Genomic DNA, 80,846 nt, shown 5'->3' with positions numbered 1-80,846 from the left:
GCGAAAGCCGAGGAGGCTCCCCGACCGCCCGCGGAAAGCGAGTGCCTGGAGTGGAAATCAACGTCCAAATTGTACAAGCCATAAAAATAGACAAACTCGATTTTCATCGAGTTTGTCTACAGTCTGAGGAGAGCCTCCAAGGTTCTCCTTTTATCTTAACCAGTTTTTTTGTAGGATCCGAATAGGAATCAAATGTGTTTAATTTAATTGATATAAGGGTAAAAGATGTTCAAACGCATCTTGAATGGTGTTTGAATGAAATCATCATCTTTTAATCTTAATTGCGTCATCACGGGGAATTTTTATACCGCATAGGATTTCAGCTTTCTTTACAGTTTGCAAACGAGTGAACATTGAATTCAAATCATCTGCTCCAAGACCATCGTGAGGGATGACATCAGGTTTTGTGTGGTCCATTGACCAAACATAATGGGAGGGAATGCTATTCACTAATCTGTCTCGATTTGAAGCCACAAATCCCCACGAAAGAACAATTTGAAAACGTAGGGGGATCGAAATGGACAGCGAAAAAGCTTTGTCACGAATAAAGGTTGTCAAGGTCAGTAAATTTTCGGTTACGGTTAGAAGTAATGAACCAAGTGAAGAAGCGGTGGAGGATTTCAATTCGTGGATAAATAAAAAGGCATATAAAAAAACGTCCGAACCCGTTCAAGCATAGCGGGCGAAGACGCTTTTTTTTATTTATATGCTAATTTATATAATGGAATAAGCGTTTCAAACGTTTCTTTTGCAAGTTTCAAGAAGGCGTCGCCGTCCGTCAATATCGGGTCGTTTGCCGCAATGTGTCGCCCAATTAGGAATTCCGCTTTCTTGACGTCACGGAAACGTTCAAGTGCCGCTTTCAAGTCGATTTCCTTCATTGATATTGCGTCCTTCTTCATATGGTCAAGCGAAACAACGAAATCATTCGGAACGGTCGTTTTGATTTCCTTCATATTCTTCAAGAAATTCTTTGCGATTTGCTCTTTGTTCGGCAATTCATAAATGAACGCAATCCAAATGAAAACATGGTCGTCGAATAATCCAATTTGAAAATGCGGGTGTTGTTTATATCCCCGTTTGTTTGCCGCTATCGCAAGCCAAGTGTCTTTCGGGGCGTTGACGCTTCGACGTGCGTGTTTTGCGATATGTAAAAACATTTCATTTCCAAGACTTACGGAAAGTTCGTCCGTCAACGTTGACCCAATCGATTGGAACTTCGGTTGAATCCGTTCTTGAATCGCCTTCATTCTTCCGTCAAGACCTTCTATATTAAATGTGTCAAAATCGTTCTTCGTGAATCCTTCAAATTGCATTATATAAAAACTCCTTCTTCAAGTTTATATTGTTTTAGGTAGGGGTAAATAAAAACCAAGCAAATACGGCGAACTATTGAAGTTAGTCTTTGCGCACAACCCATGTATCATTAGGAGGATTCACTGTCCGTCTAGCGTGCTTTGCAACGTGAGGGTGCATTTCATCGCGGGTCATAACCGACAGTTTTTGGGAAAAGTGCTCTCCAAGGGCTTGTAATTTGGGTAGGATCCGTTCTTTTAAAGCATCCTTGCGCGGTTCCAATCCATCAATTTTAAAAACATCGAAATCATCTGCTGTAAAACTTGCTATATTCATTTTCATCTCTCCTACCGTAATATCTGCACATATTGTAGCATAAGTAAAAGTAAAATTTAATAAATACGATTTGGGTTGGCCATGTAAAATTCCTTATAGGTTATAGCACAAATTAGTTGCTATTTGAGGTAGGAAGTCATATGATAAAATAAATTCAGAAAATTACGTTAATTGATGAAGGGAGAATGTTAATTATGAAACAAGTCATGAACCAAGCATTAAAAGCTAAAGAAGTTGAAAGACATAGAGCTGCAGTGTTAAGGATGGAAATGGACTATGAATTAGCAACCCTTTTTGAAGCAATCGGTGAAGAGAATGACCAAAAGAGGTCACAATGCAAGCAAAGGCTAGAACGCATCCGCTTGGAATTGTTGAAACTGAAAGCCTTGTAAATGATTGGCTGCAGAGATCTTGAAGGAGAATGAATAAAGGAAATGAATCAATTTCAATACAAGGAATTTAATTATAGATGAACGGACACTTTATTTTATTAAAAAATAATGTGTCCGTTTTTCATTAAATGTCCAATATATATAAGGTGTTATTTTATTTTGTTTCGGGTCCCTTTAATAAGGAAGGGAAACGTAAAGTCAAAGTGGTTTGAAAAGCATTTGTGCTGGCTGACTCATGATCGCGTAACCGATTAATGGATGGGTAGTCAAGAAACCTTCTTTCCTAAAAAAAATGGAAAATTTAAGATGTTAAAAACTTGAAGGCAAGCTATATTTGCTTTAATCTTTAGAAGAGGATCATTTTAATGTAGTTTCTGATCATAAAGGACGGGGATATTATAATGGCATCGGTCAAGGAAATGGATACATATGCGAAGTTATGGATGAAAGAAGCGGGTACTAGGCTAAGGGCGTCCTTTAAAACCAAGTTGAATATTGAAATGAAAACGAATCCGAATGATTTGGTTACTAATATGGATAAGGGGATAGAAAAGTTTTTTTGCGAAAAAATCGGCGAAGTTTTTCCTGAACACCGCATTTTTGGGGAAGAGGGAATGGGCAATGATATTAAAGACCTAAAAGGTACGGTGTGGATCATCGATCCAATTGATGGAACTTTGAACTTCATTCATCAACAAAGGAATTTTGCAATTTCTCTTGGAGTTTATGTGGATGGCATCGGAAAGATTGGCATGGTTTATGATGTCTTTAGTGATGAATTATATCATGCGATTAAGGGGCAAGGAGCATTTCTGAATGATCAAAGGCTCCCATCTCTTGAAGAGGCATCAGTAAGCAAAGCGATAATTTCCATTAATGCAAGCTGGGTAACGGAAAACCGTAGGATCGACCCGAGTCTTTTGGCACCGCTAGTTCGGGATGCAAGAGGGACACGTTCTTATGGCTCCGCAGCATTGGAGCTTGCTTTTGTGGCAGCTGGAAGGATTGATGCATATATAACCATGAGACTCATGCCTTGGGACTTTGCCGGAGGAGTTTTACTGGTTGAGGAAGTGGGTGGGGAAGTAAGTAATATTAAAGGTGACAAATTGGATTTTTTAAAAGGCGACTCACTTTTCGTATCTAAACCAGGGCTTCACAGAGAAGTTTTCAATAAATACTTATCAGGAAATTCCACCCATTAGTATCAGGGCCTGATTGAGGGCATGACAAAAATCTTGTACGGATGGAATCAAATACTCATTTTGAAATATTTAACAAAAAAAACTCGCTGTCTGTCAGCGAGTTTTTTATTTTATAACTTCCCGGCTTCGCGCAATTTCTTCTTCTGAGTGAAACCGAACCCCATAATTCCGCAAAGAATAACGATTGCAGCTAATATTCCAATCAAGCTTTTTTCAGCAATGAAGATGCCAATGGAGCCAATGCTGGATGTTGCCAATACCGCTAATATTAAGAAATTCCATTTAATGTTCATTAATATCACCCCTAATATATCTATTGTACATAATTTCTGTATTTGTTTCTAGTATGTTTGTGATATAATATGTAAGTTAATACTAGTGATACGTTTCACACAAACTTTTTTAGGAGTGAATTTTTTGAAATTAAGAGAAAATATTCGTAATATAGCCATCATTGCCCACGTTGACCATGGTAAAACGACGTTAGTGGATCAGTTGCTTAAGCAATCTGGTACTTTCCGTGAAAATGAACATGTGGAAGAACGTGCGATGGATTCTAATGCGATTGAAAAAGAACGCGGAATTACGATTCTTGCGAAAAATACAGCAGTTCAATACCAAGATACACGAATCAATATTTTGGATACACCTGGTCATGCCGACTTTGGTGGTGAAGTGGAACGGATCATGAAAATGGTTGATGGCGTTCTTCTAGTTGTTGATGCATATGAAGGCTGTATGCCGCAAACTCGCTTCGTGTTGAAAAAAGCATTGGAACAAAAGATAACACCAATCGTTGTCGTGAACAAAATCGATAAAGATTCTGCACGTCCAAATGAAGTGGTCGATGAAGTAATTGACTTATTCATCGAACTAGGAGCTGAAGAAGAACAGTTAGACTTCCCAGTTGTCTTCACTTCAGGTATTGCTGGTACTGCAAGCTTGGATTCAGATCCTGCTAAACAAGAAAAAGACATGACCCCACTTTTCGAAACAATCGTCGAAACGATCCCTGCACCAATTGATAACTCAGATGAACCGCTTCAATTCCAAGTGGCTTTACTTGACTATAATGATTATGTAGGACGTATTGGCGTTGGCCGTGTATTCCGCGGTAAAATGCATGTAGGCCAACAAGTTTCATTAATGAAACTTGATGGGAAGGTTAAACAATTCCGTGTAACGAAAATCTTTGGTTATATTGGCTTGAAGAAAGTTGAAATCCAAGAAGCCGTTGCCGGTGATTTAATTGCCGTTTCTGGTATGGAGGATATTAACGTAGGGGAAACGGTTTGTCCGACCGAACACCCTGAAGCTCTACCTATCCTGCGTATTGACGAGCCAACATTACAAATGACTTTCCTTGTAAATAACAGCCCATTTGCAGGCCGTGAAGGTAAATTCGTTACAGCTCGTAAAATTGAAGAGCGTTTGAGAAACCAATTGCAGACGGATGTCAGCTTAAGAGTCGAAAATACTGATTCTCCGGATGTCTGGGTCGTTTCAGGTCGTGGGGAGCTTCACCTTTCCATCCTGATCGAAAACATGAGACGTGAAGGTTATGAACTGCAAGTTTCTAAACCGGAAGTTATCGTTCGTTTGATTGATGGTGTCCGTTGTGAGCCAGTTGAACGTGTACAAATCGACGTACCTGAGGAGCACACTGGTTCGATCATGGAATCAATGGGAGCCCGTAAAGGTGAATTGTTGGATATGATCAATAGCGGAAGCGGTCAAGTTCGTTTACTGTTCACGATCCCAGCTCGCGGACTTATTGGCTATTCAACTGAGTTCTTAACGATTACACGTGGATATGGTATCATGAACCACTCATTTGACAGCTACCAACCAATGGCTCAAGGTCAAGTCGGCGGAAGACGTCAAGGTGTACTTGTGTCCATGGAATCAGGAAAAACTACACAATATGGTATTATGCAAGTAGAAGACCGCGGTGTTATTTTCATTGAGCCAGGTACGGATATTTATGAAGGCATGATCGTCGGGGAACATAACCGTGATAGCGATTTGACTGTCAATATCGTTAAAGCGAAACAAATGACAAATATGCGTTCAGCAAATAAAGACCAAACTTCTTCCATGAAAAAACCAAGAATCATGTCCCTTGAAGAAGCTCTGGAATATTTGAACGATGACGAGTACTGTGAAGTAACTCCGGATTCAATCCGTCTTCGTAAAAAAATTCTTGATAAAAACGAGCGTGAAAGAGCAGCTAAAAGAAAAAAAGTGGCTGTTGAAGAAAAATAAATAGCAAGAGGAGGAGAAAAGATTGGATATCCAAGAGCGATTATCATTTTTTGCAGCATTGTACAGAGTGGATGAAAATCCTGAAGCAGGAATGTGGTATTTATATTTGACGGTCCTTGGATTATGCATCCTTGTCTATCAGTTAGGTTTTGCCAAAAAGTTACCTTTGCTAAAAAATGTGGTCATTTATGTGGTAATGGCACTTGGATGTACCCTTCTTTCTTTCTTTGCGGTGTTTCTTCCTATGGGGGAAGCATTAGTCATCGCTTCGCTTGTTCTGGGGATTTATAGAATCCGTCTTCATAATTCGAGAAAAGAAGAACAGGCTTAAGATGATGAAATCATTACAGGATGCTTTATACAATTGGTTGACGATCAAAGTTGTCTGTGATGCAAGGCCTGATGATACTGCTGCTCGCGATACAGAATTGTTTTTCATGCAGATGCTGAAAGACGATCATCAGGTGATAATCGATTCGGTTTCAAAAACAGAACCTTTTTATTTCGTCGAGTATCTTTTGGGAGACGAAATGAAAAAGCAACGTTACCCGATTGAATTGATTGATATCATGTTGGACCAAATTCAGTTAGAGCCAGAAAAGTATAAAAATATCGAGTAATGGTAAAAAGAACCGTGCGAATACGCACGGTTCTTTTTTATATTGCTTTAGGGAGGGAAAGTCCGTAAAAAAGATGTAAGATTGTCCACAAAAAGAATGCTGTCAAATCAGAAGGAAGGACAACTTCTGATTTCGACAGCGCCGATAGTGGGAAGTAAAGCATGATGGCGGGAATAATCGTGATAAAGGCAAGTGCGTATTTGTTCCATTTCCTGAAAATTTTCAAAGGATGAAGAATTACGTAACTAAACGTAATTGCCAGTGAGAAAAGGAGGTGGAAAAAGAACAATGATGCCTCACTCCAGAAAACATCTCCAATTAGAGGAAGGAAATCCACATTCAATAAAAGCTTATACACTTGTTTACCGGAAAACATTTCGACCCACTTCATTATCAATCCAAGCAAAATTCCATTGATGAGACCAATCAGGGAAACTTTATAAAATATTCTACCATTCATCTTCATTTTTGATCGTCCGGTAAAGACGGAAGTTTCCGGTAGCAATCCGTTCGTTCGTACGCTCTTCTATGCGTTGGTTGCATGTATTGCACATATAGGTATGTATAGGACGGTTGCGAAGTTTCTTTGCTTCTGGGCTATCGTCAGGTATAGATTCAATTTGATCGCATATTACACATTTAACCTTCATATTAGTTGAACCTCACTTCAATTTGAATATGCTTTTAAGTATACCAATATTTTTATGGTAAAACGAGGATAAAGTGAAACTAACATTTGAAGGTTAACGTTACTTGGTACATGGCGAGTATAGACAAAAACCCGAAGATTCACTTCGGGTCAGGAAAATTCATTCTTTATAGTGATTGGATTGATCGTTTTGCTCTTTATCGAGTTCTGTTCTTTCTGTTTTATCATCAAGTTTATTTTTTTCCTTATCAATGTTCTTAGAGGGCGTTGGTGTTAAAATATCACCCGGAACCTCCGGAATGACTCGGCTTGTGATGTCAGCCAGTTCATTTAGTATCCCAGTTACCGGTTTGCCGTCTCTAATATCCTTGGCTACCTCCCTGATCCGCTCATTTATATCTGGGTCAGCGACGATGATGGCATTTGCACCTTCAGGATCATGTTTTAAAGCTTCTCCGACTGAGTACTTTATCGTCCCAACCTGTGAACGTTCAATATCTTGGTCAATATCTATTCCGACGATGGCATATTTACCAAGTACGACTGCAGTGGCATCGTTCACCTCCGGAATGGATTCAGCCAAACCGGTGAGTCTTTCCGCTGTTTGCTGACCTGTATTTCTGTCTGCTTCCTTAATGGTCGAATTATTGACGTTCGTTATGTTGTTTTTCGCATTATTTTCCGACACTTCATTTTTATTATCCATTAAGCAACCTGTCATCAACAGAACCGCAGCGAGCGACATTATGATTTTTTGCAATGTAAAACCTCCTTAAAGTTCTTCTTTGGTTCCAGCCTGTCCATCACTGACCAAGTCGATGCATAATAAAAATGCAACGAAACATGGTGTAATCAATGTGGGGATTGCATTCTTTGCTGGAAGTTTTCTTTATAGTCTGTAAATGTTCTTCTATCTTTATGCAAAGGAACATATATTTTATCAACAGTCTCGTCCGCTACATAACTGCTGAGTGTAGTAAATGGTAAGGCATATCCTATAGAGCAGGCAGGAGGCGTCATATTGGGGAAAAAAATCTATGTTTTAGATACGAATGTCCTGTTGCAGGATCCGTATTCGATTTATTCATTCGAAGATAATGAAGTCGTCATTCCAGCAGTCGTATTAGAAGAATTGGATTCGAAAAAAAGGTATATGGATGAAATCGGAAGGAATGCCAGGCAAGTATCGAAATTGATTGATGGCTTTCGAGAAAAAGGGAAGCTTCATCAGAGTATTCCGCTTCATAATGGAGGCAGCATAAGGATTGAACTCAACCACCGTTCATTTCATAAGCTTCAGGAAATTTTTGTGGAGAAAACGAATGATAACAGGATATTGGCAGTAGCGAAAAATTTATCTTTGGAAGAAGAGACGAAGGAAGATGGAAAAACGGTCATTTTGGTTAGCAAAGATACTCTCGTCAGGGTTAAAGCTGATGCCATCGGTCTTGAGGCAGAGGACTTTTTAAATGATCGTGTCGTAGAACTGGATCATATATACGCTGGGCACAAAGAAGTGTTTGTATCGATTGATAATCTGAATAAGTTTTATGAAAAAAGTTTTCTGTCACTGGAAGAATTGGCAAAAGATTCATATAACCCAAATCAGTTCCTGTTGATGAGGGACACGCTGGGCAGTTCAGCTTCAGCGATTGGGATAGTGGATGAAAACTGCAGGTTCGTTAAGAAATTGATGTATGAAGGGGAACATATTTGGGGAATTAAACCGAGAAATGTCCAGCAGACTATGGCCCTTGATTTGCTGCTTCGATCGGATATCCAGCTTGTGACGCTCATTGGTAAGGCAGGGACAGGTAAGACTTTATTGGCATTGGCAACAGGGTTGATGCAAACTGAAGATTTGTCACAATATAAGAAACTTTTGGTTGCCAGGCCCATTGTTCCGGTTGGTAAAGATATTGGTTATCTGCCAGGGGAAAAAGAAGAAAAATTAAGACCCTGGATGCAGCCTATTTTCGATAATCTCCAATTTTTGTTCAATACAAAAAAACCTGGGGAATTGGATGCCATTTTAGCAGGCATGAGTTCAATTGAAGTGGAAGCCCTCACCTATATCAGGGGAAGGAGCATCCCGGATCAGTTCATCATCATCGATGAAGCGCAGAACTTAACAAAACATGAGGTCAAGACCATCTTGACGAGGGTCGGGGAGCGGAGCAAAATTGTATTAATGGGAGATCCGGAACAAATAGATCATCCTTATTTAGATGAATATAATAATGGTTTGACCTATGTGGTGGAAAAATTCAAGACCGAGCGTATTGCCGGCCATGTTAAATTGATAAAAGGGGAAAGATCTGGATTGGCCCAACTAGCGGCTACGCTTTTGTAATGCAATCGGCAAGGGATATCCCTTGCCGATTGCTCTAAAATTTTTGGTAAGAATGGACTAAGTCTTATTTGACAGTGAAAGACCGTACATTTTTTATCGGATCATTTATGTTGGAAGCGTCTCCGAAATAAATTTCCATAGGGCCGCCCTCAGATATTTTAAGCGGCTTTCCATCCTTGGAAAAGCCAAGGAAAAATTCAAGTGCCGTTTCCAACGGGAATGTAAGCTCCTCATCATCGGTTGTAACGATGACTTCAGTTACCCCATTTTCAGGTTCGGCATTTTTTAAAAAAGGTTCAAAAGGGATACCGAAAGTCCCTTCCAGTAATCTTTGCTTCTCGAACTTTCGTTCCGTTTTTAATGTGGGTGGCATTGTTGCGCCTTCCTGTATTTCTTTTTGCCAATGTTTGGAGGCGGCAATCGTATATTCTTCTAATTCATTGACTTGGACTCTTTCAGCGTGGAAATATGTATCGATTTCAACTTTACGGTCATCAAAAATCCATACTCCAGGATCTAGCGTAATTGGATATTTCACTTTTCCATTTATAAATACGATGGGTTCCAAATATCTCATTCCTTTCTGTTGCTCTTTAATGATTATAATCAATTATAATTGAAATGTCACATCTTCACGATGGTGTACAATTTCCATGGCTGGGTATATTCATTTTGCGAGGTGCGTGATATCTCAATGGCAAATTGTTTGTCAATGTCCTTGCTTTTTCACAAAACTAAAGGTAGAATTTAGAGATAAGATTTAATCGCTCTGAGCGGGGGGATTTAACATGGCATCTGATATGCTTGTCAATCATCGAGAAAAAGCTTATGCTTTATTAAAAGCAGATGCTGACAAGATTCTAAAACTGATAAAAGTTCAAATGGAAAATCTCACTATGCCTCAATGTCCTTTATATGAAGAGGTACTTGATACACAAATGTTCGGCCTATCACGAGAAATTGATTTTGCCGTACGCTTAGGTTTGGTAGAGGAAACCAAGGGTAAATCCCTTTTGGAAACCCTTGAACAGGAATTGTCAGTTTTGCATGAAGCATCATTAAAAAAATAATAGATAAAACATACTAACTCAAACAAATCTCGATGATTGTTTGAGTTTTTTATTTATATACATAATTAATAATGTTATACTATATCCAATAGTGACATACTAATTAATCCGCAGAAGCTCAATTTGAGTTTATTTACTTTTTTGAATATTCGATGTAATGTTTAATGCCATCTTCACATTTCAAATTTCTCATTCAAGCATTAAACATGTGGGATTTTCCAGTCGTATGCCTTGATTAACAATGGATCGTTAGTGGGAAAGGGCAGAGCTATTCCTTGTTTTTATATACGAATATATGTAATTTTTTATTTTTTTATTGTATTCAGTTAATTTTAGTATTATGGTTATATTAATTGAATGTTAAATCAAATTGATAATATATTATTATAGCTAAATTTTCATTTGCTAATGAAGTAGGGCTTTTTTAGTCTTTAACGAATGTAAAAAACGAAAATATAAAATATATCGAAATAATTACCTCAGCGATAAAATGAGCTTAATCACTTTGGTTTCCTTATATGGGAAATAAATTCATGAATAAAAAGTGGTGGAAATCTTTCACGCTTTTTTTCTATATATTCAATAAAAATACATATTGATTAGGGTGGTAGCAATGGGGAAACGTATAGAAAAAGTACTTGCGGCAAATCGTGGAGAAATAGCGATAAGGATTTTTCGGGCATGTACGGAATTAGACATTCACACAGTTGCAATCTATTCAAAGGAAGATTATGGTTCTTATCACCGATATAAAGCGGATGAGGCATATTTGGTTGGGGAAGGCAAAAAGCCGATTGATGCATACCTGGATATTGAAGGCATAATTGCAATTGCCAAAATGAGCGGAGTCGATGCGATTCATCCCGGTTATGGTTTCCTTTCAGAAAATATTGAATTTGCGAAACGCTGTGAGGAAGAAGGCATAATCTTCATCGGACCAGAATCAAGACACCTAGATATGTTTGGTGACAAAGTAAAAGCCAGAACACAAGCTGAACTGGCTGATATTCCGGTTATCCCTGGTAGCGATGGACCGGTGACCAGTGTTGAAGAAGTCAAGGAATTTGGTGAACAATACGGTTTTCCAATTATAATAAAAGCCTCTTTAGGCGGCGGCGGACGCGGAATGCGGATTGTCGAAAAAATCGAAGAAGTTGAAGAGGCTTATGATCGCGCAAAATCAGAAGCTAAAGCAGCTTTTGGTAATGATGAAGTCTATGTAGAGAGATTCATACAAAATCCGAAGCATATCGAAGTTCAGATTTTGGCTGATACTCATGGGAACATCGTCCATTTATATGAACGTGACTGTTCCGTTCAGAGACGGCATCAAAAAGTTGTGGAAGTGGCACCTTCCGTATCCCTTTCCGAGGATTTAAGGGAAAGGATTTGTGAGGCAGCCGTCAAGCTGGCAAAAAATATTGATTATGTAAACGCTGGTACGGTCGAGTTCCTAGTCGCAAATGGCGAATTTTACTTTATTGAAGTCAATCCACGGGTGCAGGTTGAGCATACCATTACTGAAATGATTACGGGCATCGATATCGTTCAATCTCAAATCATGGTAGCTGAAGGGCATGAACTCCATGGCAAAAAGATCGGGATTCCCGAACAAGCAGGAATTAAAACTCATGGATATGCGATTCAATCAAGGGTGACGACTGAGGATCCATTGAATAATTTCATGCCTGATACCGGAAAAATGATGGTTTACCGTTCCGGTGGGGGATTCGGTGTTCGTCTGGACGCTGGGAATGGGTTCCAAGGTGCGGTCATCACACCATATTATGATTCCCTTCTCGTTAAACTTTCTACCCATGCGCTTTCATTTGAGCAGGCAGCTTCCAAAATGGTTCGTAACCTTAAGGAATTCAGGATTCGTGGTATTAAAACAAATATCCCCTTCCTTGAAAATGTTGTAAAACATGAAAAATTTATAAATGGGGAATATGATACATCATTCATTGATTCAACTCCGGAATTATTTAGCTTCCCAATCAGAAAAGACCGTGGGACAAAAATGCTTTCATATATCGGAAATGTGACCGTAAATGGATTCCCGGGAGTCGAGAAAAAGAAAAAACCTGTTTTTGATCCAGCTCCAATTCCGAATGTTGGTGGCCTGCCGCTTATCTCGGGTACAAAAAATATACTTGAAGAGCAAGGTGCAGAGGGACTGGTCAATTGGATAAAAGAACAGAAAGAGGTATTGATCACCGATACGACTTTCCGTGATGCACATCAATCTTTACTGGCGACGAGAATTAGGTCAAAAGATATCCTTGATATCGCTGAGCCTACAGCAAAACTGCTTCCTGATTTATTTTCAATGGAAATGTGGGGTGGGGCAACTTTCGATGTCGCATATCGCTTTTTGAAAGAAGATCCATGGGACAGGCTGTTAAGTTTCAGGAAAAAAGCACCGAATGTCCTATTACAAATGCTTTTAAGGGCTTCAAATGCAGTGGGTTATAAAAATTACCCTGATAATGTCATTCGTGAATTCGTAGAGAAATCATCGGATGCAGGCATTGATGTTTTTCGTATCTTCGACAGTTTAAACTGGGTTAAAGGGATGGAATTGGCTATTGATGCAGTCCGTCAATCCGGTAAAATTGCGGAAGCGGCCATATGTTATACCGGGGATTTGAATGATCCATCACGCAGCAAGTATAATATCGACTACTATAAAAATATGGCGGTGGAATTAGAACATGCCGGTGCCCATATTTTAGCGATCAAGGATATGGCTGGCCTCTTGAAACCTGATGCTGCTTACCGCCTTGTATCGGAACTGAAAGAAACGACCTCCCTTCCGATCCATCTGCATACTCATGATACAAGCGGAAATGGAATTTACATGTATTCGAAAGCGATTGAAGCTGGTGTGGATATCGTTGATACGGCGATTGGTTCTTTAGCTGGACTTACCTCGCAGCCAAGTGTACAAACACTTCATTATGCATTGGAGGGCTCCAGCAGGCAGCCTAAATTGGAAGTCGATTCACTAGAGCGTTTAGGAGAATACTGGGGAGAGGTCAGGAAATTCTATCATGACTTCGAAAGCGGCATGAATGCACCTCATACCGAGGTTTACAAACACGAAATGCCGGGCGGTCAATATAGTAATCTGCAGCAGCAAGCCAAAGCAGTGGGGCTGGGAGACCGCTGGCATGAAGTTAAAGAAATGTACCAACGTGTCAATGTAATGTTCGGTGATATCGTTAAAGTAACTCCTTCGTCCAAAGTTGTTGGGGACATGGCTTTATTCATGGTACAAAATAACCTGTCTGAAAAAGATGTTCTGACAAAAGGCAAATCCATCGATTTCCCTGATTCAGTCATAGAGTTATTCGAAGGTTATCTAGGTCAGCCAGTTGGGGGATTCCCTAAAGAACTTCAGGACGTTATCCTGAAAGGGAAGAAACCTATAACAGTAAGACCGGGTGAATTATTGGAAGAAGTGGATTTTCCAGCTCTTAAAGAAGAATTATTCAAGGAATTGGGACGGGCAGTCACTGATTTCGATGTGCTTGCATATGCCCTATATCCAAAAGTATTCTTGGACTACAATAAAACGATTGAGCTATTTGGAGATGTTTCCAACCTCGATACCGCAACTTTCTTATATGGGATGAGGCTAGGGGAAGAAATCGAAGTTGAAATTGAAAAGGGTAAAACGCTCATCGTAAAATTGGTTTCAATCGGTCAGCCATTGGCTGATGGAACACGGGTTGTGTATTTTGAGTTGAATGGTCAATCACGTGAAGTGATCATCAAGGATGAAAACATTAAATCTTCCGTTATATCAAAAATGAAAGCTGACCCAAAAAATAAAGAACAACTCGGTGCGACAATGCCAGGTACGGTTATTCGTGTAGTGGTAGAGAAAGGCGATCAGGTCAAGCAGGGTGATCACCTGATCATTACGGAAGCGATGAAAATGGAAACTACCGTGCAAGCACCATTCTCCGGGACCATTAAAGATATTTATGTGAAAGATGGAGAAGCGATCAGTACTGGAGACTTATTGATTGAAATAACTAAGTAATATCGCTGACTGTGACCTTTTGAATGATTTGGGGTATATTGGGTATGCTTAAGGTTTCAAACGGTTCTATACCCTCTTTTTAGGCAATGTACGGTCATCGGACAACTCTTTTAGGATAAAACAAAACCCACCATTCACGGGAATGGTGGGTTTTGTTTTATCCTATTATATTATTGATTGAACAATCAGACATTAACGGGCGGGTACCGTTGGTGTTATATCCTGTTCATCCTGTCCTTTGACTGTGTGCGTGGAGCTCCCTTTTTGCTTGGCTAGGGCATTTTTTTTGCTTCTTGATGTCAATAGCATCAAATAGCTCATTACACCAAAAAAGCAGGCAATGAATAATGCGTGTGTCAATGCGATATATAAGTTTTGCCTTGAGAAAATGATAAAGGCTCCAGCGGTAACCTGTAAAAATACGAGAATGAATGCAGCAATCCAACCGCCATATAAAACTTTTTGATTTTTGTAATGTTTTTTTGCGATATAAGCCACATATGTTACCCAAATGAAAATAGCGCCTGCCATTGCACGGTGACCCATTTGAATCCATTCATAAAGGTTGGAGGGGAGTGCAAGACTGTCATTTACACATAAAGGCCAATCCTTACAGATAAGACTTGATTCTGTATGCCTTACAAGAGCACCCGTATATACAACTACCAGACAAAAAATCAATACGCCAATAATATGGAATGTCATTCGTTTGTCAACTATAAGTTTTTCGGCTTCGAACTTCTTGTCTACTTCAAAAATCAACAGTGTCAGTAAAAAGACGGCAGCAAAGGAAATGAGCGATATGCCAAAATGAAGGGCAAGGACGAAATCGGATTGTGACCAAATGACGGCAGCGGCTCCGATCAACCCTTGCAGTAACAGAAAACCAAAAGAAAGGACTGATAAAAAACGTGCTTCACGGATATGGCCGATTTTTCTCCAAGACATATACGATAAAATTAAAACCAAGAATCCTCCAGCACCTGAAACGAGTCGATGGGAAAGCTCAATGACCAATTCAATCGTGATTTTGTCCGGGATCAATTGGCCATTGCACAATGGCCAGGACCTGCCGCATCCCATGCCGGAATCCGTCTTCGTGACTAAAGCTCCACCAAGTAAGATGAAAAGCATTACAATCGTTGTTAAAACAGCAAACCATTTAAGAGACGATTTCACTAGTAGTCCCACCTTTTTCTCTGTAGCAAATTAGGGTTGTTCCATAAAATTAATAATAGCATAAGATTTTTCATAATATTTGTCGAACTTCCTCGATATTACACAAAATAGAATGATTTTACAAGTTCAGTTAATATTATAACTATTAATTAAAATGCCTGAAATAGTTGAAAGTTACAAAAGACTTTGATAGAAATAAAGGGAGTGTAAACCTTCAAGTAGGAGCAAAATAGGGATAGAGCCTAGGGGATGATGATAATAGCATACTATTCATGTTCTTGATGAACATCTTACAAGAGCAGTAAATTATTGAGACACAAATTGGTCAAAAAATATCGGAAAAATTTTCACAAAAGCTTCCAAAAATGTGTTTTAATATATTGAAGAAATGATTTTACTAAATTTTACTGTTATTAAGCATGATATTAAGAATGATAGCTCTCGATGGATTCCATTGACAACGGTCATTGGTAAATAATTTACTTTTTGTTTACGCTTCCTTGGTTACAAATATCAAAAAGTATGAAATAATGTTCTATAGCATATGTAAGTATTTTTTTTGCATTTGCGTCTGTGCTGAATGATTTAAAGGAGGAAAACAAATGTCAGAAACAAGGGGTTTGTCAGAAGCTGTCATGGAGGACAGTAAAGCCGCCCTTCAATCGGATATACCTGAAACAACAGCTTGGAAGGATTTTCTCGCACTTATAAAAGTGGGGATTGTCAATTCAAATATAATTACAGCTTTTACCGGCGTGTGGTTAGCTCTTCATTTTTCGGGACTTAGCTTCTTAAGCAATCTAGATGTAGTGTTTTATACACTTGCAGGTTCGGCGCTCATAATGGCGGGATCTTGCAGTTTCAATAATTATTATGACCGTGATATCGATCATTTAATGGAAAGAACGAAAAACCGTCCAACGGTTACTGGGAAAGTACAGCCTTCAAAGGTATTGGCGTTAAGTTTCGGCTTAATTGCTGCAGGGCTGATTTTACTTGCATTGACTAATATGACAACTGCCATACTAGGTGCATTCGGCGTCTTCGCCTATGTTGTTTTATATACCATGGTTTTCAAACGTAGATTTGTCTCGAATACGATTATAGGCAGTATATCGGGAGCGGTGCCTCCACTTATCGGGTGGGCTGCAGTCGACCCGGGCCTTGATAAGATCGCCTGGGTCCTGTTTGCGATCATGTTCTTGTGGCAGCCTCCTCATTTTTATGCACTTGCCATGAGGCGTGTCGAAGAATATCGTGCAGCTGGGGTACCCATGCTTCCGGTCGTAAAAGGGTTCAAGGCCGCAAAAAGATCGATTATGCTATGGATTGTCTGTTTAATGTTCGTTCCTTTCTTTTTAACTCCATTAGGAACTCCGCTAGTTATTCTTGCTGCATTATTGAGCACAGGTTGGCTTATTTTAGGAATTAAGGGGTATAAAAAGAAAGATGATGTTAAATGGGCAACATCCATGTTTGTATATTCTTTAAATTATATGACCATTTTATTTGTAGCGATGGTTATTGTCACACTCATCTAGTTTTGGTTTAAATAAGCTGGCGGCCTGTTCTTTTACAGGCTCCAGCTTACTGATAAATAATGCACTGACCGCTATTCATACATATTAACGGAACCAACAAGGTCATACATAAGAGCGGTTACATGAATCATCTTCATAATTCCTTAGATTAGGGATTCTTTCTTTTTAGAAATTGACATAGAGAGAATATTCGCAATTGCGCCCATTTTTATTTTTGTGAGAAAATTTTGACGAAAGAGGGGTTTCTGAAGCTATGAAAAAAAGGCTGCACAAATGGCGCCTAATTGCTCTGCTGGGTATTGTAGGACTTGTCCTTTCGGGATGCGGCGAACCATTTCTATCCGCGCTGAAGCCAGCTGGCGATGTTGCGCAATCTCAGTATGACTTACTGATATTGAGTACACTAATCATGGTACTGGTTATTATTGTTGTGATTATTTTGTTCGTTGTAGTTTTACTACGCTTCCGCCGGAAGGAAGGCGACGAAACAATACCGAAACAAATTGAAGGAAGTCATAAACTCGAAATTATCTGGACTGTTATTCCTATCCTTCTTTTAATTGTTCTGGCTGTTCCAACCGTCGTCACGACTTTCGACTTAGCCGACACAAAGGCAATGGATAAGAAAGATAAGGATGGAAAAACGAAGGATGCACTTGTCGTGAATGTTAGGGCGAACCTATATTGGTGGGAGTTTGAATATCCAGACCTTGGCGTCGTAACAAGTCAGGATTTGGTTGTGCCAACAGATCAAAAAGTGTACTTCAATCTAACTGCTTCCGATGTTAAGCATTCATTCTGGGTACCGTCTGTCGGAGGAAAGATGGATACAAATACTGAAGGGGTCAATCAGTTTTTCTTAGAATTCGACAGTGAAAAGGCAGAAGATTCGAACAACTTGTTCTACGGAAAATGTGCTGAACTTTGCGGTCCTTCACATGCTTTGATGGATTTTAAGGTCGTACCGAAGTCTAAAAGCGATTTTGAAGCATGGACTAAAGATATGAAAGCTGCAAAGGAACCTGTCGTTGAAGGTGATCTAGCCAAACAGGGTGAAGATGTCTTTAATCAAAGTTGTATAGGCTGCCATGCGGTGACACCAAATGACAGCAGGCCTGAGGCTGCTCGTCAGGCTCCGAATCTGGCTACATTCGGTGAGCGTCAAAAAGTAGCTGGCGTATTGGATCATACGGAAGAGAATGTGAAGAAATGGATCAAGGATCCTGAGAAGTATAAACCGGGCAACACGATGACCGGTACTTACGGCGAACTTTCAGATTCAGATATTAATGCACTGGCAGCTTATCTTTTAGAGCTTAAGGTGGAAGACAAATAGAACATTGATTAAGGAGGTTAAATCGTGAGTACGTACGCTAATAAAAAAGGATTTGGCGCTACGATTTGGGATTATCTGACGACGGTAGACCATAAGAAAATCGCCATTTTATATCTTATCTCTGGCGGGTTATTCTTTGTAATCGGCGGTTTGGAAGCGATGTTTATCCGTATCCAGCTTGCAATCCCAAATAATGACTTCGTAAGTGCCGGATTTTATAATGAAATTTTAACCATGCACGGTACGACCATGATATTTCTGGCGGCTATGCCATTGGTGTTTGCTGTAATGAATGCGGTTGTACCCTTACAGATAGGGGCACGTGATGTAGCGTTTCCATTTTTGAACTCGTTAGGTTTTTGGTTGTTTTTCTTTGGAGGAATCTTTCTGAATCTTTCATGGTTTTTAGGGGGGGCTCCCGATGCAGGCTGGACATCATATGCATCACTTTCCCTTCACTCCGAAGGCCATGGTATTGATTTCTACGTCCTGGGATTACAGATATCAGGTTTGGGAACATTAATTGCAGGGATCAATTTCCTTGTAACCATTATTAATATGCGTACGCCTGGTATGACATATATGCGTATGCCGCTGTTTACATGGTCAACTTTCGTTGTTTCCGCATTGATATTATTCGCTTTTCCTCCGCTTACCGTGGGATTGGTGTTAATGATGTTCGACAGGATGTTCGGCTCGAATTTCTTTGATGTAGCAGCAGGCGGGAATACGATCATTTGGGAGCATTTATTCTGGATATTCGGTCACCCCGAAGTATATATCCTGATTCTTCCGGCTTTCGGTATTTTTTCCGAAATTTTTGCTACATTCTCCAGAAAAAGATTGTTTGGTTATTCATCGATGGTATTTGCGACCGTTTTAATCGGTTTCTTAGGTTTCATGGTTTGGGCGCATCATATGTTTACCACTGGTTTAGGACCTATCGCAAATGCGATCTTTGCCGTGGCTACCATGGCTATCGCTGTACCGACAGGTATTAAGATATTCAACTGGATCTTTACGATGTGGGGAGGAAGCGTCAAGTTCACGGTACCGATGCTTTATGCAGTCGCCTTTATTCCTACATTTACCATGGGTGGCGTAACAGGTATCATGCTTGCATCTGCACCTGCTGATTATCAATACCATGATAGTTATTTCGTTGTTGCCCATTTCCACTATGTAATCGTTGGTGGGGTTGTATTGGGTTTATTGGCTGGAATTAATTTCTATTGGCCGAAAATGTTTGGAACAATGTTAAGTGAAAAATTGGGGCAAATCACATTTTGGACGTTCTTGATCGGTTTCCATTTAACATTCTTCATTCAACATTTCTTAGGTTTGATGGGGATGCCTCGTCGAGTATTTACATTCTTGGACGATCAAGGTCTCAATACAGGTAATATGATCAGTACAGTTGGAGCCTTCTTAATGGCATTTGGTGTCTTGGTAATGGTCATCAATATAATCATTACATCTGTGAAAAATGAGAAAGTCGGCAATGATCCATGGGGAGACGGCCGTACGCTTGAATGGGCCATTCCATCACCACCGCCGTTTTATAATTTCAAACAACTTCCGCTTGTCCGCGGATTAGATCCTTACTGGGTTGAAAAAATGGAAGGGAAAAAGGAAATGACTCCTGCAGAACCACTGGGGGATATCCATATGCCGAATTCATCTATACTTCCTTTAACGATTGCTTTAGGACTATTTGTTGCCGCATTCGGTGCTTTATATAACATGGATGATAAGACATGGACCCTGCCTATAATGATCGCTGGACTTTTGATAACATTCGTTTCAATGTTTATCCGTTCAGTTAAAGACGATCATGGATTCCACATCCACAAAGAAGACCTTATGGACGATAAAGACAAGGGAGGTAAGGCATAATGCAAACAGATGAAAGATTCACGGATGCCACTTGGCCTGCTTCTCCCGAGAAAGCGACTTTAGAAGGTAAAAATAAGTATTTGGGATTCTGGTTGTTTCTCGGTGGAGAGACGGTACTATTCGCCTCACTTTTTGCAACTTACCTTGCATTGAAGGATAAAGTTCCAAATGGTGATGCAGCCTTAGCTAAAGATTTATTCGAATTACCACTGACTTTTGTAGCAACCATGCTGTTATTGACCAGTTCATTAACCAGTGTGTATGCGATGTACCATATGAAAAATAACCATTTTAAACAAATGCAAGCATGGCTTGTTATTACGGTTGCTCTTGGCTTTGCTTTTCTAGGTCTCGAGATTTATGAGTTTAATCACTATGTTCATGAATTCCACCATACATTTACGAGCAGTGCCTTCGGCTCCGCGTTTTATACGTTAGTTGGTTTTCACGGAGGACACGTTGCTTTCGGTCTGGTTTGGATCATATCTCTTATGGTGCGTAATGCAAGAAGGGGCTTGAATTTATATAACGCCCCTAAATTTTATGTTGCGAGTCTTTATTGGCATTTCATTGACGTAGTCTGGGTGTTTATCTTTACTGTCGTATACTTAATGGGAATGGTGGGATAACTGATGGCGAATGAACAATCAAATTCAGCGAACCCGAATGTCGATTTAAAATATCGCCGTAAGAAAAATGCTGAAGAGATGAAACACCAAGTGATATCATTTACACTTATGATTTTCTTTACATTACTTGCTTTTGCTGCAGTAGGAATTGAGGGTTTTTCACATTGGTTCATTAAACCAGTCATTTTGCTGCTGGCAGTTGTACAAGTGATTTTCCAATTGTATTATTTCATGCACATGAAGCATAAAGGGCATGGCACCATTGCATTGTTCTTATTTTCCGGACTTGCAGTAGGCTTGATAACTGTCCTTGTGTTCACAACGATTGTTTGGTTATAAACCATAAAGGAAATCGGCTATTGAATGATAGCCGGTTTTCTTTATTTTTCTAGAAAAAGTATCCAGGTTTATCTATATTTGTTACCATGTTTCGTTTTAGGTATAATGAAAGTAAGAAAAGTTTATGAACGAGGTGATTTTTTTGTCTATTGATATTTTCGGATTTCGCGCTTTGTGGAGTCCTTATTACTTTGCCGCCCTCGTACTTATAACCGTTGGCTATTTTTGGCTGGTGACAAAAAAAGGGGAGAAGTTTTCGGGCAGTTCATCGCTTTCCGTTAAACAGGCAACTTATTTTTTGATAGCCATGTTCCTTCTATATGTGGTAAAAGGATCGCCACTGGATTTATTGAGCCATATCATGTTCAGTGCCCACATGTTTCAAATGGCACTGCTCTATCTCGTGATTCCGCCTTTATTTATCATTGCGATTCCAGATTGGCTTATGAGAACTTTCATAAATTCAAGGGGAGTGAAGACGTTATTTCAATTTTTCACGAGACCTCTTATCGCCCTTTTACTATTTAATGTTCTTTTCTCGCTGTACCATATCCCGTTAGTGTTCGACTTTATCAAAACGGGGATGTGGTTTCATGCCGGATACACGGTCCTTTTATTTACGACTGCTGTTTTGATGTGGTTCCCACTTGTCAATCAACTGCCGGAACGTGAAAGTTTGTCAGGTGTGAAAAAAGTAGCTTATATTTTCGGCAGTGGCATTCTAATGACCCCTGCTTGCGCTTTAATCATTTTTGCTAATGATCCAATGTATGATACATTTACCAATGCGGAATCTTGGGCCAGTGCCATGGAACTTTGTGTTCCGGCTTCAGCACTGTCCGGTTTAACGCTCAGTGGCCCAGAAATGTTCAATGGACTTCCATTGCTTGAGGATCAACAGCTTGGTGGGGTTCTGATGAAGGTGATTCAAGAAATCGTTTTAGGCTATGTATTAGGTGTCATTTTCTTTGCTTGGTTCAAAAAGGAGAATGGCGGCCAAAATGATATTGATCCGATACCTTCGGATTTTCAGACTGTAGAATAATTGTACGATAAAAGACTTGTCTTGGGGAGGACAAGTCTTTTATCTGCCTTTGCTTTATTTTCGATTTTAAGCAAATAGCCAGTGATTTGACTTGGCTATTCTATAAAAGTGAGCATTCTGTTAATAATCCTTGATTTTATTGAATTTTATGATTGCCTCTTATAAAATGGTAGTTGATTAATAAATATAGAGAGGACTACAATTCATATGTCTTTACCAATCCTTCCAACGATAAGTACAGCCTTCATTGTATTAAGTGCCATCACTGTTGCAATAGGCTGGTATCAAATTAAACAACGCAAAATCGAGACCCATAAAAAAACCATGATGGCAGCTGCGATTTTTGCGGTAATCTTTTTCACTATATATCTTTCTCGGACGGTCTTCATTGGTAGTACGTCATTTGGCGGCCCCGATGACATTAAAATTTATTATACGATTTTTTTGGTTTTCCATATAACGCTTGCAACAACTGGGGCTGTTTTGGGGATCATCATGCTTACCACTGGGTTTAAAGGTAAATTCGCCATTCATAAAAAAATCGGGCCTGCGACAAGCATCATTTGGTTTTTCACTGGGATTACTGGAGTAGCTGTTTACATCCTGCTTTATGTGATATATCATGGCGGCGAAACAACATCTTTAATAAAGGCGATCCTAGGATTTTAAAATAATGAAAAAGCCTGGTGCAAAAAAAGCATCAGGCTTTTGTTATGGATACAAAAAAAAGAGAGCATCACACATGATCCTCTCTCTTTGTACCTACTTTTCACTAACGGCTTTTACAGGCCGTTGAATTGTGTAAGTTCTTCTTTGATTTGAGCGAGGATTTTTTCACTTTGTTTAACTAGTGATACAGGGAAATCCTCTCCTTCACCATATTCAACTCCGTGTGGATAATAGTGTTTTCCTAATAGAGGAACCATTAGTTTGATGACGGCCCTGTGAGCGCCTACATCGCCCTCTGTAGCATAGCCAAGTATTCTCAGGTAAAACGTGCCTTCTTTTAATTCGAACTTACGATCGTAACTGACTCTTTCGTAATCCCATTGTTCTGCACGTATTAAACCATATTGCGGCATTAGGTCATCTAATCGGTTTAAGTCGGCTGTGATGTTTTCGATTCCAAAGCTTTCAAATTTCACGAGTAGTACCTCCTATGTTTACTATTGAGAATTAAAATGACATACCGGGAAAATATTATGTACATGAATATATTAAAAATCTCCAAGTATGTTTATAATATACCATTTTATCCTATATTTTATAATAGTACGAAATGGTGGAAGTTGCAATGAACTCAACCATGGTATTTTAATCATTCACAAAAGTTCCATTTTTTAAATAAATTTAATGAAGGGGCAGTCTATCGTAAATTAGAAAATTATGATTGAACAGTGATATAATCAGGAAAGAAAGGTTTTTTGCATTGGGTACATAAATTAGATAGAGAGAGGGAGTGTTCCTCTGCGCAGTTTAGGTAAGGTGTTGGTGTTAATCATTATTTTTTTCGTAATCGGTATTTATCTTAATATCGGCGATGAAGAAGATGAAGGAAACCCTCTTATTGATGGTAACAAAGGTGTTAACCCCAATGGACATATAAATGAAAAAAGCACTTCCTCTGAAAAGGAAGGGATTGCTGAAGTGACAGAAGGTCTGGCGGTAACAATCGGGAAAAATGCAAAAGAGATAGAAAAGGAATACGGTAAGCCAGATCGAATTGATATGTCCGCTTATGGATATGAATGGTGGGTTTATAAAAAGGACTATAATAATTATTTCCAATTAGCCGTTGAAAATGAAGAAGTGGTTTCTGCTTATGGAATCGGTGATGAGGTCAATGTCGCTCCTTTTAAAATTGGACAATCGATTGATGCCATCTATTCCAGCTTGTATGTGGAACCTACTGTTGATATTGAAGTTGGTGACAGTTCCTATCGTTTTGAATTGTCGGAGGAAGATATGAACATGAGGCCGTTGATTGATTTAGGGAATATTAATGTTCAGCTTTATTTGGATAAATTCACCGGGACTGTTTCAAGCATCCGATTTTTGAATGATTCCGCCCTATTGAAACAACAGCCGTATGAGTTGACCTATCAGGGTAAACTTGTGACAGTTAAGGACCTTTCTGCTGAAGACTTGGCGAAAGTGGAAGATGGCAATGAGCAGCAAATATTCGATATTACGAATATAATGCGCAGCAGGTTTGATTTGAAGCCTTTAGAATGGGATGCCCCAACTGCGGAGGTTGCTTACCTTCATAGCAGGGAAATGACGGACGCACCTGAAGGAACCCATGTTTCTGAAACAAAGGGGGATTTGGAAAAGCGTCTCGATGCAGGTCATGTAAAATACAGGGCAGCAGGTGAAAATATAGCGGCTGATTATGTGGACGCAGCTGCAGTCATGGAAGGTTGGCTAAATAGCAAAGGGCATCGGGATGCGATGCTGAACGAGGAATTTACAGGTCTGGGCGTCGGGGTATATAAAAAGTATTACATCCAGAATTTCATAAAGAGATAAAAATACGGATCCGATTTGGGTCCGTTTTATTGTTCTGGATTATATTTTCAAATTGAAAAAGTTACCTGTCGATAAGCGCAAAGTTCCCCATCATCACGGTGGACCTTCCCCTCGATGATGATCAATTGCCCAGTATTAATTCGATGTACACGTTAATCGATCGCCAATGGAGAGTTTTACATAACGAACTTGGATATCCGCAGTCACGGCAGCATACCCTTTTGGAACTGTTGAGCTTGCAAGGGTACCCCATTCCTGAATCTATCAAGGCAGCTATCATGCCTCCATGCGTAATGTTCAATTCATCATGTCATCGTAGGCGTCGTCCCTTGATTGCTTACATCCTTATTTAATTGCAGCAAGCTTGATAAATAAGAGTGCTTCCTTTGCCCTCTTTTGGCTTTTAACCCTGAAACAATTCTTGATAAAACAGATAACTCAGTTTCATCTGCAGACTCAGCCAGGTTCTGGAAGTCTTTAATTAAATCACTTGCATCCGACATGAAAATACCTCCTTTTTTTCAATAGTATGCTATTGAAATCCGATTGCATTTGAAAAGGAATGTTATGCACTTTTTATTTACCTTTAGCATATGGTGCAATAGGCGATGTCTAAGTGTGAGGTGAGAGTAATGGCGAAAAGAAAGCGGCCCTCCGTGGATGCATTTCGGAAGTTTGTTAAGGAACATCCTCATTTAGTGAATGAAGTGAGAAGCAAACAAGCAACTTGGCAGGAACTTTTTGAAGAGTGGTATTTACTCGGAGAGGATCATCCACGCTGGCAGGCTGACGGCAGTGTGGGTGAGTACAAAGTGAATACAGGATCCCCATCACCGCCGGTTGAAAAGGAAGGGCAAAGCACTGAGTTGATCGGTTCGTTAATGAGTGCAGTTAAAAACATGGATATGGGGCAGATTCAACAATATATTACGAATGCCAATCAGGCCATCGGTGCAATCCAAGGAGTGCTATCTGCTTTCCAAGGGAATAAATCAGGTGATACCAGTCCTCCCCCAAAAGAAAAAGAGCAGAGAGCTAACCCTTTTTTATTCACCAAGGATTAAGGAGGGTTTTTCATGCGTCAGAATATATATGAATTCATTCAAACAAACGAAGATATGCGAAATTACTTGAGGATTCAGCCTGCATGGTACAAAAGGTTAATGCGTAATCCCCATGAAGTGGATGTGTTTGAAACCGAAGCGAAATATTATTTTGAGAAGTCGATTCCACATCGGGTCTCTAAATTTTCGGAAAGCGTCCAGGTTGCCTCCATGATGCTTCATATGTTTCAAGCGATGAATGTTCCAGGTGAATGAAGAAAATAAGAGTAAATTACTCCTTTTGGCGAACAATAAAGGCAAAAGGGGGACGATGGAATGAGAAAGTTGATATTGGCTCTAGCAGTGTTGATGGCAGCATCGGGTTGTGGAAAGAAAATACCGGAACCTGAAAATTCAGGAGTAGCCACGCAAGCTGAATCTACTCTTAAAGCTGCCACCACTGTATCGAGCATCCGAAATTCAGATGAGGACTTTCGGGTTAAAACTTTTGTAAAAGGCAACTCTGTCTATGTAGAGTGCTATTTGAAGAATTATGGTTTTTCTGAATCAAATCCTGATCAATTGGCAACTGTGTCCGTATTTATTGATAATCAAAAGAAAGTCGATATGAAAACGGCAGCATTTATCTTAAAGGATGTCCCGAATGGCATGCATAAAATAAAGCTTGAGGTTTTGAATGGTTCAGGTGAAAAAACAGGGTTGCAAAAAGAGATTGAGGTACATATCACTTCCTCGATTTAATCAAACCATTAGCATCTAAAAGGGAGAAATGGTAAAATGGTTGTGGAGGTGAGCTTGTTAATGCTTGCTACTATGGAAATCATCGACATTTTACAACAGGCTGATGGATTAGCTGAAATGATCCTTCATTCTGAAATAGGGGAAGAATATCTCCTTAGTTTATATAAATTACAAAGCGACAAAGAGGCCCAGCGGAAAATATCCAAGTTTACTTCGCTAAAGGATCTATTTGAAGATGTTCAAAGGTTCGGTAAATATCATCCGGATTATAAACGCATCAATTTAGAAACCAGGCAAGCTAAACGAGACATGGATATGCATCCTGCCATTGCTGAGTTTAAACGGGCGGAGACCGAATTGCAATCCGTTCTTGATGAAATAAGCGGAAGAATTGGCCGAGCGGTTTCTGAACAGGTCAAAACCCCAGCGGGGAATCCATTCTTTGTTTCATCCGGTGGATGTTCAACGGGAAGCTGCGGAACCGGCGGAAGTTGTGGATGCTCTGCTTAAGGTAATGGCCAGATCGTGAACATTTAGGCCGGTATATAAGAACATGCAGCCATCGAATTTCGACATTATTACGAGTTCGGTGGCTGTGTCATGTAAGGAACCTTCGTCGAGACAGTGGGTCAATGAACCGATGAATGTATAAAGATCCTTCCTTGTACCTTGTTTTTATCATTTTTATTCCGGACACGTTACAAAGTGATTAACTGCGATATAAAATACAATCCGGACATAGGTTGCCGCAGCAAAACATCTTTTGCTGCGGCACATAAAAACGATGCCGGAATACATATAAATGTTCTTCTTGCCGTACGAAAATGGTTTCACAATGAAGCTGCTTGCCACGCATTGAAAGGCTTGCGGCTTTTTTTATTAAGAAAGAAAGCTGACTATTATCATTTTGTGCCGGATGATAATGGATATATATAAATGGTATACCTGTGATTTTTTTTATCGAAGCTTGGGTAATTTCATCATTATCTAATAGATGATCAATAAATTGATGCCAAATTTGGTTTAAATCCATCGTTTGTTTGGCCCCCTTCACAGTGTATATATTCATAATAGTGAGAGAATTTTGTTTATAATCTTTTTTTCTTGGTTGAAAGTAAAGATTCTGCTGTGCTACACTTAGTTAAAACCTTTATAAAAGGGAGTTATTGATATGCTTGGAGCGAGACAGGGAATCATCGTCTATTTACATACATTAAAACAAGCCAAAATGCTTAGGAAATTTGGGAATATCCATTATGTTTCAAAAAAGTTGAAATATGTAGTGCTTTATACGAATATGGATGAAGTGGAACCACTAGTGGAAAAGCTGAATAATTATTCGTTCGTTAAAAAAGTGGACCTTTCTTACAAGCCTTTTTTGAAGGTGGAGTTCGAAAACTCCAAACCGGATAAAGCGAAGGAATATGATTATAAAATGGGAATTTGAAAAAAGCTGACTCATGCGGAGTCAGCCTTTTTCAATTCAGGGCATCAACATCTTTCAACTTAATGGGGGCAGATATCTATTCATACGCAAAATGCCGATTAAGTGTTGGTAGTACAACTCGATTTCTGCAAAGAGCACCGAAGGTTTCACGTCGATTTCAATAATTGGTCTATCCAGTTCCTCCGCCAAGTTCTCAAAAAGCTCATAGCGTTTGTTTTTGGTGGCATGAGGGTTCGGTATACCTTCACGGCAAATGTAAAGCGGCTGGAATTTCCCAGGATCTGTGGGCTGCATGACGATAACCAATGATGTTACCTTTTTATCATTTATAGTAGTATGCATGGCCAAAAGCCTTGCAACTCGATGTTTCTGATTGCGACCTACTTCCAGCAACTCATATATATCGGAATATCCTTGTCCAATTTCAATAAAACGTTGAATCAATTAAACCTCTCCTAACTAACTTATTATTCATTACTTTATCATTATCCCTCATAAAAGAGAAGGACAACTTCATTGACGAATCATAACAAAGGAAATTAGATATCGGAGGTTTATCAATAAAAAAAAGCCCTGCAAAAATATGCAGGGTCCTTCTATGTCTAACTAAGGACCAGAAGGCAAAGGGAGAGGAGAAACCGGAGGAAGAACTTATGGGGAAACGTAAGCCTTCTCCGCGGTTGGCAACAACACCTAAAAAGGAATGTTGTTATTCACATTATTGCCAAAAACCACTTTATTATTCAAAATGCAAAAGATTTATAAAAAGAATGGATATCTTCTTTCCATGGTCCGAAATGATAAGTTGATTACATCTTGGAAATGAAGCCGAATGGGTTTAAATATTGGCTAGCTTTTTCTAATATGTTAGGATAGGAAAGTAACAGAAATTTGTCATAAAATGTGGTGAGGATGATGAGGGTCGTTTCCGGAATTTGCAAAGGAAGACCACTTAAGGCTGTACCGGGTACGGGAACCCGGCCGACAACTGATAAAGTCAAGGAATCCATTTTCAACATGATTGGTCCTTATTTCGAAGGAGGGCTGGTCCTCGACTTGTTTGCCGGGAGCGGTGGACTGGGAATTGAAGCGTTAAGCAGAGGCATGGATAAAGCTATATTTGTCGACCGCGATTTTAAAGCAAATCAAACGGTTAAGGCAAATTTGGAACTATGCAAGTTTTCAGACCGTGCAGAAGTTTATAAAAATGATTCAGAGCGTGCACTGAAGGCTTTGGTGAAAAGGGAAATGACTTTTGAATTGATTTTTCTTGATCCACCTTATAAGAAACAAAAGCTAGTCGAGATTCTTGAAGAAATACATAAATACCGATTGCTGAACGATATGGGATACATTGTTTGTGAGCATGGCCATGATGTTACATTGCCAGAAAAAGTTGGTGACTTTACCGTTAAGAGAAAAGAAGTTTATGGCGTCATTGCCGTTACGATTTATCAATGGGGAAACGTACACGAACAGGGGGAACTATGAATGTCCAAAATAGCGATTTGTCCGGGGAGTTTTGATCCAATAACATTTGGTCATCTTGATATCATTCAAAGGGGAGCGAATGTTTTTGATGAGGTATATGTGGTAATCGTGAACAATTCAGCGAAAAATTCACTTTTTACAGTGGAGGAGAGACTGGAATTGATTACTGAAGCCACTGCCCATATGCCGAATGTTAAAGTGGATTTCTATCAGGGATTGACGGTCGACTATGCTGAAAGCGTTTCCGCGAATGCCATCATCAGGGGATTGAGGGCGACTTCCGATTTTGAATATGAAATGCAGGGAACTTCGATGAACCGATTCCTTAACAATAAAATAGAGTCATTCTTTATCATGACGAAAAATCAATATTCTTTCTTGAGTTCAAGTATTGTGAAAGAGGTTGCGAAGTATGGCGGGGATATCTCCGAACTGGTGCCAAGCGTCGTCCAGAAAGCTCTGGCCAAAAAGTATGAGGAACTAAAAGGATAGAAAAAAGAGCATTGCCAACGCGCAATGCTCTTTTTTCGGTTTACGGAAGGCCTTTGAATAGCCTTTTGGTAAATATGATGATGTATAGGAACAAAAACACGAGTGTTAGAATGGGGCCGAAATCAAGCATGTTCTGATATAGGGAATTCGCGTGTTCACCGGATCCACTGACTGGGAATGCGTTTATCGGGCTGCCGCTGTACATATTGCCTTTATAGAATGGTTCCCAAAGCAAGACGGTAATAATGGATGCCAGAAGGCCATGTGCTATCCTAGCCAGAAAAAAGGGAGTGAAACGAATGTCTGTTGCGGCAATGATGCTGGCAACTTGCGCTTGAATGCTGAAACCGTTGAAAGCTAAGATGAAACTTGTCATCACAGTTTGCTGAAAGAGTGTCGCATCTTCGACCGTACTGGTTAATTTTGAACCAAGAGTCATTTCAAACATGCCTGATATGAAGGGAAGGCTTAAGGAATTGGGGAAATTAAAAATATGTAAAATTCCTCCGACCCCAGATGCTAGCAATTCGGTAATGTTCATATGAAATAAAAGCTTGTTCACCACCGAAAAGAGAATGATGAACCCCCCGATCATTAATAGGGTTTGAATGGATGAGAGTACCGCATCTCCAAGTAAACTGCCAAATGGTCTTGTTTCTTTTATTCTGGTTCGATGCATTTGGCTAAAGGCTTGTCTTATGGAGGGGAGCTTGGTCATTACTTTTGTATGGGATTTTTCTTCTTTCCAACGGTAAAAACGCATGATGATACCTACACAAAAATTTCCTAGGTAGTGGGAAAGTGCAAGGATGATACCTAAATGAGGATTGTGGAAAAAACCAACGGCAACGGCAACGAACAGGAACAATGGATTAGATGAATTAGTAAAACAAACGAGTCTTTCAGCTTCAATGCGGGTCAATTGTTCTTCCTGACGAAGCCTTACAGTGAATTTCGCTCCAGCTGGAAACCCTGATGCAAGTCCCATCGCCCAAACGAAACCGCCTACTCCTGGTACACGGAATAAGGGACGCATAAATGGTTCAAGCATGACGCCAATGAACCTGACAACCCCAAAACTGATTAATAACTCCGAGAAAATCAAGAAAGGTAGAAGTGAAGGGAAAACAATTGTCCACCAAATATTCAGTCCGCCTTTGGAAGCTTCAAAGGATTCTTGGGGGAAGATGATCAAGCCAACTGCCATCATCGTGACGGAGGTAGCTAACAGTACTGTTTTAGATTTTGATTTTAGCAAAATTCAGCCTCCTCTTGAAGGTTACTAAATAAGGGCAGTTCGTTTCGTATATAATAAAATATGAACTTCCTTTTCTCGAAAGTAAGCGCATGATGGAATGTGGATTGTACCGACATATATAAATGAGAATGATCCGCACAATGGAATTTCAATGCAGCCTTTTTCATTGGCTACATAGTTTACATTTGCCGTGCTTGTTTCACTGTCAATATAAATAATATGCTTCTATAAATCCGTTTAAGACCATAACTTTGAATGAGTGTTATTTCAATATTTTGAACTAGTTATAGCGGGAGGGATATCTTTGTCGAAACCAAAGGTCGGGCTTGCACTTGGGTCAGGAGGAGCGAGGGGGTTTGCACATATTGGCGTGATAAAGGTATTACAGCAAGAAGGCATTCCAATAGATATGATTGCTGGAAGCAGCATGGGAGCTATGGTGGCTGCATTTTATGGAGCGGGTTCGGATATCGAGAGGCTGTATAAGTTGTCCCGTGCATTTAAGAGAAAGTATTATTTAGACTTCACCATACCTAAAATGGGCTTCATTTCGGGTAAACGGACAAAGGATTTAATCAGGGTATTTACATATGGTAAAAAATTTGAAGAACTTGATATTCCTGTGGCCGTGGTCGCCACTGATATAAAAACGGGGGAAAAAGTCATTTTTCAGGAAGGTCCCATCGCACCGGCTGTAAGGGCAAGCATCTCCATTCCCGGCATTTTCACTCCTGAAAAAATCGGAAACCGGCTGCTTGTTGATGGCGGCGTTGTTGACAGGGTTCCTGTTTCAGTAGTGAAAGATATGGGAGCAGACATCATAATTGGTGTGGATGTAGCCCACGTGAAACAGGATATGGAGATAAACTCCATCTATGACGTCATCATGCAAAGTCTCGATATCCTGCAAATGGAGCTGGTTAAAAGCAGGGAGTTTGCTTCAGACGTCATGATACGCCCCAGGGTTGAGAAATACAGCTCGAAATCATTTACAAACGTACAGGAAATAATTAGTATTGGAGAAGAAGCTGCAAGAGGAAAGATAGATCAAATTAAGCAGAGCATTGTTACTTGGAAGGAGTCCTTTGAAGATGAGCCGTAAAATATATGTACGCACTTTCCTGGTGGTGGCTATACTTCTCATAGCATCAGCCCTTTATTCCCTACCTTTTTATGTATCTAAACCAGGAATGGCTAAAGAATTGGAGCCAATCATTGAGGTATCAGGAGGAGATGAAGCAAAAGGAAGCTTTATGTTAACCACTGTAAGGATGGGCCGGGCGAATATATATTCCTACATGCTGGCGAAATGGAGCAAATATCAGGAGCTTTATCCGGAAACCTCCATTCGAAGCGAAGATGAAACAGATGAAGAATATAATATTAGGCAGCTGCACTTAATGGATGGTTCTAAAAATAATGCCATTCAGATCGCATATGAAAAAGCTGGGAAAGAAGTCGATTACGAGTACCTGGGTGTATATGTTTTGGACGTGCTAGAAGGAATGCCGGCAGTTAAAGAGCTGAAAGCGGGCGATCAAATCATTCAGGTCGATGATGTTAAATTCAAGTCTGCACAGGAATTCATGGACTATATTAACGGAAAGAAGGCTGGAGATGAAGTTAAAATAGTGTATAAGCGGGAAGAGACGGAGAAAACGGCCGTTCTTGCATTGCAGCCTTTTAAAAATGACCCAAATAGGGTTGGAATAGGCATTTCGCTGGATGATAACCGAAAAGTGACCACAAAACCGGCGATTGCCATAGATTCAGAACAAATAGGCGGTCCTTCAGCTGGTTTAATGTTTTCATTGGAGATTTATAATCAATTGACAAAAGGCGATCTTACAAATGGCTATGATATAGCTGGTACAGGAACGTTGTCTGATGATGGGACAGTCGGTCCAATTGGCGGGATCCAACAGAAAATAGTTGCAGCAGATAAATCTGGAGCCGAAATATTCTTTGCCCCAAATGAAAACGGAGCAGCAGGTTCGAATTATGAAGATGCACTCATTGCAGCAAAGGATATCGACACGGACATGAAGATCGTGCCGGTTGACAACTTTGAGGATGCAATAGCCTATTTAACGAAACTGAATGGAAAAGAAAAATGAAAAAAAGCGCAGGCAGTCATCTACTGTTTGCGCTTTTTTTTGATGATTAGGAGTTTACTCTAAAGGGTGGACGGGCCAAGCTTAAACCATTCTTCATTTGGAAATGATGGGAGATTCATATTCCCGTTTCATCAATGCAGCTTGATGCGGTTCGGGCAAGCCCAGTGCATACACCTGTGCCGCTCGCAAGTCCGTATCGATGTCCTGCTTCTGATAGGACGAAAGTTTAGAGATGAGCGGGAGGGGTAAGCCTTTTTTTACAGTGCGAAGATATTCTTGTCCTCGGCCATTCATGCCAAGAAGTCTGATATAGGCTGGTTGGTCATTGTGAATCACCTGTTCCTTTAATGTATGGGTCAATATATGGACACACATCCGTTGTAGTCGTGTCCATGTGTAGCGTTTTGTCTTCAGTGCTGCCATGAATCCAGAAAAGCTCGAAGATTGTTTGGCCATCTCCTTTATTCGGTGTTCTATGCCTTCCTCAATTTCGTATATCCCTGCCAATTCGGTTAAAGAGGAAGAAAAGACTCGGTATTTCAACATGGGCCAATACATTTCCCAGTCATGTAAGGCATGGTAGTGCGTTAAATATTGCTCAAGACCACTCATCGTCGGCTGAGGAATATAACTGGAAACAGAATGTAATTCCTGGTGTTCATGGATAGCTTTACGTATCCCCGTTGCGCTGGCAATAGGGTCTTTGGACAACTTTGTTTCATGGTATCCGGCAGCGACCCTTTGAATTGTATATGGGCGAATGGAGTAGCCGTTTGAAAGTGCAGCACTTACATATTCCTTTCCAAGAATATTATTTGGCTTCGTCAAATCCAATCCCGCATCATCATTGATGATCGATCGATAAGCCTGGGCAGCACTCGCCGGATAACTATTACCGGCATCCATAGCCGATTTAATTGCGGCATCGAATGCAGCGGAATTATCCGAAAGAATTCTGTGGGCGGTGATGAACGGTTCAATTCTGCCATCCTCGCTTCCGAAGCAAAAGGAGTCACAGCCAAGGGATTCTAAAAGGGAAATAGATCCTTTTGCAAATATTTCCGCCTTCTGTGTCGCGAAAGCATAGGGCAGCTCAATGACAAGATCTATGCCGCCATTCAAAGCCATTTCGGCACGTGTCCACTTGCTGACGATAGCGGGTTCGCCACGCTGTAAGAAGGGCCCGCTCATAACAGCCACCACAACATCTGCCCCTGTTTTTTCTCTACTTTCTCTTGCATGTAAAACATGTCCATTATGAAAAGGGTTATATTCGACTACTAAACCGCAAGCTTTCATTCGTTCACCTCAGAGAAAAACTTTGTATTTTATCAACTTAGTGCTAAAATAGTATTTCAAGTAAAATTACTATAAGTAATCGTCCGGATTTTTTGTTTCTGAAATGATCCTTAAACTTAGACAATTAGTTAGGATGACTACATTATAGTGTAAAGAAAAAATATTGACAAACTTATAATTGAAAGCTATAATTATTTTTGTTGCCTTGAGGTGATTTCATTTGAAATGGACGATTAGTCAACTTCAAAAAATTCGGGACAAAGATTTACGGTTTGATGAACTGGTGGATGTCTTGGACATTAGAGAAAGAGACCCGCAAATTCGCGATGTTTCTCCGATCAGAGTAGCAGGAAGAGCTGATATCAGTTCGACCGAGATTACTTTTCACTTGCATCTTTCAGGTGAATTAACATTACCTTGCTCCCGTACACTGGTAGACGTTAAATATCCGATTGATATTGATACAAAGGAAACCTTTCTTTTAAAGGCAGATGACGCTGATTTCTACGGAGATGATGTCACTGTTGTGGAAGGTGACGTTGTAGACCTAATACCGGTAATTAAAGAAAATTTATTGCTAGAAATTCCGATGCAGGTTTTTTGTGAGGATGTCGATTCGAACGAAGCTGCTCCTCAATCCGGGAAAGACTGGGCTCTTATTTCTGAAGAGGAAAATGAGCATAAGGTTGATCCGAGATTTGCAAAGCTTGCCGACTTTTTTGACAACAATAAAGAATCTTGATTGGAACGAAAAATCGTTAATCCGATTTTTCCAGCTTTTTTATATTTTTTAAGGAGGTGGGAATAATGGCTGTACCTTTTAGAAGAACGTCGAAAACTGTAAAAAGAAAACGTCGTACGCACTTCAAGCTTCAAGTACCTGGTATGGTAGAATGCCCGAGCTGTGGTGGAATGACTCTTTCACATCACGTTTGTAAAGAATGTGGAACATATAAAGGAAAAGAAGTTGTCGCAAAATAATTTCTTGACCTACTTGAGAGCTTTGCTTTCTTGATGCAACACGCTAATCAAAGCGCAGGGATTTTTCTCTGTGCTTTTTTTACAAATGAATTTGGCAGAATATTTTGAATCATCTATGTTTTCCGATGATTTTGGAGAAGGTGTTTACATGGATCAGGTGATTGAAGTTGAAAAAGATAAACGCGGTTTCATGAAGCTCCTATTTAATAGACCGGAGAAAAGGAATGCCGTGAATTATCAATTGATGGACGAACTTGAGTCGATATTGTCAGAAGCTGCATGCGATGATGAAGTTAAGTTGCTAGTCCTAACAGGGGCGGGCTCTGAGGCATTCTGTTCAGGTGGGGATCTAAGGGAATTTCAGGATTTGCATACAGAAGAAGAGGCCTTTGCTATGTTATCGAAAATGGGTGAAATTCTGTATAAACTAGCAGTTTTCCCAAAACCAACAATAGCGCTCATCAATGGAAGTGCTTTCGGCGGGGGATGTGAAATAGCGACAGCTTGTGATTTCAGGTTAGCAAAGAGCGAAGTTAAGCTAGGGTTTGTACAAGGTACACTAGGGATAACGACAGGCTGGGGCGGAGCTTCACTTTTACTTGAAAAAATACCAGAGCAAAAAGCGCTAAAGCTATTATTGGATGCAAAAATACATAAAGCTGAGGAAGCAAAGGAATTTGGTTTCGTAGATGAGATAGTTGGAGAAGGTACAGATGGATGGGAAAGGTTCGCGGAAGATTTTCTTCGCCATGAGACAGGGGTATTGATGGCCTATAAACGCTTGCTGGTCCATAAATGGCAGGGTAGCGGGCTAAAAGGAAGAATGGATGCGGAAATCCGGGAATGTTCTAAACTGTGGGCGAGTGATGAGCATCATGCTGCAGTCGATCGTTTTTTAAATAAGAAAAAATAAATATTACACGCTCTATATATCTTCTATCTTTCCTAGCATGTGCATATTATGAATTAAAACTTGCTGGGAGGTAGAGAGATGACGATTGCGAGACAAGATGCATGGACTCATGATGAGGATCTGTTGTTGGCTGAAGTGGTACTAAGGCATATACGAGAAGGCAGTACACAATTAAAGGCGTTTGAAGAAGTGGGGAAACAGTTATCGAGGACATCTGCTGCTTGTGGGTTCCGTTGGAATTCATTTGTAAGGAAGCAATATAAATCAGGGATAGAGCTGGCGAAAAAACAAAGGAAAGAACAGGTAGTCAATAACCCTGAAATGGAAAGGGATTCGGTTGCAGCGGTGGAAAATGTCACGATTGAAGAAAAGACGACCGAGCATGAAGATAAAGAATCTATTACCCTTCAGGAAGTTATATTATATTTAACCAAAATGGATGAATTCTTTCAGCTTGATAATAAGGAAAAAGAACGGATTTCTGAGCGGTCCCTATTTCTTGAACGGGAAAATGTCCGATTACTGGAAGAGAATGTTTTGCTTAAAGAAAACCTGAAAGCTGTTGAGGAAGATTATCGTGCGTTAATGCAGATTATGGAGCGCGCAAGAAAACTTAGTGTACAAGAGGACGAAAAGGCGAACCCGAAGGTGAGTTTTCAAATGGATAAGAATGGTAATCTGGAAAGAGTCAATAAATAAAAAATGCGGGTGGGAAAATCCGCCCGCATTTTCTTGATATTTCCTTATTCTTGTGTATCTATTTCTTTATTATCTTGTATGTCAAATGGGCTCCAAATCAGCGGGTTTTCTCCGAGGTCCCTGTCCAAATCATAGGAAACAGCAGAAAAACCCATCTTTTTCCAAAAGTCTTGTGAATGAACTCTTGGGTTGGTTTTGATAGGCATGTTCAGGCTTTTGGCGAATTCGACCAAAGCTCTTCCATAACCTTTTTTCTGATAGTTAGGCAGGACTTCAAGTTTCCAAAGAACAAGGAAGTCCCTGGAATTGTCAAAATACTGGTCGAATTTAGCGCTTCTTTTATACAGGCTCATGCGGGCTACAAGTTTGTCGCCATAAAAGATTCCGTAAAAAGGTGATTGGCTGTCATTTTCGATGATGTTACCCTCTAAATCATCTAGCATGGACAGTTCCTGTATCCCGTATTCTTTGAATTTTTTGAATTCCTCAAGCGTTTTAAAATTTACAAGTAATCGTTCCACCTTGTATTCCATAAAAAAGCTCCCCCTTAATTCTGATAAACCTCTTCCGATAGTAACCTTTGAAAGTCATCCCACTGATCTTTACCATGTGGAATTTCAGCTTAGGTTAAATCTAGTATGACATCATCGACTTATCCCAGCTGACTAAACGCTTATAGCCTTTTATCCCCCGCCCTTTTCCCTTCAATTTCCCGTGGGTTGAGATTGGAGTTATCTTTTGTTCCTATAAAGTCTTCAAATTGGCTAAGCTTTTCGTATCTAATATACCATTAAATTAACGCTTAAAGAAGAAAATATCTTCAATGGAGTATTAATCATTCTTTCCCTTGATATTTATGGTGAGCCTTATTGATGGCAGTTCAAGTTCATTCAATCAGATTGGCGGCGTTTTCCAACGATGGAAAATTGGTGCAGGATAAAAAAGATAATGTGATAAAATAGTAAATATATTTCAAAAAGTAAGGAAGGGTATTATGAGAATTGGAATCATTGGGGGAGGGGCCATCGGGCTGCTGTTTGCGTCTCATTTAAGTGAAAAGCATAGTGTGACTCTCTATACACATACTGCGGATCAGGCGTCCATCATCCAATGTGATGGAATCCGACTTATTGCGGATGGTGAAAGCAGGCTGCTGACAGGCATCATTTCTAAGGGTCTGGATGATGGGATATCAGATGTGGATCTTCTTATATTGGCCGTCAAGCAATATCACCTGCCGCAAATACTGCCTAGCATCGAAGGTATTCAGGTTCCATTGCTATTCTTGCAGAATGGCTATGGGCATATTTCTTATTTAAAGCAGCTTCAATCCCCGACCATATATGTGGGGGTAGTGGAGCATGGGGCATTGAAACATGACGAGAATACCGTGGAGCATACAGGGCTCGGCATTACAAGGATCGCTTCCTTTAAAGGGGAACTTGAGCAACTATCGTTAGTGAATGAAAGGATCGATCATTTTCCTTTTACGAAGAGTGAGGATTTTCACTCGATGCTTATCGATAAGCTTGTCGTTAATGCCGTGATAAATCCATTAACAGCGATACTTGGTGTGGAAAATGGCGGTTTAATCACTAACTCCTTTTACTACCAATTATTTCAAGATCTTTTTAAAGAAATCTCCTGTATTTTGGAAGTTCAAAATAAGGATGAGTCATTTGAACATGTGAAATCCATTTGTATGGCAACTGCGGAAAATCGATCGTCCATGCTAAAAGATTTAGAAAATGGCCGTAAAACGGAAATTGATGCTATTTTGGGTCATATCCTCTCGGAGGCAAAGAGTAAAGGGAAAAGTGATTCCCTGACGTCTTCTCTATATAAGATGGTCAAAGGAAAAGAGTCTCAGGGGGGATGAGAATGTGCCGTACGTAGTTTCAAGCCTTGCCGCGATATTCATTACCTTGCCTTTCGTAGGGTATATACTTTTTTTTATAAGTGCCAAACAATTCACTGGAAACCATAGGCGCTCCGTTCAATTTGCAATGGACATGAGTACGCTGCTGTTCGTAATATCCGTCCATTATTTGATCATTACAATTTGGGATAAGCAAATTCTTTGGGTGATCATGCTCATCATGATCATCAACGCATTCGTCGTGGTCCTTGTCCATTACAAGGTAAAAGAAGAAATCATTTTCCATAAGGTATTAAAGGGTTTTTGGAGAGTGAACTTCGCCTTCTTTTTTGTAGCTTACCTTCTATTATTTTCCATTGGTATAATTACAAGTATTACGAAGATATTGACTACATAACATAGAACATCGCATCAATTTTCTGCTGCTGGGCAACTTCTTTTGTTTTCTTAAACCGGGATGTTATACTCTAAAAAGAATTGTAGTTGCAGAGAAAGGGAGAACAGAAATGGAGATGAAAGATCTCGCGTTACCATCTTTAAACCGTTTTGCATCGGACTATTTACAAAACCGTCTTGAAACGGAGGATTATTTTCATTATGACTTGTCTAAGCCTGACAGTTATCTCAATAGATATAATGAATTGATGAACCGCTCTTTTTCACGTGATGAATTGTCGGATTACATACAACAATACATGTCTCGTCTTTCATTCAGTGAGGCAGTTAAGGGGAATATTGAAAGGTTGCGCAGGGATGATTCCGTGGTTGTGATTGGAGGACAGCAGGCTGGGTTATTATCAGGGCCGCTGTATACCATTCATAAAGTGATTTCGATCATTAAGCTTGCGGAAGAACAGGAAAAAAAACTGGGGCAGCCAGTCATTCCAGTTTTTTGGATAGCTGGAGAAGATCATGATTTGGCTGAAGTCAATCATGTTTATGTTATGAAAAACGGTAAACCCGATAAAAAGTCCTATCCTTCCTATCAACCGTATAAAACAATGGTTTCTGATGTGGAGCTGGAAACGGAAAAGGCAGAGAAGTGGCTTGAGGAAATCATTGAAACATATGGAGAAACGGCCTTTACGAATAAACTCCTGATTGATATGAAGGAAACCATTAAGCAATCGAATAACTTCGTCGATTTCTTCGCCAGGCTGATTCATGAATGGTTCAAAGAATATGGCCTATTGCTAGTCGATGCCGGAGATCCGGAATTAAGGCGAATTGAGAAGCCATACTTTGAATCGATGGTCAATGAAAGTGGCCGGATTGCTGAAGTGGTCGAGGAACAGCAATCATTCATGCATGCGAAAGGGTATGCAAAAATGATTGAAATGGATAAACGGGCAGCTAATTTATTTTATTATGATCCAGAAAAAAAAGATCGATGTTTACTTGAACGTGTAGAAGGCGGTTTCAGCGGAAAAAACGGTGAGGTATCATTTACCGGGGAGGAACTTTTGCAGATAGCCAAAAATCATCCAGAACGATTAAGCAACAATGTCATTACCCGCCCGCTCATGCAGGAAATGCTTTTCCCTGTATTGGCTTTCGTTTCTGGGCCAGGGGAAATAGCCTATTGGGCAGAATTAAAAAAGGTATTTGAGTTGTTTTCCATGAAGATGCCGCTAATCATACCTAGGTTAAACATCACGCTGGTAGAGCGCAGTATCCATAGCGATCTAGAAGAAATGAAACTCAGTTTGGAAACTGTTCTGACTGAAGGAACCGCTAATGCTGTGAAAACATACCTTGATTCCGTGAAAGATGAGACGATTGACACCCTGTTCGGGACGCTGAAATCACAGCTTGAAGAGAACCATGAAAAGCTATTTGTCCATGCTGTCTCTTTAGATAGAGGACTTGAGCCGATGTTGAACAAAAACATTGAATTCATTCAAAAGCAATTGGATTTCATGTACGGTAAAATCGGTGACCGTACAAAGGAACGACATTCGTTCATATTGAAAAAATATGAACGGATAGCAAATTCACTGTACCCTCTTGGATCACCCCAGGAGAGGATTTGGAATGTGCTTTATTACTTGAATCAATACGGGCCAGAGTTCGTACGGGATATGATGAAACTGGAATACCGGTTCAATAATCAGCATAAATTGATTTTCATTTAGAAAACCACCCGTTTTGGGGAAAAGTGGCGGACAAATCAATTTGAATAGGGTTGCCACAAACCAATCCTGACTGAGGGATTAAAAAGTGAAAAAAAAGACAGGTGCTAAAGCCTGTCTTTTTTTCTGTTTCCTGGGCATTTGTCAGGTAGTGCATCGACAGTAATAGTGGGACTGCGTCTTAGTATGAGTCCATTCGAGGGAAATGCACGTTTCTTTGAATAATTTGGCTAAATAAACTTAAGTAGAAAAGAAGGGAATTTTTACTTGGAAGGAGAAAGTAAAAACAAGTGGAGAAAGGTGGGGGAATGTGGTACATTGAGATTAGAATGTGGGGGTAGTGGGTATGTTCATGGGAGAGTACCATCATAACATCGATATAAAGGGCCGTTTGATAGTCCCAGTGAAATTCAGGGAAAATCTTGGGGAGCAATTTGTCCTTACCCGCGGACTCGATCAATGTTTATTTGGTTACCCTATGGAAGAGTGGAAGCTGCTAGAAGAAAAGCTAAAAGCCCTGCCTTTAACAAAAAAAGATGCCCGAGCCTTTACCCGTTTTTTCTTTTCTGCAGCTACAGAGTGCGAAATTGATAAACAAGGGCGAATTAATATCCCCACGCCGCTTACTTCATATGGCCAATTGGAAAAAGAATGTGTAATTCTTGGTGTTACCAATCGTATTGAGATTTGGAGCAAATCCCTTTGGGAAAACTATTTTTCAGCTTCGGAGGATTCTTTCGCTGAGATAGCAGAAAATATGATTGGCTTTGATATTTAAGGCTGCCCTCAGAAATAGAGTCACTCAATAACCGATTGGAAGGATGTCTAGCATGTTTCAACATACAACAGTGTTATTAAAAGAGACGGTTGATGGATTGAACATCAAACCTGATGGAATTTACGTGGATTGTACTTTAGGAGGAGCCGGTCACAGCGAATACTTACTTTCACAGCTCTCTGACAAGGGTAGGCTTTATGCTTTTGATCAGGACGAAACGGCGATTCGGAATGCTAAGGAAAAATTGGAAAGCTATGGCGAACGTATTGTTCTAATTCCTAATAATTTTAAATACTTAAAAGAAGAGTTGAATGCCCGGGGAATCGAGAAAGTGGACGGGATTCTTTATGATTTAGGCGTGTCATCCCCACAATTGGATACACCAGAGCGTGGTTTCAGCTATAACCATGATGCACCTTTGGATATGAGGATGGACCAAAGTGCTTCAATTTCTGCCTATGATGTGGTGAATACGTGGTCATTCCATGATTTGCTGAGAATTTTCTTCCAATATGGAGAAGAGAAGTTTTCGAAACAAATTGCCAGGAAAATTGAAGCGGCACGTGAAATAAAACCGATTGAAACGACGTTCGAACTTGTGGAGTTAATTAAGGATGGGATACCGGCCCCGGCAAGACGGAAAGGCGGACACCCTGCGAAACGAGTGTTCCAAGCAATAAGAATCGCTGTGAATGATGAACTTGGTGTCTTTGAAGATTCCTTGGAGCAAGCCATATCGCTTTTGGATAAAGAAGGAAGAATATCTGTCATTACATTCCATTCGCTTGAAGATAGAATTTGTAAAACGGTATTTAAAAAAGCAAGTGCCCTTCCGGACCTTCCGCCTGGACTTCCAATTATCCCGGATGAATTCAAGCCACCTATGAAAATAATTACGAGAAAACCGATTTTACCTTCAGAAGAAGAATTGGAAGGGAATAATCGTTCCCGGTCGGCTAAGCTAAGAATCGCCGAAAAGCAATAATTCCAGAAAATAAAATCAGTAAGGGGGAACATGAATGAGTTCCATAGCCAAAAAAATACAAGAACAGCAATATGAAGACCAACAGCAGCAACAGACACATCAAACAGTGGTCATCCGTAAAGCGAAGATATCCATTGGTGAAGTTTTCTTACTATGTGCCCTTGCTATCATGGTTACCTTTATGGGAGTGAAAATAGTCTCTAATCAAGCGGCCATCTATGAAACGAATAAAGAGATCCAGCTAGTGGAAAGTTCAATTGAAAAACAGGGTAAAGTGAATGATGATTTAGAAGTGCAGGTTGCTGAACTTAGTACATACGAAAGAATTTGGAAAAAAGCTGCAGCGCTAGGGTTCAAGTTAAATGAGAATAATGTGAAGGGTGTGCAGTGATAATGCAGAAACAAAAAAATATGAAGCATGGAGCAGCCGGATTATTCTTCTTATTCGGCCTGCTCTTTTTTGTATTAGTCTGCCGCTTTTTGTATATTCAGGTGACAGGTACAGCAGGCGGGGAGGTACTGGCTTCAAAAATCGACAAGAAATATGAAAAAAAACAGGTCATAGAAGCAAAAAGGGGAAGCATACTCGATACAAAAGGTGAAGTCATCGCCGAGGATACTCCCTCTTATATATTAAGGGCTGTACTCAGTGAAAAGGAGACGGAGCATGTCAAAGATCCGGAGATGACCGCGAGTAAGCTTGCTAAATATATTGATATGGATGAACAGGACATCTATGAAAGACTTACGAAAAAAGAGGCGTACCAGGTGGAGTTTGGCAGTGCCGGCAAGGATTTGACTCAGGTCGTCAAGCAGAAAATAGAAAAAATGGAACTGCCGGGAATTACATTCGGAAGTACGAATAAACGTTTTTATCCAAATGGAATCTTCGCATCCCATCTGATTGGCTATGTGGAAAAAGATGAAGAAACGGAAGAGATGGCTGGTAAGTTCGGCATTGAAAAGTACCTCAATAAAGAATTGCAGGAAACGAACGGGGAGCTGACATATGACAGTGATAGATGGGGCTTTCTTTTACCTGATACGGAGGAAAAGGTGGTAGCACCGGATAATGGCAATGATGTCATGCTTACCATCGATAAGAAAATACAAACATTCTTGGAAGATTCGATGAGCAAAGTACAGGAAAAATACGATCCCGAACAAATCATAGCGATTGTCTCCAATCCCAAAACGGGGGAGATTGTGGCGATGGGGCAAAGGCCTACCTTCCATCCGACAACAAAAGTCGGGCTTACGGATACATGGCGTAACCTGGCTATTGAAGAAACCTTCGAACCTGGATCAACCATGAAAACATTCACCCTTGCGGCGGCTGTTGAGGAAGGGGTCTTTAATCCGAATGAAAGCTTTGTGGCTGGAACCTACAAGGCCGGATCGGGGAAAATCGGAGATCATAGCGGAATTGAAAGAGGGAAGAGCATGACCTTTCTTGAAGGGGTTCAACGTTCCTCCAACGTCGCTTTTGCTACTCTTGCAATGGATAAGATAGGAGCGGATACCTTCCGTGAGTATTTGACTAAGTTCGGATTTGATAAAAAAACGGGAATTGATCTGCCGAACGAGATAACCGGTAAAATTCAATACAAGTATAAGCTTGAACAAGTGACTACTTCCTTTGGACAGGGTTCGACCGTTACACCAATTCAACAAATCCAAGCTGCATCCGCAATAGCCAATGACGGAAAAATGATGCGGCCGTACGTGATAAAAAGCATTTCCGATCAGGATTCCGGAAAAAACTTGAAAACGACAAAGCCGAAAGTGACAGGGCAACCGATTTCGGCAGAAACTGCAAAACAAGTGCGTGATTATTTGGAAACGGTAATTTCCGCGAAAAAAGGAACGGGGAAAAAATATGCCATTGATGGGTATGAAGTAGCGGGGAAAACCGGTACTGCACAAATTGCGGGTCCGACGGGTAGATATTTAGAAGGGAAAAATAACTATGTATTCTCCTTTTTAGGAATGGCTCCAAAAGATGATCCGCAATTGGTCATGTATGTGGCGGTCAAGCAGCCGAAGTTAGGTGTATCTTATGTTGGGGCTGATCCATTGTCAGAGATATTTAATCCTGTCATGCAAAATAGCCTGCAATATCTAAACATAAAACCTTCTGAGGTTAAAAAACAAAAAGCAAATAAAATCGTTGACTATACGAATCAAACCGAGAGTTCAGCTGTCAAAGAACTGAAGGAACTTGGCTATGATGTAAGGACGATCGGAAGTGGGCGTAAAGTGCTCGATCAATCCCCAAAAGCGGGGAGTATACTCTTACAGGGTGAAAAGATAATCCTGAGGACGGAAGGCGAAATGAAAGTTCCTGACATGAAGGGATGGTCCCTGCGAGATGTTATGAAATTGGCTAAGGTTGCAAAATTGGATCTGAAAACTGAAGGTACTGGATATGTGAGTAAACAAAGTCTCGAGGCCGGGAAAAAGGTGAAGGAGGGAGAAACCTTCAATATTGAATTATCCCAGCCTGAAGGGGCTGGTGAAGATATTCCGACAAAAAAGAAAACAGAGTGAAGATAAAGAGGGGATCCAAATGGATCCCCTCTTTATTTCTTCAAAGTTTCTAGTCTAGCCTCGAGTAGACAAGCATATATTGAAGCATGTATGAAATGGAGGTGCCTGTTTTTGCGTGTTTCGAATGTTACTGTCCGAAAACGGCTGGCAATCGCATTGGCGATCGGTATCGTTGTTTTTTTTATCATTGATATCCGATTGGGAATTGTACAGTTTTATCTAGGGGATAAGTTGACGGGGCTGGCTAAAGATTCCTGGAGCAGGAATATTCCCTTTGAAGCCAAACGAGGTGAAATTCTGGATCGGAATGGTGTCGAGCTAGCAACGAATATATCTGCACCAACAGTCTATGTCATCCCAAGACAGATTGAGAATCCTGGGGAGACGGCGGAACAGCTTGCTTCAATATTGGATATGAAAAAGGAAAAGGCTTATCAATGGTTAACGAAACAGGCGATGAGCGTTAGAATTCCGGAAGGCAGAAAGATATCTCATGAAAAGGCGAAGGAAATTAAAGCATTAGGAATAAAGGGCGTTTATATCGCTGAAGATTCAAAGCGCCATTACCCATTTGGTGAATACCTTTCGCATGTTCTTGGCTTTACAGGCTCTGACAATCAAGGGTTGATGGGTATTGAATTGTCTTATGATAAGGAACTAAGCGGGGAAAAAGGATTCGTTAAATTTTACTCGGATGCGAAAGGGAAAAGGCTCGAGAATATGGCCGATGACTATAAGCCCCCTGTTGATGGTGATAACTTGAAGCTAACCATCGATAGCAAAATCCAGACAATTGTGGAGAGGGAGCTCGATAATGCGGAGGCGACATATAATCCCGATGGAATAATTGCCATTGCAATGGACCCGAATACAGGGGAAATATTGGCAATGTCCAGCAGGCCAACCTTCGACCCGGCCAATTTTCAAAATGTACCTTCAGAAGTGTATAATCGTAATTTACCAGTTTGGAGTATATATGAACCAGGTTCGACTTTTAAGATCATCACGCTTGCTGCGGCGCTTGAGGAAGGGAAGGTCGACTTACAAAAGGAACATTTTTATGATTCCGGACATGTGGAAGTGTCAGGATCTACACTGCATTGCTGGAAAAGCGGAGGACATGGGGACCAAACTTTTCTTGAAGTCGTCGAGAACTCATGTAACCCTGGGTTTGTAGAATTAGGGAACCGGCTTGGTAAAGACAAGCTGTTTAAATATATAAATGATTTCGGGTTTGGGCAAAAGACGGGGATTGATTTAACCGGAGAAGGAAAAGGAATCATGTTCAACATGGATCAAGTGGGTCCGGTTGAGCAGGCAACGACTGCGTTTGGACAAGGTGTAGCTGTAACCCCCATTCAGCAGGTGACAGCGGTATCGGCGGCTGTGAATGGCGGAACTTTGTATACACCTTATATCGCGAAGGAACTGGTGAATCCAAAAAATGGGGAAGTGCTGATGCGAAAGACCCCACAGGCGAAGAAAAAGGTGATTTCAGAAGCAACCTCGAAGAAAGTCCGTGAAGCGCTTGAATCCGTTGTCGCCCAAGGAAGCGGTAAAGGAGCATTCGTGGAGTCGTACCGAGTCGGCGGGAAAACGGGTACAGCCCAAAAAGCTGAAAATGGCCGATACCTTGAAAATAATTATATTCTCTCATTCATTGGTGTCGCTCCAGCGGATGATCCGCAAATCGTCGTTTATATAGCCGTGGATAATCCGAAAGGAACGGTACAATTCGGCGGTGTCGTTGCCGCACCGATCGTTGGGAATATCATGGAGGATTCACTTAGGGCCATGGACGTCAAGCCAAGGAAAAACCAGATTGAGAAGGAAACGGTCTGGACGGATCCCGTCATGGTCGAGGTACCTGACGTTGTGGGTCTCAGCAAAAAAGAGTTGCAAACCCAGCTCATCGACCTTAAGCTGGATATTGCCGGAAATGGGGATAAAGTCATAAATCAAGCCCCGGATCCAGGTGTTAAAGTAAAACAAGGCTCTACAATAAGAATTTATCTTGGCGAAAATACAGAATAAGTATAATATAATATATGAATAGTTAAAGCGGCTGAAGAATCATCAGCCGCTTTGTTTACGGAGTCGGGATAACCACGTATAATTGAAATTGGTTTCTCGACAAGCCAAGGCTAATCACATATAATGAATCCTCAAATTAAGTTGAGAGGGATGGAAAAATGAAGCTTCACAAATTACTATCTTATTTACACTCCTTATTTACGTATGAAGGAGAAAATCCTGAAATCACCTCCATTGAAAATGATAACCGTAAAGTCATAGACGGAAGTTTATTTGTTTGTATAAAAGGTTATACAGTCGATGGTCATGATTTTGCCCAACTTGCTGTAGAACATGGAGCTGCAGCAGTCATTGCCGAAAGGCCGCTTGACCTCGATGTTCCCGTGATCGTAGTCAGGGATTCGAGCAGGGCGATGGCGGTGCTTGCCGATGCATTCTATGGCCATCCGACTCAAAAGATGCGCTTGATCGGAATTACAGGGACGAATGGAAAGACGACGACCAGTCACTTATTGGAAAAGATTTTCGAGGATCGACAAGAAAAAACAGGCTTGATTGGCACGATGTATACAAAAATTGCCGATACGGTATATGAAACTAAGAATACGACGCCAGATAGCGTTACGCTGCAGAAGGCTTTTCATGAAATGGCCGAAGCATCTGTTACCACGGCCATTATGGAAGTTTCATCGCATGCACTTGAGCTTGGACGCGTCCATGGCTGTGATTATGATATTGCCGTCTTTACGAATCTCACACAGGATCATTTGGATTTTCATAAAACCATGGACAGATACAGGCAGGCAAAATCCTTATTTTTCTCACAGCTCGGTAATGCTTACATAGAAAATCGCCCTAAATATGCTGTGCTTAATGCTGATGATGAGGCAACAGATGATTTCATTAAAGCGACTGCTGCTACAGTCGTAACATACGGCATAGACAAAGAAGCAGATATAAGGGCCAAGGATATAAAAATTGATGCAAATGGCACGTCGTTCACCTTGACAGCAGGTAAAGAAGAGCGTTACATTCAGCTGAAGCTAATTGGTAAATTCAGTGTTTATAATGTACTCTCTGCCATCTCTGCTGCTTTGTGCGCCGGTAACGATCTAGATGAGACAATTAGATCCATCGAGGAAATAAAAGGTGTTGCAGGCCGTTTTGAGCTCATTACAGCGAATCAGGACTTCCCTGTCATTGTTGACTATGCCCATACTCCGGACAGCTTAGAAAATGTTCTAAAGACTGTAGGTGAGTTTGCTAGAAAGAAAATCTTTGTGATAGTGGGCTGCGGAGGGGACCGAGACAAGACAAAGCGTCCCATCATGGCCGAAATTGCATGCAGCTTGGCGACTGACCCGATCTTCACTTCGGATAATCCACGCAGTGAAGATGCTGCCCAGATCCTGCGGGATATGGAAGCTGGTGTAGCAGGCAAAGAATATACGGTTATTGAAGACCGCAGGCAGGCGATAGCTTACGCTGTTTCCAAGGCGGAAGAGGGCGACGTTATATTAATAGCTGGTAAAGGTCATGAAACCTATCAATTGGTCGGTGACGAAGTGCTTCACTTCGATGACCGTGAAGAAGCGAAAAAGGCGATTCAAAGTCGTTTGGGTTTAGTTTGAACCAACGCTGAAATTGACCTGCAACAAATAAGAAAAGACAACAAGCAGAATTTTATATTTGAATTGTGTTAGGAATGAGGGAGTAAGGAATGTTGGAACAAGTGATTTTTTATACGATTTTGGTGGCGTTTTTAGTAACCGTTCTTCTTTCGCCGATTTTCATCCCGTTTTTAAGAAGATTGAAATTCGGGCAAAGTATCAGGGAAGAAGGCCCACAATCGCATCTGAAGAAAACGGGAACACCCACCATGGGCGGTTTGGTCATATTATTATCTGTTACCATCGCTACACTAGTCATGACTTTGAAATTTTCGGCACCTTCAACCGAAACGTATTTATTATTATTCGTTACTTTAGGTTTTGGTTTATTAGGTTTCCTGGATGATTTCATCAAAGTGGTCATGAAGCGTAACCTAGGTCTGACTTCCAAGCAAAAACTGCTTGGACAAATTGTGATTTCGGTCATCTTTTACTTCGTCTTTAAGCAGACTGACCGTTTTAATCCTGAATTGACGATTCCAGGCACGGACTTTGCTTTTGATTTTGGCTGGTTTTATCTGTTTATCGTTATTTTCTGGCTGGTAGGTTTTTCGAATGCCGTCAATTTGACGGATGGGCTTGATGGACTTGTCTCAGGAACATCAGCCATTGCCTTTGGGGCTTTTGCCATTTTAGCCTGGAGTCAGTCGCAATATGATGTCGCTATTTTTTCGGTGGCGGTTGTCGGTGCAGTACTGGGATTTTTGGTATTCAATGCACATCCAGCAAAGGTTTTCATGGGGGATACGGGTTCCTTGGCCCTTGGGGGAGCGATTGCAACCATCGCCTTGTTAACGAAGCTTGAAATCCTCCTGGTAATCATTGGCGGAGTCTTCGTCATTGAGACGCTCTCGGTCATCCTGCAGGTAGGATCTTTTAAAACGACTGGTAAACGTATTTTTAAAATGAGTCCGCTTCACCACCATTATGAGCTTTCCGGCTGGTCGGAATGGCGCGTCGTCGTGACTTTCTGGACAGTGGGGCTGCTGTGTGCGGTACTCGGAATCTATTTAGAGGTGTGGATATAATTGAAAGAGACTGCAAAGTATTCAGAGAAAAAGATATTAGTATTGGGTTTGGCAAAAAGCGGAGTGATGGCAGCTTCGCTTCTACATAAATTAGGTGCTTTCGTGACGGTTAATGACATGAAGCCATTATCGGAAAATCCTGAGGCTCAAGGACTTCTTGAACAGGGAATTAAAGTCATCTGCGGCAGTCATCCGATCGAGCTTCTTGATGAGGGTTTCGAGCTGATCGTGAAAAACCCGGGAATCCCCTATCGGAACCCTATCATAAAAGGGGCGTTGGAAAAAGGGATTCCCGTTATCACGGAAGTTGAACTGGCCTATCAGATAAGTGAAGCACCTTTCATAGGGATCACTGGAACAAATGGGAAAACGACCACGACAACATTGATATACGAAATGTTGAAGACAGGTGAAAAATCCCCGTTAATTGCCGGTAATATCGGGACAGTGGCTTCTGGTGTTGCTGAAAAAGCAAAACCCGATGACTCGATCGTCATTGAATTATCATCGTTCCAGTTAATGGGAATAGACGAATTTCGTCCTGAAATCTCAATCGTGACAAATTTGTATGATGCACATTTGGATTATCACAGTTCCAAACAGGAATATGTCGAAGCAAAAGCTGCGATTACGGAAAATCAAATAGCCTCAGATTTCATGATTTATAATGCGGATCAAGATCTTGTTTTATCCATGGCGAAAAAGACCAAGGCTGAACTTGTTCCTTTTTCAGCTGAAGTGAAACATGAGAATGGAGCCTATGTGGAAGATGGTGCCGTCTGTTTCCGAGGAGAAAAAATCATGGAAGTTTCAGAGATAGCCCTTCCCGGGAAGCATAATTTGGAAAATGTTCTCGCAGCTATCTCAGCGGCCAAGCTGAAGGGTGTAGCTAACGAAGCCATTCAGACTGTACTGAAAACATTTTATGGTGTGGAGCACCGTCTGCAGTTTGTGGCAACGATCGATAATCGTAAATTTTATAATGATTCGAAAGCAACGAACATTCTTGCAGCATCCAAAGCGCTAACATCCTTTACGGAACCTGTCATCTTATTGGCAGGCGGTTTGGATCGCGGAAATGAATTTGATGAGTTGAAACCGGCAATGAAAAATGTCAAAGCCGTGATAACTTTTGGTGAAACGGCAGAAAAAATTGAACGGGTAGCCAAAGAAATAGGAATAGCGAATATAAAACGTGTCGATAATGTAGAAAAGGCCGTACCGGCTGCATTTGAATTATCAAATGAAGGCGACTGTATTCTTCTCTCCCCGGCTTGTGCAAGCTGGGATCAGTATAAAACTTTTGAGCAAAGAGGAGACATGTTTATGGAGGCCGTGCATAAACTTAAGTAAGAGCTTTCGCAGAGAGAAGTGAACCTGCTTCTACGTTGACACCTTGGAAAAAAGCGATAATGAGCCGTTATCGCTTTTTTTTTGACTAAAGTGCTGACAAGCAATCAGTATTGATGTTTATATTCGTAGGCTCGAAAAACTTCCTAGAGGTGGATGTCCGTGCCATTAAAAAAATCGAATCCTGATCTCATTCTCATTATCGTCACCTTAAGTCTTTTGACTGTTGGATTAATCATGGTTTACAGCGCAAGTGCCATTTGGGCAACATATAAATTTGATGATTCGTTTTATTTTGCTAAAAGGCAGTTGCTGTTTGCCTGCGTTGGTGTCATAGCCATGTTTTTCATCATGAATGTGGATTACTGGACGTGGCGGACATGGGCCAAGATCCTTATCATCATTTGTTTCATTATGTTACTGGCTGTGCTTGTACCAGGTATAGGGATGGCGAGAAATGGTTCGAGGAGCTGGATTGGTGTAGGTGCCTTTTCGGTCCAACCCTCTGAGTTCATGAAACTGGCGATGATCGCTTTTTTAGCAAAGTTTTTATCAGAACGGCAAAAGCTGATCACCTCTTTTAAAAAAGGGATGCTTCCATCCTTGGGTTTAGTGTTTTTGGCATTTGGATTGATCATGTTACAGCCGGACCTTGGAACGGGAACGGTAATGGTTGGAACGTGCATCGTCATGATTTTTATTTCCGGGGCAAAAATCAGTCATTTTGTCGGCTTGGGGCTAATCGGGGTAGCAGGTTTTATCGGTCTGATTTTGTCAGCGCCCTACCGGATAAAAAGGATCACATCTTTTCTGGATCCTTGGGAAGACCCTTTGGGCAGTGGATTTCAAATGATTCAATCGTTTTATGCAATCGGGCCCGGGGGATTGTTCGGATTGGGACTCGGGCAAAGCCGCCAAAAGTTTTTCTATTTACCAGAACCGCAGACTGATTTCATCTTTGCCATACTTTCCGAGGAACTTGGCTTCATCGGGGGCTCTCTGGTCATTTTATTATTTGCACTTATGCTTTGGCGGGGCATTCGGATCGCACTTGGTGCCCCTGATTTATATGGGAGCCTTGTAGCGGTGGGAATTATTGCAATGGTCGCCATTCAAGTGATGATCAATATAGGGGTGGTGACGGGACTGATGCCAGTTACGGGTATCACCTTGCCCCTCTTAAGTTATGGCGGTTCATCATTGACGCTCATGTTGATGGCGATTGGGGTGCTCCTGAATATTAGCCGTTATTCAAGGTTCTGAAATAAGTAAAATATATATGGTTTGGCAAAAGGGAAGTCCTGTTAAACGCAGGGCTTCCCTTTTTTTACGTTAAAAACCCTTGCAGGAAAACGATTTTAGAGGTTGCCTTGCCGAAATTTAGAAATAATTGAAATGCCGCTTAAATATTACCATGTATGAATGTTGGGGAATCCACAATAAATATTGGCAATACGGCTTTGTTTAGACTATAGTATAAGAGGGTTAGGCCGTACTGGGGCTTGCTTCTGTTCATTTTTCGCTAAAAAGGCGTTATTAATCTTGTAATATAAGGGACCTCATGGAAGAGGAAATGAAAATTATAACTTGGAATTTTTGGAACAACAAGGAGGTTTATCATGGATAATGTGATAAAGCAATTAACTGAAATGAAAATCGGCAAGGTTCTTGAACAGGAACCGCTTGCGAATCATACAACTATGAAAATTGGGGGGCCGGCTGATTTATTCATCGTGCCTTCATCCATTGAAAATATAGAAAAAACGATGCAGGTCATTAAAGATCATGGGATGCCATGGAGGGTGATCGGCAGGGGCTCCAACCTACTTGTCAGTGATGGCGGAATTGAAGGTGCCGTGCTTAAATTGGGTAAAGGACTTGATCATCTCGAGATAAATGGGACGGAGATAAAAGCGGGAGCTGGGGTATCACTTGTCAGCCTGTCCGTGCAAATCAGTAAAAAAGGGTATGCAGGATTGGAATTTGCCAGTGGGATTCCTGGTTCTGTCGGCGGTGCTGTCTATATGAACGCTGGTGCACACGGTTCCGATATGAGTGAAATTCTCAAGGAGGCACATGTTCTTTTCGAAGATGGAACTTTAGCTTGGCTTTCGAAGGAAGAAATGGAGTTTTCTTATCGAACTTCTCTGCTTCAGAAGAAAAGACCGGGTATCGTACTGGAAGCAATTTTTCAATTGACAGAGGGCGATAAAGCCGAAATCGTAGAAAGAATGCAGAATAACAAGAATTACCGTAAAGATACCCAGCCGTATAATCTTCCATGTGCCGGGAGCATATTTAGGAATCCACTTCCACATCATGCTGGTAAATTGGTCGAGAATGCAGGCCTGAAGGGACATTCTATTGGCGGAGCCCAGATTTCACCGATGCACGGGAACTTTATCGTTAACACAGGTAATGGAAGTGCAGCGGATGTTCAAGCCTTGATACAGCATGTGAAGGATACTGTGTATGATAAATTTGAAATTGAAATGGAAACAGAAGTGGAAATTATCGGCAGAAAATAATGGATTCATTATATCCAAATATTGTGATATAATGTGTTACCTTTTAAAGTTTATCAATAACCAAATATTGAGCTTGTCTTGATTTCACACTGTCAAGAACCATCCATTTTTTCAGGAAGAGGTGAAGGGGATGGAGAAGGGAAAAATCGTTTCCATTGAGGACCGCATCCCGAAATTAAAACAATTAAGAAAAAGCAAAGCAAACAGGCGACTTGTTCTTTTGCTTTCCCTTTTCTTCATTCTGGTTGCTTGTGTGCTATATTTCTTATCCCCGTTGAGCTATGTGAAATCCGTGCAGGTAGAGGGGAATCGTTATATTACTTCCAAACAGATCATTAAATTGAGTAAGGTGAAGAAGGATCGAAGCATCTGGAAGGTTGATACAGGGGCAGCAGCAGCCAATATCAAAAAAAATCAAGAAATAAAAAGCGTTAAGGTGACTCCGGTATTTCCCAATTCCATTAAAATTACGGTTTCGGAACATAACAGGATGGCATATCTGTCCAATGATGGGAAGTTTGCACCCATTTTGGAAAACGGGTCTGTTTTAGAGGAGTTAGCAACAGGCGAAATTCCAGTATTTGCCCCTGTTTTAATTGGTTTCAAAGAGGGTAAAGCATTAAAGTTGCTTTTAGAAGAGCTGGACAAGCTTCCTATCGAGATTCAGAATGCCATTTCGGAAATTCATTACGCTCCAACCAAAACCGATGTCTATCATATCGTCATGTTTATGAATGATGGGTTTGAAGTAAGTGCGACAAGCCGTACTTTATACGAGAAAATGATTCACTATCCATCGATTGTCAGCCAGTTGGATCCAGAGGTAAAGGGAGTCATCGATCTGGAAGTGGGTTCTTATTTTAAAGCATATGAAGACACTGAACAAAAGGAAGACACTAATGAGGAAAATTAATGGCAAACGGGTGGTTTTACCCCTGGTTTGCGTGGTTCTCGGATTCATGATTGCCTACTCTTACAATCTGACCAAAGAAGGTGCAGGGAAGGACAAATCCTTGGATCAGGAATATGAGCTCAGGCAGCAGCTGATCGAACAAGAGAAACAGAACCGGGAACTTCAGAAGGAACTCCTTCAGAAGCAAGAAAATGTATCCCAAATAGAAAAAGACCTAGCGCAGGAAAAGCAGCTTTTTTTCAATTTGGCAAAGGATACGGAAAAATACCGTATGTTTCTCGGAAAAGTGAAAGTGAAAGGCCCAGGCCTTCAAGTGACACTTGAAGATGGTACAGATATGGAGTCGGAAGCCAATGTTAATAATTACCTCGTCCATGAACAGCATGTCTTCAAGGTCGTCAATGAACTATACATATCAGGTGCAGAGGCTGTTGCGATTAACGGTCAAAGGTTAAATCATGATTCATACATAATCTGTAATGGGCCTGTGATTGCAATCGATGGCCATCAGCATCCTGCTCCCTTCATCATATCTGCGATTGGGGACCCGGATGTCCTGGGTGCTTCACTGGATTTACCCGGTGGCATCAAGGAACAGCTGGTTAATGAGAATATTATCTTTACAGTGGAAAAGCAAAAGAATATCATTTTTGATCCAATTATTGGAGGGTGATCAGACCGCCTGATTCGATGAAAGATTGGTGAGAAACTGGAAATGAAAAAAAAGCTTTCTTTTAGTTTAGTTACGTTGATTGCCGGATTCATGCTCGCTATTCAATTCAATTTGGTGAATCAGCCTGTCGTTTCCGATACAAGGGATATGTGGGAACTGAAAAATGATTTATTGAAAGAACAGCAGACCCAGGCGGAATTAATAGAGGGTATCAGTAAGCTTGAGGGAAAAATAGCATCCTATGAAACAAAGAAAAATGAAAGTAAAGAAGAAGTATTGCGTGACACCCTGACCGAATTGAAGACTGACGCAGGTTTGACCGAAATAAAAGGCAATGGGGTAATCGTATCTATACAGCCTATCAAAGCAGATATCCTTCTTGGTGAGAAGGTCGAGTATATTTCACCTGTATTGATCATTCGGCTCATTAATGAAATGTATAGGTATGGCGCTGACGAAATTTCCATTTCAGGACAAAGGTATATATCAACATCGGTTATTCGTGATATTAATGGGCAGCCGAAAATGGACGGATATCCTCTGGTTCATTACCCGGTCGAAATGCAGGCAATAACCGATAATCCAAAGAAACTGAAGCAGCGTATTGAAGGTTCCGAACTTATGGATGATTTCTTTATAGATAATTTTGAAGTGCAGATTAAGGTGCCTTCCGGCGAGTTGACATTACCGGCTTACCAAAATGCTATTAACGTGAAACACATGGAACCCATTATGGATGGGGGGGAATCGTAATGTGGCTTTCAGTTTTCGGACTGTTGATTGGAATCACCCTCGGTTTTTTGGTGGATTTTGATATTCCCCATGAATATTCAAATTATCTCTCCATTGCCGTGCTTGCTGCTTTTGATACCTTATTTGGGGGCATACGGGCTCATTTGCAAAACCTTTATGATGAAGTTGTATTTGTAACAGGATTCTTCTTTAATATTGTTTTAGCCGCAGGTTTGGCTTTTCTAGGTGTACATCTTGGTGTAGACTTATATTTAGCCGCAATCTTTGTTTTCGGTGTAAGGCTCTTTCAAAATATCGCCCTGATCAGAAGGATCCTGATTGAAAAATGGTCCGTTTCCCGGAAAAAGCAGAAAAAAAATCTTTAATTTTAAAGGGAATTAAGCTATAAATGACGAATAGTTTATGGCAGTATCTAGTTTATTAAGTAGATCAGTCTCGTTAAGAAGCGAACAATATGCACCATAAAGTGAGAAATCTACGAGTTTTGTTCGGTAAAAATACAAAATGAAACGCTTATCTATGAAATTCGTCAGTTGTTGTAATCAGTTCTGTTATTCTATAATGTATAAGTCTTCGATATAAAAATGTTATTCTACTAATACATGTATAAAACTGAAGGAGGTGCCATGGAATGAACAGCAACGAAATATACGTAAGTCTTGACATCGGTACATCCAGTGTAAAAGTTATCATTGGGGAAATGGTCAATGACACATTAAATATAATCGGCGTAGGAAATGTTAAATCAGAAGGGCTCAAAAAGGGTTCGATCGTCGGTATAGATGAAACCGTCCAATCCATTCAAAAGGCTATAGAGCAAGCAGAACGGATGATAGGGATGGAGATAAAAAAAGTAATCGTCGGCATAAGTGGAAATCACGTGACGCTTCAGCCGTGTCATGGGGTAGTAGCGGTATCCAGTGACAATAAAGAGATTACCGAGCATGACGTTTTCCGTGTTAGGGAAGCAGCGGAGTTAATAACGATACCATCCGACAGGGAAATCATCGACGTGGTGCCGATTCACTATAAAGTTGATGAACTTGATGAAATCAGTGATCCAAGGGGCATGATAGGTGTCCGGTTGGAAATGAGAGGGATTTTAATCACAGGTCTTCGGACAATTTTACATAATACGCTGCGCTGTGTGGAAAGGGCAGGGTTAGAAATAACCGATATCGCCCTTCAGCCCTTAGCCGCAGGTTCCCTTGTTTTATCCAAGGATGAAAAAGAACTTGGTGTGGCACTTGTCGATATTGGCGGAGGTTCCACGACTCTGGCAATTTTCGAACAAGGCTATTTACAATATACGTCTGTGATACCTATAGGCGGGGAAACACTTACGAAGGACCTTTCCATCGTTCTAAGGACAACGATGGAAGAAGCTGAGAAAATAAAAGTAAAGCATGGACATGCCTTTTATGATGACGCGTCTGAAGATGAAGTATTCCAAATACCGATCATCGGCAGCGATCAGCAGCAGACCTGCAACCAGTTAATGCTTTCGGATATCATTGAAGCGCGGGTGACCGAAATATTCGAGTTGATTCAAGATGATTTGAGGCGACTTGGCTTCCAGGATATACCGGGTGGTTTCGTGTTAACCGGGGGCGTGGTCAAGATGCCGGGAGTCCTGGAGCTAGCTCAATATGTGTTCCAAAACCGAGTAAGGACAGCTGAACCCAATTACATCGGTGTTAGGGAACCCCAATACACGACAGCTGTTGGTTTGATTAAACACGCATGCAAGAAAGAGAGAATGCAAAAAAACACCGCTAATAAAACTCCTGTAGCAGCTGGACAAGCTCAAGAAGATAACGACCAGCGCAGCCAGAAGGTTTCTCAGAAAAACAAAGAGAACACGGCTAAAAAACAAGGTGAAAAAGGTGAATCTAAATTCAAAAAAATCCTGGGTTACTTTTTTGAATAACAATCATTAAGAATCGGGAATTTCGTCAAAATAGGAGGATTGTCATGTTGGAGTTTGATTCTAATCTAGAACAATTAGCAACGATAAAAGTAATAGGTGTTGGCGGCGGCGGAAACAATGCGGTAAACAGAATGATCGAGCATGGTGTACAGGGTGTTGAGTTTATTTCTGTCAATACTGACGCACAGGCTCTTAATCTATCAAAAGCAGAAATCAAAATGCAAATCGGTGGGAAGCTTACACGCGGTTTGGGTGCAGGTGCCAATCCCGAGGTAGGAAAAAAAGCTGCTGAAGAAAGCAAAGAGCAGATTGAAGAAGCGCTTAAAGGTGCCGATATGGTATTCGTAACGGCTGGAATGGGCGGCGGTACGGGAACTGGGGCTGCTCCTGTCATAGCGGGCATTGCTAAAGATCTAGGGGCTCTTACAGTTGGTGTAGTTACACGTCCATTTACTTTCGAAGGCCGAAAACGTGCAACACAGGCACAAGGCGGCATTTCATCCATGAAGGAATCGGTTGACACACTGATCGTCATTCCGAACGACCGCCTCCTTGAAATCGTCGATAAAAGCACGCCAATGCTTGAAGCATTCCGTGAAGCCGATAATGTACTTCGCCAAGGTGTACAAGGGATTTCAGATTTAATCGCCGTTCCAGGTCTTATTAACTTGGACTTTGCCGATGTGAAGACCATCATGTCCAACAAAGGTTCCGCTCTTATGGGAATCGGGATTTCCTCAGGGGAAAACCGTGCGGCGGAAGCGGCGAAAAAGGCCATTTCCAGCCCGTTGCTTGAAACATCGATTGATGGTGCCCAAGGCGTACTGATGAATATTACCGGTGGTACGAACCTAAGTCTTTTTGAAGTCCAGGAAGCGGCTGATATCGTGGCTACTGCATCCGATCAAGACGTAAACATGATTTTTGGTTCGGTTATCAATGAAAACCTTAAAGATGAAATCGTCGTTACGGTAATTGCAACAGGCTTTAACGAGGTTGAAGCTTCAATACGGCCTACTGGACGTCCAACACTCGGACAACAGCAGCAATCAAGACCTCAGACACAACAAACGCCACAGTCAAACGTAAAGCGTGAAGTGAAGAGGGAAGAAGTCAATGAACAGCCTGCACGTAATGCCAATCAAGGTGAAGAGGCCCTGGATATTCCAACCTTCCTCCGTAACCGTAATAGACGCCGTTAATACCGACGTTATATGCCGTTCCCATTTGGGGACGGTTTTTTGTCGTTAATAAAATGAATTCCTTAAAAGTAATTGTGTCAAATGACCTTATAATAATGGGGCGTTTCTCGAGCTTTATCACTCGGACCGAAGTGCTAAAAGAAATCTGCATTATTGGATCCATGATCTTGTCTGAATATCAGCTAGAAGACGGAATTGTGCTCGATGGAGTGTTGGCAGAAGCCCATCTTTTGTTCACTTTCATTCATTTAATGTAAAAAGATGAGAGAGCAATAAATTATTAAACTTTTATAACATAAATCGACAGAAGTAAAAGGGAGCAGGATAGTCTCTAAGAAAGTATTGAAAATATCAATAGCTGTTTTTCTACAAAAAGGGTAAAAATGACTGAAAAACTCTTAAGTTTTCAGTACAAAAAGTGACACACTTTCTAAGGGGAGGTACGCTATACTTTTTGCTAGTGGAAGGTTAGTTCATAAAAGGAGGGGAGGGTGTTTGACTTTATATTTAGATGTGATCTGGTTGTTGAATTGGTTATTTGACTGCCTCCTTTTATATTGGACCGCAATCATTCTCAAACGAAGGGTAGCTCTTTGGCGGGTATGCATCGGCGGGTTGATTGGTTCCTTCATTATCGTATTGGCATTCACTCCTTTTTATGCAATTGCCGACCGAGTGTACATGAAGATTTTAGTATCCCTGGTCATGGTGCTGGCAACCTTTGGGTTTAATAGGTTGAAACTTTTCATGAAATCGGTGGCCACTTTATATTTCGTGACGTTTTTATCGGGAGGAATCCTTCTGGGACTTCACTACCTATTTGAATTCCAAATCGTGTCCAAGGACCCTGGTCTATATGTAGGAATCAACCGTTTTGGCGACCCTGTCAGCTGGATATTTATAATGATCGGGTTCCCGCTCGCATGGCAATTTTCCAAGCGAACACTTGAAGGGATGGAGATGACTAAGCTTACACATGAACAAATGGTTTCGGTCTCGGTTAAAATTTCTGACTTCGAAGGAAAGTTTCATGGATTGGTGGATAGCGGCAATCAACTATATGACCCGATTACACGTTCCCCAGTAATGATCATCTCTCTTTCAGGCGGGGAAGCAGGAATTCCGGACGATATGCTAGAGCTCTTTAAAAACCCTGATACCCTGATTAGTCAGGAAGTGCAGCCCGAATATTCATGGACAGGAAGAATGCGTGTCATCCCTTATAAAGTAGTGGGTCATGAACATCAGCTGTTAACCGCAATCAAACCGGATTACATTAAAATCGTTCAAGGAGAAAAAGAATTTCATGTCAAGCAGGGTCTCGTTTCGTTTACCTTTCAGCAACTCTCTCCCGACAATAGCTATCAATCTATCGTTCACCCGAAAATGTTAACCGGGATACCGGTGCAAAATGCCTCCTGAACCATCGATTCACTCTTAAATTTGACCCATAATCCGTTTATTAGAAGGGAGAATTATTTTGAAGAAATTCATTCTTCGGCTCACTTATTTTTGGTACAAACTATTGTTCAAGCTCGGATTGAAAACGGACGAAATATTTTATATAGGAGGGAGTGAGGCACTGCCGCCTCCCCTTTCAAAGGAAGAAGAGGCAATACTGATCAATAAATTACCCAATGGCGATGAAGCTGCACGGTCGATCTTGATTGAACGTAATTTAAGGTTGGTGGTTTATATTGCCAGGAAATTCGAAAATACTGGCATCAATATTGAAGATTTAATCAGCATTGGTACCATAGGTTTGATCAAAGCTGTGAATACATTCAATCCTGAGAAGAAAATAAAACTGGCTACATATGCTTCGAGATGCATCGAGAATGAAATATTAATGTATTTACGCAGAAATAACAAAATCCGTTCTGAAGTTTCTTTTGATGAACCCCTGAATATTGATTGGGATGGAAATGAACTTCTGTTATCCGATGTACTTGGAACGGACGATGATATTATCACGAAAGACCTTGAGGCAAACGTTGACCGTAAGCTGCTGACAAAAGCACTTACACAGTTATCCGAACGTGAAAAACAGATAATGGAACTCCGTTTTGGACTTGCAGGCGGAGAAGAAAAAACCCAAAAGGACGTTGCCGACATGCTGGGGATTTCCCAATCTTACATTTCGCGTTTGGAAAAAAGGATTATTAAGAGGCTTCGAAAAGAATTTAATAAAATGGTGTAAAAAAATAAAGTGCTTAAAACGTCAATCAAATCAATACTTTGGTAGCTATAATGAAAAATAATGGGGATTTTATGTTCTAGCCATGTGCATATTTTTTCCTCCCGCGGAAATACTGTTTTTTGTACAGCGCTCCTGTGAGGAGGGAATAATTTTGTCTCGTAATAAGGTTGAAATCTGCGGTGTGGATACATCAAAATTACCGGTTTTAAAGAATGAAGAAATGAGAAAACTCTTTAAAGAACTGCAAGATGGCGATATTTCAGCAAGAGAGAAACTGGTAAACGGGAATCTTCGACTCGTTCTAAGCGTCATTCAACGCTTCAACAATCGGGGAGAGTATGTAGATGATCTATTTCAGGTAGGCTGTATAGGGTTGATGAAGTCGATAGATAACTTTGACCTTGGTCAAAATGTTAAGTTTTCAACGTATGCTGTACCGATGATTATTGGAGAAATCAGAAGATATCTTCGTGACAATAATCCGATTCGGGTATCCCGTTCTTTAAGAGACATCGCTTACAAAGCTTTGCAGGTAAAAGAAAAGCTCATAAGCCAGACCCTTCGTGAGCCGACAGCTGAAGAAATCGCCAAGGTGTTGGAAGTACCTCATGAAGAAATTGTTTTTGCACTAGATGCTATACAAGATCCAGTTTCACTTTTTGAACCGATTTATAATGATGGCGGGGATCCGATTTATGTACTCGACCAACTGAGTGATGAAAAAAATAAAGATAGTACCTGGATTGATGAAATAGCAATAAATGAAGGCATGAGGCGGTTGAATGACCGGGAAAAAATGATCCTTCGCAAACGGTTTTTCCAAGGGAAGACGCAAATGGAGGTAGCCGAGGAAATCGGCATTTCACAAGCACAGGTCTCCCGATTGGAAAAAGCGGCAATCAAGCAAATGAATAAAAATATCCAACAGTAGAAGCTGAGCATGAGAAAAAGTTAGCTGAAGCGGGTAGGGCAAAAATGTCGATACCCGCTTAACAGCTGCTTATCCATAGCGGCTTTTTTATTTTGTTGAAAAATTCCGGAAGGTATCGTGAATCGAATGGATGTTTAATTTATCGTATTCTTCATCCTTGAGCGCATCATGTCATATACATAGGAATAGGACCTTCATCTATGATGAAATTTTGAGGAGCTGAGTAATGTGACCAGGATTTCCGAATTTCAAATTAAGGATATCGTCAATATAGCGGATGGGAAGAAATTAGGTAATTTGTCAGATCTTGAAATCAATACGGCCACGGGGAAAATAGAGGCCATTATCGTTTCAAATGGAACCAGGTTAATGGGTTTTTTTGGGAGGGAACAGGATATTGTGATTCCATGGCGCAAAATAAAAAAAATCGGTGCAGATGTCATACTTGTTGAACATCAGACGGTATTTCAAGGAGAACTGAAAGATGAACGGTTTTAAAGGTACATGGCGCAAATATATGATACACTAGACTAAAAATAAAGAGGTTTATAGCATGAAAGAGCCATTTGTTTTAATAAAAGACCAATATATGCTCATTGACAGCTGGAGACAAAAAAATCTCCAGCTCGTAGCGGGCTTCACCACAAAAAATGGGGGAGTCAGTACAGGGGATTTTCAAACATTGAATACCGGTTTTCATGTCGGGGATAAACTTGAAGATGTCCAGGGAAACCGCAGGATTATAGCCGATAAGCTGATGTATCCGCTTAATGAATGGATAGGAGCCGAGCAGACACATGAAACCAAAATCCATCAAGTTACCAGCCGCGATGGCGGGAGAGGTGCTACGGATTATGATTCAGCCTTTAAAGCGACTGATGGATTCTATACGAAGGACCAAAACGTTCTATTGACCCTTTGCTATGCAGACTGCGTACCCTTATACTTTCTTGCCCCGGCACATGGTATGATTGGGGTGGCACATGCCGGCTGGAAGGGTACCGTTAATGGAATTGCACGAAAAATGGTTGAGGCATGGTTGAGTGAGGGTATAAAAGCAAGTGAAATATTTGCTGTCATTGGACCATCAATTTGTTCGAAATGCTATGTAGTTGATGATTATGTCATGGATTTAGTGCAGAATTTGCTGGTAGATATTGACGAAAAGCCCTATAATTTAATCAGTGAAGGACAATATCAGTTAGACCTTAAGCAACTTAATGCATTGATTCTTCAAAAGTCAGGAATTCCAAAAAGTCAGATCGACGTTACATCATACTGTACAAGCTGTGATCATGAATTGTTTTTTTCACATCGCCGTGATAACGGGAAGACAGGCAGATTGATGAGTTTTATCGGTTGGAAGGAGGATTTAGAGTAACAGTGAAAGTAGTGGACAATTTAAAAGACATCGAAGAAAAAATAAATATAGCATGTGAAAATAGTGGAAGGGACCGTGAAGCGATAAAGTTAATCGCTGTAACGAAATATGTTTCGGTCGAGAGAGCGAAGGAAGCTTTGGAAGCGGGAATACTTGATTTGGGTGAAAACCGTGACGAAGGGCTTTTGAATAAATATGAAGTGCTGAAGGACAAGCCTAACTGGCATTATATTGGTTCCATGCAAACACGCAAAGTAAAGAATGTCATCGATAAAATTTCGTATATCCATTCATTGGATCGCATTTCCTTGGCAGAAGAAATTCAAAAACGCGCAAATGGGCCGATAAACTGTTTAGTGCAGGTGAATGTTTCTGGTGAGGAATCAAAACATGGTCTGAATCCTGAGGCGACAATGGATTTCATAAAAGGGTTATCTGATTTTGATAAGGTGAATGTTGCAGGATTGATGACAATGGCTCCATTGACCGATGATGAACAGGTTTTGCGGGAATGCTTCCGGAAACTGAAAGGCCTCCAGGTTGAAGTACAAAATTTAGAGTTGAAGCACGCCCCCTGCACTGAATTGTCCATGGGCATGTCCAATGATTTCATGATTGCCATTGAGGAAGGCGCAACAATGATCAGGATTGGTACAGCACTTGTAGGCGAATAATTTTAAGGAGGTACGCTATAGATGTCGTTCGTATCAAAATTTAAATCTTATTTCGCGCTGGATGATGAGTATGAGTACAAGGATGAAGTGATGGAAGAAGAGGAGGCTGAACCAAAAGTCGTGAAGTCAGCTAAACAGCAGCAGTCCGCTTCGGCAGGGAATAATACCAATCAGAATATCGTAAGTTTGCAAAGCGTACAGAAATCTTCTAAAGTAGTATTATTGGAGCCTCGTGCTTATGCAGAAGCCCAGGAGGTAGCTGACCATTTAAAAAACAGGCGTGCTGTAGTCGTGAACCTTCAACGAATCCAGCATGACCAAGGAAAGCGAATCATCGATTTTCTAAGCGGGACTGTCTATGCAATCAGCGGGGATATCCAAAAAATCGGAACAGATATATTCTTATGTACCCCGGACAACGTCGATGTTTCCGGTAATATTACCGGCTTCGCGGCCGAAGAGGAGTACGAAGAAGCGAGGTGGTAATGGTTTATGGGTTTAGTGCTTCAGGGTTTATATTATTTAATTGAAATTTATTCAATGGCATTAATCGGTTACATATTGATGTCATGGTTCCCCAATGCAAGGGGGACATCGATTGGTCAATTTCTGGAAAAGATTTGCGAACCGTATTTAGAACCGTTCAGAAAGTTCATTCCGCCACTTGGCATGATTGATCTTTCACCTCTTGTAGCCTTGCTGGTACTTAATTTTGCCAGCGGTTATGGAATCTATTACTTACAGACATTAATAGGATGATCAACAATTAACCTGACATGCATCTTACTACACAGTCGGAACATTCTCCGCTGTGTAGTTGCAACGCAGAACCGTATAATCAATTCCTTATGATCGACCATTAATTTGATAACTAAGGAGCATTTATTCAATCATGAGCATTTATCAGCATTTCAGGCCGGAGGAAAAAGAATTTATTGACCAGGCTATGAATTGGGTTGATCAGGTTAAAAATTCCTACGCTCCGAAACTATCTGATTTTCTTGATCCGCGTCAGCAGGAAATCCTAACTTCCTTAATAGGGAATGATCCGGAAGCGAAACTGCAATTCAATGGCGGGAGCGATTTCGTAGAGCGAAAACGTGTGCTCATTTACCCTGATTATTACTCTCCTGAACCATCTGATTTCAATATCTCCTTATACGATATCTCCTATCCAAAAAAATTTGTAACGCTTGAACATAGGCAAATACTTGGAACCTTGATGTCACTAGGGGTAAAGCGTGAAAAATTTGGTGATATAATAGTGACGGAAGACTATATTCAATTTATAGCTGCCGAAGAGATGGATTCATATCTCACAGGAAATCTGGAGAAAATAGGTAACGCTTCCGTTTCCATCAAACGGCTTCCAATTGAGAGTATCGTCCATGTTAAGGAAAAATGGGAAGAGCAAGTAACCACCGTCAGTTCTCTTAGGCTTGACAGTGTGCTATCGTCCGTCCTGAATATGTCCCGTCAAAAAACTCAGTCCTTGATAACATCAGGAAAAGTAAAGGTGAATTTCAAGCAAACGGAAAACGTCTCGGAAGAATGCCGTGAAGGTGATACACTATCCATCAGAGGTTTTGGCAGATGTAAAATAGCGTCAATTGATGGGAAAACCAAGAAGGATAAGTGGAGAATCTCGTTAGGCAGACAAAAATAATTCAATAAAAAGCAGGATTTATAAATTTATTGTCGAATATAGAGTTTTAACATACTAGAGTAGAAACCGTTCTGGAGGTGCCGTAATGCCCTTAACCCCGATAGATATACATAACAAGGAATTTAACAAAGTATTTCGAGGGTATGATGAAGATGAGGTAAATGAATTTCTCGACCAGGTCATTAAAGATTATGAACTGATTTTGAGGGAGAAGAAAGAACTTGAAGATAAACTGAACGAGACTTTTGATCGTTTGGGACATTTTACGACAATTGAGGGTACACTTAACAAGTCGATTATTGTCGCTCAAGAAGCAGCCGAAGAATTAAGGCGCAATGCCCAAAAAGAAGCGAAACTGATCATAAAGGAAGCAGAGAAAAATGCTGACCGGATCGTCAATGAGTCACTTGTGAAAGCAAGGAAAATAGCGATGGATATTGAAGATTTGAAAAAGCAATCCAAAGTATTCCGGACGCGTTTCAAAATGCTTGTCGGTGCACAGCTGGATTTGCTGGACAATGACGATTGGGATCATCTTCTGGATTATGAAGTGGATGCGACTGAAATAGAATTAAATGAGAGAGTGGAAGAGGAAATTTAAACGATTCCTTGACTTTGAACACTTTTTTCGCATATAATTTTTTAACAATACTATTCATTATGAAATTAGACGATGACAGGGAAAGTAAATTCTTCACACACTTATTTTTAGCGAACCGGGGATGGTGAAAGCCCGGAATAAGCGAAGATATTGAAAATCACCCTTGAGTTCTGAGTTGAACCTGCTTTTGCAGTAAGTAAATGAAGCGTTTCATTCACGTTACGAATGCTCGAGAGGTTGGATTCACTTTGTGAATCTTTCTAGCCAGGGTGGTACCGCGGGAAGCAAAGCTTTCTCGTCCCTTTTTTAGGGATGAGAGGGCTTTTTATTTTGGCCGGATATCAAGTCATCGGTTCGAATGAATTTTTTAAAAGACGGATGGAGGATTTTATGATGGAATACAAAGATACCTTATTGATGCCTAAAACTGAATTTCCAATGCGGGGGAATTTGCCGAAACGTGAACCGGAAATCCAAGAAAAATGGAAAGAAATGAACATCTATAAAAAAGTGCAAGAACAAACGGAAGGACGTCCTTTATTTATTTTGCATGATGGACCTCCATATGCCAACGGCGATATCCATATGGGCCATGCAATGAATAAGGTTTTAAAGGATTTCATTGTCCGATTTAAATCAATGAGCGGTTTTCAAGCACCGTATGTACCTGGCTGGGATACGCATGGGCTTCCAATCGAAACGGCATTGACGAAAAAAGGCGTGAAACGGAAAGAAATGAGCGTTGCCGAATTCAGAAAGCTTTGTGAAGAGTATGCTTATGGTCAGATTAACAATCAACGTGAGCAGTTTAAGAGAATAGGGGTCCGTGGTGATTGGGAAAATCCTTATATCACATTGAAGCCTGAATATGAAGCACAGCAAATCAAGGTGTTCGGTGAAATGGCAAAAAAAGGCTACATTTATAAAGGGAAAAAACCTGTTTACTGGTCCCCATCAAGTGAATCAGCGCTAGCCGAAGCTGAAATTGAATATCAAGACAAACGCTCTGCGTCGATCTATGTTGCTTTTGAAGTCACAGATGGAAAAGGTGTAATCGATGAAGGCGTCAAAATCATCATCTGGACGACAACTCCATGGACGATTCCGGCTAATCTTGGTATCTCACTGCATCCGCAATTAAATTATGTAGTAGTGGCTGTCGAAAATGAAAAATTCTTACTTGCTGAGGCACTGCTTGAATCGGTTACGGAAACTTTAGGCTGGGAAAACCCGTCTATCCTGAAAACAGTAAAAGGAAGCGAGTTGGACCGTGCTGTTGCCAAACATCCTCTTTATGACCGCGAATCTTTAGTGATGTTAGGTGAGCACGTAACGACTGAAGCTGGAACGGGTTGTGTTCATACTGCGCCTGGCCATGGTGAAGATGACTTTATCATTGGGCAAAAATATGGCTTGGACGTACTTTGTCCTGTAGATGAAAAAGGAGTCATGACGGAAGAGGCAGGGGAATTTGCCGGATTATTTTATGATCAAGCGAATAAACCGATTACCGAAAAATTAACTGAAGCAGGCGCGTTATTGAATTTGACGTTCATTACGCACTCTTATCCACATGACTGGCGTACGAAGAAGCCAACGATCTTCCGTGCAACAGCACAATGGTTCGCGTCAATCAAGGACTTCCGCAGTGAACTTCTTGAAGCGATTGAAGAAACCAAATGGGTACCGGCTTGGGGCGAAACACGCCTATTCAATATGGTCCGTGACCGCGGGGATTGGTGTATTTCCCGCCAACGTGCCTGGGGCGTGCCAATTCCAGTGTTCTATGCAGAAAATGGCGAGCCGATCATTACGGATGAAACCATCAACCATATTTCAAACCTATTCCGCGAACACGGTTCAAACATCTGGTTTGAGCGTGAAGCGAAAGAGCTTCTGCCTGAAGGCTATACACATGAAGGCAGCCCGAATGGTATCTTCACGAAAGAAACGGATATCATGGACGTATGGTTCGATTCCGGTTCTTCTCATCAAGCGGTACTTGAAGAAAGAGACGACTTGCAACGCCCTGCTGACCTTTATTTAGAAGGGTCCGATCAATATCGTGGCTGGTTTAACTCATCACTTTCAACAAGTGTTGCGGTTACAGGCAAAGCACCATATAAAGGTGTACTTAGCCACGGGTTCGCATTGGATGGCGAAGGCCGTAAAATGAGTAAGTCGATTGGGAACGTAGTACTGCCATCCAAGGTCATGAACCAACTTGGTGCAGATATCTTACGCCTTTGGGTAGCTTCGGTGGATTACCAATCGGATGTCAGGGTTTCCGATCCTATTTTAAAACAAGTTTCGGAAGTTTACCGTAAAATCCGTAATACATTCCGCTTCCTGTTAGGGAACTTGGATGGATTCAATCCAAAAACCGATAAAGTGGCAGTCCAGGAATTGCCTGAAGTCGATCGATACATGCTAGTGAAATTGAATAAACTGATCAAACAGTCGAAGCTAAGTTATGAAAATTATGAGTTTGCTACAATTTATAATATGGTCAATAATTTCTGTACACAGGATTTAAGTTCGTTCTACCTTGATTATGCAAAAGACATTCTTTATTGTGAAGCACCAAATGGTAAAGAGCGTTTGGCCATTCAAACGGTCCTTTACGAATCATTGGTCAGCTTAACGAAATTGGTGTCACCGATCCTCTCTCATACAGCTGATGAAGTATGGGCCTTCATTCCGGGTGTAACGGAAGAAAGTGTACAGTTGACATTGATGCCTGAAGAAATTTCCATTGATGATGCTGAAGTCATTGAAGAAAAATGGACGGCGTTCATGGATGTCCGTGATAATGTTCTGAAAGCATTAGAAGAAGCCCGTAACCAGAAGGTCATCGGAAAATCACTGAACGCTAAAGTGATGGTATATGTTAATGAAGAAACGAAGAATCTGCTTGATGGCATCAAGGAAAGCTTTGAACAGCTATTCATCGTATCCGAATTCGAAATCGCTGGCGATGTGGCAAGTGCTCCAGCAGAAGCGGTTAAACTTGAGGATATAGCGATCCTTGTTACAAAAGCAGAGGGTGAAACGTGTGAACGCTGCTGGAATGTTTCGAAGGAAGTAGGTCAAGTGGAAGAACATCCAACACTTTGCCCGCGTTGTGCTACAGTCGTGAAAGAGCATTACGTGAATCAATAATTCCTACAAAAAAAGCCGGTCCCTTTATGAAGGGCCGGCTTTTTTGTGGGAATGAAAGCTAAAACCTCAATAGGGAATTTTGCCTTTATTCAATCTTCCTATATTCTTCAGGTACAGTTAGCAGACTTCTGTTTTTCGGATTAGTCATTATTTCTAGTTTATGCTACAATTCAAAAGTGAAGATTTGATTAGTTTGGGGGAAAAAATGTGTTTTATTATTTGATTGCCCTTTTGGTCATAGCTCTCGATCAGCTGACAAAATGGATGATTGTGAAAAAAATGGAGTACGGAGAAAGCATTGAAATTATTGAAAACCTTCTATATATCACCTCGCATCGTAATCGTGGGGCAGCATGGGGAATTCTACAAGGTCAAATGTGGTTTTTCTACATCATCACCATCGCTGTCATTATTGGACTTGTCTATTATATTCAGAAAATGGCGAAGGAAAGCATTTTGCTTGGAGTTGCACTTGCTCTCATGCTAGGCGGTGCGATTGGTAATTTCATCGATCGTGTTGCTCGTCAGGAAGTAGTGGATTTCGTTCATACCTATATTTTCAGCTACAGTTTCCCGGTATTTAATGTTGCTGATGCTGCGCTTTCAATTGGTGTCGGACTGCTCGTGATTCATATGTTTTTAGAAGAAAAAAACGCTAAGGAGAAAGATAATGGATAAAAGGTTATACAGCATCGATGAAACACTAAAAGGAGTTAGGATTGATAAGGCTCTTTCCACTTTGAATGAGGAATGGTCACGTACTCAGGTCCAGCAATGGATTAAGGATGATCATGTTTTGGTAAATGGCACGGCGATAAAGACGAATTACAAAGCTATTCCTGGCGATACAATCGAAGTGACGATTCCTGATCTTGAGGAATTGGATGCGGTAGCAGAGGAAATGGATTTGGATATCTATTATGAAGATGCAGATGTACTCGTGGTTAATAAACCGAGCGGTATGGTCGTCCACCCGGCACCGGGACATGTATCTGGCACGCTTGTAAATGGATTGATGGCTCACTGCAAGGATCTTTCTGGAATTAACGGTGTCATGCGGCCTGGAATCGTCCACCGGATCGACAAAGATACATCAGGTCTATTGATGGTTGCCAAAAATGATATGGCACATGAAAAACTGGTACAGCAGCTTGTTGACAAAACGGTTACCCGTAAGTATCAAGCTGTAGTTCATGGTGTGATCCCTCATGACTTCGGAACGATCGATGCACCGATTGGCCGCGATAAAAAAGATCGCCAAAGCATGACTGTCACAGATTCGAATTCGAAAAATGCTGTCACGCATTTCCGTGTCATCGAACGCTTCAAAGCTTTCACTTTGGTGGAATGCCAGCTTGAAACAGGAAGGACACATCAAATCCGTGTTCACATGAAATACATTGGCTTCCCACTAGCGGGAGATCCGAAATATGGTCCGAAAAAGACCCTGAAATTAGATGGACAAGCGTTGCATGCCGGTCTTCTAGGTTTCATTCATCCACGTACAAATGAGTATATGGAATTCGAAGCTCCGATTCCGGAGGAGTTTGAAAATCTAATTGAACAATTGCGTAGAAGTAAGGATTGACAAATAAGTTTTTCTGATATATTATAATAACAACTTAATAAGAACCTTTAACACAGTTCAGAGAGACTGAGAAGGAAACGGATACGCAAAATGGGATAATTATGCCCATTGCGATAAAATCCTCATGCCTTCTTGGCATGAGGATTTTTTGTTGAAATTGACCTATCAGAAAAATGGAATCGGGGTGGCCGACGTGTTGAATGAGAAAGCCATAGTACTTGATGAGCAGGCCATTAGCAGAGCCTTGACGAGAATTGCCCATGAAATCATTGAGAAAAATAAGGGTATTGAGGATTGCGTCTTAATCGGGATACGTACTCGCGGGATTTTCCTCGCTGACCGACTTGCAAAGCGCATCAATCAAATAGAGGGCAAGGAAATAGAACTGGGCGAACTGGATATTACACTTTATCGCGATGACCTTTCGAAAAAGACCAATGATGGGGAACCCATCGTAAAAGGATCAGACATTCCGGTCAATATCACTAACAAGAAAGTGATTTTAGTGGATGATGTTCTTTTTACAGGCAGAACCGTTAGAGCGGCAATGGATGCTTTGGTCGATTTGGGAAGGCCTTCGCAAATCCAACTCGCCGTATTAGTGGATAGGGGACATAGGGAACTGCCGATTCGTGCGGATTTCGTCGGCAAAAACGTTCCGACTTCCCAATCTGAAAAAATTACAGTAACGTTAACAGAAGTTGATGAAGTAGATCAAGTTACTATATTAGAAAACTAAACAACATGAAAATTTCATATTACCCTTTTAAAGACAGTCCAGAGAGGCTGGCAAAGGGGAGTCAATCGGGAGAGCTGTGCCTATGCATAGGCATTCGCCTCCTGAGAAACCCTCTTTGTACATACTGCAAAGAGGGTTTTTGCAGTTTTGATGGAATTTTCATGAGGGGGATAAGGAAATGGAAGAAACAAAAAGGGACATCGTACTGGATGTCGAGGACGTGCCAAAGGTTGGCCAGTGGATTACGTTAAGCATCCAGCATTTGTTCGCCATGTTCGGTGCAACGGTGCTGGTGCCATTCTTGGTAGGGTTAAGCCCGGCGGTAGCACTGGTTTCAAGCGGATTGGGCACACTTTCATACTTATTGATAACCAAAGGTCAGATACCAGCTTATCTCGGTTCATCTTTCGCTTTCATTACGCCAATTATCGCGGCTAAGGCTTTAGGAGGTCCGGAAGCGGCCATGATCGGCTGTTTTGCAGCAGGATTCATATATGGTATAGTAGCTTTGATTATCCAAAAAGTCGGATTGCGCTGGTTAATGAATATACTTCCTCCGGTTGTAGTGGGTCCGGTGATTATCGTAATCGGATTAAGCCTTGCCGGAACGGCTGTGGACATGGCAATGTATGATCCACAAGATAAATACAGCGTCACATATATAGTTATAGCGCTGATCACTTTAGCGGTAACCATCATCTGCAACGTGTTCTTTAAGGGATTCATTAACTTGATCCCCATTTTAATGGGAATCATAGTGGGCTACGGCTGTTCGGCTGTTGCAGGAATAATAGATTATGAACCGATCAGGTCAGCACAATGGTGGGAAATGCCTGAATTCATGTTTCCATATGTAACCTATACACCGTCCTTCTCATGGGAGGTCATTGCCATCATGGTACCCGTCGCCATCGTAACTTTATCAGAACATATCGGACATCAGATGGTACTGAGCAAAGTAGTCGGCAGAAACTTTTTGGAAAAGCCAGGTTTACATCGCTCGATTTTAGGAGATGGGGCAGGAATCATGATTGGTTCCTTCATCGGCGGGCCGCCGCTGACTTCATATGGTGAAAATATTGGGGTCCTGACTATGACAAAGGCATACAGTGTGTATATCATCGGAGGGGCAGCATTGACTGCAATCATTTTTGGCTTTAACGGTAAGATTTCGGCAGTCATCAGCTCGATACCTACAGCTGTGATGGGCGGCATTTCCATCTTGCTCTTCGGTATCATCGCATCAAGTGGATTGAGGATGCTGATTGATAATAAGGTCGATTTTGACAAGAAAAGAAACCTGATGATAGCTTCAGTCATCCTGGTGTTAGGAATCGGAGGAGCGTTCGTACAACTATCGGAAACGGTATCCCTTTCGGGAATGGCACTATCAGCCATCGTCGGAATCCTTCTTAACTTGATTCTTCCGGACCGGGAAAAAATATCCGGGGATATATTTGAAAAATAAGATACTGCATCAAAACAATAAATTCACCTTTTAAAAGAAGTCCAGAGAGGCTTAAAAGGGTGTTGCTGTAAAGATGAATGAGAACGGGATAAAGTGTAAACCATTCCGTGTCCTCACAATCTTTATGACCTACACCCTGTCCTTAATGGCGGGGTGTTTTTTATGCCCCGCATCACAAATGTGAAAGGAGCAGGATCGATGAAAAAATTATTGACCATGAATGAATTGACTTTAACTGAAATTGAAAGAATTTTATATGAGGCAGAGTGTTTTGCCAACGGATCTCGCTGGAATCCAAAGCAGCAGACCACAGTTGCCAATCTCTTCTTTGAACCAAGCACACGTACAAAATCAAGCTTTGAAATGGCTGAAAGAAAATTGGGGCTTGAGGTCATTCCTTTTGATGCGGGTACATCATCCGTGTTAAAAGGGGAAACCTTATATGACACTGTTAAAACGTTAGAAGCAATAGGTGTAAATGCCTTGATCATCCGTCATGAACAGGATAATTATTTTGACGAATTGAATGAGAAGATCGGGATTCCAATAATTAATGCAGGGGATGGCTGCGGAAATCATCCAACCCAATCATTACTGGACTTATTGACGATAAAACAAGAATTTAAAAGTTTCAAGGGTCTGAAGATTGCGATAATCGGTGATGTGAGGCATAGTCGGGTTGCGAAATCGAATGCAGAAGCATTAACTCGTCTAGGAGCGAATGTCGTATTTTCTGGTCCGCCTGAATGGTTTGACAGAACAAACAGCTTAGGAAGGTATGAAGACATCGATCATGCGGTAGCTACATCGGATGTGGTCATGCTGCTCAGAATACAGCATGAAAGGCATATTGAGAAATACGATCAGGCAAATGGAGATTATCTGGAAAGTTTCGGCCTGACCAAAAAACGCGAAAAAAATATGAAACCGGATGCGATCATCATGCATCCTGCACCAATAAACCGCGGTGTGGAAATAGACAGTGATTTAGTCGAATGCGGCCGCTCAAGAATTTTTAAACAAATGGAGAATGGCGTGTTCATAAGAATGGCCGTACTAAAAAATGTGCTTGAACAATCCGAAGGGGGAAACATTCATGAAAACAGTAATCAAAAATGGAGTATTGCTAGATAATCAAAACTCATTCAAAAAAGCGGACATTGAAATAGATGGCAAGGTCATTACAAAAATCGGCGAGAATCTGGCGACGGAAAATTGTAAGGTAGTTGACGCTGAAGGGTTACTAATTACATCAGGATTCGTTGACCTGCATGTCCATTTACGCGAACCTGGCGGTGAACATAAAGAAACAATCGCAAGTGGAACGCTTGCAGCGGCAAGAGGCGGTTTCACTACGGTAGCGGCGATGCCTAATACAAGGCCAGTTCCTGATACAGTGGAGAATCTAGAAGCGCTTAACAGGAAAATTGAAGAAACGGCTCATGTCAGGGTACTCCCATATGCATCCATTACGATTAGGGAAGCAGGTAAGGAGTTGACCGACTTTTCTTCATTAAAACAAAAGGGTGCTTTCGCCTTTACGGACGATGGCGTAGGAATTCAAGAAGCCGGGATGATGCTGGAAGCGATGAAACGGGCAGCCGCTCAAGATATGGCCATAGTTGCTCATTGTGAAGACAATAGCTTAATCAATAAAGGCTCCGTCCATGAAGGAAGATTCTCAAAAGAACAGGGGATCAATGGAATTCCGTCCGTATGTGAAGCTGTACATATTGCCCGGGATATCCTCCTTGCGGAAGCAGCGGATTGCCATTATCACGTTTGCCATATATCCACGAAGGAATCGGTAAGGACGGTAAGGGATGCAAAACGTGCCGGTATCCGCGTCACAGCCGAAGTTACACCGCATCACTTATTATTGTGTGAAGATGATATACCGGGACTTGATACGAATTATAAAATGAACCCGCCATTAAGGGGCCGTGAAGATCGGGATGCGTTGATAGAAGGACTGCTTGACGGAACCATCGATTTTATAGCAACGGATCATGCCCCGCATGCGGCAGAGGAAAAAGCGCAGGGAATGCAGCTGGCTCCTTTCGGAATAGTAGGATTGGAAACGGCCTTCCCGCTGCTTTACACCGAATTGGTTAAAAAGGGCGTCATAACATTAAAGCAATTGATCGATTTCATGACCATCAAACCATCTGAAAGTTTCTCCCTTCCTTATGGAGAGTTAATGGAAGGTGCTACTGCGGATATCGTGCTCATCGATTTGGAAACGGAAAAAGAAATTAATGCTGAAGAGTTTGCTTCAAAAGGGAAAAATACACCTTTTAATGAAAAGAAATGTTATGGCTGGCCAGTCATGACGATTGCGGAAGGAAAAATAGCTTGGGAAAAAGGACGTGTTCAAGGATGAAAAGACAGCTAATTTTAGAAGACGGGACAGTATTCCTTGGGGAAGCATTCGGTGGGGACGTAGAAAAAATAGGTGAAGTCGTTTTTAACACAGGAATGACGGGCTACCAGGAGATTCTATCCGATCCATCCTATTGCGGTCAAATCGTTACACTTACGTATCCATTAATCGGGAATTACGGGATAAACCGGGATGACTTTGAATCCATCAATCCAGCGATATCAGGATTCGTCGTTAAGGAGACAGCAGAACTTCCTTCCAACTGGCGAAACCAATTATCACTTGATGAATATCTGAAAATGAAGAACATTCCTGGAATAAGCGGAATCGATACAAGAAAGCTGACAAGAATCATCAGGAAATCAGGTGCACTTAAAGGGGCGCTCTGCAATATCAATAAAGATGCAAAAGAAGTGGTTTCCCAATTGAAAGCAACGGTGATTCCTTCTAATCAAGTGAAACAGGTTTCAACAAAAGCACCTTATTCCAGCCCGGGCAGAGGCCCGCGGGTAGTTCTTGTAGACTATGGCATGAAGCATGGGATTTTACGTGAGTTGACGAAGCGCGGCTGTGATGTCGTGGTTGTACCTTATAACGTCACGGCCGAAGAAGTGATGCAATATCATCCTGATGGCGTGATGCTTTCAAACGGTCCTGGAGATCCGAAAAGTGTTCATGAGACCCTTGAAATGATCCGTACAATCCAAACGCAAGTGCCGTTATTCGGAATCTGTTTAGGACATCAATTATTCGCACTTGCAAACGGGGCGGATACGGAAAAATTAAAATTCGGCCATCGAGGTTCTAATCATCCGGTTAAGGACCTTCGTACCGGAAAGGTATCCATCACATCTCAAAATCATGGATATACAGTTGAAGAACTTTCCATTGAAAGTACAGATCTTATTGTGACACATACAGCATTGAATGACGATACGATTGAAGGTCTGCGCCATAAAAAGTTTCCGGCGTTCACCGTACAATATCACCCGGAAGCATCACCAGGACCTGAAGATGCCAACTACTTATTCAATGAATTCTTACAAATGATTGAAGCTGCAACCAACAAGGGGGAAAAAACATGCCAAAACGCACTGATATAAAAAGCATCCTAGTAATTGGTTCCGGTCCGATCGTCATCGGACAGGCCGCCGAGTTCGATTATGCAGGAACCCAAGCGTGTATAGCCTTAAAAGAAGAAGGTTATCGAGTGATCCTGATTAACTCTAACCCTGCTACAATCATGACAGACAGTGAAATGGCTGACGCGGTTTATATCGAACCGATCACATTGGAATTTGTCAGCAAAATCATTCGTAAAGAGCGCCCGGATGCACTGTTACCTACCTTGGGCGGACAGACTGGCTTGAACATGGCAGTCGAGCTTTCCGAAGCAGGAATCCTGGAAGAATGCAATGTGCAGATTCTTGGAACCAAACTTTCAGCTATCCAACAAGCGGAAGACCGTGACCTTTTCCGTACGCTAATGAACGATCTAGGGGAACCAGTACCTGACAGCGACATTATTCATAACTTGGAAGAGGCTTATACATTCGTTGAACGAGTCGGCTACCCGGTCATTGTTCGTCCAGCCTTCACGCTTGGCGGAACAGGTGGCGGGATATGTGATAACGAAGAGCAGCTGATCGAGATTGTTGAGGGTGGCCTGAAAAGCAGCCCGGTTCACCAATGTCTGCTTGAGAAGAGCATTGCCGGTTTCAAAGAAGTGGAATATGAAGTGATGCGTGATTCCAATGATAATGCGATAGTCGTTTGTAATATGGAAAACTTCGATCCTGTCGGTGTCCATACAGGCGATTCAATAGTTGCCGCACCAAGCCAAACATTAAGTGACAGAGAGTATCAAATGCTTCGAAATACGTCTTTGAAGATTATCCGTGCCTTGAAAATTGAAGGTGGATGTAATGTTCAGCTTGCTCTAGATCCAAACAGCTATCAATATTATGTCATTGAAGTGAACCCAAGGGTCAGCCGTTCGTCTGCACTTGCTTCAAAAGCAACAGGATATCCAATTGCTAAGCTTGCGGCTAAGATAGCCGTTGGTTTGACGCTTGATGAAATGATGAACCCGGTCACAGGCAAAACCTATGCCAGCTTTGAACCGGCCCTGGACTATGTCGTTACAAAAATTCCGCGCTGGCCATTCGATAAGTTCGAAAGCGCCAACCGCAGGCTCGGGACCCAAATGAAAGCGACCGGAGAAGTCATGGCAATCGGCCGTACATTCGAAGAATCCATCCTAAAAGCTGTTCGTTCCCTTGAAGCGGGTATATACCATCTTGAATTGAATGACGAGTTTGAGGATGAAAAAATAGAGAAACGGATCCGAAAAGCTGGAGATGAACGGTTATTCTATATCGGCGAAGCGTTAAGAAGGGGGAAGACGATCGAAACCATCCACGAATGGAGCCAGATCGATTTATTCTTCTTGCATAAGCTGAAAAAGATAATCGACTTTGAAAAGCAGCTTCAAGAACATTCCTTTGATCGCGAAGTATTGCAAAAGGCTAAAGAACTAGGGTTTTCTGACAATACGATCGCAGAAATATGGGGAGTTCCCGAAATTGACGTCTATGAGTACCGGAAACAGCAAGGAATCATCCCTGTTTACAAAATGGTCGATACATGTGCTGCCGAATTTGAATCGGAAACACCGTATTTTTATGGGACATATGAAGATGAGAATGAATCCATCGTCACTGACAAGAAAAGTGTCATTGTTCTGGGATCAGGCCCAATTCGGATCGGGCAAGGAGTGGAGTTTGATTATGCGACCGTACATTCGGTATGGGCGATCAAAGAAGCGGGATATGAAGCGATCATCATCAACAACAATCCCGAAACAGTTTCGACGGATTTCAGTATCTCCGACAAACTTTATTTCGAACCTTTGACTATTGAAGATGTCATGCATGTCATCGATTTGGAAAAACCGGAAGGGGTCATCGTCCAGTTTGGTGGACAGACAGCAATCAACCTTGCAGATGGTCTTGTTGAAAGAGGAGTGAAGATCCTTGGTACTTCACTTGAAGACCTGGATAGGGCGGAAAATCGAAATAAATTCGAAAGAGCACTTAAGGATTTAGGCATTCCGCAGCCAAAGGGTAAAACCGCAACATCGGTTGATGAAGCAATCGTCATCGCTGAAGATATTGGGTACCCGGTTTTAGTAAGGCCATCGTATGTTCTCGGAGGAAGAGCGATGGAAATCGTCTATAAACAAGAAGAATTGCTGCATTACATGAAAAATGCCGTGAAAATAAATCCGGATCACCCTGTCCTGATAGACCGCTACTTAACGGGTAAGGAAATCGAAGTCGATGGTATTTCCGATGGTGAAACGGTCGTTATCCCTGGAATCATGGAGCATATCGAACGCGCTGGCGTCCATTCAGGTGATTCGATTGCAGTCTATCCGCCTCAAAACTTAACGGAAAAACAAAAAGAAGTAATCATCGATTATACGACCCGATTGGCAAAAGGCTTGAATATAATTGGTCTCTTGAACATTCAATATGTCATCAGCAATGAAGAAGTGTATGTGATTGAAGTAAATCCACGTTCCAGCCGAACCGTTCCATTCTTAAGTAAAATTACGAATGTGCCGATGGCTAACTTAGCCACGAAGGTCATCTTGGGCCACACACTTGAAAGTCAAGGTTACAAATCGGGGTTAGTGCCAGAACAAACTGGGGTCTATGTGAAAGTGCCGGTCTTCTCTTTTGCAAAATTAAGAGGTGTGGACATTTCACTCGGACCTGAAATGAAATCGACCGGTGAAGTAATGGGGAAAGATAGCACTCTTGAAAAGGCTTTATATAAAGGGCTGGTCGCTTCCGGTTTCAAAATTAAGGGGCATGGTTCGGTGTTATTGACGATATCGGATAAAGATAAGCAAGAAGCGCTACTTTTAGCAAAACGTTTCCATAATATCGGTTTCAAGCTGATAGCCACCAGCGGAACTGCTGCCCTATTGGAGCAATCCGGCATCCCGACTGCGATTGTCGGTAAAATTGGCGAAGAAGGTACAAACCTGCTTGATGTTATCCGGAACGGGGAAGCACAATTTGTCATAAATACTTTGACAAAAGGTAAGCAGCCGGCCCGAGATGGTTTCAGAATCCGACGTGAATCGGTTGAAAATGGAGTCACTTGCTTAACATCACTTGATACGGCAGAAGCTATTTTAAGAGTGATAGAATCCATGACCTTCTCGGCAGAAGCAATGGGAAAAACGGAAAAAAGTCGTGAGGTGAGCTATATATGATCAAGAAGGAAAGAATGAAGGTGTTAAATCATAAGGAACTGGCCCCATCCATTTTTGAACTTACTCTGCAAGGTGAATTGGTTTCAGAGATGAATCAACCAGGTCAGTTTGTCCAAGTCAAGACAAC

Annotated in this window: 86 protein-coding genes (1 of these 86 cut by a window edge); 70 read left to right on the top strand and 16 right to left on the bottom strand. The window is 41.2% G+C overall.

From position 1 onward, the window contains the following. Positions 1-185: hypothetical protein (locus Q8G36_RS06545; protein WP_305159294.1), on the top strand; the 185-nt coding region annotated here is incomplete at its 5' end. Between the two features lie 79 nt (positions 186-264). Here Q8G36_RS06545 and Q8G36_RS06540 read toward each other — a convergent pair. After that, positions 265-474: a DUF1054 family protein gene (locus tag Q8G36_RS06540; protein WP_305159295.1), complete on the bottom strand. Its 210-nt coding sequence runs from the start codon at positions 472-474 to the stop codon at positions 265-267. A gap of 43 nt (positions 475-517) precedes the next feature. Here Q8G36_RS06540 and Q8G36_RS06535 point away from each other — a divergent pair, with 43 nt between their 5' ends. Further along, on the top strand, positions 518-679 hold the full coding sequence (locus tag Q8G36_RS06535) for a hypothetical protein (RefSeq protein ID WP_305159296.1): 162 nt from the start codon (positions 518-520) through the stop codon (positions 677-679). 19 nt (positions 680-698) lie between these two features. Here the strand turns inward: Q8G36_RS06535 and Q8G36_RS06530 are convergent, their stop codons facing one another. After that, complete coding sequence (locus tag Q8G36_RS06530) at positions 699-1,316, bottom strand: YktB family protein (protein ID WP_305159297.1); 618 nt, start codon at positions 1,314-1,316, stop codon at positions 699-701. Positions 1,317-1,398: 82 nt separating this feature from the next. After that, entirely contained in the window at positions 1,399-1,632 is a 234-nt protein-coding gene (locus Q8G36_RS06525; RefSeq protein ID WP_370694017.1) for a DUF1054 family protein, read from the bottom strand. Positions 1,633-1,826: 194 nt separating this feature from the next. On the opposite strand from Q8G36_RS06525, the gene Q8G36_RS06520 reads away from it, so the two are divergent. Beyond that, on the top strand, positions 1,827-2,024 hold the full coding sequence (locus Q8G36_RS06520) for a hypothetical protein (RefSeq protein ID WP_034314018.1): 198 nt from the start codon (positions 1,827-1,829) through the stop codon (positions 2,022-2,024). A 401-nt stretch (positions 2,025-2,425) separates the two neighbouring features. Next, positions 2,426-3,229, top strand: coding sequence for an inositol monophosphatase family protein (locus Q8G36_RS06515; RefSeq protein WP_305159298.1), 804 nt, complete (start codon positions 2,426-2,428; stop codon positions 3,227-3,229). 110 nt (positions 3,230-3,339) lie between these two features. Here Q8G36_RS06515 and Q8G36_RS06510 read toward each other — a convergent pair whose 3' ends face one another. Continuing rightward, on the bottom strand, positions 3,340-3,522 hold the full coding sequence (locus tag Q8G36_RS06510; protein WP_034314013.1) for a YlaF family protein: 183 nt from the start codon (positions 3,520-3,522) through the stop codon (positions 3,340-3,342). Positions 3,523-3,646: 124 nt separating this feature from the next. Here Q8G36_RS06510 and typA point away from each other — a divergent pair, with 124 nt between their 5' ends. The 3 genes from typA to Q8G36_RS06495 are packed head-to-tail and all read left to right on the top strand — an operon-like array spanning position 3,647 to position 6,114. Beyond that, entirely contained in the window at positions 3,647-5,494 is a 1,848-nt protein-coding gene (gene typA, locus Q8G36_RS06505; RefSeq protein ID WP_305159299.1) for a translational GTPase TypA, read from the top strand. A gap of 22 nt (positions 5,495-5,516) precedes the next feature. Then, positions 5,517-5,825 (top strand): YlaH-like family protein, encoded by a 309-nt coding sequence (locus Q8G36_RS06500; protein ID WP_305159300.1) that lies wholly within the window; start codon positions 5,517-5,519, stop codon positions 5,823-5,825. 4 nt (positions 5,826-5,829) lie between these two features. Beyond that, positions 5,830-6,114: a hypothetical protein gene (locus tag Q8G36_RS06495; RefSeq protein ID WP_305159474.1), complete on the top strand. Its 285-nt coding sequence runs from the start codon at positions 5,830-5,832 to the stop codon at positions 6,112-6,114. A 37-nt stretch (positions 6,115-6,151) separates the two neighbouring features. On the opposite strand, the gene Q8G36_RS06490 is transcribed toward Q8G36_RS06495, so the two are convergent. The 3 genes from Q8G36_RS06490 to Q8G36_RS06480 all read right to left on the bottom strand — a co-directional run bounded on the left by Q8G36_RS06490 (position 6,152) and on the right by Q8G36_RS06480 (position 7,523). After that, positions 6,152-6,580 (bottom strand): hypothetical protein, encoded by a 429-nt coding sequence (locus tag Q8G36_RS06490; protein WP_305159301.1) that lies wholly within the window; start codon positions 6,578-6,580, stop codon positions 6,152-6,154. Continuing rightward, the gene (locus tag Q8G36_RS06485) at positions 6,564-6,764 is read right to left on the bottom strand and encodes a YlaI family protein (protein WP_072272690.1); all 201 of its coding nucleotides are present in this window, start codon (positions 6,762-6,764) and stop codon (positions 6,564-6,566) included. Before Q8G36_RS06485 ends, Q8G36_RS06490 begins: the two co-directional genes overlap by 17 nt. 159 nt (positions 6,765-6,923) lie before the next feature. Beyond that, entirely contained in the window at positions 6,924-7,523 is a 600-nt protein-coding gene (locus tag Q8G36_RS06480; protein WP_305159302.1) for a YhcN/YlaJ family sporulation lipoprotein, read from the bottom strand. A 261-nt stretch (positions 7,524-7,784) separates the two neighbouring features. Between Q8G36_RS06480 and Q8G36_RS06475 the strand changes: the two genes are divergently transcribed. Further along, positions 7,785-9,116, top strand: a complete 1,332-nt coding sequence (locus Q8G36_RS06475) for a PhoH family protein (protein WP_305159303.1) — start codon at positions 7,785-7,787, stop codon at positions 9,114-9,116. A gap of 64 nt (positions 9,117-9,180) precedes the next feature. On the opposite strand, the gene Q8G36_RS06470 is transcribed toward Q8G36_RS06475, so the two are convergent. After that, a complete protein-coding gene (locus Q8G36_RS06470; RefSeq protein WP_063231967.1) occupies positions 9,181-9,684 on the bottom strand; it encodes a hypothetical protein in 504 nt (167 codons plus the stop codon). A 220-nt stretch (positions 9,685-9,904) separates the two neighbouring features. On the opposite strand from Q8G36_RS06470, the gene Q8G36_RS06465 reads away from it, so the two are divergent. Both Q8G36_RS06465 and pyc read left to right on the top strand, forming a co-directional pair. Then, a complete protein-coding gene (locus tag Q8G36_RS06465; protein ID WP_305159304.1) occupies positions 9,905-10,186 on the top strand; it encodes a YlaN family protein in 282 nt (93 codons plus the stop codon). Positions 10,187-10,799: 613 nt separating this feature from the next. Next, complete coding sequence (gene pyc, locus Q8G36_RS06460) at positions 10,800-14,237, top strand: pyruvate carboxylase (protein WP_305159305.1); 3,438 nt, start codon at positions 10,800-10,802, stop codon at positions 14,235-14,237. Positions 14,238-14,429: 192 nt separating this feature from the next. On the opposite strand, the gene Q8G36_RS06455 is transcribed toward pyc, so the two are convergent. Continuing rightward, the gene (locus Q8G36_RS06455; RefSeq protein WP_305159306.1) at positions 14,430-15,416 is read right to left on the bottom strand and encodes a COX15/CtaA family protein; all 987 of its coding nucleotides are present in this window, start codon (positions 15,414-15,416) and stop codon (positions 14,430-14,432) included. A gap of 602 nt (positions 15,417-16,018) precedes the next feature. Here Q8G36_RS06455 and cyoE point away from each other — a divergent pair. The 7 genes from cyoE to Q8G36_RS06420 all read left to right on the top strand — a co-directional run bounded on the left by cyoE (position 16,019) and on the right by Q8G36_RS06420 (position 22,871). Beyond that, a complete protein-coding gene (gene cyoE, locus Q8G36_RS06450) occupies positions 16,019-16,957 on the top strand; it encodes a heme o synthase (protein WP_251427660.1) in 939 nt (312 codons plus the stop codon). Positions 16,958-17,210: 253 nt separating this feature from the next. Continuing rightward, on the top strand, positions 17,211-18,293 hold the full coding sequence (gene coxB / locus Q8G36_RS06445) for a cytochrome c oxidase subunit II (protein ID WP_137018819.1): 1,083 nt from the start codon (positions 17,211-17,213) through the stop codon (positions 18,291-18,293). 24 nt (positions 18,294-18,317) lie between these two features. Further along, positions 18,318-20,189 carry a cytochrome c oxidase subunit I gene (gene ctaD, locus Q8G36_RS06440; RefSeq protein WP_305159307.1) on the top strand — a complete coding sequence of 624 codons (1,872 nt, stop codon included), beginning with the start codon at positions 18,318-18,320 and terminating at the stop codon, positions 20,187-20,189. Then, positions 20,189-20,818: a cytochrome (ubi)quinol oxidase subunit III gene (locus tag Q8G36_RS06435; protein WP_048684533.1), complete on the top strand. Its 630-nt coding sequence runs from the start codon at positions 20,189-20,191 to the stop codon at positions 20,816-20,818. The genes ctaD and Q8G36_RS06435 overlap by 1 nt, the downstream gene beginning before the upstream one ends. Positions 20,819-20,821: 3 nt before the next feature. Further along, positions 20,822-21,157: a cytochrome c oxidase subunit IVB gene (gene ctaF, locus Q8G36_RS06430; protein WP_048684534.1), complete on the top strand. Its 336-nt coding sequence runs from the start codon at positions 20,822-20,824 to the stop codon at positions 21,155-21,157. Between the two features lie 133 nt (positions 21,158-21,290). Then, positions 21,291-22,202: a cytochrome c oxidase assembly factor CtaG gene (gene ctaG, locus Q8G36_RS06425; protein ID WP_336622953.1), complete on the top strand. Its 912-nt coding sequence runs from the start codon at positions 21,291-21,293 to the stop codon at positions 22,200-22,202. Between the two features lie 207 nt (positions 22,203-22,409). Next, entirely contained in the window at positions 22,410-22,871 is a 462-nt protein-coding gene (locus Q8G36_RS06420) for a DUF420 domain-containing protein (RefSeq protein ID WP_034313975.1), read from the top strand. 113 nt (positions 22,872-22,984) lie between these two features. Here the strand turns inward: Q8G36_RS06420 and Q8G36_RS06415 are convergent, their stop codons facing one another. Further along, complete coding sequence (locus Q8G36_RS06415; protein ID WP_305159309.1) at positions 22,985-23,347, bottom strand: YugN family protein; 363 nt, start codon at positions 23,345-23,347, stop codon at positions 22,985-22,987. Between the two features lie 346 nt (positions 23,348-23,693). On the opposite strand from Q8G36_RS06415, the gene Q8G36_RS06410 reads away from it, so the two are divergent. After that, a complete protein-coding gene (locus Q8G36_RS06410; protein ID WP_305159310.1) occupies positions 23,694-24,731 on the top strand; it encodes a CAP domain-containing protein in 1,038 nt (345 codons plus the stop codon). A 305-nt stretch (positions 24,732-25,036) separates the two neighbouring features. On the opposite strand, the gene Q8G36_RS06405 is transcribed toward Q8G36_RS06410, so the two are convergent. Next, positions 25,037-25,234, bottom strand: coding sequence for a hypothetical protein (locus Q8G36_RS06405; protein ID WP_305159311.1), 198 nt, complete (start codon positions 25,232-25,234; stop codon positions 25,037-25,039). Between the two features lie 129 nt (positions 25,235-25,363). Between Q8G36_RS06405 and Q8G36_RS06400 the strand changes: the two genes are divergently transcribed. The 4 genes from Q8G36_RS06400 to Q8G36_RS06385 are packed head-to-tail and all read left to right on the top strand — an operon-like array spanning position 25,364 to position 27,046. After that, positions 25,364-25,795, top strand: a complete 432-nt coding sequence (locus Q8G36_RS06400; RefSeq protein ID WP_305159312.1) for a YlbD family protein — start codon at positions 25,364-25,366, stop codon at positions 25,793-25,795. Positions 25,796-25,807: 12 nt separating this feature from the next. Beyond that, positions 25,808-26,050, top strand: coding sequence for a YlbE-like family protein (locus tag Q8G36_RS06395; RefSeq protein ID WP_305159313.1), 243 nt, complete (start codon positions 25,808-25,810; stop codon positions 26,048-26,050). Positions 26,051-26,110: 60 nt separating this feature from the next. Continuing rightward, positions 26,111-26,536 (top strand): hypothetical protein, encoded by a 426-nt coding sequence (locus tag Q8G36_RS06390; RefSeq protein WP_305159314.1) that lies wholly within the window; start codon positions 26,111-26,113, stop codon positions 26,534-26,536. A 60-nt stretch (positions 26,537-26,596) separates the two neighbouring features. Beyond that, positions 26,597-27,046, top strand: a complete 450-nt coding sequence (locus tag Q8G36_RS06385) for a YlbF family regulator (protein ID WP_305159475.1) — start codon at positions 26,597-26,599, stop codon at positions 27,044-27,046. 199 nt (positions 27,047-27,245) lie between these two features. Here the strand turns inward: Q8G36_RS06385 and Q8G36_RS06380 are convergent, their stop codons facing one another. Continuing rightward, entirely contained in the window at positions 27,246-27,569 is a 324-nt protein-coding gene (locus Q8G36_RS06380) for a hypothetical protein (RefSeq protein ID WP_305159315.1), read from the bottom strand. Positions 27,570-27,707: 138 nt separating this feature from the next. On the opposite strand from Q8G36_RS06380, the gene Q8G36_RS06375 reads away from it, so the two are divergent. Next, positions 27,708-27,983 carry a YlbG family protein gene (locus tag Q8G36_RS06375; RefSeq protein ID WP_048684554.1) on the top strand — a complete coding sequence of 92 codons (276 nt, stop codon included), beginning with the start codon at positions 27,708-27,710 and terminating at the stop codon, positions 27,981-27,983. A gap of 54 nt (positions 27,984-28,037) precedes the next feature. Here Q8G36_RS06375 and Q8G36_RS06370 read toward each other — a convergent pair whose 3' ends face one another. Next, positions 28,038-28,427 (bottom strand): DUF7147 family protein, encoded by a 390-nt coding sequence (locus Q8G36_RS06370; RefSeq protein ID WP_305159316.1) that lies wholly within the window; start codon positions 28,425-28,427, stop codon positions 28,038-28,040. Between the two features lie 471 nt (positions 28,428-28,898). Here Q8G36_RS06370 and rsmD point away from each other — a divergent pair, with 471 nt between their 5' ends. Together rsmD and coaD are read left to right on the top strand one after the other, a co-directional pair. Next, positions 28,899-29,474 carry a 16S rRNA (guanine(966)-N(2))-methyltransferase RsmD gene (rsmD, locus tag Q8G36_RS06365; RefSeq protein WP_034313946.1) on the top strand — a complete coding sequence of 192 codons (576 nt, stop codon included), beginning with the start codon at positions 28,899-28,901 and terminating at the stop codon, positions 29,472-29,474. Then, positions 29,475-29,966 carry a pantetheine-phosphate adenylyltransferase gene (gene coaD, locus Q8G36_RS06360; protein ID WP_034313942.1) on the top strand — a complete coding sequence of 164 codons (492 nt, stop codon included), beginning with the start codon at positions 29,475-29,477 and terminating at the stop codon, positions 29,964-29,966. Positions 29,967-30,006: 40 nt separating this feature from the next. On the opposite strand, the gene ylbJ is transcribed toward coaD, so the two are convergent. After that, entirely contained in the window at positions 30,007-31,224 is a 1,218-nt protein-coding gene (gene ylbJ, locus Q8G36_RS06355) for a sporulation integral membrane protein YlbJ (protein ID WP_305159317.1), read from the bottom strand. A 304-nt stretch (positions 31,225-31,528) separates the two neighbouring features. On the opposite strand from ylbJ, the gene Q8G36_RS06350 reads away from it, so the two are divergent. Together Q8G36_RS06350 and Q8G36_RS06345 are read left to right on the top strand one after the other, a co-directional pair. Further along, the gene (locus Q8G36_RS06350) at positions 31,529-32,326 is read left to right on the top strand and encodes a patatin-like phospholipase family protein (RefSeq protein WP_076366700.1); all 798 of its coding nucleotides are present in this window, start codon (positions 31,529-31,531) and stop codon (positions 32,324-32,326) included. Next, the gene (locus Q8G36_RS06345; protein ID WP_305159318.1) at positions 32,316-33,341 is read left to right on the top strand and encodes a SepM family pheromone-processing serine protease; all 1,026 of its coding nucleotides are present in this window, start codon (positions 32,316-32,318) and stop codon (positions 33,339-33,341) included. The genes Q8G36_RS06350 and Q8G36_RS06345 overlap by 11 nt, the downstream gene beginning before the upstream one ends. A gap of 93 nt (positions 33,342-33,434) precedes the next feature. Here Q8G36_RS06345 and Q8G36_RS06340 read toward each other — a convergent pair whose 3' ends face one another. Then, on the bottom strand, positions 33,435-34,640 hold the full coding sequence (locus tag Q8G36_RS06340) for a nucleotidyltransferase (RefSeq protein WP_305159319.1): 1,206 nt from the start codon (positions 34,638-34,640) through the stop codon (positions 33,435-33,437). 220 nt (positions 34,641-34,860) lie between these two features. Here Q8G36_RS06340 and Q8G36_RS06335 point away from each other — a divergent pair, with 220 nt between their 5' ends. From Q8G36_RS06335 to Q8G36_RS06320, 4 genes are all read left to right on the top strand, one after another. Further along, entirely contained in the window at positions 34,861-35,382 is a 522-nt protein-coding gene (locus tag Q8G36_RS06335; RefSeq protein WP_305159320.1) for a YceD family protein, read from the top strand. Positions 35,383-35,447: 65 nt separating this feature from the next. Then, entirely contained in the window at positions 35,448-35,621 is a 174-nt protein-coding gene (gene rpmF, locus Q8G36_RS06330) for a 50S ribosomal protein L32 (protein WP_034313929.1), read from the top strand. Between the two features lie 148 nt (positions 35,622-35,769). Further along, positions 35,770-36,534: an enoyl-CoA hydratase/isomerase family protein gene (locus Q8G36_RS06325; protein ID WP_305159321.1), complete on the top strand. Its 765-nt coding sequence runs from the start codon at positions 35,770-35,772 to the stop codon at positions 36,532-36,534. 78 nt (positions 36,535-36,612) lie between these two features. Then, the gene (locus Q8G36_RS06320; RefSeq protein ID WP_305159322.1) at positions 36,613-37,233 is read left to right on the top strand and encodes an RsfA family transcriptional regulator; all 621 of its coding nucleotides are present in this window, start codon (positions 36,613-36,615) and stop codon (positions 37,231-37,233) included. Positions 37,234-37,277: 44 nt separating this feature from the next. On the opposite strand, the gene Q8G36_RS06315 is transcribed toward Q8G36_RS06320, so the two are convergent. After that, a complete protein-coding gene (locus Q8G36_RS06315; RefSeq protein WP_063231944.1) occupies positions 37,278-37,766 on the bottom strand; it encodes an N-acetyltransferase in 489 nt (162 codons plus the stop codon). A 461-nt stretch (positions 37,767-38,227) separates the two neighbouring features. Between Q8G36_RS06315 and Q8G36_RS06310 the strand changes: the two genes are divergently transcribed. From Q8G36_RS06310 to Q8G36_RS06120, 39 genes are all read left to right on the top strand, one after another. Next, positions 38,228-39,112, top strand: a complete 885-nt coding sequence (locus Q8G36_RS06310) for a 2-dehydropantoate 2-reductase (RefSeq protein ID WP_305159323.1) — start codon at positions 38,228-38,230, stop codon at positions 39,110-39,112. A 4-nt stretch (positions 39,113-39,116) separates the two neighbouring features. Further along, on the top strand, positions 39,117-39,509 hold the full coding sequence (locus Q8G36_RS06305) for a DUF3397 domain-containing protein (protein WP_305159324.1): 393 nt from the start codon (positions 39,117-39,119) through the stop codon (positions 39,507-39,509). Positions 39,510-39,618: 109 nt separating this feature from the next. Continuing rightward, positions 39,619-41,247 (top strand): bacillithiol biosynthesis cysteine-adding enzyme BshC, encoded by a 1,629-nt coding sequence (gene bshC / locus Q8G36_RS06300; protein ID WP_305159325.1) that lies wholly within the window; start codon positions 39,619-39,621, stop codon positions 41,245-41,247. A 343-nt stretch (positions 41,248-41,590) separates the two neighbouring features. Then, a complete protein-coding gene (mraZ, locus tag Q8G36_RS06295; RefSeq protein ID WP_034313914.1) occupies positions 41,591-42,022 on the top strand; it encodes a division/cell wall cluster transcriptional repressor MraZ in 432 nt (143 codons plus the stop codon). A 52-nt stretch (positions 42,023-42,074) separates the two neighbouring features. Then, the gene (rsmH, locus tag Q8G36_RS06290) at positions 42,075-43,007 is read left to right on the top strand and encodes a 16S rRNA (cytosine(1402)-N(4))-methyltransferase RsmH (RefSeq protein ID WP_305159326.1); all 933 of its coding nucleotides are present in this window, start codon (positions 42,075-42,077) and stop codon (positions 43,005-43,007) included. Between the two features lie 34 nt (positions 43,008-43,041). Then, positions 43,042-43,398: a cell division protein FtsL gene (gene ftsL, locus Q8G36_RS06285; protein WP_305159327.1), complete on the top strand. Its 357-nt coding sequence runs from the start codon at positions 43,042-43,044 to the stop codon at positions 43,396-43,398. Positions 43,399-43,400: 2 nt separating this feature from the next. After that, positions 43,401-45,557, top strand: a complete 2,157-nt coding sequence (locus tag Q8G36_RS06280) for a penicillin-binding protein (RefSeq protein ID WP_305159328.1) — start codon at positions 43,401-43,403, stop codon at positions 45,555-45,557. Between the two features lie 111 nt (positions 45,558-45,668). Then, positions 45,669-47,591 (top strand): stage V sporulation protein D, encoded by a 1,923-nt coding sequence (locus Q8G36_RS06275; protein WP_305159329.1) that lies wholly within the window; start codon positions 45,669-45,671, stop codon positions 47,589-47,591. Between the two features lie 158 nt (positions 47,592-47,749). Beyond that, positions 47,750-49,222 carry a UDP-N-acetylmuramoyl-L-alanyl-D-glutamate--2,6-diaminopimelate ligase gene (locus Q8G36_RS06270; RefSeq protein ID WP_305159330.1) on the top strand — a complete coding sequence of 491 codons (1,473 nt, stop codon included), beginning with the start codon at positions 47,750-47,752 and terminating at the stop codon, positions 49,220-49,222. 89 nt (positions 49,223-49,311) lie between these two features. Beyond that, positions 49,312-50,289, top strand: coding sequence for a phospho-N-acetylmuramoyl-pentapeptide-transferase (gene mraY, locus Q8G36_RS06265; RefSeq protein WP_034313901.1), 978 nt, complete (start codon positions 49,312-49,314; stop codon positions 50,287-50,289). Then, positions 50,290-51,642 (top strand): UDP-N-acetylmuramoyl-L-alanine--D-glutamate ligase, encoded by a 1,353-nt coding sequence (gene murD / locus Q8G36_RS06260; protein ID WP_305159331.1) that lies wholly within the window; start codon positions 50,290-50,292, stop codon positions 51,640-51,642. Between the two features lie 159 nt (positions 51,643-51,801). Beyond that, on the top strand, positions 51,802-52,902 hold the full coding sequence (gene spoVE, locus Q8G36_RS06255) for a stage V sporulation protein E (RefSeq protein ID WP_098371083.1): 1,101 nt from the start codon (positions 51,802-51,804) through the stop codon (positions 52,900-52,902). A gap of 356 nt (positions 52,903-53,258) precedes the next feature. Further along, a complete protein-coding gene (murB, locus tag Q8G36_RS06250) occupies positions 53,259-54,167 on the top strand; it encodes a UDP-N-acetylmuramate dehydrogenase (RefSeq protein ID WP_305159333.1) in 909 nt (302 codons plus the stop codon). A 130-nt stretch (positions 54,168-54,297) separates the two neighbouring features. Next, positions 54,298-55,080 (top strand): cell division protein FtsQ/DivIB, encoded by a 783-nt coding sequence (locus Q8G36_RS06245; protein ID WP_305159334.1) that lies wholly within the window; start codon positions 54,298-54,300, stop codon positions 55,078-55,080. After that, on the top strand, positions 55,067-55,753 hold the full coding sequence (locus tag Q8G36_RS06240) for a DUF881 domain-containing protein (RefSeq protein WP_305159335.1): 687 nt from the start codon (positions 55,067-55,069) through the stop codon (positions 55,751-55,753). Before Q8G36_RS06245 ends, Q8G36_RS06240 begins: the two co-directional genes overlap by 14 nt. Before the next feature lie 42 nt (positions 55,754-55,795). Next, positions 55,796-56,506 (top strand): DUF881 domain-containing protein, encoded by a 711-nt coding sequence (locus Q8G36_RS06235; RefSeq protein ID WP_305159336.1) that lies wholly within the window; start codon positions 55,796-55,798, stop codon positions 56,504-56,506. Beyond that, positions 56,506-56,871: a small basic family protein gene (locus Q8G36_RS06230; RefSeq protein ID WP_095389933.1), complete on the top strand. Its 366-nt coding sequence runs from the start codon at positions 56,506-56,508 to the stop codon at positions 56,869-56,871. Before Q8G36_RS06235 ends, Q8G36_RS06230 begins: the two co-directional genes overlap by 1 nt. A gap of 266 nt (positions 56,872-57,137) precedes the next feature. After that, complete coding sequence (gene ftsA / locus Q8G36_RS06225; RefSeq protein ID WP_137018792.1) at positions 57,138-58,436, top strand: cell division protein FtsA; 1,299 nt, start codon at positions 57,138-57,140, stop codon at positions 58,434-58,436. A 44-nt stretch (positions 58,437-58,480) separates the two neighbouring features. Next, positions 58,481-59,638 carry a cell division protein FtsZ gene (ftsZ, locus tag Q8G36_RS06220; RefSeq protein WP_289317223.1) on the top strand — a complete coding sequence of 386 codons (1,158 nt, stop codon included), beginning with the start codon at positions 58,481-58,483 and terminating at the stop codon, positions 59,636-59,638. Positions 59,639-60,133: 495 nt separating this feature from the next. Further along, a complete protein-coding gene (gene spoIIGA, locus Q8G36_RS06215; RefSeq protein ID WP_305159337.1) occupies positions 60,134-61,060 on the top strand; it encodes a sigma-E processing peptidase SpoIIGA in 927 nt (308 codons plus the stop codon). A gap of 58 nt (positions 61,061-61,118) precedes the next feature. Continuing rightward, the gene (gene sigE, locus Q8G36_RS06210) at positions 61,119-61,838 is read left to right on the top strand and encodes an RNA polymerase sporulation sigma factor SigE (RefSeq protein ID WP_034313874.1); all 720 of its coding nucleotides are present in this window, start codon (positions 61,119-61,121) and stop codon (positions 61,836-61,838) included. Between the two features lie 151 nt (positions 61,839-61,989). Beyond that, positions 61,990-62,769, top strand: coding sequence for an RNA polymerase sporulation sigma factor SigG (sigG, locus tag Q8G36_RS06205; protein ID WP_034313871.1), 780 nt, complete (start codon positions 61,990-61,992; stop codon positions 62,767-62,769). A 228-nt stretch (positions 62,770-62,997) separates the two neighbouring features. Next, positions 62,998-63,267, top strand: a complete 270-nt coding sequence (locus Q8G36_RS06200; protein ID WP_305159338.1) for a YlmC/YmxH family sporulation protein — start codon at positions 62,998-63,000, stop codon at positions 63,265-63,267. 55 nt (positions 63,268-63,322) lie between these two features. After that, positions 63,323-64,150, top strand: a complete 828-nt coding sequence (gene pgeF, locus Q8G36_RS06195; RefSeq protein ID WP_305159339.1) for a peptidoglycan editing factor PgeF — start codon at positions 63,323-63,325, stop codon at positions 64,148-64,150. 2 nt (positions 64,151-64,152) lie between these two features. Next, positions 64,153-64,824 carry a YggS family pyridoxal phosphate-dependent enzyme gene (locus tag Q8G36_RS06190; RefSeq protein WP_305159340.1) on the top strand — a complete coding sequence of 224 codons (672 nt, stop codon included), beginning with the start codon at positions 64,153-64,155 and terminating at the stop codon, positions 64,822-64,824. A 21-nt stretch (positions 64,825-64,845) separates the two neighbouring features. Then, complete coding sequence (locus Q8G36_RS06185) at positions 64,846-65,310, top strand: cell division protein SepF (protein WP_063231922.1); 465 nt, start codon at positions 64,846-64,848, stop codon at positions 65,308-65,310. Positions 65,311-65,316: 6 nt separating this feature from the next. After that, the gene (locus Q8G36_RS06180) at positions 65,317-65,583 is read left to right on the top strand and encodes a YggT family protein (protein ID WP_305159341.1); all 267 of its coding nucleotides are present in this window, start codon (positions 65,317-65,319) and stop codon (positions 65,581-65,583) included. 133 nt (positions 65,584-65,716) lie between these two features. Further along, on the top strand, positions 65,717-66,490 hold the full coding sequence (locus tag Q8G36_RS06175) for an RNA-binding protein (RefSeq protein WP_305159342.1): 774 nt from the start codon (positions 65,717-65,719) through the stop codon (positions 66,488-66,490). Between the two features lie 85 nt (positions 66,491-66,575). Continuing rightward, positions 66,576-67,091 carry a DivIVA domain-containing protein gene (locus Q8G36_RS06170; protein WP_034313857.1) on the top strand — a complete coding sequence of 172 codons (516 nt, stop codon included), beginning with the start codon at positions 66,576-66,578 and terminating at the stop codon, positions 67,089-67,091. A gap of 393 nt (positions 67,092-67,484) precedes the next feature. After that, on the top strand, positions 67,485-70,253 hold the full coding sequence (gene ileS / locus Q8G36_RS06165; protein WP_305159343.1) for an isoleucine--tRNA ligase: 2,769 nt from the start codon (positions 67,485-67,487) through the stop codon (positions 70,251-70,253). A 207-nt stretch (positions 70,254-70,460) separates the two neighbouring features. Continuing rightward, entirely contained in the window at positions 70,461-70,931 is a 471-nt protein-coding gene (gene lspA / locus Q8G36_RS06160) for a signal peptidase II (protein ID WP_063231919.1), read from the top strand. Further along, on the top strand, positions 70,924-71,841 hold the full coding sequence (locus tag Q8G36_RS06155) for an RluA family pseudouridine synthase (protein ID WP_305159344.1): 918 nt from the start codon (positions 70,924-70,926) through the stop codon (positions 71,839-71,841). Before lspA ends, Q8G36_RS06155 begins: the two co-directional genes overlap by 8 nt. Before the next feature lie 196 nt (positions 71,842-72,037). Continuing rightward, positions 72,038-72,580 (top strand): bifunctional pyr operon transcriptional regulator/uracil phosphoribosyltransferase PyrR, encoded by a 543-nt coding sequence (gene pyrR / locus Q8G36_RS06150; protein WP_305159476.1) that lies wholly within the window; start codon positions 72,038-72,040, stop codon positions 72,578-72,580. A 178-nt stretch (positions 72,581-72,758) separates the two neighbouring features. Beyond that, a complete protein-coding gene (locus Q8G36_RS06145) occupies positions 72,759-74,048 on the top strand; it encodes a solute carrier family 23 protein (RefSeq protein ID WP_305159345.1) in 1,290 nt (429 codons plus the stop codon). A gap of 198 nt (positions 74,049-74,246) precedes the next feature. Next, on the top strand, positions 74,247-75,182 hold the full coding sequence (locus Q8G36_RS06140; RefSeq protein ID WP_305159346.1) for an aspartate carbamoyltransferase catalytic subunit: 936 nt from the start codon (positions 74,247-74,249) through the stop codon (positions 75,180-75,182). Beyond that, complete coding sequence (locus Q8G36_RS06135; RefSeq protein WP_305159347.1) at positions 75,145-76,431, top strand: dihydroorotase; 1,287 nt, start codon at positions 75,145-75,147, stop codon at positions 76,429-76,431. Before Q8G36_RS06140 ends, Q8G36_RS06135 begins: the two co-directional genes overlap by 38 nt. Then, on the top strand, positions 76,428-77,534 hold the full coding sequence (locus Q8G36_RS06130; RefSeq protein ID WP_305159348.1) for a carbamoyl phosphate synthase small subunit: 1,107 nt from the start codon (positions 76,428-76,430) through the stop codon (positions 77,532-77,534). Before Q8G36_RS06135 ends, Q8G36_RS06130 begins: the two co-directional genes overlap by 4 nt. Further along, positions 77,513-80,719, top strand: coding sequence for a carbamoyl-phosphate synthase large subunit (gene carB / locus Q8G36_RS06125; protein WP_305159349.1), 3,207 nt, complete (start codon positions 77,513-77,515; stop codon positions 80,717-80,719). The genes Q8G36_RS06130 and carB overlap by 22 nt, the downstream gene beginning before the upstream one ends. After that, positions 80,716-80,846 carry the beginning of a dihydroorotate dehydrogenase electron transfer subunit gene (locus Q8G36_RS06120; RefSeq protein WP_305159350.1) on the top strand. It continues 649 nt past the right edge of the window, so the window shows 131 of its 780 coding nt (coding positions 1-131); its start codon is at positions 80,716-80,718; its stop codon lies off the right edge, out of view. Before carB ends, Q8G36_RS06120 begins: the two co-directional genes overlap by 4 nt.

The sequence above is a fragment of the Peribacillus frigoritolerans genome, assembly GCF_030676415.1.
In the GTDB taxonomy this organism is placed as follows: Bacteria; Bacillota; Bacilli; order Bacillales; family DSM-1321; genus Peribacillus; species Peribacillus frigoritolerans_A.
Note: the sequence above shows the minus strand (reverse complement) of the source record. Positions and strands in the feature narration are given on the sequence as shown.

What these genes read in the sequence shown, in the direction of transcription:
- Q8G36_RS06390 (WP_305159314.1), top strand. Translation starts at nt 26,111, where the DNA reads ATGAGAAAGTTGATATTGGCTCTAGCAGTGTTGATGGCAGCATCGGGT.
- Q8G36_RS06420 (WP_034313975.1), top strand. Translation starts at nt 22,410, where the DNA reads ATGTCTTTACCAATCCTTCCAACGATAAGTACAGCCTTCATTGTATTA.
- ftsZ (WP_289317223.1), top strand. Translation starts at nt 58,481, where the DNA reads ATGTTGGAGTTTGATTCTAATCTAGAACAATTAGCAACGATAAAAGTA.
- Q8G36_RS06490 (WP_305159301.1), bottom strand. Translation starts at nt 6,580, where the DNA reads ATGAAGATGAATGGTAGAATATTTTATAAAGTTTCCCTGATTGGTCTC.
- Q8G36_RS06515 (WP_305159298.1), top strand. Translation starts at nt 2,426, where the DNA reads ATGGCATCGGTCAAGGAAATGGATACATATGCGAAGTTATGGATGAAA.
- Q8G36_RS06435 (WP_048684533.1), top strand. Translation starts at nt 20,189, where the DNA reads ATGCAAACAGATGAAAGATTCACGGATGCCACTTGGCCTGCTTCTCCC.
- ftsA (WP_137018792.1), top strand. Translation starts at nt 57,138, where the DNA reads ATGAACAGCAACGAAATATACGTAAGTCTTGACATCGGTACATCCAGT.
- Q8G36_RS06185 (WP_063231922.1), top strand. Translation starts at nt 64,846, where the DNA reads ATGTCGTTCGTATCAAAATTTAAATCTTATTTCGCGCTGGATGATGAG.
- Q8G36_RS06345 (WP_305159318.1), top strand. Translation starts at nt 32,316, where the DNA reads ATGAGCCGTAAAATATATGTACGCACTTTCCTGGTGGTGGCTATACTT.
- Q8G36_RS06385 (WP_305159475.1), top strand. Translation starts at nt 26,597, where the DNA reads ATGCTTGCTACTATGGAAATCATCGACATTTTACAACAGGCTGATGGA.
- Q8G36_RS06315 (WP_063231944.1), bottom strand. Translation starts at nt 37,766, where the DNA reads ATGGAATACAAGGTGGAACGATTACTTGTAAATTTTAAAACGCTTGAG.
- Q8G36_RS06180 (WP_305159341.1), top strand. Translation starts at nt 65,317, where the DNA reads ATGGGTTTAGTGCTTCAGGGTTTATATTATTTAATTGAAATTTATTCA.
- Q8G36_RS06320 (WP_305159322.1), top strand. Translation starts at nt 36,613, where the DNA reads ATGACGATTGCGAGACAAGATGCATGGACTCATGATGAGGATCTGTTG.
- Q8G36_RS06270 (WP_305159330.1), top strand. Translation starts at nt 47,750, where the DNA reads ATGAAGCTTCACAAATTACTATCTTATTTACACTCCTTATTTACGTAT.
- Q8G36_RS06340 (WP_305159319.1), bottom strand. Translation starts at nt 34,640, where the DNA reads ATGAAAGCTTGCGGTTTAGTAGTCGAATATAACCCTTTTCATAATGGA.
- Q8G36_RS06375 (WP_048684554.1), top strand. Translation starts at nt 27,708, where the DNA reads ATGCTTGGAGCGAGACAGGGAATCATCGTCTATTTACATACATTAAAA.
- rpmF (WP_034313929.1), top strand. Translation starts at nt 35,448, where the DNA reads ATGGCTGTACCTTTTAGAAGAACGTCGAAAACTGTAAAAAGAAAACGT.
- Q8G36_RS06230 (WP_095389933.1), top strand. Translation starts at nt 56,506, where the DNA reads ATGTGGCTTTCAGTTTTCGGACTGTTGATTGGAATCACCCTCGGTTTT.
- Q8G36_RS06130 (WP_305159348.1), top strand. Translation starts at nt 76,428, where the DNA reads ATGAAAAGACAGCTAATTTTAGAAGACGGGACAGTATTCCTTGGGGAA.
- Q8G36_RS06520 (WP_034314018.1), top strand. Translation starts at nt 1,827, where the DNA reads ATGAAACAAGTCATGAACCAAGCATTAAAAGCTAAAGAAGTTGAAAGA.
- Q8G36_RS06495 (WP_305159474.1), top strand. Translation starts at nt 5,830, where the DNA reads ATGAAATCATTACAGGATGCTTTATACAATTGGTTGACGATCAAAGTT.
- bshC (WP_305159325.1), top strand. Translation starts at nt 39,619, where the DNA reads ATGGAGATGAAAGATCTCGCGTTACCATCTTTAAACCGTTTTGCATCG.
- Q8G36_RS06535 (WP_305159296.1), top strand. Translation starts at nt 518, where the DNA reads ATGGACAGCGAAAAAGCTTTGTCACGAATAAAGGTTGTCAAGGTCAGT.
- rsmD (WP_034313946.1), top strand. Translation starts at nt 28,899, where the DNA reads ATGAGGGTCGTTTCCGGAATTTGCAAAGGAAGACCACTTAAGGCTGTA.
- ftsL (WP_305159327.1), top strand. Translation starts at nt 43,042, where the DNA reads ATGAGTTCCATAGCCAAAAAAATACAAGAACAGCAATATGAAGACCAA.
- cyoE (WP_251427660.1), top strand. Translation starts at nt 16,019, where the DNA reads ATGTCAGAAACAAGGGGTTTGTCAGAAGCTGTCATGGAGGACAGTAAA.
- ileS (WP_305159343.1), top strand. Translation starts at nt 67,485, where the DNA reads ATGGAATACAAAGATACCTTATTGATGCCTAAAACTGAATTTCCAATG.
- Q8G36_RS06510 (WP_034314013.1), bottom strand. Translation starts at nt 3,522, where the DNA reads ATGAACATTAAATGGAATTTCTTAATATTAGCGGTATTGGCAACATCC.
- mraZ (WP_034313914.1), top strand. Translation starts at nt 41,591, where the DNA reads ATGTTCATGGGAGAGTACCATCATAACATCGATATAAAGGGCCGTTTG.
- pgeF (WP_305159339.1), top strand. Translation starts at nt 63,323, where the DNA reads ATGAAAGAGCCATTTGTTTTAATAAAAGACCAATATATGCTCATTGAC.
- Q8G36_RS06155 (WP_305159344.1), top strand. Translation starts at nt 70,924, where the DNA reads ATGGATAAAAGGTTATACAGCATCGATGAAACACTAAAAGGAGTTAGG.
- Q8G36_RS06170 (WP_034313857.1), top strand. Translation starts at nt 66,576, where the DNA reads ATGCCCTTAACCCCGATAGATATACATAACAAGGAATTTAACAAAGTA.
- mraY (WP_034313901.1), top strand. Translation starts at nt 49,312, where the DNA reads ATGTTGGAACAAGTGATTTTTTATACGATTTTGGTGGCGTTTTTAGTA.
- Q8G36_RS06240 (WP_305159335.1), top strand. Translation starts at nt 55,067, where the DNA reads ATGAGGAAAATTAATGGCAAACGGGTGGTTTTACCCCTGGTTTGCGTG.
- carB (WP_305159349.1), top strand. Translation starts at nt 77,513, where the DNA reads ATGCCAAAACGCACTGATATAAAAAGCATCCTAGTAATTGGTTCCGGT.
- Q8G36_RS06145 (WP_305159345.1), top strand. Translation starts at nt 72,759, where the DNA reads ATGGAAGAAACAAAAAGGGACATCGTACTGGATGTCGAGGACGTGCCA.
- Q8G36_RS06245 (WP_305159334.1), top strand. Translation starts at nt 54,298, where the DNA reads ATGGAGAAGGGAAAAATCGTTTCCATTGAGGACCGCATCCCGAAATTA.
- Q8G36_RS06525 (WP_370694017.1), bottom strand. Translation starts at nt 1,632, where the DNA reads ATGAATATAGCAAGTTTTACAGCAGATGATTTCGATGTTTTTAAAATT.
- Q8G36_RS06175 (WP_305159342.1), top strand. Translation starts at nt 65,717, where the DNA reads ATGAGCATTTATCAGCATTTCAGGCCGGAGGAAAAAGAATTTATTGAC.
- Q8G36_RS06325 (WP_305159321.1), top strand. Translation starts at nt 35,770, where the DNA reads ATGGATCAGGTGATTGAAGTTGAAAAAGATAAACGCGGTTTCATGAAG.
- pyc (WP_305159305.1), top strand. Translation starts at nt 10,800, where the DNA reads ATGGGGAAACGTATAGAAAAAGTACTTGCGGCAAATCGTGGAGAAATA.
- Q8G36_RS06465 (WP_305159304.1), top strand. Translation starts at nt 9,905, where the DNA reads ATGGCATCTGATATGCTTGTCAATCATCGAGAAAAAGCTTATGCTTTA.
- Q8G36_RS06310 (WP_305159323.1), top strand. Translation starts at nt 38,228, where the DNA reads ATGAGAATTGGAATCATTGGGGGAGGGGCCATCGGGCTGCTGTTTGCG.
- Q8G36_RS06530 (WP_305159297.1), bottom strand. Translation starts at nt 1,316, where the DNA reads ATGCAATTTGAAGGATTCACGAAGAACGATTTTGACACATTTAATATA.
- Q8G36_RS06485 (WP_072272690.1), bottom strand. Translation starts at nt 6,764, where the DNA reads ATGAAGGTTAAATGTGTAATATGCGATCAAATTGAATCTATACCTGAC.
- Q8G36_RS06395 (WP_305159313.1), top strand. Translation starts at nt 25,808, where the DNA reads ATGCGTCAGAATATATATGAATTCATTCAAACAAACGAAGATATGCGA.
- Q8G36_RS06280 (WP_305159328.1), top strand. Translation starts at nt 43,401, where the DNA reads ATGCAGAAACAAAAAAATATGAAGCATGGAGCAGCCGGATTATTCTTC.
- rsmH (WP_305159326.1), top strand. Translation starts at nt 42,075, where the DNA reads ATGTTTCAACATACAACAGTGTTATTAAAAGAGACGGTTGATGGATTG.
- murB (WP_305159333.1), top strand. Translation starts at nt 53,259, where the DNA reads ATGGATAATGTGATAAAGCAATTAACTGAAATGAAAATCGGCAAGGTT.
- Q8G36_RS06380 (WP_305159315.1), bottom strand. Translation starts at nt 27,569, where the DNA reads ATGGATTTAAACCAAATTTGGCATCAATTTATTGATCATCTATTAGAT.
- Q8G36_RS06235 (WP_305159336.1), top strand. Translation starts at nt 55,796, where the DNA reads ATGAAAAAAAAGCTTTCTTTTAGTTTAGTTACGTTGATTGCCGGATTC.
- Q8G36_RS06400 (WP_305159312.1), top strand. Translation starts at nt 25,364, where the DNA reads ATGGCGAAAAGAAAGCGGCCCTCCGTGGATGCATTTCGGAAGTTTGTT.
- ctaF (WP_048684534.1), top strand. Translation starts at nt 20,822, where the DNA reads ATGGCGAATGAACAATCAAATTCAGCGAACCCGAATGTCGATTTAAAA.
- coxB (WP_137018819.1), top strand. Translation starts at nt 17,211, where the DNA reads ATGAAAAAAAGGCTGCACAAATGGCGCCTAATTGCTCTGCTGGGTATT.
- coaD (WP_034313942.1), top strand. Translation starts at nt 29,475, where the DNA reads ATGTCCAAAATAGCGATTTGTCCGGGGAGTTTTGATCCAATAACATTT.
- Q8G36_RS06135 (WP_305159347.1), top strand. Translation starts at nt 75,145, where the DNA reads ATGAAAACAGTAATCAAAAATGGAGTATTGCTAGATAATCAAAACTCA.
- Q8G36_RS06140 (WP_305159346.1), top strand. Translation starts at nt 74,247, where the DNA reads ATGAAAAAATTATTGACCATGAATGAATTGACTTTAACTGAAATTGAA.
- Q8G36_RS06405 (WP_305159311.1), bottom strand. Translation starts at nt 25,234, where the DNA reads ATGTCGGATGCAAGTGATTTAATTAAAGACTTCCAGAACCTGGCTGAG.